Origin of the sequence: Caballeronia udeis, from assembly GCF_044909315.1 — a bacterium.
Classification (GTDB): Bacteria; Pseudomonadota; Gammaproteobacteria; order Burkholderiales; family Burkholderiaceae; genus Caballeronia; species Caballeronia udeis_A.
In genome coordinates this window covers 1-115,343 of record NZ_JBIYEB010000008.1, presented here as the reverse complement: position 1 = coordinate 115,343, position 115,343 = coordinate 1, and the positions used below count along the sequence as shown (strand labels likewise).

At 60.9% G+C, this 115,343-nt stretch carries 97 protein-coding genes and 2 pseudogenes (1 of these 99 running past the window's edge); 53 read left to right on the top strand and 46 right to left on the bottom strand.

Annotation, left to right across the window (positions count from 1 at the left end):
• Positions 1-746: the 3' portion of a LysR substrate-binding domain-containing protein gene (locus tag ABH944_RS15305; RefSeq protein WP_404607594.1), read on the top strand. It extends 163 nt beyond the left edge of the window; only the last 746 of its 909 coding nucleotides appear in the window; its start codon lies beyond the left edge, outside the window; the stop codon is at positions 744-746.
• A gap of 263 nt (positions 747-1,009) precedes the next feature.
• Here the strand turns inward: ABH944_RS15305 and ABH944_RS15300 are convergent, their stop codons facing one another.
• From ABH944_RS15300 to ABH944_RS15250, 11 genes and pseudogenes are all read right to left on the bottom strand, one after another.
• Positions 1,010-2,425: a YeiH family protein gene (locus tag ABH944_RS15300; RefSeq protein WP_404607596.1), complete on the bottom strand. Its 1,416-nt coding sequence runs from the start codon at positions 2,423-2,425 to the stop codon at positions 1,010-1,012.
• Positions 2,426-2,748: 323 nt separating this feature from the next.
• Positions 2,749-4,101: a TAXI family TRAP transporter solute-binding subunit gene (locus tag ABH944_RS15295; RefSeq protein WP_404607598.1), complete on the bottom strand. Its 1,353-nt coding sequence runs from the start codon at positions 4,099-4,101 to the stop codon at positions 2,749-2,751.
• A gap of 247 nt (positions 4,102-4,348) precedes the next feature.
• Positions 4,349-5,448 (bottom strand): annotated as a pseudogene (locus tag ABH944_RS44640) (CMD domain-containing protein).
• Positions 5,445-6,791, bottom strand: coding sequence for an acyl-CoA thioesterase/bile acid-CoA:amino acid N-acyltransferase family protein (locus ABH944_RS15285; RefSeq protein WP_472975132.1), 1,347 nt, complete (start codon positions 6,789-6,791; stop codon positions 5,445-5,447). The pseudogene ABH944_RS44640 and the gene ABH944_RS15285 overlap by 4 nt, the downstream one beginning before the upstream one ends.
• A gap of 7 nt (positions 6,792-6,798) precedes the next feature.
• Positions 6,799-8,376 (bottom strand): ABC transporter substrate-binding protein, encoded by a 1,578-nt coding sequence (locus ABH944_RS15280; protein ID WP_404607601.1) that lies wholly within the window; start codon positions 8,374-8,376, stop codon positions 6,799-6,801.
• 37 nt (positions 8,377-8,413) lie between these two features.
• Entirely contained in the window at positions 8,414-9,427 is a 1,014-nt protein-coding gene (locus ABH944_RS15275; protein WP_404607602.1) for an ABC transporter ATP-binding protein, read from the bottom strand.
• Complete coding sequence (locus ABH944_RS15270; RefSeq protein ID WP_404607603.1) at positions 9,424-10,470, bottom strand: ABC transporter ATP-binding protein; 1,047 nt, start codon at positions 10,468-10,470, stop codon at positions 9,424-9,426. The genes ABH944_RS15275 and ABH944_RS15270 overlap by 4 nt, the downstream gene beginning before the upstream one ends.
• Entirely contained in the window at positions 10,467-11,402 is a 936-nt protein-coding gene (locus tag ABH944_RS15265) for an ABC transporter permease (protein ID WP_404607605.1), read from the bottom strand. Before ABH944_RS15265 ends, ABH944_RS15270 begins: the two co-directional genes overlap by 4 nt.
• Positions 11,399-12,373: an ABC transporter permease gene (locus ABH944_RS15260; RefSeq protein ID WP_158939918.1), complete on the bottom strand. Its 975-nt coding sequence runs from the start codon at positions 12,371-12,373 to the stop codon at positions 11,399-11,401. Before ABH944_RS15260 ends, ABH944_RS15265 begins: the two co-directional genes overlap by 4 nt.
• Positions 12,370-13,845, bottom strand: coding sequence for an NAD(P)-binding domain-containing protein (locus ABH944_RS15255; RefSeq protein ID WP_404607607.1), 1,476 nt, complete (start codon positions 13,843-13,845; stop codon positions 12,370-12,372). Before ABH944_RS15255 ends, ABH944_RS15260 begins: the two co-directional genes overlap by 4 nt.
• Positions 13,842-14,831, bottom strand: a complete 990-nt coding sequence (locus ABH944_RS15250; RefSeq protein WP_404607608.1) for a LysR family transcriptional regulator — start codon at positions 14,829-14,831, stop codon at positions 13,842-13,844. Before ABH944_RS15250 ends, ABH944_RS15255 begins: the two co-directional genes overlap by 4 nt.
• A gap of 333 nt (positions 14,832-15,164) precedes the next feature.
• Between ABH944_RS15250 and ABH944_RS15245 the strand changes: the two genes are divergently transcribed.
• The 3 genes from ABH944_RS15245 to ABH944_RS15235 all read left to right on the top strand — a co-directional run bounded on the left by ABH944_RS15245 (position 15,165) and on the right by ABH944_RS15235 (position 16,812).
• On the top strand, positions 15,165-15,503 hold the full coding sequence (locus ABH944_RS15245) for a hypothetical protein (RefSeq protein WP_404607609.1): 339 nt from the start codon (positions 15,165-15,167) through the stop codon (positions 15,501-15,503).
• A 56-nt stretch (positions 15,504-15,559) separates the two neighbouring features.
• On the top strand, positions 15,560-15,808 hold the full coding sequence (locus ABH944_RS15240; protein WP_404607611.1) for a hypothetical protein: 249 nt from the start codon (positions 15,560-15,562) through the stop codon (positions 15,806-15,808).
• A gap of 629 nt (positions 15,809-16,437) precedes the next feature.
• Positions 16,438-16,812, top strand: a complete 375-nt coding sequence (locus ABH944_RS15235; protein ID WP_404607613.1) for a hypothetical protein — start codon at positions 16,438-16,440, stop codon at positions 16,810-16,812.
• Between the two features lie 99 nt (positions 16,813-16,911).
• On the opposite strand, the gene gabD is transcribed toward ABH944_RS15235, so the two are convergent.
• On the bottom strand, positions 16,912-18,393 hold the full coding sequence (gene gabD / locus ABH944_RS15230; RefSeq protein WP_404607614.1) for an NADP-dependent succinate-semialdehyde dehydrogenase: 1,482 nt from the start codon (positions 18,391-18,393) through the stop codon (positions 16,912-16,914).
• Positions 18,390-19,673 carry a 4-aminobutyrate--2-oxoglutarate transaminase gene (gene gabT / locus ABH944_RS15225; protein ID WP_404607741.1) on the bottom strand — a complete coding sequence of 428 codons (1,284 nt, stop codon included), beginning with the start codon at positions 19,671-19,673 and terminating at the stop codon, positions 18,390-18,392. Before gabT ends, gabD begins: the two co-directional genes overlap by 4 nt.
• A gap of 115 nt (positions 19,674-19,788) precedes the next feature.
• Between gabT and pdxR the strand changes: the two genes are divergently transcribed.
• The 3 genes from pdxR (at position 19,789) to ABH944_RS15210 (ending at position 23,120) form a co-directional block, all read left to right on the top strand.
• The gene (pdxR, locus tag ABH944_RS15220; protein ID WP_404607616.1) at positions 19,789-21,276 is read left to right on the top strand and encodes a MocR-like pyridoxine biosynthesis transcription factor PdxR; all 1,488 of its coding nucleotides are present in this window, start codon (positions 19,789-19,791) and stop codon (positions 21,274-21,276) included.
• A 506-nt stretch (positions 21,277-21,782) separates the two neighbouring features.
• The gene (locus tag ABH944_RS15215) at positions 21,783-22,031 is read left to right on the top strand and encodes a hypothetical protein (protein WP_404607618.1); all 249 of its coding nucleotides are present in this window, start codon (positions 21,783-21,785) and stop codon (positions 22,029-22,031) included.
• Between the two features lie 42 nt (positions 22,032-22,073).
• A complete protein-coding gene (locus ABH944_RS15210) occupies positions 22,074-23,120 on the top strand; it encodes an acyltransferase family protein (RefSeq protein WP_404607620.1) in 1,047 nt (348 codons plus the stop codon).
• 17 nt (positions 23,121-23,137) lie between these two features.
• On the opposite strand, the gene ABH944_RS15205 is transcribed toward ABH944_RS15210, so the two are convergent.
• From ABH944_RS15205 to ABH944_RS15150, 12 genes are all read right to left on the bottom strand, one after another.
• Positions 23,138-24,358: a hypothetical protein gene (locus tag ABH944_RS15205; RefSeq protein WP_404607621.1), complete on the bottom strand. Its 1,221-nt coding sequence runs from the start codon at positions 24,356-24,358 to the stop codon at positions 23,138-23,140.
• 78 nt (positions 24,359-24,436) lie between these two features.
• Positions 24,437-25,021 (bottom strand): acyltransferase, encoded by a 585-nt coding sequence (locus tag ABH944_RS15200; protein ID WP_404607623.1) that lies wholly within the window; start codon positions 25,019-25,021, stop codon positions 24,437-24,439.
• Between the two features lie 3 nt (positions 25,022-25,024).
• Positions 25,025-26,407, bottom strand: a complete 1,383-nt coding sequence (locus ABH944_RS15195; protein WP_404607624.1) for an oligosaccharide flippase family protein — start codon at positions 26,405-26,407, stop codon at positions 25,025-25,027.
• On the bottom strand, positions 26,404-27,693 hold the full coding sequence (locus ABH944_RS15190) for a capsular polysaccharide export protein, LipB/KpsS family (RefSeq protein ID WP_404607626.1): 1,290 nt from the start codon (positions 27,691-27,693) through the stop codon (positions 26,404-26,406). Before ABH944_RS15190 ends, ABH944_RS15195 begins: the two co-directional genes overlap by 4 nt.
• A 74-nt stretch (positions 27,694-27,767) precedes the next feature.
• The gene (locus ABH944_RS15185; protein WP_404607628.1) at positions 27,768-28,532 is read right to left on the bottom strand and encodes a WecB/TagA/CpsF family glycosyltransferase; all 765 of its coding nucleotides are present in this window, start codon (positions 28,530-28,532) and stop codon (positions 27,768-27,770) included.
• 34 nt (positions 28,533-28,566) lie between these two features.
• The gene (locus tag ABH944_RS15180; protein ID WP_404607630.1) at positions 28,567-29,448 is read right to left on the bottom strand and encodes a glycosyltransferase family 2 protein; all 882 of its coding nucleotides are present in this window, start codon (positions 29,446-29,448) and stop codon (positions 28,567-28,569) included.
• A 65-nt stretch (positions 29,449-29,513) separates the two neighbouring features.
• A complete protein-coding gene (locus tag ABH944_RS15175) occupies positions 29,514-30,641 on the bottom strand; it encodes an NAD-dependent epimerase/dehydratase family protein (protein ID WP_404607632.1) in 1,128 nt (375 codons plus the stop codon).
• Positions 30,638-31,651, bottom strand: a complete 1,014-nt coding sequence (rfbB, locus tag ABH944_RS15170; RefSeq protein WP_404607633.1) for a dTDP-glucose 4,6-dehydratase — start codon at positions 31,649-31,651, stop codon at positions 30,638-30,640. Before rfbB ends, ABH944_RS15175 begins: the two co-directional genes overlap by 4 nt.
• Complete coding sequence (rfbD, locus tag ABH944_RS15165) at positions 31,651-32,538, bottom strand: dTDP-4-dehydrorhamnose reductase (RefSeq protein WP_404607634.1); 888 nt, start codon at positions 32,536-32,538, stop codon at positions 31,651-31,653. Before rfbD ends, rfbB begins: the two co-directional genes overlap by 1 nt.
• Positions 32,539-32,569: 31 nt before the next feature.
• Positions 32,570-33,148, bottom strand: a complete 579-nt coding sequence (gene rfbC, locus ABH944_RS15160) for a dTDP-4-dehydrorhamnose 3,5-epimerase (protein ID WP_404607636.1) — start codon at positions 33,146-33,148, stop codon at positions 32,570-32,572.
• Positions 33,145-34,047, bottom strand: a complete 903-nt coding sequence (gene rfbA, locus ABH944_RS15155; protein WP_404607637.1) for a glucose-1-phosphate thymidylyltransferase RfbA — start codon at positions 34,045-34,047, stop codon at positions 33,145-33,147. Before rfbA ends, rfbC begins: the two co-directional genes overlap by 4 nt.
• 120 nt (positions 34,048-34,167) lie before the next feature.
• On the bottom strand, positions 34,168-35,583 hold the full coding sequence (locus tag ABH944_RS15150) for an undecaprenyl-phosphate glucose phosphotransferase (RefSeq protein WP_404607639.1): 1,416 nt from the start codon (positions 35,581-35,583) through the stop codon (positions 34,168-34,170).
• 619 nt (positions 35,584-36,202) lie between these two features.
• Between ABH944_RS15150 and ABH944_RS15145 the strand changes: the two genes are divergently transcribed.
• From ABH944_RS15145 to ABH944_RS15095, 11 genes are all read left to right on the top strand, one after another.
• Positions 36,203-36,454 (top strand): hypothetical protein, encoded by a 252-nt coding sequence (locus tag ABH944_RS15145; protein WP_404607640.1) that lies wholly within the window; start codon positions 36,203-36,205, stop codon positions 36,452-36,454.
• Between the two features lie 21 nt (positions 36,455-36,475).
• A complete protein-coding gene (locus ABH944_RS15140; RefSeq protein WP_404607642.1) occupies positions 36,476-37,183 on the top strand; it encodes a YjbF family lipoprotein in 708 nt (235 codons plus the stop codon).
• 4 nt (positions 37,184-37,187) lie between these two features.
• Positions 37,188-40,145: a YjbH domain-containing protein gene (locus tag ABH944_RS15135; protein WP_404607643.1), complete on the top strand. Its 2,958-nt coding sequence runs from the start codon at positions 37,188-37,190 to the stop codon at positions 40,143-40,145.
• A gap of 79 nt (positions 40,146-40,224) precedes the next feature.
• Positions 40,225-41,385: a polysaccharide biosynthesis/export family protein gene (locus ABH944_RS15130; RefSeq protein ID WP_404607644.1), complete on the top strand. Its 1,161-nt coding sequence runs from the start codon at positions 40,225-40,227 to the stop codon at positions 41,383-41,385.
• A 3-nt stretch (positions 41,386-41,388) separates the two neighbouring features.
• Positions 41,389-41,826 carry a low molecular weight protein-tyrosine-phosphatase gene (locus ABH944_RS15125; protein WP_404607645.1) on the top strand — a complete coding sequence of 146 codons (438 nt, stop codon included), beginning with the start codon at positions 41,389-41,391 and terminating at the stop codon, positions 41,824-41,826.
• A gap of 53 nt (positions 41,827-41,879) precedes the next feature.
• Positions 41,880-44,120, top strand: a complete 2,241-nt coding sequence (locus tag ABH944_RS15120) for a polysaccharide biosynthesis tyrosine autokinase (RefSeq protein ID WP_404607647.1) — start codon at positions 41,880-41,882, stop codon at positions 44,118-44,120.
• Between the two features lie 13 nt (positions 44,121-44,133).
• The gene (locus ABH944_RS15115; RefSeq protein ID WP_404607649.1) at positions 44,134-45,159 is read left to right on the top strand and encodes a hypothetical protein; all 1,026 of its coding nucleotides are present in this window, start codon (positions 44,134-44,136) and stop codon (positions 45,157-45,159) included.
• 87 nt (positions 45,160-45,246) lie between these two features.
• Positions 45,247-46,113, top strand: a complete 867-nt coding sequence (gene kdsA / locus ABH944_RS15110) for a 3-deoxy-8-phosphooctulonate synthase (protein WP_404607650.1) — start codon at positions 45,247-45,249, stop codon at positions 46,111-46,113.
• Positions 46,110-46,658 (top strand): KdsC family phosphatase, encoded by a 549-nt coding sequence (locus ABH944_RS15105; RefSeq protein WP_404607651.1) that lies wholly within the window; start codon positions 46,110-46,112, stop codon positions 46,656-46,658. Before kdsA ends, ABH944_RS15105 begins: the two co-directional genes overlap by 4 nt.
• The gene (gene kdsB, locus ABH944_RS15100) at positions 46,642-47,442 is read left to right on the top strand and encodes a 3-deoxy-manno-octulosonate cytidylyltransferase (RefSeq protein ID WP_404607653.1); all 801 of its coding nucleotides are present in this window, start codon (positions 46,642-46,644) and stop codon (positions 47,440-47,442) included. The genes ABH944_RS15105 and kdsB overlap by 17 nt, the downstream gene beginning before the upstream one ends.
• The gene (locus tag ABH944_RS15095) at positions 47,439-48,374 is read left to right on the top strand and encodes a KpsF/GutQ family sugar-phosphate isomerase (protein WP_404607655.1); all 936 of its coding nucleotides are present in this window, start codon (positions 47,439-47,441) and stop codon (positions 48,372-48,374) included. Before kdsB ends, ABH944_RS15095 begins: the two co-directional genes overlap by 4 nt.
• Positions 48,375-48,439: 65 nt before the next feature.
• Here ABH944_RS15095 and ABH944_RS15090 read toward each other — a convergent pair whose 3' ends face one another.
• Positions 48,440-49,465 carry a GlxA family transcriptional regulator gene (locus tag ABH944_RS15090; RefSeq protein ID WP_404607657.1) on the bottom strand — a complete coding sequence of 342 codons (1,026 nt, stop codon included), beginning with the start codon at positions 49,463-49,465 and terminating at the stop codon, positions 48,440-48,442.
• Positions 49,466-49,867: 402 nt separating this feature from the next.
• Between ABH944_RS15090 and ABH944_RS15085 the strand changes: the two genes are divergently transcribed.
• The 3 genes from ABH944_RS15085 to ABH944_RS15075 all read left to right on the top strand — a co-directional run bounded on the left by ABH944_RS15085 (position 49,868) and on the right by ABH944_RS15075 (position 52,098).
• A complete protein-coding gene (locus tag ABH944_RS15085; protein ID WP_404607658.1) occupies positions 49,868-50,854 on the top strand; it encodes a hypothetical protein in 987 nt (328 codons plus the stop codon).
• Between the two features lie 247 nt (positions 50,855-51,101).
• Positions 51,102-51,410: a hypothetical protein gene (locus tag ABH944_RS15080; RefSeq protein WP_404607660.1), complete on the top strand. Its 309-nt coding sequence runs from the start codon at positions 51,102-51,104 to the stop codon at positions 51,408-51,410.
• A 217-nt stretch (positions 51,411-51,627) separates the two neighbouring features.
• Entirely contained in the window at positions 51,628-52,098 is a 471-nt protein-coding gene (locus tag ABH944_RS15075; protein ID WP_133844660.1) for a MarR family winged helix-turn-helix transcriptional regulator, read from the top strand.
• A gap of 62 nt (positions 52,099-52,160) precedes the next feature.
• On the opposite strand, the gene ABH944_RS15070 is transcribed toward ABH944_RS15075, so the two are convergent.
• The 6 genes from ABH944_RS15070 to ABH944_RS15045 form a co-directional block, all read right to left on the bottom strand.
• Positions 52,161-54,431 (bottom strand): xanthine dehydrogenase family protein molybdopterin-binding subunit, encoded by a 2,271-nt coding sequence (locus tag ABH944_RS15070; protein ID WP_404607662.1) that lies wholly within the window; start codon positions 54,429-54,431, stop codon positions 52,161-52,163.
• Between the two features lie 79 nt (positions 54,432-54,510).
• On the bottom strand, positions 54,511-55,827 hold the full coding sequence (locus ABH944_RS15065) for an MFS transporter (protein ID WP_404607663.1): 1,317 nt from the start codon (positions 55,825-55,827) through the stop codon (positions 54,511-54,513).
• A gap of 383 nt (positions 55,828-56,210) precedes the next feature.
• Positions 56,211-56,855, bottom strand: a complete 645-nt coding sequence (locus ABH944_RS15060; protein WP_404607664.1) for an N-carbamoylsarcosine amidohydrolase — start codon at positions 56,853-56,855, stop codon at positions 56,211-56,213.
• A 25-nt stretch (positions 56,856-56,880) separates the two neighbouring features.
• Complete coding sequence (locus ABH944_RS15055) at positions 56,881-57,915, bottom strand: 2,5-dihydroxypyridine 5,6-dioxygenase NicX family protein (protein ID WP_404607665.1); 1,035 nt, start codon at positions 57,913-57,915, stop codon at positions 56,881-56,883.
• A 52-nt stretch (positions 57,916-57,967) separates the two neighbouring features.
• On the bottom strand, positions 57,968-58,795 hold the full coding sequence (locus ABH944_RS15050) for an alpha/beta fold hydrolase (protein ID WP_404607667.1): 828 nt from the start codon (positions 58,793-58,795) through the stop codon (positions 57,968-57,970).
• Positions 58,796-58,879: 84 nt separating this feature from the next.
• On the bottom strand, positions 58,880-59,632 hold the full coding sequence (locus tag ABH944_RS15045) for a maleate cis-trans isomerase family protein (protein WP_404607669.1): 753 nt from the start codon (positions 59,630-59,632) through the stop codon (positions 58,880-58,882).
• 320 nt (positions 59,633-59,952) lie between these two features.
• Here ABH944_RS15045 and ABH944_RS15040 point away from each other — a divergent pair, with 320 nt between their 5' ends.
• The 10 genes from ABH944_RS15040 (at position 59,953) to ABH944_RS14995 (ending at position 70,923) form a co-directional block, all read left to right on the top strand.
• Positions 59,953-61,113, top strand: a complete 1,161-nt coding sequence (locus tag ABH944_RS15040) for an FAD-dependent monooxygenase (RefSeq protein WP_404607670.1) — start codon at positions 59,953-59,955, stop codon at positions 61,111-61,113.
• 71 nt (positions 61,114-61,184) lie between these two features.
• On the top strand, positions 61,185-61,688 hold the full coding sequence (locus ABH944_RS15035; RefSeq protein ID WP_404607672.1) for a (2Fe-2S)-binding protein: 504 nt from the start codon (positions 61,185-61,187) through the stop codon (positions 61,686-61,688).
• 24 nt (positions 61,689-61,712) lie between these two features.
• Positions 61,713-64,508 carry a cytochrome c gene (locus ABH944_RS15030; protein WP_404607674.1) on the top strand — a complete coding sequence of 932 codons (2,796 nt, stop codon included), beginning with the start codon at positions 61,713-61,715 and terminating at the stop codon, positions 64,506-64,508.
• A 98-nt stretch (positions 64,509-64,606) separates the two neighbouring features.
• A complete protein-coding gene (locus tag ABH944_RS15025) occupies positions 64,607-65,089 on the top strand; it encodes a MarR family winged helix-turn-helix transcriptional regulator (RefSeq protein WP_404607675.1) in 483 nt (160 codons plus the stop codon).
• A gap of 398 nt (positions 65,090-65,487) precedes the next feature.
• Entirely contained in the window at positions 65,488-67,410 is a 1,923-nt protein-coding gene (locus ABH944_RS15020; protein WP_404607676.1) for an ABC transporter permease, read from the top strand.
• Positions 67,407-68,192 carry an ABC transporter ATP-binding protein gene (locus ABH944_RS15015; RefSeq protein WP_404607678.1) on the top strand — a complete coding sequence of 262 codons (786 nt, stop codon included), beginning with the start codon at positions 67,407-67,409 and terminating at the stop codon, positions 68,190-68,192. Before ABH944_RS15020 ends, ABH944_RS15015 begins: the two co-directional genes overlap by 4 nt.
• Positions 68,192-68,920, top strand: coding sequence for an ABC transporter ATP-binding protein (locus ABH944_RS15010; RefSeq protein WP_179841396.1), 729 nt, complete (start codon positions 68,192-68,194; stop codon positions 68,918-68,920). The genes ABH944_RS15015 and ABH944_RS15010 overlap by 1 nt, the downstream gene beginning before the upstream one ends.
• 125 nt (positions 68,921-69,045) lie before the next feature.
• Complete coding sequence (locus ABH944_RS15005; protein ID WP_404607679.1) at positions 69,046-70,263, top strand: ABC transporter substrate-binding protein; 1,218 nt, start codon at positions 69,046-69,048, stop codon at positions 70,261-70,263.
• Positions 70,264-70,453: 190 nt separating this feature from the next.
• Complete coding sequence (locus tag ABH944_RS15000; RefSeq protein ID WP_404607680.1) at positions 70,454-70,726, top strand: plasmid mobilization protein; 273 nt, start codon at positions 70,454-70,456, stop codon at positions 70,724-70,726.
• Positions 70,727-70,728: 2 nt separating this feature from the next.
• Positions 70,729-70,923: a hypothetical protein gene (locus ABH944_RS14995; RefSeq protein ID WP_404607682.1), complete on the top strand. Its 195-nt coding sequence runs from the start codon at positions 70,729-70,731 to the stop codon at positions 70,921-70,923.
• Positions 70,924-71,398: 475 nt separating this feature from the next.
• Here the strand turns inward: ABH944_RS14995 and ABH944_RS14990 are convergent, their stop codons facing one another.
• Complete coding sequence (locus tag ABH944_RS14990) at positions 71,399-71,962, bottom strand: lipid-binding SYLF domain-containing protein (protein ID WP_404607684.1); 564 nt, start codon at positions 71,960-71,962, stop codon at positions 71,399-71,401.
• Between the two features lie 637 nt (positions 71,963-72,599).
• On the opposite strand from ABH944_RS14990, the gene ABH944_RS14985 reads away from it, so the two are divergent.
• The 5 genes from ABH944_RS14985 to ABH944_RS14965 all read left to right on the top strand — a co-directional run bounded on the left by ABH944_RS14985 (position 72,600) and on the right by ABH944_RS14965 (position 77,878).
• Positions 72,600-73,673 carry a LysR family transcriptional regulator gene (locus ABH944_RS14985; protein ID WP_404607686.1) on the top strand — a complete coding sequence of 358 codons (1,074 nt, stop codon included), beginning with the start codon at positions 72,600-72,602 and terminating at the stop codon, positions 73,671-73,673.
• Between the two features lie 101 nt (positions 73,674-73,774).
• A complete protein-coding gene (locus ABH944_RS14980) occupies positions 73,775-74,407 on the top strand; it encodes a hypothetical protein (protein ID WP_404607688.1) in 633 nt (210 codons plus the stop codon).
• Positions 74,408-74,436: 29 nt separating this feature from the next.
• The gene (locus ABH944_RS14975) at positions 74,437-75,744 is read left to right on the top strand and encodes an MFS transporter (RefSeq protein ID WP_404607690.1); all 1,308 of its coding nucleotides are present in this window, start codon (positions 74,437-74,439) and stop codon (positions 75,742-75,744) included.
• A 60-nt stretch (positions 75,745-75,804) separates the two neighbouring features.
• Positions 75,805-76,506, top strand: a complete 702-nt coding sequence (locus ABH944_RS14970) for a DUF2848 domain-containing protein (protein ID WP_404607692.1) — start codon at positions 75,805-75,807, stop codon at positions 76,504-76,506.
• Between the two features lie 19 nt (positions 76,507-76,525).
• Positions 76,526-77,878 carry an amidase gene (locus ABH944_RS14965; protein ID WP_404607693.1) on the top strand — a complete coding sequence of 451 codons (1,353 nt, stop codon included), beginning with the start codon at positions 76,526-76,528 and terminating at the stop codon, positions 77,876-77,878.
• Between the two features lie 156 nt (positions 77,879-78,034).
• Here the strand turns inward: ABH944_RS14965 and ABH944_RS14960 are convergent, their stop codons facing one another.
• A complete protein-coding gene (locus tag ABH944_RS14960; protein WP_404607694.1) occupies positions 78,035-80,413 on the bottom strand; it encodes a DNA polymerase II in 2,379 nt (792 codons plus the stop codon).
• 274 nt (positions 80,414-80,687) lie between these two features.
• On the opposite strand from ABH944_RS14960, the gene ABH944_RS14955 reads away from it, so the two are divergent.
• Genes ABH944_RS14955 through ABH944_RS14940 form a run of 4 tightly spaced genes read left to right on the top strand, consistent with a single transcriptional unit; the run spans position 80,688 to position 85,915 of the window.
• Positions 80,688-82,343: an ABC transporter substrate-binding protein gene (locus ABH944_RS14955; protein WP_404607696.1), complete on the top strand. Its 1,656-nt coding sequence runs from the start codon at positions 80,688-80,690 to the stop codon at positions 82,341-82,343.
• A 10-nt stretch (positions 82,344-82,353) separates the two neighbouring features.
• Positions 82,354-83,283, top strand: coding sequence for an ABC transporter permease (locus tag ABH944_RS14950; RefSeq protein WP_404607697.1), 930 nt, complete (start codon positions 82,354-82,356; stop codon positions 83,281-83,283).
• On the top strand, positions 83,280-84,137 hold the full coding sequence (locus ABH944_RS14945; protein ID WP_404607699.1) for an ABC transporter permease: 858 nt from the start codon (positions 83,280-83,282) through the stop codon (positions 84,135-84,137). The genes ABH944_RS14950 and ABH944_RS14945 overlap by 4 nt, the downstream gene beginning before the upstream one ends.
• Before the next feature lie 8 nt (positions 84,138-84,145).
• Positions 84,146-85,915: a dipeptide ABC transporter ATP-binding protein gene (locus ABH944_RS14940; protein ID WP_404607701.1), complete on the top strand. Its 1,770-nt coding sequence runs from the start codon at positions 84,146-84,148 to the stop codon at positions 85,913-85,915.
• A gap of 75 nt (positions 85,916-85,990) precedes the next feature.
• On the opposite strand, the gene ABH944_RS14935 is transcribed toward ABH944_RS14940, so the two are convergent.
• Together ABH944_RS14935 and ABH944_RS14930 are read right to left on the bottom strand one after the other, a co-directional pair.
• Positions 85,991-87,355 carry an LLM class flavin-dependent oxidoreductase gene (locus ABH944_RS14935; protein WP_404607703.1) on the bottom strand — a complete coding sequence of 455 codons (1,365 nt, stop codon included), beginning with the start codon at positions 87,353-87,355 and terminating at the stop codon, positions 85,991-85,993.
• A 71-nt stretch (positions 87,356-87,426) separates the two neighbouring features.
• Complete coding sequence (locus ABH944_RS14930) at positions 87,427-88,779, bottom strand: LLM class flavin-dependent oxidoreductase (protein WP_404607704.1); 1,353 nt, start codon at positions 88,777-88,779, stop codon at positions 87,427-87,429.
• A gap of 267 nt (positions 88,780-89,046) precedes the next feature.
• On the opposite strand from ABH944_RS14930, the gene ABH944_RS14925 reads away from it, so the two are divergent.
• Positions 89,047-90,345 carry an acyl-CoA dehydrogenase family protein gene (locus ABH944_RS14925; RefSeq protein WP_404607706.1) on the top strand — a complete coding sequence of 433 codons (1,299 nt, stop codon included), beginning with the start codon at positions 89,047-89,049 and terminating at the stop codon, positions 90,343-90,345.
• A 141-nt stretch (positions 90,346-90,486) separates the two neighbouring features.
• On the opposite strand, the gene ABH944_RS14920 is transcribed toward ABH944_RS14925, so the two are convergent.
• The 3 genes from ABH944_RS14920 to ABH944_RS14910 form a co-directional block, all read right to left on the bottom strand.
• Positions 90,487-90,690 (bottom strand): cold-shock protein, encoded by a 204-nt coding sequence (locus ABH944_RS14920; protein WP_031356584.1) that lies wholly within the window; start codon positions 90,688-90,690, stop codon positions 90,487-90,489.
• 695 nt (positions 90,691-91,385) lie between these two features.
• Positions 91,386-92,771: an MmgE/PrpD family protein gene (locus ABH944_RS14915; RefSeq protein WP_404607708.1), complete on the bottom strand. Its 1,386-nt coding sequence runs from the start codon at positions 92,769-92,771 to the stop codon at positions 91,386-91,388.
• Positions 92,772-92,844: 73 nt separating this feature from the next.
• Positions 92,845-93,588 carry an FCD domain-containing protein gene (locus ABH944_RS14910; RefSeq protein WP_404607710.1) on the bottom strand — a complete coding sequence of 248 codons (744 nt, stop codon included), beginning with the start codon at positions 93,586-93,588 and terminating at the stop codon, positions 92,845-92,847.
• 193 nt (positions 93,589-93,781) lie between these two features.
• On the opposite strand from ABH944_RS14910, the gene ABH944_RS14905 reads away from it, so the two are divergent.
• The 10 genes from ABH944_RS14905 (at position 93,782) to ABH944_RS14860 (ending at position 107,148) form a co-directional block, all read left to right on the top strand.
• A complete protein-coding gene (locus tag ABH944_RS14905) occupies positions 93,782-95,140 on the top strand; it encodes an MmgE/PrpD family protein (protein WP_404607711.1) in 1,359 nt (452 codons plus the stop codon).
• A gap of 163 nt (positions 95,141-95,303) precedes the next feature.
• Positions 95,304-96,605: an MFS transporter gene (locus ABH944_RS14900; RefSeq protein ID WP_404607713.1), complete on the top strand. Its 1,302-nt coding sequence runs from the start codon at positions 95,304-95,306 to the stop codon at positions 96,603-96,605.
• Positions 96,602-97,354 carry an SDR family NAD(P)-dependent oxidoreductase gene (locus tag ABH944_RS14895; protein WP_404607714.1) on the top strand — a complete coding sequence of 251 codons (753 nt, stop codon included), beginning with the start codon at positions 96,602-96,604 and terminating at the stop codon, positions 97,352-97,354. The genes ABH944_RS14900 and ABH944_RS14895 overlap by 4 nt, the downstream gene beginning before the upstream one ends.
• A 357-nt stretch (positions 97,355-97,711) precedes the next feature.
• Complete coding sequence (locus tag ABH944_RS14890; RefSeq protein ID WP_404607715.1) at positions 97,712-99,652, top strand: ATP-binding protein; 1,941 nt, start codon at positions 97,712-97,714, stop codon at positions 99,650-99,652.
• Positions 99,653-99,659: 7 nt separating this feature from the next.
• Positions 99,660-101,003: a sigma-54-dependent transcriptional regulator gene (locus ABH944_RS14885; protein ID WP_404607716.1), complete on the top strand. Its 1,344-nt coding sequence runs from the start codon at positions 99,660-99,662 to the stop codon at positions 101,001-101,003.
• 383 nt (positions 101,004-101,386) lie between these two features.
• A complete protein-coding gene (locus ABH944_RS14880; protein ID WP_404607718.1) occupies positions 101,387-102,532 on the top strand; it encodes a porin in 1,146 nt (381 codons plus the stop codon).
• 172 nt (positions 102,533-102,704) lie between these two features.
• On the top strand, positions 102,705-103,850 hold the full coding sequence (locus ABH944_RS14875) for a YncE family protein (RefSeq protein ID WP_404607719.1): 1,146 nt from the start codon (positions 102,705-102,707) through the stop codon (positions 103,848-103,850).
• Positions 103,851-103,873: 23 nt separating this feature from the next.
• Complete coding sequence (locus ABH944_RS14870) at positions 103,874-104,644, top strand: molybdate ABC transporter substrate-binding protein (protein ID WP_404607721.1); 771 nt, start codon at positions 103,874-103,876, stop codon at positions 104,642-104,644.
• Positions 104,645-104,725: 81 nt separating this feature from the next.
• A complete protein-coding gene (locus ABH944_RS14865) occupies positions 104,726-105,772 on the top strand; it encodes a fumarylacetoacetate hydrolase family protein (RefSeq protein WP_404607722.1) in 1,047 nt (348 codons plus the stop codon).
• Positions 105,773-105,996: 224 nt separating this feature from the next.
• Complete coding sequence (locus ABH944_RS14860) at positions 105,997-107,148, top strand: alpha/beta fold hydrolase (protein WP_404607723.1); 1,152 nt, start codon at positions 105,997-105,999, stop codon at positions 107,146-107,148.
• Here ABH944_RS14860 and ABH944_RS14855 read toward each other — a convergent pair.
• Together ABH944_RS14855 and ABH944_RS14850 are read right to left on the bottom strand one after the other, a co-directional pair.
• On the bottom strand, positions 107,110-107,562 hold the full coding sequence (locus ABH944_RS14855) for a cupin domain-containing protein (RefSeq protein WP_404607725.1): 453 nt from the start codon (positions 107,560-107,562) through the stop codon (positions 107,110-107,112). The two genes, ABH944_RS14860 and ABH944_RS14855, sit on opposite strands and share 39 nt — an antisense overlap.
• A gap of 295 nt (positions 107,563-107,857) precedes the next feature.
• Positions 107,858-107,953, bottom strand: a pseudogene (locus tag ABH944_RS14850) (hypothetical protein); the annotation flags it as partial.
• Between the two features lie 315 nt (positions 107,954-108,268).
• Here ABH944_RS14850 and ABH944_RS14845 point away from each other — a divergent pair.
• A complete protein-coding gene (locus ABH944_RS14845) occupies positions 108,269-109,111 on the top strand; it encodes a protein-L-isoaspartate O-methyltransferase family protein (RefSeq protein WP_404607726.1) in 843 nt (280 codons plus the stop codon).
• 22 nt (positions 109,112-109,133) lie between these two features.
• Here the strand turns inward: ABH944_RS14845 and ABH944_RS14840 are convergent, their stop codons facing one another.
• The 4 genes from ABH944_RS14840 to ABH944_RS14825 form a co-directional block, all read right to left on the bottom strand.
• On the bottom strand, positions 109,134-110,540 hold the full coding sequence (locus ABH944_RS14840) for an FAD/NAD(P)-binding protein (protein WP_404607727.1): 1,407 nt from the start codon (positions 110,538-110,540) through the stop codon (positions 109,134-109,136).
• Between the two features lie 240 nt (positions 110,541-110,780).
• Complete coding sequence (locus ABH944_RS14835) at positions 110,781-111,440, bottom strand: ATPase (protein WP_404607728.1); 660 nt, start codon at positions 111,438-111,440, stop codon at positions 110,781-110,783.
• Complete coding sequence (locus ABH944_RS14830; RefSeq protein ID WP_404607729.1) at positions 111,440-111,787, bottom strand: type II toxin-antitoxin system Phd/YefM family antitoxin; 348 nt, start codon at positions 111,785-111,787, stop codon at positions 111,440-111,442. Before ABH944_RS14830 ends, ABH944_RS14835 begins: the two co-directional genes overlap by 1 nt.
• Before the next feature lie 70 nt (positions 111,788-111,857).
• Complete coding sequence (locus ABH944_RS14825; protein ID WP_404607730.1) at positions 111,858-113,237, bottom strand: LLM class flavin-dependent oxidoreductase; 1,380 nt, start codon at positions 113,235-113,237, stop codon at positions 111,858-111,860.
• 321 nt (positions 113,238-113,558) lie between these two features.
• On the opposite strand from ABH944_RS14825, the gene ABH944_RS14820 reads away from it, so the two are divergent.
• A complete protein-coding gene (locus ABH944_RS14820; protein WP_269447508.1) occupies positions 113,559-113,882 on the top strand; it encodes an HU family DNA-binding protein in 324 nt (107 codons plus the stop codon).
• A gap of 106 nt (positions 113,883-113,988) precedes the next feature.
• Here the strand turns inward: ABH944_RS14820 and ABH944_RS14815 are convergent, their stop codons facing one another.
• Positions 113,989-115,167, bottom strand: coding sequence for a fumarylacetoacetate hydrolase family protein (locus tag ABH944_RS14815; protein ID WP_404607733.1), 1,179 nt, complete (start codon positions 115,165-115,167; stop codon positions 113,989-113,991).
• Between the last annotated feature and the right edge of the window lie 176 nt (positions 115,168-115,343).

Sequence of the window (115,343 nt, the reverse complement as noted above, 5' to 3'; positions counted from 1 at the left end):
TGCATCCAACGGCAGAGGCGCAAGCGCTTTTCGAAGAAGTGCAACGGTCATTGTCGGGCATGGATCGAATCGCGCGGGCAGCGGAGGAGATACGCGCGTTGCAGCGCGGAACGCTGCAAATCGTGGCCGCACCCGCGCTTGCACATTCGTTCCTGCCTCACGCCACGACGGATTACTTGAAGTCACATTCCGGCGCCCACATTTCGCTTCTCGCGCATTCGTCGCGTACCGTGGTCGACATGGTCGTGGGACAACGGTGCGACGTAGGCTTTGCCATCTTGAGGATGGACCAGCCGAGCGCGCATGGTGAGCGCCTGGTTTCTACAAAGATGGTGTGCGCGCTGCCGAGCGGGCACCGTTTGGCCTCACGCTCACACATTGAGCCGAAGGACCTTGCCGGTGAGCAACTGATTGCCTATCCACGTGAGCTGGAGTCGCGCCTTGAGCTGGATGCCTTGTTTGCATCTCACGGCGTCAGCTTGGGAGTCCAGATTGAAACGCAGGTGTCCTACGTGGTCTGTTCGTTCGTTGAGGCAGGCGCCGGCGTAGCGATCATCGACGCGATGACAGCGATCTCTTACAGAGGGAATGGGGTTGTTTTTCGTCCTTTTGACTCGTCGGTGGTCACGCACTTTTCCGTCCTGATTCCTTCGCACCGGCCGCCAGCACTCCTGTTGCCTTCCTTCGTGGCGCATGTCAGGGCTTATGCCCTGGCCAAGCTTGACCCACGTCTGGTTATTGCGTGATCCCACAGGGCGACACCGTCAGAGCAATGGCGTCTCTTCGAGTACGGCTTCGAATTCAACGCACGAATCGCCCGGCGATATCAATTGATCGTGGCGTCGGCAAAGACGTGTATCTCCCACACTTGCTCCGAATCCCGAACTGAACGAAGTCAGCCCGGGAATGGTCGCTTCGAGGACATGACGGTCTTGTTCGCAATGCCGGCAGGCCGCGCAGACTGCGCGGGAAGCACCAGCGTCATGAAGCTCGGCGGCATTGTTCATCTTCATTGGCCGAACGAGGCCCAATACGCCCCGAACACATGCACCGAGAGCAGGTAGCCGATCACGACATTCACGGCAACGCCCGCCGTGAACGCGATGAAAGGCTTCGCACCCGTCGCGGACAAGCTGCCGAGCCGCGTGGTCAGACCGATGCTCAGGAAACAGAAGGTGAACGCCCACGTGCGCAATGCGGTGACCGGCGCGACGAAGGCCGGTGTCACGACACTACGGTATTCAGTCAGCGTGTAGTGGCTGCCGATCCACGTCACCAGCGCCGAGGCGATCAGGAAGCCGATTACGAATTTTGGAAAGCGCGTCCAGATCTCGCGCGCGGTCGTCTGCGTTTTCACGGCGCCGGGTTCGTCGCGATCCCAGCGTGTGGTAGCAACGATCGCGAGCACGAATGCCCAGATACCGATCCAGATGTCGCGTCCCACCACCTTCATCAGCGTGAAGGCTTGCAGTGAAGCTTCCGGCGTACCGGCAATGGCGCTGCCGGCATGCTTCGCCAGATCGCCGTATGCCTGCGCGGCGGCAATGCCGGCGGCATCCGCGAATTCCGATGTTCCTATCCACGCACCGGCTACGCCGGTCGGCAAGCCGAACGCACGGGAGACGAACGGCAGCGCGAACACCATCACGATTGCCCAGACCACCACGAGCGTGATGGCGACCGACGCTTGTTCCCGCTTCGCGCGCACCGCTCCCGCAATGGCGATGGCCGCCGATACGCCGCATACCGCGCCGCCCACGCCGAGCACGGCCGCAAAACGCTTGTCCAGTCCGAGCGCTCGGCCGACCAGAAAGATGACGAAGAAGGTGACCAGCGAAACGATGGTCGCCTGCCCGACTGCGACGGGACCCGCCCACACAAGCAGCGTGAAGGGCAGCGTAGCGCCGAGCAGTACGATACCCACCTTGATATAGAACTCGACGCGCAACGCTGGCACAAGCCATGCAGGAAGCCGCGTCAGGTTCGAGACAATCAGGCCGAGCGCGAGCGCGATCAGCGGCGGTTCGAGGTTATACGTCGACGAGCTGGTCCAGGCCCCGCCGATGAAAATCAGCGTTGAAACCGCGAACACGACAAGAAAGCCCGGCACGAACTGCGCGACCCGTTGCCCGAGCGCCGTGACCGCGATACCGAACAGAACGGTGAAAACGATAAAGAGTGCGATGTAGTTTGGGAGGTGATGTCCCAGGTCCGTTGCTGCCTGGGAAATGCTTGACCACTTGGCGGGCGCGACTGCCAGCCACTTGATGCTCGTGCCCGACGCGAACAGCAGGTACGCGATCACGATGATGGCCAGGCCGATCCAGACGGCCCACCAGTCTTCGGTTTTGAAGGGGCCGCTGCTGGACCGGTCGGGCCTGCGTTCGGCTTCGTAAGCCGGAGTGGTGGTGGGTGTATCGCTCATCGTCGCCCCGAAATTGTTATGAAGCAGGTGCGAGCGAGCCCGGACGGTACTCGCTGCGTCCACCGGCATGGAGACTGAAGGTTTAGGTGCGGCCCGTGGAGGTTCGCGGGATTCCGGCGCTGCGGCAGCAGTCCTGATTGTTTGTGCGGACCGCGATGCATGGAATTCCACCATCGAATTATTGGCGGGCGTGCGTGACTCGCGCCAATATCGATTCGCTATTTCTAAATCCGAAATTGTGTATTAGGGCGCGACGTTGCGTTGCATGACCGTTCTCCGGCCGAAGCGGCCAACCCTCCCGGGCAGGGAGTGAGAACAAACCCCTAGCCGGACACCTTTTGCCGCGACGCTTCGCTCAGGTGCGCACGCACGAACCCGACGTGTTCGCGAAGGACATAAAAAGCGTCCGCATGCGCGAGGGGCATCCGCAAGGTATTCAGGGATTGCTCGATCTCATCGAGTTCCGCTATGAGCGCCTTTCGCTCTTCCTCTATCGAGCTTTCCAGCACGCTGCGTTCTATCGCGATCAGCGCGCCGTAATACCGGTAGATCCGCGATCTCACCCGCCACGCATACAACGCCGGAATCAGCCGCAAGGCCGGGATCAGCAACACGGCAACGGGCAGCAGCAGTACGAGTATCCGGTCTGCAATGCTCGCGAGCCAGAAGGGCAGGATGCGGTAGAGGAAACTCTTGCCCGACTTGTAATAGCGCGTGGCCTCTTCGCTGATGGGGTATTCGCGGGCGATCGGACTGGGGAATTGCCCGGCGTTTTGCAGCAGCCCCGGCATTCCGTGGACCTCCTGGGCGGCTTCAATGACCAGATCCGAAATGGCCGGGTGCAGGCTTTGCCGCGCGAGGATCTCGACTGTCGGGCCGATCAGGTGCAAGATCTGCGGTGGAATTTTTCGCCGGAGATCGAGGACGCCCGGCGGCAGGTCGATTTCGTCCAGATATGGAAAGAGCCGTGTATAAGCGCTCGCTTCCGTGAAATCCATCACGGAGATGCCCGGTATGCCCAGCAACCTGAGCATCAGCCCGCGTGTGGTCGAGTCGCCATTGAACAGTGCGGCATCCACATTCCCCGCGACCAGCTGCTTCGCCGCGTCCATGCCGTCGAGCGGCACCAGTTGGGTGACGCCGCCCGGCGCTATGCCGTTGGCCTCGAGCAGGTTGAGCGACAGCCGGCGCGTGCCGCTGCCCTCGCGGCCTATCGCTATCTTCTTGCCCTCCAGGTCCGACAGCTGTGTCATTCCCTTGCCGCGATAAAACACCACAAGGGGAACGTAAAAGACGCTCCCAAGGGATATGAGCGACGCCCTGGCCGCCGCATCGGACACGCCCCCTTGCACCAGTGCGAGATCGACATGGCTCTTGGGGTCCATCAGCCTTTGCAGGTTTTGAACCGAACCATCGGATTGGAGCACGTTGAGGGTGACTCCGTTGCGCGCCAGGATTTTCTTGTAGCGCTCGGCCGTATCCAGTAGCGAGCTGTCTTGAGGACCCGCGCTGATCGTGATGGTTCTCGGCGGAGCGGGGTCCGCCAACCACACGATCAGCCCGATCACCACGACGAACAGCAGCGCGAAAGGGGCCGACGTCAACGACAGGTCGCGCCAGGCCACGTGAGAGTGGCCGTGCGGAAAACGCGGGGGACGTGGACGATATTGTTTCATGAGACCCCGGTGGGAAAAGCCTCACACTTTTAGGAATGACATCGAGCCGTGGTCAGGCGGCGCTCAAGCGGAGCAAAGTTTATGCCCTAAAGGATAGCCGCGCCGAGGCACGCCTGACCTGGTGCGGAGTTTACAGGGGAACCGGAGAGCGAGGGAGAAACGCCGGACCGGGCCGGCCCTCTGGCAACGAGTATTCCGCGTGATTGGCGTGATCGGCGTGATCATTGCCGATCAACCCGCGGCCCGCTTATCCCACCGGTTCGCCGAGATTGAGCATCAGACGGTTGGCCCACGCGAAGATGGCAATGGAATGAATCAGGTCAAGGATCTCGTCGTCGCTCAAACCCACATCGCGGAGCGCTCGCAACTGCGCCGGCTCAACCTGGCCCGGCGTGAGCGTCAGGTCGATCGACGCCAGCACGATCGCCTTCTCGCGTGACGACGTTCCCGCGGTGGCCGGATCGTTGAAAACCTGTTCGATCACGTCGTCGCGTTTCGCCAGTTGCTCGAAACGTTGCGCGTGCACCGACGCGCAATACACGCAGCCGTTGACCCGCGAAACCACGGTCGACGCCAGCTCCCGCTCCGAGCGCGGCAAGCCGCCCGGCGCATACATGATTGCGTTGAAGGCGGCCGAGCGCTGCCGCAGGATTTCCGGCTGATGCACGAGGAACAGGTAATAGTCGGATACCTTCGCCTTCGGGTGACTCTCTTCAAGCACGGCGATCTGCTCGGGAGAGGCATCGGCGAGTTCCACCACGTCAAGCCACGCGTCCCATCCCAGCACGCGATTCGTGAAACCCTGCGCTTCAATTACCCGGCTCATGCTGCCTCCGTTGCATTCAAGACCTGCAGCGCGCGCAAACCGGCCGTCAGGCGAATCTGATAGGAAAGAAAGGCGATCAACTGCGCGAGGGCGACCACGGCCGGCGTAGGAATGCCGGCGGCAGGAAGGCGTTCCAGTGCGGTTTTGTCGCCGTCTATGGGAGACTCGATCAGCGTGCGCGTGAAGGCAAGCATCGCGCGCAAGCGAGGTTCCTGAGCGTCGATCGAGCCTTGCGCGATCTGGTCGATCACGGCACGGTCCGCATTGATCGAAGCGAGCCGTTCCGCATAATGAGTCGCTAATGCAGGGGCATTCGACAACGTGCAGGCATACAACGCCAGCAGCAAGCGGTCACTCAGCGACAAATCCGGCAGCGCGGGATCGAAGAGCGCTTCGTAGCTGCGCTGGGTCGCGGCGGCAACCTTGTCGCGTTTATGCCGTGTCGCGTAAGCAGGCGAACCGGGCGTGAGGCCTGCAATCCGGTCGACAATATCGGTGCTGAGATCGTAGGTGTCTGTCATGCTTGCTCCTGCCTGAAAGAGTTGCCAGCAGAGTCGCCAGCGCTGTTTGATGCGCGGGAATGGACGGCTGCGTCGAGAAAAGCCAGCACTTCGCGCCACGATGATTCATCGGCGCGTGCGTTCGCTGCGGGTTTGCCGCCGCCCGTGCTGATGCGTCCGGAAATAGGATGCGCATACACGAGTTGCGTGGTCGGGACATACGGAAACACGATCGCGTGGCCGGCGTTATCGAAGTCGAGATGGCGCACCGGGTACGCATGCTTCTCCTGTTCAAGCCGCTCCACGACCATGCGTGAGTAGTCGGAGGAGGGCCACGACCCGTCGTCGGTGGCGGAGAGCAGCAGCACTGGTCCATCCGTATTTTCGACGCGAATCCGGGCCCGCTCGACCGCTTCCTTGTCGAGCAACGCGGTCCGGATCGCGCGTTCGTGACGATGCGGCGGCGGCCCTTCGTCGAAGGGTTTCCAGCTCGCCGTGCGGTTGTTTTCCCACAGGTGCGGCAGCGGCTTGCCGTCGAGCAGCCAGGTCGGACCTTCGCGGCCTGTCGCCGGATCGGCGGCATTCTGCGCACTGTGAACGACCGCGCCGGGCACGTAACCAATCACCGCCTTGATCCGATCCGGATACGTTGCGCCGAGCAGCAACGCGAGTTCGCCACCGCGTGATTGTCCGCTCACCGCAATGAAGCCAGATGCCGGTTGCAACTCGCGCGCGATCCAGTCGAGCGCACGGCGAAAATATTCGAGCGGCGTATTGGAGATGTAATCGGACAGCCCCGGCGTCTTGAAGTAACCAAGGGCGAGAGCGGCATATCCACGCGATGCGTAAAGCGCGCCACGCGGTTCGTTGATGCCGCCGCCCGACCCGTTCAGTATGAGCACGGCGGGATGGGGGCCGGGTGCTGCAGGCAGGAACAGCGTGCCGACACAGCCGTCAACGCGCATGTCGCGCCGTTGCACGCCGGGCGCCATCAGCCGCTGGTTCAGCAGTGTGGCGCTCAATACCTGCCCGTCTTCACCGATGACTTCGATGCAGGTCGACAACGCCTTGGAGACGTCGGCAGGAAACACCTCGCGTTTGCCCGCTTCAACGGGAACCTGCGACCAGATGAGACCCATTGGCGATACACCGCTGTAGTCGCCTTCGACCGGTGCATCCCGGGAAAGATCGATGATGCCCTGGTCATTTGCGCGGAAGACCGCACGGCTCGTCCAGACCGTGCCTGCGCCGCGTACCGTCTGCGTGCGAAGAGTAAGCAGTGCGCCCGCGCGCGCACCGGTCACCGCGATGCGCCGCGTAACGTCGATCAGATCATCGCCCGGTGTAACTGTGATGTCGATCATGGTGGCCTCAATTGCCGCTGCGCGTAACCATCATCGCGGTCGTCCGGTCGCTGACCGCCGGTGTCACCTTCAAGCCTTTCTTCGCGGCCCAGATGTTCTCGTAGTGAAAGAGCGGAATGATGCCCACGTCATCGCTCACTACCTTCACCGACTGCTGCAGGATGGCTTCACGCTTGGCCGGATCGAACTCCGCCGTCGCGGCGTCGAGCGCGTGGTCGACCGCCGGGCTGCTATAGCGGCCCCAGTTCGATGCACCAATGCCCTTCTTCGGATCCACGGTGCCGAGAATGTTGACGAGCGCATAGCTGGCTTCGCCCGTGCCGTTACCCCACGCAATCATGCTCACCGCAAACTCGTTCTTGTTTGCCCGGCTGGCGTAACTGGCCCACGGCATGACCTCGACCTTCGTCTTCACGCCAATGCGCGTCCAGAATTGCGCCACGGCCTGCGCCGTTTCGGGTGCTTGCGGATAACGGTCGTTAGGCACGCTGAGCGTCAACTGGAAACCGTCCGGAAAACCGGCTTCGGCCAGCAGTTTCCTGGCCTGAACCGGGTCGTTGGGGATGTCCTTCACGGCCGGGTTGTAACCGAAGGTCTTGGCCGGCATCCACTGGTTGGCAACCGTGGCCGCGCCTTGCAGGATGCGGTCGGTGATGGCGGGTCGATTGATCGCCAGCGACAACGCGCGGCGTACCCGCACGTCGAGCAGCGGGTTCTTCTGGAGCGGCTTGCCGGCGTTGTCCGTAATGTATGGGCTCGGGCCCTCGCGGAAACTTGGCTGAAGTATCAGCACGCGCAGGCCCGGATACGCGAACACGGATACCTTCGGCGACTGCTTGAGACGCGGCAGGTCGGAGACGGAGACCTTGTCGATCATGTCCACGTCGCCCGACAACAGCGCTGCCGTGCGCGCCGCCGCATTGCTCACGTAGCGGTAGTTCACCTTGTCCCAGATCGGCTTCGCGCCCCAGTACGCGTCGTTACGCGTCATCACCACGCGGTCGCCCGGCGTGTACGAAACGAACTTGTACGGCCCCGAGCCGACCATCGCGCGCCCCGAGTTGTAGTCTTCCGTCGTCGACTTCTCGCCGATATGTTTGCTCACGATATGAACGGACGTCAGGTTCAGCGGCAGGTCCGGCGTTGGCGAACTGGTCTTGATGACCAGCGTGTACGGATCGGGCGCGGTGACGGATGCGATGGTGCGCAGATACCCCGCGAAGGTAGCGATGGTTCCGGCCACATTGCGCGCCCGCTGATACGAATAGATCACGTCGTCCGCGGTGAACGGCGTGCCGTCCTGCCACTTGACGTCATGGCGCAGCTTGAATTCCCACGTGTCGTTGCCGGTCGACTTCCAGCTTGTCGCGAGGCCGGGCGCGAGCACGTTGTTGTGGTTCTCGACCAGCAGATCCCAGAAGTGCAGGTCGACGGAGCGGTCGCCCGCGTAGTTGTTCAGTTGCGGATCGAGCGACGAGAGCGGATCGGCGAACGCAATGTTGAGCGTCTGCGCCGACGCGCCCGTACTGAACAACGCCGCACTGGCGAGCGTGGCGGTCAGCGTGGAAAGGATCAGGCGTTTCACGATGCAATTCCTTTTTATGTGTGTTCTGGATTGAAGTTTAGTGAGCGTCGTTCAGATGACACGCGCTGACATGCTCGATAGCGATGCCGCGCAAACGCGGCACTTCGGTCTTGCAGCGCGGCATGGCGTGCGGACAGCGCGGATGAAAATGGCAACCCGACGGCGGCGCAAGCGGACTTGGCATTTCGCCGCGAATGGCGGTGAAGTGCTTCTTGCGCGCGTCTATGCGGGGAATTTCGGCCAGCAAGGTCTGCGTGTAGGGATGATTCGGATGCCGGAATATTTCCTCCACGGGGGCGCTTTCCACCACGCGCCCGAGATACATGATCACCACGCGATCCGACAATTGCTCGACCACGCCCAGGTCGTGACTGATGAACAGGTACGTGAGATTGAGCTGCTCGCGCAGGTCCATGAAGAGATTCAGGATCTGCGCTTGTATGGATACATCGAGGGCGGCGACCGCTTCATCGCAGACGAGCATGGAAGGGTTGACCGCGAGCGCTCGCGCAATCCCGATGCGCTGCCGCTGACCGCCGCTGAACTCATGCGGATAGCGGTCGGCGAGCGACGGATCGAGGCCCGCGCGTTTTAACTCCGCGGCCACATAGGCGTCGAGATCGCTGCGCTCGACCATGCCGTGAACGAGCGGCGCTTCGCCGACGATATCGCGAATACGCCGGCGCGGATTCAGGCTCGAATACGGATCCTGGAAGATCATCTGGATTGCCAGCCGCGCTGCGCGCAGCGCAGCCGGTGACATGGCCGCGCGGTCCTGGCCATCCACCAGCACGTCACCTTCGGTCGGCGCAATGAGACCCGAAACAATGCGGCCGAGCGTGGATTTTCCACAGCCGGATTCACCCACCAGCCCGACCACTTCGCCCGGCGTGATCGCCAGATCGACATGTTCGACTGCCCGCGTGACTGCTTGTGGCGCAAGCACATTGCGCTCGCGCAGCCAGCGTGTTGCTCCGTTCTCGCCGCGTTCGCCGAATCGCTGGCTGACCCCGCGCAGTTCAATGAGCGCGCGTGTATTGATCTCGCTCATGTGGTTGTCTCCGTGCGGACATCGGTTTGCCGGCCTGGATGAAAACAGCGCACGAGATGCGTGCCATGCTCGGACGCCTGCGCGGCCGGCGAGGGCCCAAGCGACGGCGGCGTCGAGCAGACCGCCGTGGCGCGCGTGCAGCGCGCAGCGAACGCACAGCCCGGCGGCAACGAGCGCAGGTCCGGCGTGATACCCGCAATCTGCGTGAGCCTTTTGCCGCGCGTGTTGAGGCTCGGCAAGCTGTCGATCAGACCCGCCGTGTACGGATGTTGCGGGCGGTCGAGCACTGCATCCACGGTGCCCTGTTCAACGATCCGGCCCGCATACATCACGGCGATGTCATCGGCGAGCCCAGCCACTACGGACAGGTCGTGCGTGATCCAGATCAGCGACGTGCCCTGCGTGCGCACGAGCGTTTGCACTTCGGACAGGATCTGCGCCTGGATGGTGACATCGAGCGCGGTAGTGGGTTCATCGGCGATGATCAGGTCCGGCTTGTGCAGCATCGCAATCGCTATTGCCACGCGCTGGCGCATGCCGCCCGACAACTGATGGGGGTACGCGCGCAGCCGTTCGTCGGGACTGGCAATGCCCATGGCCGCCAGCGCTTCGCTCGCCTGTTCGCGCGCAGCGCTCCGGCTTACGTCGCGATGCGCGCGCACGGCTTCGATCATCTGCGCGTCCACGCGCTGCACCGGATTAAGCGTGGACATGGGGTCCTGGAACACCATCGCGATACGGCTGCCGCGCAGGCGCCGCATGTCCGCTTCGGGCAAGCCGACAAGGTTCTTTCCCTTGAAGAGTATCTCGCCGCCCACCACGCGGCCGGGGGCATCGATCAGTCCCATGATGGAAAAGCCGGTCACCGATTTTCCCGATCCCGATTCGCCGACGAGACCCAGCACGCGACCGCGTGCGAGCGTGAGCGAGACGTCTTCAACAGCAGGCAATTCGCCCTCGCGCGTGAAGAAGCGCGTTCGCAGATGGCGGACTTCGAGCGTGTTGTCCGCGGTATGGAAATCATGAAGGGCGGCGTTGCTCATTTCACGAACCTCGGATTGAGCAGTTCGCGCAGGCGGTCGCCAACCATGTTGATCGATACCAGCATGGCCAGCAGCGCAAGACCCGGATACACACTGGTCCAGTATTCGCCCGAGAGCATGGTCTGGTAACCGTTGGCAATCAGCAGGCCGAGCGAGGGCTCGGTGATCGGCACACCAAGGCCCAGGAACGACAGCGTTGCTTCCAGCGTGATGGCGCGCGCGACCTGCAGCGTGCCGACCACGATCAGCGGCGGCAAACAGTTCGGCAGGATATGAACGAGCACGATGCGCCAGTTGGGAATCGCGAGACTGCGCGCGGCTTCAACATATTCGCGCCGCGCTTCGACCAGTGCTTGCGCTCGTGCGGTGCGGGCGTAATACGCCCACTCGATCAGCACCAGCGTGAGCACGACGTTGGTCACGCTCTTGCCCAGGAACGCGAGCAGCATCATGGCGACGAGGATGGACGGGAAGGCGAGCAGCAAGTCCACGAGGCGCATGATGAGGCTGTCCACCTTGCCGCCCGCATACGCGGCGACCAGGCCGAACACGGTCCCCACCACACCCGCAATCACCGCCGAGCCGAGGCCCACGGACAAGCTCAGGCGCAGGCCGTAAAGCATCGCCGAATACAGGTCTCTACCCTGGCCGTCGGTGCCGAGCCAGTACGCATGCGTACCGGCGCCATTCATCGAACCGGGGGGAAGGCGCGCATCGAGGACATCGAGTTGCAACAGGTCGTAGGGATTTTGCGGCGTGATCAGCGGCGCAAAAATGGCCGCGAGCACCAGCAGCACCGCGACGATCAATGCAGCCAGCGCCGCGGGCGAGCGACCAAAGTCGGAGACGAGCTGACGCCACGGCGACTGACGGCGTTTAAGCACGCCGCGCACGGGCTTTTCCGTCTCGGGAACCAGCGGAGTCGTGCTCATCGCGCACCCTCCAGCCGCACGCGCGGATCGAGGAACTTGTAGAGGATATCGACGAACAGGTTCAGCGAGACGAACATGCAGACGACCACGATCAGGTACGAGAGGATCACCGGGCGATCGAGCGCGTTGATGCTGTCGAGGATCAGCTTGCCCGCGCCGGGCCACGAGAACACGGTCTCGGTGACGACCGCGAACGCGATGGTCGAACCGAACTCGAGACCGATCACCGTGACAAGCGGAATCAGCGTATTGCGCAGGATATGAACGAGCACCACGCGCGTAGGCGACAAGCCCTTGGCGCGAGCGAAACGCACGTGTTCCATCGGCATGACTTCGCGCACGCCTGCACTTGTCAGACGCAAGACGAGCGACACCTTGAAGAGCGAGAGATTCAGCGCGGGCAGGATCAGGTGGCGCAAGCCGTCGAGCGTGAGCCACGACCACTGGACGCCGAACAGGCTCGCGGTCGCGCCGCGTCCGCTGGCGGGCAGCCAGCCGAGCTTCACGCTGAACAGCATGATGAGCATCAGGCCCACCCAGAAAGTCGGCAGCGAGAAGCCGACAATGCTGCCCGTCATCAGCATCTTCGAGAGCGGATTGCGCGGATGCAGCCCCGCGAACAGACCCAGCGGAATACCGATCACCAGCGCCAGCAGCAGCGCCGAAACGGCGAGTTCGAGAGTCGCGGGCAGGCGTTGCAGGATCAGGCGAATCGCGGGTTCGTTATAAACGAAGCTGTTGCCGAGATCGCCATGCATGGCGCCGGCGAGGAAGGCCAGGTACTGTTTCCAGAGCGGCTGGTCGAGGCCGAGTTGGGCGATGATGCGCGCCCGGTCGACCTGATCGACGTCCTGGCCGATGAGAATATCAATCGGGTTCCCGATCGCATGCAAGCCGATGAACACGATCAGCGTCATCAGCAGCACGACGAACGCCGCTTGCGCGATTCGGCGAATGAGCCAGCCGCTCATTGGTCCTCCGCATACTGGGGCGGTGCTTCGGCCGGTTGCCATTCATCGCCGTAGAGTTCCGGTTCAGCGTAGGCTAGCAGCGCCGCGTAATGCTGCTCGACGTCCTCGGTATACAGCAGGCTCGCTAAACCTTGGGCAAGCCGTTTGGCGCCTGTGCTGATCGCGGGAATGTCGCCGGAGACGGCGCCTTGCGAGAGCGACGCGGGATAGCAGAAGCAGTGGATGCGCGACAAACCGGGGCAATCGCCGGGGGACTTTTCGATGAATTCAAACGCGGGTCCGACATCCGGTGAGTCTGACAGTTCGGTATCTTCATCGCCGGGAGGCGGCGCGTAGCGGTCGGCCCAGGTGCGGATGTACGGCGCAAACGTCGCAAATTCCGGGCGCGCGGACCAGTCGACCTTGAAGCCCGTGGAGACCACGAGGAAGTCGGCCGCGAAGGTGCCTTTGGGGGTATGGATCGAAAGTCCGTTGTCGCTGCTTTCAACCGATAACACCGGGCATCCAAGATTAAAGCGCGCATTCGGATGACGCGATACCCGCAGCGTACTGCCACGCGGCGGGGGTACCTGCACCGTATTGATGTAATGGCGGATCTTCCATTTCCATTCATCGGGCAATGTTTGGTGGCCATGCGTCAAGCCGGGATTGCCAGCCCCCTTGCCCTTGTTTACGCGTGGGAGGTCGGCTCGCCGAATCAGCAGATCGACGCTGGCCGCGCCTGCTTCGAGCGCCGTGGCGGCGCTGTCCATGGCCGAAGAACCGCCGCCGACTACGGCCACGCGCTTACCGGCGAGCGAGGTGTAGTCGGTGGTGTCAGACGAATGTGCCCAGCGATTGCGCGGCAATCCTTCGACGAACCCAGGCAACGCTGGCCCGCCCAATCCGTCGCGCCCGGTGGCGAGCACGACACGTCGCGCATAGACCTCGAAGCGACGCTCAAACGTTCGCACGCTCAATACGACGAGACCATCGGCGCGTGGTGTCACGGCTTCAATAGTGTGGCCGTTGCGGACATCGAGTGCGAGCACGCGGCGATACCAGATCAGATATTGCATCCATTGCAGGCGGTCGATCTTGTCGACCGCCTGCCACGCATCGGTGCCGAACTGAGCCTCGAACCACGCACGGAAAGTCAGCGCGGGCAAGCCTAAAGCGGGACCCGTCAGTTGCTTCGGTGAGCGTAGCGTTTCCATGCGGGCGGTCGTAGCCCAAGGGCCTTCGAGTCCCTGTGGAGAGCGGTCAAAGATGCGCGCTCGCACGCCCAGCAGCTTAAGCGCGGCGGACGTGGCCAACCCCGCCATGCCGCCGCCGATCACTGCTACATCCAGCACTTCGCTGCCGTTATGCGTCTTGCCCGGCACCCATTCGCGCGCGGGCAATTCGAGCAGGGACAGGTCTTCCGCGAGGCGCGCTTCGAGTGCAGCGAGGCCGGTGGGGGGGGGCGATGATACGTTTGTGTCGAGGCTCACGTGGCGGGCTCTTCGGTCGGATTGAGGATGTCGTCGGGCTCGCCGTAGAGCGCTTGAAGAATCGCGCTGTGCTGGCTTGCGTCGTGCAGGACGAAGTCGGGCAGCATCTCGGCGGCTGCTTGCGCGAGCGTGTGCGCTGCGGCAAGGGTTGCCGCACTGGGCGGACGAAATTCGGGTGTGATGACGCCGAACAGGAACGCAATGCGGATATCGAGCGGACGGATCACCACGCCATCGACGGGCAATCCCAACGCCGTTACCGGCTCCAGCACGGCAAGCCCGAGTCCCGCGCGCACCGCGCCGAGTGCGTTCAGCGACGAGTTGGTTTCGATCACGCCGGCCGTGCGTACGCCCGCTTGCGCGAATGCCAAATCGAGCCGTGGACGCAGGCGGTAGGGGTTTTGCATGGTGACGAGGCGACGGTTCGCAAAGTCGCGCAAGGCGATGCGCGGCGCACGCGCGAGCGGATCGTTTGCGTGCACGGCGGCAACACACGCAGCCTCGCCAATCCAGTGTACGAGCACGCCGCGATGTTCGAGCGGCAGGCTCGAGACACCCATATCGACAATGCCGTTCAGCACGGCGTCGACGACCTGTTCGGGCGCTGCGCTGCGTAGATGCACGGATTCTAGCGGGTGGTCCTCGTTGAGCAAGGCCAGCGCGCGAGGCACGAGTCCGGCGGCAAGCGCCGAGCTTGCGGCAATGGTGAGCGGAGGCGGCGCCTGCCGCGCGATCTGCTCGGCGCGCGTCTTCACCTGACGCAGGCTTGCCAGCGTGCGTTCAACGTCCTGGTAAAGCTCGGATGCCTCGCGGGTGGGCGCGACGCGCGGCCCGAAACGCTGGAACAGCGGATAGCCGATTTCGGCTTCCAGTTCCTGGATCGAACGCGATACCGCGGGTTGCGAGCGCCCGAGCAAACGCCCGGCGGCAGTGACGCTTCCGGCCGACATGACAGCGGCAAACGCTTCCAGCTGACGAATTTCCATGGGTACGCGGGCCCGATCGGTTAGATCGATGAATGCATAAAACGCATTCTTGCGTATTTAGCATGTGAAATGCAAATGATCAAAAATGCTTTAGATAGTGCCTGATCTGGGAAGCAGGGTGGTGGAGGCGGGGTGGGAGGGCGGAGTACGGCTATCGAGCGGTGCGGGATTCAAGAAGTCCGCGTGAACAGTTCATAGCGAATGGGCTTGTTGAATAAGTCTGAATATTGGACGCCGGCGCTGCGCATGCGGCGCTGCTTCACAGTGCACCTGATTTGGCGTTTCCGTGGAGGGGGTGAAGCGGGCCACGGTTGAGGTTTGGATCGGCGGTACGTGCGACTTCCCATCGTCGGCATCTGGCATCCCACTCATCATTCGATTACCCGCACACGTCGGGTTTCGCGGGCTACCTCATTCGTCACCAACCGGATCGCCGAAGTCGATTTCGTCGTGGCGTTGGAGCTCGCCCTCTCGGAACTGCTGAATCAACCGCTCGCGCGAGAACCGCAGAATGGCGGTGCGGACGCGAACGATCAGTTGGCCGTGCTGGACTTCGACATCCGCTTCATTGAACACTGGCTCGCTGCTCCTCCCCTCGTTGGCGCCTTTCCGTACGTCGACCCTAAACCCTTGAAAATCACCATCCGTGCGCCCGCCTCCTTATTGAGATAGGCGCCCGCCGATATGGGGTAGCGTGCGTCTGCTGCAATCAAAGGAGGTACCACCGGATGACAATGGAATTAACACGCTATAACGGCTATCGGTATGTGCTGCGCAAGGGGCGAAGCTTCACCGAGGAATCGGAGAAAGCCAAGGCGGGGCGCGCCATGTTGATGCACGCGGATATGTATGTTTGGGAATCGAACGCGACGCTAGTGGCGCGCGTCGAATCATTTATGCGGAAGGGTTTTTCGTGGTACTCGAAAAACCCGAAGCCCGCACGGGAAACCCTTCAAACGTTGCTCGCCTACGCGTAATGGCGCGGTGACGGTTTCCGAAGAAAACGGCGCGACCACTGACGTTTTCGAGAACGGCGGCTTCACGCTTGACCCACCAGCGAGAGAGGAAAGACGATCTGCGCCGCCGCTGGACTACAACGCGCAGTTGGCGGCAAATCGCGCATCTCTGCGTGATTACAACGATGCAATCGACGCGAGGATCGAGCGAGAACGGCCGGCGGATACCCCGTCGTTCGAAACCGTGAAACCGTCGGAAATGCCGTTTCTTCTGTCGCTCGTGCGTATGGTCGCGCGTGGCGAACCTGAGACGCGAAGCGACGCAAAAAGCCGCGTTCGGCTTGAGAGAGCTTGCGGACAATGTGACCACGCCGGTAGGCAATGCCGCACCATTCGAGTTTGGCGACATGCCCGGCTTTGGAGATAGTTTCGACATTGCGAAGACCCCGAACAACGGGGAGCCGGGGACGTGGTACACAAACCCCGGAAGCGGGCAAATGCGCTTATATGGTGGTACGGGCGCACCGGTAGTTGATCTAGACTTCGACCATGCACATTTGAAAATGCAACCTCACGCCCACAATTGGACGGGAAAGAGTCGAGCGAAAGGGCTTGACGTCGTACCTTTCAGTCCTTGAAGTCCATAAAAAATGCTTGATAACTTTGATAGGTTTAACTCATCCCACGATTGGATTTTTGATGGATACAGCGCGGATAGTCGGGGCAGCGCGGTATATCTTGAGTTGGTCTCAGACGATTTTAAAGAACACAAAACGATTGTTTTCATGGATGTGACGCGATGCCTTGTCACGGAATACGGAATGGAAAATATCGTTTACTCATTAGATATACTTGTCGATTTTGATTCACCAAAATTTATGGCTGCCCGTCAAATTTTGGATCGATCAACGCCCTTTGATCGGGGCTTATCGCCCAAGAAAATCGCGGTGTTATCGGCAAGCTTTGGCGGCGAGGCGTGGATTGAATACAGTACGTATCGGGTTCTGTCTAAAAATCCCGGTTAGCCTGTTGCCTGACCAGCGGCGTTGGTTGGTGGCGCTTCTCGCGTCGGCGCCGCCGATCCGTGCCGCGCAATCAACACCTTGCGCGGCACGGCACGTCGTTCAAAATTCCCCTCCCCCCGCCATGCACAAATACTTGATCACCAGATAGTCATCGATCCCATACCGCGACCCTTCGCGTCCGAGCCCGGACTGCTTGACGCCGCCAAACGGTGCGACTTCATTGGAAATAAGCCCGGTATTGATCCCCACCATGCCGTATTCCAGCGCCTCGGCGACACGCCAGACGCGTCCGATATCGCGGCTATAGAAGTATGCAGCCAGCCCGAACTCCGTATCGTTAGCCATCCGTATCACTTCTTCATCGGAAGAAAACCGGAACAACGGCGCGAGCGGTCCGAACGTCTCTTCTCTCGCAATCTTCATCTCTGAAGTAACGCCCGACAACACCGTCGGTTCGAAAAAGCCGAAACCCAGCGCATGCCGTTTGCCGCCAGCCACAACCTTGGCACCTTTTTCCAGTGCGTCATGAATATGCGATTCGACCTTCTGCACGGCGGCGTCGTTAATCAGCGGCCCGAGCAAGACACCGCTTTCCAGGCCATTGCCCACCGTGAGCTTCGCAACGGCCGCACCCAGCTTAGCGGCAAATTCGTCATACACCCGGTCGTGAACGTAAAACCGGTTCGTACACACGCAAGTCTGTCCGCTGTTGCGATACTTCGACGCAATGGCGCCCTCGACCGCGGCATCAATATCGGCGTCGTCGAAAACAATAAACGGCGCATTGCCGCCCAGTTCCAGTGACACTTTCTTGACCGTCGGCGCGCTTTGCGCCATCAGCAGGCGGCCGACCTGCGTCGATCCCGTGAACGACAACTTTCTGACGATGGGATTGCCGGTCAGCTCGGCGCCGATCGCCTTCGGGTCGCCAGTCACAATGTTCAGCACGCCCTTGGGCAGTCCGGCACGCTCGGCCAGCACCGCCATGGCGAACGCTGAAAACGGCGTTGCCTCCGCAGGCTTCACGACGATCGGGCAACCGGCGGCAAGCGCCGGACCGACCTTGCGCGTGATCATCGCGCTCGGGAAATTCCACGGTGTAATAGCCGCGCAGACGCCGATCGGTTCCTTGGTGACCACGATGCGTTTGTCGGCGGCCGGCGACGCCAGCGTGTCACCCGCCACGCGTTTGCCTTCCTCCGCAAACCACTCGATGAACGAAGCCGCGTAGACAATCTCACCCCGGGCTTCGGCAAGCGGCTTGCCTTGCTCGCGGGTGAGGATCATCGCGAGATCGTCGGCGTTTTCCAGCATCAGTTCGTACCACCGTCGCAGGATCGCCGCGCGTTCCTTCGCGGTCTTCTTGCGCCAGAGCGGCCAGGCCGCGTTTGCCGCATCAATCGCACGGCGCGTTTCCGCCGCGCCCATCTTGGGTACGTCACCGAGCGACTGACCGTTCGCCGGGTCGATGACTTCGAAGGTCGAGGCGTCGTCGGCGCCTTGCCACTCGCCGTCGATGAACGCTTCGTGACGCAGCAGCGCCGGGTCTTTCAACTGAATCGATGAATGTTGCGTACTCATGCCGTCACACCCACTTCTTCCGTCAGGGTACGTTCGAGAATAGCGAGCGCTTCATCGAACACGGCGTCCTGAATGGTGAGCGGAAACAGGAACCGGATCACGTTGCTGTGCACGCCGCAGATCAGCAAAAGCAGGCCGCGTTCAAGCGCCAAAGTTTGCACGCGTTTGGCGAAAGCGGCGTCGGCTTCGCTGGTGCCCGGCTTGCAGAATTCGACCGCGATCATGGCGCCCGGGCCGCGCACATCGGCGATCTGGGGTACGTCGGCTTTAAGCGTGGTCAGCAGCGCCTTCAGCTTGTCGCCCAGGCGCACAGCACGCTCGCAGAGCTTTTCTTCGTCGATGATCTCGAGCACCGCATGCGCCGACGCCAGCGCCAGCGGATTGCCTGCATACGTGCCGCCAAGACCGCCGGGCGCAACCGAGTCCATCACATCGGCACGGCCGACGACGCCCGACAGCGGCATGCCGCCGGCGAGGCTTTTGGCGATCGTCATCAGGTCCGGCGCGACGTCGTAGTGCTGCATCGCGAACAACTTGCCGGTGCGCGCGAAGCCGGTCTGGACTTCATCGGCGATCAGCAGGATGCCGTGGGTATCGCAGATCTTGCGCAACGCGCGCACGAATTCAACAGGCGCCTGATAGAAACCGCCTTCGCCCTGCACCGGTTCGAAGATGATCGCGGCAACGCGCCTGGCCTCAATATCCGCGGCAAAAAGCTGTTCGATCGCGCGCAGCGAATCCTCGGTCGTGATACCCCGCACCGGGTTCGGGAACGGTGCATGGAATACGTCCGACGGGAACGGGCCGAAGCCGATCTTGTACGGCGCGACCTTGCCGGTCAGCGCCATGCCCATGAACGTGCGGCCGTGGAACCCGCCGCTGAACGCAATCACGCCCGGACGGCTGGTTGCGGCGCGCGCGATCTTGATGGCGTTTTCAACGGCTTCCGCGCCGGTCGTGAAGAACGCGGCTTTCTTTGCATGGTCGCCGGGTGCGCGCGCGATGATCTTCTCGGCGAGCGAAACATACGATTCGTAAGGAACGATCTGATACGCCGTGTGCGTGAAGCGTTCGAGTTGAGCGCGCATGGTCGCGACAATCCTGGGGTGCCGATGTCCCGTGTTGCATACCGCGATCCCCGCCGCGAAGTCGATGAAACGGCGCCCTTCCACGTCCCACAGTTCAGCGTTTTCGGCACGTTCAGCGTAGAAATCACACATCACACCAACACCGCGCGGTGTCGCTGCATCCTTGCGGGCTTTCAGGTCGGCATTCTTCAGGGTCTGGCTCACGGCAACTCTCCTTGGCGGGTTTTTAGGCGGTGTATCGACTATAGTAAGATTTGGCTCTTTAAATCAGAGCCATTTCCGTGTTTTTATAGGAGCCATTTCCGCGATGCGCGCAAGCATGTTGTCCGACTGGCTGGCTCAGCGGATTGAAAGAACGGGCGGCCAACCGATTTACCGGCAGTTGTATGGCCTGTTGCAGCAGGCCATCCTGTCGCGGGAATTGCCGGCGGGGACCAAGGTGCCGTCGTCCCGGTTGCTCGCGAGTGAACTGGGTCTTGGCCGCAATACGGTCACGCAGGTGTATGAGCAGCTCGCACTGGAAGGCTACGTGTGGTCGGCGACCGGGCAGGGCACGTTTGTCTCGGACAGCGCGCCCGATGAGATCGTGGGTGCCGACTCGGCGGCACACGACACGGCCCCTGCGGAACCACGTGTGCTGTCTGCGCGCGGCGCACGGTTGTTGCAAGGGGCGGGTGTGTCGCAGCGGCAAGGCGGCGCGTTCATGCCGGGCGTGCCCGATGTGTCGCGGTTTCCAGCGGCTGTCTGGAGTCGCCTGCAGTCCAAATACTGGCGCCGCCTGCCGCCCGATCTGCTGACCTATGCGCCGGGCGGCGGATCGCCGAAACTGCGTCAGGTGCTGGCCGACTATCTGCGGACATCGCGCTCGGTGCACTGCACGCCGGAGCAGATTATCGTCACGACGGGGATTCACCAGTCCGTGGATCTTGCCGTGCGCCTGCTGTCCGATTCCGGCGATGTCATCTGGACCGAGGATCCTTGTTATTGGGGAGTGCGAAGCGTGTTGCAGGTGTCCGGCCTGTCGCTCAAGGCCATTCCCGTGGATGCGGAGGGCATCAACCCTTCCGCGGACGATCTGGCAGACCCGCCCAAGCTGATGCTGGTTACGCCATCGCATCAATACCCGCTGGGCATGGTGATGAGCCTCGCGCGGCGGCGGATGCTGCTGGAGTTCGCGCGGCAAAACGGCTGCTGGATCATCGAGGACGATTACGACAGCGAGTTTCGATACGGCAGCCGGCCGCTCGCGTCGCTGCAAGGACTCGATACCGCCGGCCAGGTGATCTACGTGGGCAGCTTCGGCAAGACGCTTTTCCCGGGGCTGAGGATTGGCTACATCGTGGTGCCCGAGGGTTTGTCGACGAGCTTTGCGACCGCTTCGGCGGAGTTGTATCGCGAAGGGCAGTTATTGCAGCAGGCGGTGCTGGCCGAGTTCATCGCAGAGGGGCATTTCACTTCGCATATCCGGCGCATGCGCGGGATCTACGGGCAGCGTCGCCAGATACTGCTGGACACGATCAGGAAGCGTTATGGCGACGCGTTGCAGATTGTCGGCGGAGATGCCGGGCTGCATCTGGTGCTACGTTTGCCCAATGGCGTGGATGACCGTGAGGTGGCGAAAGCGGCGCTCGCGATCAATATTGTGGTGCGGCCGCTGTCGGGTTATTTCCTGCGGCGGGAGGAGGGCATGTCGGGCTTGCTGATCGGGTACGGATGCGTGGCGGAGGACGAGATCGAGCCGGCGTTTGAAAAGCTGGCAACGGTGCTTGACCCGGCGTTGGCAGGGAGGGGGTGAGAGGTTCTTGAAAGCGGTGCGGGACATATATCTCTTCCTCGAACTTGGCTACGTACATTACCCGGAAAAACTCGAGGGATTGTCATCGTGGCGTTCTGACGCAGGCTCGCGGCGTCATGATTGCGACTGGATATTTGCGCGGGTTTTGAGTGGCCCCAAAAAAAACCTGCTCACCCCAAGGGGATGAGCAGGCAAGTCCGAGGTTTATGCTTGCCCTGAGAGTGCAAGCAGGCCAATCATAGAGGTGTCCTCAAGGCCAATAAAAACGCTTGCGAAAAAAGGTAAGGTTTTGACGCGCCCGGATAAGAACGCTGAATTCACGTGACTGCATTGTTTCAGCAATCATTACGCGCGTAATTCCCGTGTCAGAAAAACAGCTTGTTTTGACTGATGCCAACTGGGGCAAGGTGAAACAATCGACTCCTTCAAAGCCGCCGGGACAGTGCGGTTATCAATAAGACCAGCCACGAACGTTTTGCCAATCCCAACCAGCGCACGGGGGTGTGATGCTATCCGGGATCATGTTTTTAGCGGCCGTTGTTATCGCCGTGTATGTGTTTGCTTCCTTTTCCTCTGCCATACGAATGCGCCTGTTTTACGGCGTCTATGCGCACATTGAATATGGCACGGCCAAGTGGCGCAAGTTCGGAAAGTGGACACCGCGTCGCCTGATCCTTCTGTTGAGGCTGCGTCGGCTGGCCGCCTTGGCGCTGCTGGTCATCCTGGTATGCGCGGTCGTCAAGGGATCGTCTTGAAACCTGGCCAATCCGCACTCGCCTCCTGAGGACACGAAAAGAATGAGCACAGAGCGCAATCTGGAAATCGATGTGTTTCGCGGTCTCGGAATTCTGCTGGTGATCATGGGACATACCGCCGGGCTTCCAGCGGAAGTCCACCGCTATGTCTATTCCTTCCATATGCCGGCATTCTTTTTCCTGTCGGGCTATCTTTTCCAGATCGATAAGGTGCGGCGCTCGCGCAGGTCGTTCATCAATGGCAAGTTTCATCGGTTGATCATTCCAGCGTGGTGCATGGGCGCCGTATGCGGACTCGCGTTCGTCGTCAAGTTGCTGCTTCACAGAATTACGCTGACAGCGTTCCTTGGATTGGCGTGGGGTACCGCGGTCGGCTTCCCGCGTGCCGATGGCAATTTTTTGTCCACACCGTTGTGGTTCCTGTTTTGCCTGTTCAGCCTGGAGACGGCGGCAGCGGGTCTTGCGCGCTTTATAGGCAAAGCGATGGTACCGGTGTTGATGGTCATCGGTGTTGCCGGGATAGTGGGATCCTCTCATCTGCCGTTCGTTCCGTTTGATCTCGACATTGCAACATCAGCAGCATTCTTCTTCGCGATGGGGCACATCGTCAGGGGACAACGATGGTTCGATTTTCACGAAAACGGTTCGCTGACGCGCCGCGTGATCCTGCTCTTCAGTGTCGCAGTGGTGTGGGCCGTGCTGACATACAGGTCGGGAGATGCACTGAACATGTCGGACAGCGTATTCGGTTCCAGTCCGCTGAAACTCACGCTCGACGTTGCGGCGGCGCTGGCCGGCACACTGATGCTGGCTCATCTCAGCGTAGCGCTTCCCGATGCCCGCTTCCTGCGCTGGCTCGGGACACACACGCTACCTATCCTGGGTTTCAACTATCTGGTGAACACAACGGTTGTACATGCGCTCGATACCGCGCATGCAAACCACTGGCTGCTGTCGTTTGTCATTCAGGCCGCGTTACTTGCGGCGATTGCGTGGGCCGTCGACCGCACGGGTAGGGTAGGTGATCTTATCAACGGCCGTCGCCGTCAGGTACATCCGGCGAAACCGGTGGCATTCCCGCAGGCCTAGCCCGTAGCGCAGCGGAGTTACACACCGCTGGTCGCTGGGACAGGGGTGCCAAGAGCCGCGTGCGGTGCATCGGCAAGCATTTCTTGCGTCTCTGTTTCAACCTCGATGCCATCCCTATACCCCAGTAGCATGAACATGAAGATGGACACGCCTAGCGGCTCGATCATCATCAAGCCGGAGAACACCAGGAAGACAAGCGGCGCGAGGCTGCCGAAGTCCTTTCTGACGCGAATCCATAGCACCAGGCAGTACATCAGCGCAACCGGCACGCCGTACTTGTAGACCAGCCATGTCAAGGAGTTGGAGATGCCGCTATCCTCCACCTTGACATAGCCAAATTCATCCAGCGCGAGAGCGTTGTACGCGTCCATGTCGCCGCTGGGCCTGCCGAGCAGCAGGCTGTCGGAGGCGGCCCGCAAGCCTAGCGTCAGGTCGTTGATGCGCACCAGGATACTGGCGTCGTTCTGGAGATTGCGGCCGAAGAGTACGGAGAACGCATCGCCAAAAATACCGGGCGCCGATACCCCCAGGACCACCAGCACGACGACTGTTCCAGCCAGCAGCTTGGCTACTTTCGGCTGACGTGCATAGATATAGCAAAACCCCGCGAACGGAAACAGGATCGACAGTGCACCCATGGATTGTGTGGTAATGGCCGCCAGCAGGAAAACAGCGCTTGGCCGCTTGCGGAACTTGAGCACGTTATAGGTGTAGGCAAGCGTCAGCATCACGCCGTACACGCCCGCTTCCCAGAAGAAGCCCTGGTTGCGGTAATGATGAAAACGTTCGAGGTCGGAAGAGCGCACATAGAGCAGCCCGAACACGGTACTGTATTCCCCGTCTATGAACCTGGCGATGCCCGGTGCAACGTACACGAGCGGATACAGGACAAGGGAGGCAATGGCCGTGTAATACATGACATCGACAAACAGTTCGCGGAAGTCGAGACCGGAGCGCTTGAAGTGAATGCACGCAAAGAGCGCGATCAACGCTTTCAGAATGACAAACAGTTCCTTGTCGTCAATCGTGAAGTCCTGCATGAAGCTCACGACGAAAATCAGCCCTATAAGCAGCACAAACATCAATCCGACCGAACGCGGGATGCGCGGCGACGCAAGGAAACCGCAGAACAGGATCAGCGTGATGGCCGCGATCAGCGGCCCATTACCCATGCGTACAACGACGATCCAGCCGCCGCTTGCCAGCAGGATCGCGAGCAGCAAAAGCGAATATCGCATGCGTTTATTGAAGCGTATTTTCATAGCGGAAAAAGCATGCACAAATGAAGGAGGAAGTGAGAGAGTGTCCGGGTATCTTCACGCGGTATTCCATTTATCCGTCCGCGGGTTCCATCGGCGAATCACCCGGGCAGGGGTTCCCACGGCGACGCAGTAATCGGGAATGTCGGTGAGCACCACGGAGTTGGCGCCAATGACGCAGTTGCGCCCGATCGTGCATCCGATCACGACCGCATTCTCACCAATCCACGTGCCGGTTCCAATCCTGACGGGCGCGCGAGGCGTCAACGGTTGATGCTTCACCGGCAAACGGACGTCTTTATAGCCGTGAGCGTAGTCGGCTATATAAACGCGGTCCGCAATCAGGACATCGGCTTCGATAACAATCGATTGCGTTGCGATGATGTGCGCACTGTTGCCTACATAAACGCCGCGCTCGATCCGAAGCGCCGGCTTTTTGTCAAAACACGCAATGGTTTCGAGCCACGCGAAATTGTTGATGAAGGCGTCACGCCCGATCGAGATATTGTCCGAGCCGCTGATCCGGATGGGTCGAAGAATTCTCGCGCCCCGTCCGAACTCATTGAAGAAAAAAGGCAGCAGCACGCCCTGAAGGCAGGTACTGATCCGGTTGCGAACCTTGAACCAGGTGCCGAGTTCCATGGTTCAGCCACCTCGCCGTTGTCCGGCATCGCGGTTGAGCCAGAGCCTGACATGTTGGGCATAAAATCCGGTCGACGGAAACACGGAGATGCCGAGTCTGCGCCGGGCGATGAATCCTTCAATCACCTTCTCGCCGGCGAGCGCCAGCGAGGTCGCAATCGCGGCGCCCAGCGGACCGATGAGCGGAATCAGCACCGCGCACGACACGACGCAGCAGAGCGCCGCGCCCATCATCGTGTTCCGGATCATTTTCTCCAGGCCGTAGACCACGAGCAGCGGGCGTATTGAACCGCTCGCGACAATCGCAAGCTGACCGAAACTGAGGCAGACGAGCGCGCCGTACCCTTCGCGGAAATCGCCGCCGAACAACTTGAGGATCTCTGAGCCATAAAGCAGGATCACGACAAAGACGCCTGTTGCCGAGAGGAACAGCATTGAGGAGATGCTCTGGATCAGGTACTGGATTTCCTCTCGTGACTTGTCTCCGCGCATCATAGCGAGCCGCGGCCCGACGAGCGCATCAATAGGCGGGACGAGGAATCCGGATAACGTCAACGCAACACGTTGCGCAACCGAATACGCGCCTACCGCGTTTGGCGAAGCTGCGATACCCACCGCAAAGACGGCGATCCACAGCAACGCCATCTGACAGATGTTGCCCACGAGAAGCGGCATCGCGGGTGCGAGCAATGCGGGCTCGGGCAGGGTCGCAGCATTCGCATTCATGGTGCTTTTGTGCGCCATGAAACGGCGCCATTGCACAAACGCAATCAATGCGTTGACCACGCAAGCCGCCAGAAAAACCTGTGCACCGGCTACGCCGGAATGCGGATGAATCAGCAGGAGCGCTGGCAGCGAGAAGAGCGGTATCCAAAGACTCAGGATGGCGATGCTACTTTCTGGCCGGTTGGCAATCTGGAGGAACGGTACATGGATCAACGCAAAAGTCAGCGGCAGGATGGAGAGCGCGAACCACGGCAGCACGTCGCCGAGTTCCACCTTGTGAAAGATGTGAAGCGCCATCACGCGAGCGAGCGCAAGCATGACCACTGCGATCACTACGCCGGCGCAAAGGGATGTGAACAACGCTCGCCGGTAGAGGCGCCGCAGCGCGTGCCAGTGGGCATCGCGGATCAGCGGAGCCCCTTCGCGGATGATGATTTGTTCGAGGCCGAGACGCGCCAGCGTCGAAAGCAGGGTCGCGGCGCCGAAGCCGATCATGTAGAGGCCGGTTTGCGCCGCGCCGAGATACCGGCCCAGGTAGATCACCAGCGTGAAGTTGACGACGGCTCCCAGCACGCGGGAGAACAGGCTTGACGCAATGCGCCTGAGCATGGTGTTGCGTTTTATCGCCCCGGCCATTTGCGCGAACCGCATCCGGCTCATTGAGCGACTCGCGAGTCATGGGCGATCTGTTGCGCGATCGTGCGGGTGAATGACAAGTCCACGTCGGTGAAATGTCCCTTGAAGAAATACCGGTCGATCAACGGCCCGAGCAATGAGGCCGGTTTGTCGGTGCCGGGCGGGTGGTCCCGCGTCAGCAATGTCCGTAGCGGCACGCCGGAGCGGAGCGTGTCGATGCCCGGCAGGTGATCGTAGAACGACTCGCCCAGCAAGATCACGCGATGTCCATGCGCGAAGGCGTCGAGTCCGGTGAGTGAATTGACAGTGACCGTGGTCCTGCTTCTGTCGATATCCTGTTGGAGCGACGCCTGGCTCAGCACCACGTTGTCCGACGCGTCGACCAGCGCATAGAAAGGCGGCGAATACTTTCGCCTGTACAGCGGATGTTCGCGAACCACGACGCTCCAGCCGGGTTCCACGTTGTCCAGCACGAACTTGAGCAGGCCCACATCGTCGAGTCCGAGGGGGTTGTGGTAGATATTGTTCGCGTCCTCCGGAACCTGCATTGCGACCAGCACGACCTTGCATGGATCTGTTTGCAGCAGGATCGTCGAACGCAATCTGGCGTAGCGCGCTTGCGGACATTTGTGCAGCGTGTAGGGACGCAGGTCAGGCGGCATCAGGCGTGTGATGCGTGCCTGTGCGAATGCAAAGCGGTCCAGAAAGGTGTAGAGCTTGTTGGTCCAGCGAGCTGAATTTGCGCGAGGCGGAAGGGGCGGACCGGACGCTTCGAGGCGAGCAAGCTCGCGGCGAAACGAGCAGTTCGCGTTGACGCCCTGGCGATCGAGCACCGTCGTGCGGTATGGGCCTTGCTCGAAATACCAGGATACGGTCTTGCGGTCCTTGAGCGCACGCATCAGCGACTCGGCGGGAAGCCGGGTATCGCCGCTGATGATCGCGATGTCCGGATCGAACTTCGTCACGATCGACTTGCAGGTGCGCAGCATTTTTTGCGCTTGGCGACGCAGCGCCATTGTCCGTGCCGGTTTGATGTTCGGGTCCGAAGCGTGGAACCGGATCATGGCCTCGATCTCGCGAGCGGGCGTGTTCGCGGCGGTGCCGTTTTCGCCAAGGTTTCCAGTTAGATAGGACTGCCATGACAGTGCCGCCGTCTGCCGCCCATGCACCTTGAGGTAGGCCCAGGCGCTCGGGAATACAGCGAGATGCAGGAACTCGGCGTCGGGTTCGAATTGCTTCCATGCGTCTTCGATACCGCAAAAGAAGCGCGCCATCGAATGGTAATAGACCAGGGTTACGATTTTTGTCATGCGCTTTCGGGTGAGTCATGGAGGGGGGCGCACCGGTCGCCCGATGATCGCAAGGGTCAGGCGAAAGCGCAGGGCTAGATCAGCGTTCGCCCGTTGTCGCGGTCCGGGCGCAATGAGCGCCAGATTCGCAGCGAGCGAATCAGGAACACGGAGTTCCCGAGCACATACCGGCGCCACAGCCGCCTGGGTTCGCGGGCGAGGCGGAACAGCCATTCGAGATGCAGTGCCTGCAGCATGCCGGGCGCGCGGCTTACCCGGCCCGACATGAAGTCGAGGATCGCGCCGCCATTGACGATCAGGCACGGCCACGTGATCGCTTCCTTTAACGCGAGCGCCACGCGCTCTTGCTTGGGCATCCCCATGGCCAGGATGACGACCGCAGGGCGGCTCTCGCGCACTGCGTCCAGGTAGCGCAAATCCGGCTGGAAACCGTCCAGCTTGATCGTGACGTCCGTACCCGCCTCGCTCAGTTTCGCTGCCGCCATAGATAGGTAGGGCTCGCGGGTGCCGAGCAACGCGACGCTTCCGTGACAGCGCTCGAGCAGCTTCGGAATCAGGTCGGTGCCGTTCATGTTCAGGCCGGGCCTAATGCGCAGCAGCGTCAGCAGGATCGATACGCCGATACCGTCGCGAAGCAGCAGGTCGGACTCGACCAGACTCCTTCTGAAGTCCGTTTCCTTCCATGCGAGGTTGAATGCATGCGCGTTCAGGAACGACACCACCATCGGCTTGCGCACGGTCTGCATCGTTTCGATGATCCTGTCCTGCTCACGCTCGCTCATCACGAGCGTGAGCTTCCTGATCAGGCTGTTGCCGCGCATGTGGTATCGGTAGGTCATGGCTGTCTCCGCCGGGCCGGTGCCGCGCCCGGGCTCATTGCTGCGCCTCCGGAGCAAGCGGGCGTGCCATTTGAAGCGCGTCGCGCATTGCGCGGATCTCCACCGTGTTACGGACCACGAAGTGAAATCCGCCAAGCGCCAGCGCCGAGATGAGCACGGCGAGGTTGCGTCTCCTCAGCCCCCAGTACAGCCAGTTGCGCGTCATGAAATAGCGCGAGAAGTCGGACTTGGCGCCGCCCGTGGACGAACTGATCTTGTGCCGCAGATGAATGGTCGGCGTGAAATACATCCTGAATCCGGCCTGATTGAGTTCGTGGCAGAACACGGTGTCGTCGTAGTACACGAACAGTTCTTCCCACATGCGGATGCCGGCGTCACGCAACGGCCAGATCTTCACGATCAGGGAACAGGTCGGCGCATAGTCGACGCGATACAACTCGTCCGTGGTGAGCCTGTCCGGCTTGTTATGACCGAAATGCCGGCAGCCGCCCTTCAGGTAACTGAGCTTGCCGCCGGCATACCAGACCTTGTCCGCGGGCTGGTAATAGAACATCTTCGGTGCGAGCGCATCGACCTCGGGGTGCAACTGGAGAAGGTCGACGTGCTTTTGGAGGAAGTCCGGATCGACCTCGATGTCGTTGTTCAGGAACAGCAGGTGCGTGTAAGAGCGGTCCGACAGGAAGAAGTTGATTCCCTGGTTATTACCTGCCGCCACGCCGGTGTTTTCGTAGTTGCGAACGAACGTGAACGGCGTCTTCAGCGTCTCGCGGATCGCGCGTTCGCAATGAAGATTGGCGACGTCGTTTTCCACGAAGAGGATATGGAAGTTATCGAACGTCTGGGCGTTCATGCTTTCAATAAACCCATTGATCACGTCGTCCGACTTGAACAGGACGGTCACGATGCCGATTTTCATTGTCTCGATCCTTTCGACGTCTGGAAGGCGCGCGCGCCTGCCTCCGCGTTGCGCCGGTAGTTGCTTCAATTCATCAAACCCCGGGCACGCATCTCGGCAACCGAGCGTTCATAACCCGCGTCTTCAATCGTCTGGCTCCTGACCCATTCGCAAAAACGCGTGGCGCCTTCGCGAAACGAGACGCTTGGCTGGAACCCGAGTTCGTCGCGAATCTTGCTGACGTCCGCGAAGTTGTGACGGATATCGCCCAGCCGGAAATCGCCCGTGACCTTCAATTCGCCCGGAGCGCCATAGATCCGTTTCAGTGTTTGCGCGACTTCAAGCACGCTGGTCGCCACGCCCGAACCTACGTTGTAGGCCGCTTGTCGCGCGTGCTCCGCGTCCAGTGTCAGCACAATGGACTCGACCACGTCGTCGATGTACACGAAGTCCCGGGTCTCCTCGCCGTCTTCGAAGATATTGATGTCCTTGCCCTGCAGCAGAAGCGTCGAAAAGATCGACAGGATTCCTGTGTACGGGTTGCGAAGAGATTGGCCCGGGCCGTACACGTTCTGGAACCGCAACGCCGCAGCGCCAATACCCATGGCGCCGCATGTCATCAGGACGAGTTGCTCCTGAACCAGCTTGGTGATGCCGTAGACCGAACTCGGATGGGTCTTGGACGTTTCGTCCGTGGCTACTACCGCGAGCGGTTCGCCGGTTTGCTCAGACAGGCATTCGAACTGGCCGGCGCGCATGTCGCGGGCGTTGCGCATGCCGGGATAAACGTCGCCTTCAGGGCCACGATATTTACCCTCGCCATAGATTGACCGTGACGACGCCACCACCACGCGGCGGATCGAATGCGCCTGGTGGGCCAGATGGTCCAGCAGCAACGACGTGCCGCGGATATTCGTTTCCACGTAGCGGTCGACCTGGTACATCGACTGGCCGGTGCCGGTTTCGGCTGCCAGGTGCACGACAGCTTCTTGTCCTTCGAGCGCCTGGGCCCAGTCGTCTGCGTGACGAACGTCGCCCCTGATGAACCGCACGCCTCGCGGAAACTCGCCAAGAAGTGGCGATTCGTCTGCACTTGCGCCGTGAATCTGCGGCGAAAGGTTGTCGAGCACGGTAACGGTGTCGCCGCGAGCAACGAGGGCTTTGGCAAGCGAGCTGCCGATAAAACCGGCGCCGCCGGTGATCAGTGTTTTCATAACGTCAATCCGAGTTGCCAGTCGATCGTCCTGGCGATGCCGGTCTCGAAGTCTTCCGCAGGACTCCAATCCAGTTCATCGCTGATTTTTGTGGTGTCGATTGCATAGCGGCGGTCGTGTCCGGCGCGGTCCTTCACAAACTCGACCAGCCGCGTGTGCGGCGCGCCCTCAGGCAGCCGTTCGTCGAGCAGGCGGCAGATCAACGCAACCACGTCGCTGTTGCGCCACTCGTTGCAACCGCCAATGTTGTACGTTTCGCCAGCCTTGCCCTGTGTCAGCACACGCAGCAGCGCGTCGCAATGGTCATCGACATACAGCCAGTCGCGCACGTTTTGGCCGTCGCCATAAAGCGGGATATGGATGCCCGCAAGGCAGTTGCGGATCACGGTCGGAATGAACTTCTCCGCGTGCTGGCGCGGGCCGTAGTTGTTCGAGCAATGGGTTGTGACGGTCGCCAGTCCGTAGGTGTGGAAGTAGGCCCGCACCAGATGGTCGGACGCGGCCTTGCTTGCCGAGTAAGGCGAGTTCGGCGCGTAGGGGGTGGTTTCGGCAAAGGCCGGGTCGCCCGGGCTGAGGGAGCCGAACACTTCGTCGGTCGAGATATGGTGAAAGCGCCGTTCGCGGGTCACGTCCGTGCCGGCGCCGAGCCAGGCGGCACGCGCTGCTTCGAGCAAAGTGAAGGTGCCTGTCACATTGGTTCGAACGAAGTCGCTCGGGTCGGTAATCGACCGGTCGACATGGCTTTCCGCCGCGAAGTGGACCACCGTATCAATGCCGTGTTCATCGAAGAGCCGGTCCACCAGCGGCCGGTCGCAAATGTCGCCGTGCACGAACGTATGGCGGCTCGGGTCGGGCAGGCCCGACAAGTTGTCCTGCGACCCGGCATAGGTCAGCAGGTCGAGATTGATAATCCGCACGCCGGTGTCGGCGCGCAGCAGGTGATGCACGAAGTTCGAGCCGATAAATCCGGCGCCGCCCGTGACAAGGACGGTAGAGGGTCGATAGTCCATCAGTTTGCAGCCCAGTGATTGAGTACTTCCGCGAGGCCTTCCTGCCACGGCCGGGGCTCGAGGCCAAGCAGGTTGCGGGTCGTTTGCATGTCGAGTGCGGAGTTCTTGGGACGGGCCGCCGGCAGCGGGTAGTCGGCTGTCGTGATCGGCCGCACGGTGGGCGGTCGGTCGAGCATGCCGCGCGACGCTGCCTGGGCGACCGTAGCCTGCGCCAGGCCGCACCACGTGGTCACGGTGCTCCCCGTGTAGTGATAGGTGCCCCAGGGCAGCGACCGGTTGCCGGGCGCCCGCAGGTACCGGTCCGCGAGCGATAGCAGCACCTCGGCAATCGCGCCGGCATGCGTCGGTGCGCCGTACTGGTCGCCGACAATCCGGAGTTCGCGGCGCTCGCGCGCAAGCCGCACGATCGTCTTCACGAAGTTGTTGCCATGCGCGCCGAACACCCACGACACCCGCAGGATCAAATGCGCCGGAAGCAGCGCGCGAATGGCCTGCTCGCCGGCCCATTTGCTACGGCCATACACACCGAGCGGTGATGCCGGATCGTCCGGTGCGTATGGGGTGTTGCTGTTGCCGTCGAATACATAGTCCGTGGACAGGTGAAACAGCGGGATGCCCGCCTGTGCCGACGCGCAAGCCAGGATTTCAACGGCGTCGCGGTTCACGGCGAACGCCTGTGCGGCATTGCTCTCGGCCTTGTCGACGGACGTGTACGCGGCGGCGTTGATCACCAGCTCCGCGTCGTACTCGCGCAGCGCACGATCGACCGCGTCGTGATCGGTGATATCGAGCGCCTGCCGGTCGAGTCCGATCAGTTCGCGGCCGTGAGAGCGCAATACGAGCTCGCGGCCCACCTGACCGCCGGCTCCGACTACGAGAATCGTCATAGTGCGGCGCTCCCTGCAAAGTCCCGCGAGCTCATGCCATGACCTCCTCGAAGCGCGGCAGCCTGGCCGGTTCCTGCTCGTGCAGCAGCGGCAACGCGAAGTCCTTGGCGGACATGGCCGTCGCAGCGCCTCCGCCAAGCTCCGGCCATTCGATGCCAATGGCCGGGTCGTCCCAGCGAACACCCGCATCGGTCTCGGGATCGTAGTAAGTCGTGCATTTGTAGACAAAGTCCGCTTGTTCAGAAATCACGCAGAAGCCATGGGCAAAACCGGGTGGGATCCACAACATCTCGTGGCGCACGTCGTCCAGCGTCACGCCGACCCAGCGGCCGAAGGAGGGCGAGCCAAGCCGGACATCGACAGCCACGTCGAAGACCGCACCGCGCGAGACGCGCACGAGCTTGCCCTGCGGATTGCGCCGCTGATAATGGAGTCCGCGCAGGACGCCGCGTGCCGAGCGGGACTGGTTGTCCTGGACGAAGCGGGCATTCACCCCGGCATCGGCGAGCCAGCCTTCCCGGAAGGTCTCGACGAAAAAACCGCGCTCGTCGCCGAAGACTTTTGGCTGGAGGATCAGGACGCCGGGAAGACGCGTTTCAACTATGTTCACAGCGCTACCTCGCGACGCAGCAGGTCCACCAGGTAGTTCCCGTAACCGCTCTTCAGCAGCGGCGACGCGAGACGCTGCATGTCCTCGCTGCCGATCCATCCAAGCCGCCATGCGATCTCTTCCGGGCAGGCGATCTGCAGGCCCTGGCGCACTTGCATCAGATGCACGAAGTTGGCCGCGTCCAGCAGCGACTCATGGGTGCCCGTGTCGAGCCACGTATAGCCGCGGCCCATCAGTTCGACCTTGAGGTCCCCGCGTTCGAGATACGCACGATTGAGGTCGGTGATCTCGAGTTCGCCGCGTGCCGAGGGCCGGATCTCGCGCGCCATCGGCACGACGTCGCGGTCGTAGAAATAGAGGCCGGTCACCGCATAGTGGCTTCGCGGATGACGGGGTTTTTCTTCCAGGTCGACGGCATTGCCGTGCTGGTCGAGGGTCACCACGCCGTAGCGTTCCGGGTCGCGCACGTAGTAGCCGAAGATGCTTGCGCCGTCTTCGCGCAAGCACGCGTTTTGCAGCAGCCCTGAAAGCCCCGTGCCATAAAAGATGTTGTCGCCGAGGATCAGCGCGGCCGGACTGTTGCCGAGAAAATGTTCGCCGATCAGGAAGGCCTGGGCGAGTCCTTCGGGACGCGCCTGCACCGCATACGACAGGTTCAGGCCCCAGCTCGACCCGTCGCCGAGCAGGTTCACGAAGGCCTCGCTGTCCTGCGGCGTGGTGATGATGAGGATGTCTCGTATGCCCGCAAGCATGAGCGTGGTCAGCGGGTAATAGATCATCGGCTTGTCGTACACGGGCATGAGCTGCTTGCTGACCGAGCGTGTCAGCGGATGCAGGCGCGAGCCGGTTCCGCCGGCCAGGATCAAGCCCTTCCGGGCAACGTGGGTTGGGATGGTCATGTCACTCTCATGCTGGGAGATGCTCCAAGGAAAACACGCGCTTTCAGGCTGCAGGCGTGGCGTGGACGAGTCGGTCCGATCATGGAATGGAGGATCCATTGCCGCTCGCATGCGATCTCGTCAGTACGCATGCAATCCCCTGAATCCACGCACGACCGTCATGAGGACGATCTTCAGGTCGAGGCCGAAGGTCCAGTTCTCGATGTAGTTCAGGTCGAGTGCGACGCGGCCCTGCATCTTGTCGATCGCCTCGGTTTCACCGCGATAGCCGTTGATCTGGGCCCATCCGGTAATGCCCGGCTTGATCCGGTACCGGCACATGTAGCCGTGGACCAGATCCTTGTATTGCTCGTCGTGCTGCAGCGCGTGAGGACGGGGGCCGACGACCGACATCTCGCCGCGCAGCACGTTCAGGAACTGCGGCAATTCATCCAGGCTGGTGCGCCGCAGGAAAGCACCCACGGCCGTCACGCGCGGATCACGGCGCTTCGCCTGGGTAAGCTTGCCGGACTCTTCCGCATGCACGACCATGGTCCGGAACTTGTAGATCTGGAACTGCGTCCCGTTGACGCCCTTGCGCCATTGCCTGAAAAACACCGGGCCCGGTGAAGACAACTTGACCGCCAGGGCGATTCCCAGCATCAGCGGCAGGATGCACACGAGCACCAGCGCCGCGAACAGACGGTCGAAGATCGCCTTGGGCACGAAGCGATGGTCGGCAGGCGGTGAAGCAAGCAGGTTGATCGCGGGCACGCCGGCAATTCCGTCCAGGGCGTGAGTGAACGGCGCGAAGTTATGGACGTTGGGGATGAAGCGGATATTCACGAAATCGTGCTTGAACTCGCGCAGGATCGCGTGAATCCGTTCTTCTTCCTTGAAGGTCAGGACCAGCCATAACTCGTCGATGGCACGATGCTTGACCGCTTCCGCGAGTGCGCTAAGCGAACGCACGACCGGCAGCCCGCAAGAGAAGCTCGCAGCGTCCGCGTGTTCGTCGAACACGCACACGGGCTGGAGACCGCCGCTTGCCGAGCGCTGCAGTTTTTCGATCAGCCGCATGCTGTAGGCACTGGCGCCCACTATGGCGACCGACTTCGCCCGCGCGCGCCGCGATTGCGACACGCCGAACAGCCGGTACACCCCCGTGCGCACTGTAATCAGCAGCGCGAGCGAGATCAGGAACCATGCCCCGGCCCACAAGCGGGAGATCGGGGACATCTGCTGCACGGACAGCATGAATACAATGCCCAGCATGAAGACGGTTGTCCAACCGGCTGTCACGCGCATTGCGGTCCTGATAAAAGAATCTCGCCGAAATGTGCGATAAAATCCGAGAGCCGGGAACAAACTGGCGACCATTAAAGCATTGAACGCAACCAGAATGACAATAGGCTCGGTCCACGAACGGAAGTCGTCGAAACGCAGCGCAAAAGCAATCGCCGCGCCAATCAGAATCATGCAGGCATCTACTGTGCGCGATAAAAATCCAAACCGGTACGTAATAATGTCCGTTTCGAGAAGGCGGGCCGATTGCATGCTATTCCCCAATGAATACAGAGACTGGTCTTCAACCGCGTTTTATTTAACCGGTGCTATCGTTTAAACCCGCTGGGTGCTTCCCGATGAGCGGGCAAGGCGCTGCGCACCGCTTCCGACAGCGGCGCCAATGCGTCTCCCCACGCCCGATGTATGACACGAATCCGGAAATGCAGCGGTATTCGCTTCGAAACTACGGATTGCAAAAATAAATCAGCCTGATACTCCTCCAGGTAATTACCGGAGGCATGTCATCCCTCTTTTGCGTTGCATCATACATAGGCGAAAAGCGGACGATACCTGTCTGGCGTAAAAGAACACGATGTTGACGGAACAGGTCAATAAATAGAATCAGCCGGTACTGCCATTGATTAGACTAAATTAGCATTGATTCAATAGCGCTTTCCCATTCGCGTCAAAGTCTTGCCGTTTAAAGTCACAGGCAGTCACTGCGATGCAGCAAATGTACTATCCGCCTTGAATTTAGCCAGCTTTATCTGCCGTTGTAATTCTTATCGATTCTCAAGAGCATGTCACCCATCGCCCTGATTCGGATCGGGCATCGGGACAGGTCTTGCTTTTCTCATGCGGCTAGCGCCGCGCTCTGACGAGGTGGTGTATGAAAGCTCTTCCTGTTTTGATGACGGTAGCAGTACTGGCCATGCCTTCGCTGTCGCATGCGCAGGCCGAAGAGGGCGCCGCCGTCGCGGTGGCCGCTGCGACGCCCGCAGGCATTGGTACGGCCGCGCTTGTGGTGGGCGGGTTGGTGGCGACAGCGGTGGTGGTAGCGGCGGTATCCGGCGGTGGCGGCAATGGGGTGGCCTCGACGGGCACCACCGGTACGACCGGAACCACCGGCACGGTTCGCTAACCCTTGCGCGCGCTCGATCCCGTGTCCCTCGTCCACTCGCGTCATGACAGCCATCGTGGCCATGCACCGCATCGGCTGTTTTCACCGGCGCTCGCACGCTGTCTCGCCTGCGTCGCGATGACCCTGCTGGGCGCATGCTCGGAACCGATGCGCGCGCTCTCCGACAGTTATTCCCTTGTGCGCCAGAACAACGACGCGCAGATCGACCGCACGGTTCTGGCAAAGGAACACCAGTACCTGAAGGTGTCGTCGAGAGGGCGCTCCGCATTGCTCGTGCTGGGTAATGTGGAGCAGAACGCGGCCGGCCCGGTCGAGGTGTGGTACTCGGGCGCCGGCGAAGTATTGCGGATTCAGAACGGCCGCCTGATCGGCGCGACGGGACTGGCGACCGAGTGGATGAACGTACGCCTGTCGGCGCCGCCGGACTGGCTCTCGATCACCGCGCCGACATCGTATGCACGCCGCCGTGACGTGATGCCGGCCTATGACTTCGGCGAAAGCGACGTGGTCACCGTGACGCCGATCGACATGCCCGGGAACACACGTTACAGCGGGCCGGAAGCATCGGCCTTGCGCTGGTTTGCGGAGCGCACGCAGGGACGCATCGCGCTGCGCGACTCGCGTTACGGTGTACTGAACAGGGACGGCCATGCGGTGGTCGTATACGGCGAACAATGTCTCGATGACCGGCTCTGTCTGAGCTGGCAGCGCTGGCCGGCCAAAGTCTGACGTTATGGCGACCGGAGTCAAGGACGCGCTAGATCGCGGAAGAAGTTATGCGCTTTATTGTTTGCTGTCATGCACGTCGGTACATGCATCTGGAGCGCAGGCCGTGACCATCAGCGCACCCGTGCGCCTGGGCGACTGGCTGGCGAGCCAACTGGCCGCGCCAGCCCAGCGCGAACGGGATATCTATGTCACAGGCATTCAGTGGCAGTCGGCACGGGAGCGTTCGTTGCAGCAGGGTGCGCGCCAGACGCTGCTGGATCAGATACGGTACCTGGCCGGTCCCGCCGCGCCGGCACAAGCGGACCGGGAGGGGCTGAGCGCGCTGATTGCGGCGCGCCCGGCGACGGGACGTGTGGTGCTCAAGGAGGCGGACCCGCGCTGGCTGCAGGCGAATCCCGCAGACGATCCGGTGCTGAATGCCGGCGACGCGGTGGCGATTCCCGAACGTCCGTCAAGCCTTACCGTGATTCGTGGAGATGGTTCGCTATGCAAAGTAAAACACGTGGCGCAGGCGGAAGCGAGTTATTACATCCGGAGCTGCGACCCGCATGCGGCGCCTGACGATGCCTGGGTCGTGCAGCCCGACGGCGTGGTGCAGAAGGTGAAGGTCGGACTGTGGAACCGGACGGCGCAGCAGCCACCCGCGCCCGGCGCATGGATCTGGGCGCCGGACAGGTCGGCAGGGTGGCCCGGGTCGTTGTCGGAGCGTCTGGCCAGTTTCTTTGCGACGCAGGGTCCGTCGGGACTCGACGACGCGGGGCACGATGCTCCGCCGAAGACGGACTCACAAAACGAGCAGCCGCCGGCTGCGGCGCAGTTCCATGATCGCGATCTGCCGGTTACCGCGAGCGACTGGGGCACGATCGGCTTGTTGCAAACCCCGACCGCTCGCATGGGCGAGGCGGGTGAAGCGTCGATCGGTATCTCCACGACCTCGCCGTACACGCGGTTGAACGTGATGCTGCAGCCGCTCGACTGGCTGGAGTTTGGGTTTCGTTATACGGAGATCAGTTCTGAGAAGTATGGGCCGGCGTCGCTCAGCGGGTCGCAGAGCTACAAGGACAAGAGTATTGATTTCAAGGTGCGGCTGCTGTCCGAGACGGCGATGCGGCCGGCGGTTGCGCTGGGGATGAGGGATATAGGCGGCACGGGTCTCTTTTCGGGCGAGTACCTGGTAGCGAACAAACGCACGGGCGATTTCGACTGGAGCCTTGGCCTGGGCTGGGGTTATCTGGGCGCGCGGGGCAACATCGAGAACCCCTTGTCGATCATCAGCGACAAATTCAGGACCCGTCCCACGCCGGACGTGAACGTGGTCAACGCAGGGACTTTTTCCAAGGCGTACTTCCGCGGGCCGATGTCGCTGTTCGGCGGAGTGCAGTACCAGACGCCCTGGACGCCGCTCGTGCTGAAACTCGAGTACGACGGCAACAACTACCAGAATGAACCGTTTCACCAGCACTTCACGACACGGTCGAGTTTCAACATCGGCGCGGTGTATCGCGTGTCGTCTCACGTCGATATCAGCGCCGCACTGGAACGCGGCAACCGGGCGATGCTGGGCATCACGCTGCACGGCAAGCTCGCGGATATCGGAACGCCGAAGGTCAGCGATCCGGCGCCGCTGCCCGCCCTGATGGCGTCCGAATCACGGCTGGTCATACAGCCGCTCATGCAGCCCGTCATACAGCCCGTGCCGCTGCGAGCAACGCCCGCAGTGGTTGCGACCGACTGGAGCGGGACCGCACGGGCGCTGGAGCAGCAAACCGGCTTCCAGGTGCAGAGCATCGATCGCGATGGTGCGCAACTCGTAGTCGCTTTTGACGAGATCAGTGCGTTTTACCTGGCGGACAAGATTGACCGGATCGCGGCGGTATTGAACCGCGATGCACCGCCGGAAGTTCGTGTGTTTCGCGTGACGCTCGTGTCACGCGGTTTGCCCGTGACCGGGTATGCGGTCGAGCGCGACACCTGGGTGCGCAACCATGCGAGTCTGCTGGCGCCCATTGATCGGCAGCAGGCGGTGTTCACCATGCCGCCTGCCGCCATCCCGAACGGTCCGCTGGCGCAGGACAGGTACACGGACATTTACCAGCAGGAGCCGAAACGCTTCACGTTGTCGGTGGGTCCCGCGTATCAGCAGACACTCGGCGGACCGAACGGATTCGTGCTGTACCAGTTGTCATTGAATTCGTATGCCGAAGCACGCTTGCGCCGCGATACGTGGCTTGCCGGCGACCTGAACCTGGGCCTCGTCGACAACTACGACAAGTTCACCTACACGGCGCCGAGTTCGCTGCCGCGTGTGCGGACTTACCTTCGCGAGTATCTGACGACGTCGCGTTTCACCATGCCGCTGCTGCAACTGACACACGTGGGCGCACTCGGCCACGACCAGTACTACAGCGTCTATGGCGGGTATCTGGAAAGCATGTTCGCTGGCGTGGGCGGCGAGTGGCTGTATAGGCCCTGGTCGAGTCCGCTTGCACTCGGTGTCGACGTGAACCGGGTCCGGCAGCGAGACTTCCGGCAGGACTTCGCGTTGCGGGACTACTCGGTGACCACCGGCAACGTGACGCTCTACTGGGACACGGGCTGGCAGGGCGTGCAGGTCGACCTGAGTGTTGGACAGTACCTGGCGAAGGACCGGGGTGCGACGCTCGACATCAGCCGGGTGTTCCGCAACGGCGTGCGCATAGGCGCTTATGCGACCAAGACCAACGTATCGAGCAGCCAGTTCGGAGAAGGAAGTTTTGACAAGGGCATCTACGTGACGATTCCATTCGATGCGCTGTTCACGCATTCAACGGCCGGCGTCGCGGCCATCCGCTGGTCGCCGCTTACCCGCGATGGCGGGGCCAAGCTTACGCGCCAGTTTCCTCTGTATGACCTCACGGACGAGAGCAACCCACGCAACCTGTGGTTCTCACCGCCAACGCCCGCGACCACTGGTCCGGAATAGAGCGCACGTGGTTCGATCGCCGATGAGAGGCGCGGTCGATCGGCCGCCTGCATCGGTTGCACCATCCAATCTGTTGACTATGAAAAAAATTGCTGTGTCGTCGAAACTGATCGCGGTCCTGTCGTCTGCCTGCATGTTGCTCGGCGGGTGCATGCTCGCACCCGGCATGAAATTCGACGCGTCCAGACCCGTTGATCCGAGTGACCCGAATTCGGTCCCGATCGTCACGCCGATCACGTTCGCGCTGATCCAGCGCGACCTGCTTGACCGGCGCGAACAGCTCACGGCCGATACCCGCTATGCAGCGCTCATAGGCAAACCGAAGCCCTACCGGATCGGCCGCCACGACGTGCTGTCGATCATCGTGTGGGATCACCCGGAGCTGGTCATGCCGAACCTGACCTACGACGTCGAGCGCACCAACGGCGCCATGCCGGGCAGCGCCGGCATGGCGTCGCAAAGCGTGCCGGGTTATATCGTCGATGACAACGGGCTGCTGCAGTTTCCCTACGTCAAGGGTCTGCGCGCCGAAGGGCTCAGTGAGCGGGAGTTGCAGAGCGTCGTGACACGCAGGCTGACCGGGGTGATCACCGACCCGCAGGTCACGGTGCGGGTGGTCGGCTACCGCAGCCAGAAGGCGTATGTGGAGGGCGAAGTCCGCACGCCCGGTGTGAAGGCGATCACCGACGTTCCCGCCACGCTTGCGGAGATGCTGAACCAGGCCGACGGTATTGCACCGACGGGCGACCGGTCACGCATCCAGTTGACGCGCGGCGAGACGACCTACGACCTCGACCTGACCGAACTCCACGCGAAGGGCCTGAGCACGACGGCCATTGCGATCAGGGACGGCGATGTGATCCGCGTGCCGCCGTTGCTTGAACACCGCGTGGTCGTGATGGGCGAGGTCAGCAAGCCGAGTCCCGTGCCGTTCCGAAGCGACGGCCACCTGACGTTGAGCGACGCACTGGGCGACGCCGGCGGCGTGAGTCAGGTCACCGCGGACGCGAGCGAGATCTATGTGATCCGGCGGCACGTGGATGGCGCGCTGCCGGTCGTGTATCACCTCGACAGCAAGTCGCCTTCCGCCATGTCGCTCGCCAGCAGCTTCCAGCTTCGCAGCGACGACGTGGTGTACGTCGACGCACCGGGCGTGATCCGCTGGGATCGTTTCATTACGCCGCTCGTCGGCAGTACGACTGGCGCCTATTACCTGCAACGTACAGCACGAGGCGACTGACGCATGATCCGTTCGATCCTGACTGTCTGCATTGGCAATATCTGCCGCAGCCCGATGGCCGCGGGACTTCTGCGCGCGCGGCTGCCCGAGTACCAGGTGCTCTCGGCGGGGCTGGGTGCACTCTCGGGCATGCCGGCGGACCCGCTTGGCCGCCAGTTGCTGCTTGAGCGCGGTATCGACATTGAAGCGCACCGGGCGGTCCAGCTCAGTGCGTCGCATTGTTCCGGCGTCGACATGATCCTCGTGATGGACGCCGACCAGAAGCGCATGATCCAGGAGACCTACCGGGCCACGCGCGGCAAGGTGTTTCGCCTTGGCGAGTTCCAGGATCGCGACATCTTCGATCCCTACGGCGGTAATCGCGCCGACTTCGAGCAATGCCTTGCGTTGATCGACGCGGGCGTCGACGAATGGGCGCAACGTATCGCCCTCACGGCCTGACCTGTGCAGGCACTTTCTCTTTGCTGGCGCATTGCTTACCTTGGCGCAATTGAATGAATCTAATGACACGTCCTCCATCGCCTCCGGTCGATAAAGAAGAAGACCTCGATCTCGTCACGATCCTGGATGTCATGATCGAAAGCCGCTGGCTGATCGCCGTCGTGACCGGCGCCTGCCTGGCGCTCGGGCTCCTGTATGCGTTCGCCACCGAGCCCGTCTACCAGACGGACATCATGATCCAGGTAGAAGAAAGTCCCGACTCTTCGGCGGCGAAGAGCATGCTCGGCGACGTCTCATCCCTCTTCGACGTGAAGTCGACCGCCGCCGCCGAAAGCCAGATCCTGGCGTCACGGCTCGTGGTCACGCGGGCGGTCGAGAAGCTGCGGACTTATATCGATGCGGGTCCGAAGCGCTTTCCGGTGATCGGCAACTGGCTGGCAAGGCAGAACGACGACCTGTCCACACCGGGCCTGTTGGGCTTCGGCGGTTACGGCTGGGGTGGCGAGCGTATCGACGTGCAACGTTTTGACGTACCGCAAGACCTGGAGAGCAAACGATTCACGTTGACGGTCGCGGACGCCACCCACTACCGTTTGTCCGGCAGCGACCTGGACCAGCCGTTCACGGGTCAGGTTGGCCGGCTCGAAATCATTCCCTCGTCGCACGGGAACCTGAGCCTGCTGGTGAACAGCGTGCGCGGCAACCCGGGCGCGCAGTTTGTCCTGAAGCGTTATTCGAAGGTCAAGACCATCGAGAACCTGCAGGACAACCTCGACGTGCAGGAGAAGGTCAAGCAGTCGGGCATCCTGATCGCCGCCTTGCAGGATACGAATCCGCAGCGTGTGTCCAATCTGTTGAATGCGATCGCCGCGCAGTACGTTGCCCAGAACGTTGAACGCAAGTCGGCGGAAGCGGCGCAGTCGCTCACGTTCCTCGATACCCAGTTGCCCCAGATCAAGTCGCGGCTCGAGGTGGCGCAGGCGCGCTATACCGCGATGCGTGACCGCCGCGGATCGATTGATATGACCGAGGAAGCGAAGCTCGCGCTGGGCCAGGCTGCCGATGCCAAGACCCGGCTGCTCGAGTTGCAGCAGCGCCGCGAAGAGCTGCTCCTGCGCTTCAGCCCGACACATCCGGCCATTCGCGCCATAGACGAACAATTGGCAAGCTTGCGGCGTTTCACCGACACCACGGCGGCGCAACTGAAGCTGCTTCCGGACGCGCAGCAGGACATTGTCCGCACCATGCTCGAAGTCCAGGTGAATACGGATCTTTATACGTCGCTGCTGAACAACTTCCAGCAGTTGCAACTGGTGAAGGCGGGCAAGACCGGCAACGTGCGCCTGGTCGACACGGCAATCACGCCTGAAGATCCGGTGAAACCAAAACGGCTGCTGGTCGTGCTCGGGTCGTTCCTGGTGGGGGCGTTCCTGGGTGTCGTGGTGGCGTTCGTCAGGAACATGCTGTTCCGTGGCATCAGTGATCCTAATGAAATTGAGCGGCGCAGCGGCCTGCATGTGTATTCCACCATTCCGTTGAGCGAGCATCAGACGGTGTTGTCCAAGCGCATCCGGACCAAGTCGGCGGGCGTGAAGCTGCTGGCGCTGGATGCGCCGGAGGACCCTTCCATCGAGAGTTTCCGCAGCCTCCGGACGGCGCTTCAGTTCACCATGTTCAATGCCAAAAACAACGTGGTGCTGATCACGGGGCCGGCGCCGTCGGTAGGCAAGTCGTTTGTCTCGGCGAACTTCGCCACCGTGCTGACGACGGCCGGAAAACGCGTGCTGCTGATCGATGCCGACTTGCGCAAGGGTTATCTTCACCAGTACTTCGGGCTGGAGCGCGGTGTCGGGTTGTCGGAGATCATCTCGGGACAAAGCAGCGTGGAGGCCGCCGTGCGTCGCGGTGTCGTCCCGGGCCTGGACTTCATTTCCACGGGCGCGCAGCCGCGCAACCCGGCCGAACTCCTGCTCAATGACCGTCTGCTCAAGCTCGTGAAGGACGTGTCCGAAGCGTACGACATCGTCCTGATCGACACGGCGCCGGTCCTGGTCGCCGCCGACGCCGGCATTCTCGCGCCTGCTGCGGGTACCGTTTTCCTGGTCGCCTGGGCAACCGCGACCAAGATGGGCGAGATCACGGAGACGGTGAAACGGCTGGCTCAGAGCGGTGTCGAGCCCACGGGTGTGCTGTTCAACGGCCTGAATCTCAAGCACGTGAAATACGGCTACGGTTCGAAGTACGGCGCCTACCGGTATGCCGCCTACGCGTATGAAAGCGATGCCAAAAAATAAGCGAACCAGTGTGATGTCCATGATCGGACGGCTGTGCGTCGGACTGGCTTTCCTCCCCGTGTTTGCGCTCGCCGCGGCGCAGCCCGTGCAAATTTCCGGCCAGACGTCCGTGGATACGGCGCCTCCGCAGGCACGCAGCGCGGGCTACACGATTCACACGTTTCGCAGCCGCTTCGAGCCGGCAACTGTCGACTGGAACGACGAGCGCAGCACGAAGTTCCAATGGTTCAGTGGACGTTTTTTCGGCTACCCGCCGCTGGAGCGCCCGGCGTTGTCAAAGCCGGACCTGGGTGAGCAGGGCATCACGCTGGGTGACAGCGGCCGCGCGAACTACGGCATTGCGACTGCCGCGCCTGCCCTGAGCGGCCCCGGATGGGTGGGTACAGCGTTCGGCGGCGGCGCGTACATAGAGGCGGAACTCAAGTTCGATCCCTCGGCCTCGCGCTCGGCCGCGCAACACGGATGGCCGGCTTTCTGGAGCATGGCGATCGAGCATCTCGCGGGCTTGGCCGGCGAACAATGGCCGGGACAGCAGCCCGGTTACCGGCGCTTCATTGAAGTGGACATCTTCGAATACGACCTGCAGCGGTTCGGACTTCCCGGCGACTTATACGGAAGCGCCCTGCATGACTGGTACGGCCTGTATCAGCGTACCTGTCCCTCAGGTTATTGCGCCCGTTCCACCGCGAACCCCGATGTGCGCATGCGCACGCCACCCGCCACGGACTTCAGCCTTTACCACCGCTATGGTTTTTTGTGGATTCCGGCGAGTGCGGGTCAGCAGGGCAAAGCGCAGTTTTTCTTCGATGGCAAGCCGGTCGGCAAGCCCATGACGTGGGCACGGTCCGGCGACGGATCGCCTGAGACCGAGATGAAGACGGCGCGCTTCAGCGTGCTCGACAAGGATCACCTCGTGTTGATTCTCGGCAGCGGCAGCGGGCAGCCCATGACGGTGAGGTCCGTCGATGTATGGCAGGCGACGCCGGCGGCGAACCTGGTGTGCGGCCCCTCGCATGAGGGCAGCTGTTTGAACAAATGAAGTGCACGCTGATCAACGTTATGCTTTTGAGTCGATCCTGCCCGTCACTGCGACGGGTCCCGATGCCAAGCCACCTGGACAACAGACATGACTGCCAGTAAAGAAACGTTGGTGATTTCAAACGACATCACCGTATCCAACCAAGCGCCGTTCGTGCTGTTCGGCGGCATTAACGTACTCGAAGACCTCGACTCGACGCTCGCCGCCTGCGCGCGTTATGTCGACGTCACGGAACGCCTCGGTATTCCATTCGTCTTCAAGGCGTCGTTCGACAAGGCCAACCGTTCGTCGATGCATTCATACCGCGGCGTCGGCCTTGACGAAGGCTTGCGGATCTTCGAGGCGGTCAAGCTGCGCTTCGGTGTCCCCGTACTGACGGACGTTCACGAGATCGAACAGGCGAAGCCGGTTGCCGAGGTGGTCGACGTGCTGCAGATTCCCGCCTTCCTCGCGCGCCAGACGGATCTGGTCGTGGCTATCGCCCGGACCGGACGGGCCATCAACATCAAGAAGCCGCAGTTCATGAGTCCGGCGCAGGTCAAGCACGTGGTGAACAAGTGCCACGAGGCAGGCAATTACGACGTCATGCTGTGCGAGCGCGGCAGTTCGTTCGGTTATGACAACCTCGTGGTCGACATGCTCGGTTTTCGCACCATGCGCGAAGCCTCGGGCGGAAGCCCCGTGATCTTCGATGTCACGCATAGCCTGCAACGCCGCGATGCCGGCAGCGAAGCGTCCGGTGGCCGTCGTGAACAAGTGTTCGAACTGGCGCGCGCGGGTCTTGCCGCCGGCGTGGCAGGGCTCTTTCTGGAATCGCACGAGAACCCGGATCAGGCGCGTTGCGACGGTCCGAGCGCATTGCCGCTCGCGTTGCTCGAGCCGTTCCTCGTCCAGATGAAAGCGGTCGACGACCTGGTCAAGTCGTTTGCGCCAATCGAGGAAGGTCTGCTGTGAGCAGCGGCTATCGCGGGGCCATCCGGCTCGTATTGTTCGATGTGGACGGCGTGCTGACCGACGGGTCGATCTATATGGACGGCGAGGGCGAATGCATCAAGCCGTTCAACGTGAAAGACGGCGTGGCGGTTGCGTTGCTGCGCGCGCACGGCATTGCGACGGGTGTCGTGTCCGCGCGTTCGAGCCCCGCGCTGACGCTGCGCGCACGACAACTGAAGTTCGACGTCGTGGTCACCGGATGCGACAACAAGCGCTCGGCTTACGAACGCATCCGGGCGCAGCGTGCACTGCAGGATGCGCAGATAGCGTTTGTCGGCGACGACGTGATCGATCTCGCGGCCATGGCCGTCGCGGGCTACGCCTGCGCGCCGGCCGACGCCCATCCGCTCGTGCTGCGTGCTGCAGCCTACGTCACGCCATGCGGCGGCGGCCACGGTGTCGCCCGCGATGTGGCCGACCATCTCCTCGCGCTGGGCGGCTTGTCGCTCGACGCCGCCTACGCGCCTCTTATCGACCAATGGAGCCGACATGACGTCAGGCAGTGACCAGCCGCGGGTTCATGTGGTCATTCCCGCCCGCTACGGCTCGACGCGGCTGCCCGCGAAGCCGCTGATCGAACTGGCAGGCGTGCCCATGATCGTGCGCGTGTACCGGCGTGTCAGGGCTGCGTTGGACGCACTGGACGCGCAGACCAACGTGATTGTTGCGATCGACGACAGCCGTATCGCCGACGTGCTTGACGCTTACAACGTCCCGGCGCTCCTGACCGGCCCGGAACATCGCTCGGGGACGGACCGAAGCGCCGAGGTGGCGGAACGCCTGGGCTGGCACGCGAACGATCTCGTCGTGAACGTACAGGGTGATGAACCGTTGCTGCCGCCGGCGCTGCTCACCGCGTTCATCGCGTTCTGCAACGCCGATCCGCAATTGCGCATGGCCACCGTCGCCGCTCGCGTCACCGACCCGGCGCATCTGCATGATCCGAACATCGTGAAGCTGGTTGTCAATGCAGCGGGTGATGCCGCGCTCTTTTCACGCTCACCCATTCCGTATTGCCGCGATGTTCCGGCGGATCAATGGCCATTGCCCGCTTTCCTGCGCCATATCGGGATCTATGCGTACCGGCGTTCGGTGATCGGCACGCTGGCGCGGGAGCCCGTATGCCAGCTCGAGCAATGGGAGAAGCTCGAGCAGTTGCGTGCGATCTGGCTCGGCATCCCGATCAAGGTCATGACCTGGCCCGAAGCACCGCCGCATGGCGTCGATACATGGGACGACGTGAAGCGCGTATCCGACTTTCTAATCGCCGGTAACGGAGCACACTCATGAACGATTCCACTTTTATCGCGTCCGCCGGGCGCGTGTTCGACATAGAAGCACGCGCGGTGGCTGCGCTCGCGGCTCGGCTGAACGAGGACTATTCGCGCGCGGTGCGGACCATCCTGGCGTCGACCGGCCGGGTGATCGTATGCGGCATGGGCAAGTCCGGCATTGTCGGGCGAAAGATTGCCGCCACGCTGGCAAGCACCGGTACTCCGGCTTTTTTCATGCATCCCGGAGAGGCTTATCACGGCGATCTGGGCATGGTGACGGACAACGACGTATTCGTCGCAATCTCGAATTCGGGCGAGACGCATGAAGTGATCCAGCTCCTGCCGTTTCTCAAGCAGAACGGTAACGTCGTGATCGCGATAACCGGCAAGCCCGGCTCCACGCTGGCGAACGCGGCTCATTGCCACTTGAATGTAGCGGTGGAAAGTGAAGCGTGTCCGTTGCAGCTGGCTCCGACCGCGTCCACGACAGCGACGCTTGCGATGGGCGATGCACTAGCCGTCACGCTCATGGAAGCCCGCGACTTTCGTCCGGAAAGTTTCGCCCGGTTTCACCCGGGCGGGTCGCTTGGCCGCCGCCTTTTGCGAATGGTCGAGGACGAGATGGTCAGCGACGCGCTGCCGTTTGTCGACGATACCGCCAAGGTGATGGAAGTCGTGTCGGTCATGACCAGAAGCAATCTGGGCATCGCGATCGTCAGGGCCGGCGAGGGTCATGGCCTGGTCACGGATGGCGACATCCGGCGCGTGATCGAGATCCACGGACAGGATGCCTTCGGCAAGTCGGCCAGCGAGTTCATGTCGCGCAACCCGGTCACCGCTCGGATCGGCACGAGGGTGGAAGATGCGCTTGCACTGCTGGAGCGGCACAAGATCACCTCATTACTCGTGGTCGATCACGCGGGTATTGTCGGCGTATTCAAGAAATAAGCTGAATGTCTCGACAAACGAGTGCCGAAGCCCGCTGTTGGGGCTTCGCACCGGATTCCGGACACTCAGGTGCTGCCAAAATCCGCACGCGCGCAGTTACGGTAGTCACTGGCGGAAATACCCAGGCGCCGTTTGAAGATTTTCGCCAGCCGGGTGCCGCTGCGCATGCCGCATCGACGCGCCACTTTATCGATCGGCAAAGTCGTGGTGATCAATAACCTGCACGCAATATCAAGGCGGGTACGTAATAGATATTCAGAAGGCGGCATGCCCGTTTCTGCCTTGAAATGCCGGAGAAATGTGCGTTCGCCCATAGACACGCTCTGTGCAATGTCATCCACCGTGATAGGGCGGGCGCAATGCTCTTCAATCCAGCGAGTCGCTTCCTTGATCGTAGAGGCAACGTTTGCGTTCGGAGGGTCGCCAAGCAACGGTTCCAGCCAACGGCCGGAAAAGGGCATCAGGCGCTCGGCAATGCCCTCCGCAGTTTCGTAGTCGAAATCGCTTTTGATAAGAGAGAGGGCAGTGATGACCGGTGAACCCGCATTGACGTCAATCACCACGTCGTTGCCCGGCCCCTGGATGAGCGATCTGCCGGACGGCCGTATGGGGATGATCATGCCCCGCGCATTGGGCAGGTCGGCACCCTTGAGCAGCAACGTGCCGTTGCCCGCCGCCTGCACTACCCGCACGGTCTGGAACACGCGCTTCAGCCACTCTGTGGTCCGGCTGTCATCGGCTGCTGCCGTCGCTCCCTCGCCACCGGCAATGAACAGTGCGTCGTATCCGGACGGAGACGACGCCTCGAGCGGAAGGGTGTCCATGCTGATGGCATTGGAGCACTGGACGCGGCCACCTCTACTGGATAATAAGGATATCGAATAATGGGGCGCCTGACCATACTGGGTCGTCGCGGCCAGATTGGCGAGGTCGAAGGTCTCGACAATCAGTCCGACCTCCACGAAAGAGCAGTTCTCGAAGACCAGAATGGCGATCCGTTTTTTGGTCGCGTGTCCGTGCCTGCGGTTCCCTTGCTCGATCGAGACCACCCGCCTCGAGTTAGCCCAGGATCTTGCAACCTCTAAGTTCATCTTTTTCTCGTTAGTGTGTGTCCTGAAAATCATTCTAGCCAACAATGAAAAGCTCCTTTACCGGGTGTCTCAAAAGGGATATGTATTGTCTGAATTCGTTAAGAAGGCATATCTATAATCAGAAAAAATTCTTAAATAATTGATACTTAATTGCTCGCCAATAAGTGCCAGGCAGTTGACAAAAAATGTTTCTTATCAAGCGCTAACCAATCTTTAGATTGGCCTAATATCCTCATACAAATTGAGTCGGCATTGCATTCGTCTATCGTTTTGTTAACGCCGGTGACACATCCCGCATCCGTAAAAATCATTTGCAATTCCATAAAAGGAATTCGTTCTCTTTCGGACGTCGCTATAAAGGTGATAGCCCCGCTCAGCAAGTCCACGCAGCTCTGGCGAGGCATGCGGGCCGACAGCTTTGCGGGTGTCGAATTCATCAATGCCGAATTGCGCGGGCGCTCGCCGGCCGCAGGCCTCATCAGCTCGGCGTATCTGCTTGCAATGGTGCAGAGGGCGCATGCGGATGGTCATGCGGGCGCTGCCGGCAATCCGTATGTCTTCGTGGGTGTGGAGGCTTATGCCGACGCATTCGCCGACTGTGCATTCGCGCTAAGACGATGGTTCGGACCCGCCTCTGTCTTTGCACTGGACATGCGTTGTGAAAACTCTTCGGCAGTTGCTGTTGATAGCGGATGGAATGCACGCCGTTCTCTCGCGTCGCGTGCCACCTTGCTGACCTTCGATCCGCGCCTGGATGCAGGAGCAGTTGGCGGTGCCGCGGTCAAGGTCTTGCCGGATCCCCGGCGCGGTGAGGTCCCGCTCGCGGCAAGACAACGTGCTCGCGCGAAGATGAGCTTGTTGGACACCGACTTCGCGCTTGCAGTGATCAGTGGTGAGGTTTCATCGGCCGGCATTGCGCGGCAGGCTGCACTCGTGCGCGCATTGATGCAGGCGCAAGACTCAAGGTTGCTTATCGCGGGGGCTGGTCACGAACCGGCGGCGGCATGGCTTGCCGATCTGTCGGCAGCGTTTCCGGGGCGGGTGCGGATCATGGGGGCATGCACGGACGGCACATGCGACATGGACGCCGCCGATATATTGCTCATGCCGGCGCACGAACAAGGAGCTTCGCGTTCACCACTGCCTTGTGCGGCAAACGCTCGCGACGTGGACGAGATGTCGACGGAGCTTGAGCATCGAATGATCGTGCTCGAGGACGACATGGGTACGCACGATGTGGATGACTTCATTCAGGCAGTGGGTCTTCTGCCTTCACGAGCGAGCCGCGAAGTAGAGATGCTCCGCGAGGCCTTCCTCAGAACCCTGGAAGACAAGATGAGCGTGCGCTTTGGAAGAAGCTTGTACTACGCAGTGAGTCTGCTGAACTGAGCGTGACGTGACTATCCGGCGTTAGCCAGGTAGTCCAACCCACCGGTTGTTTCTCCAGCCGGTTCTGTCGAGTGTGTCCCCTTTCTGGCCGATGCAGTTTCGCCAACGTCGAGTCTGGCTGACAAGGGACGTCATCCCTTGTGGCCATCCTCGTTCGGGTGATCGACGACTCGCCAGGTCGAACGGCGCGGATTGCTTGCGCTTATGTTCCGGCTCCGTCATCAGCTTGTATGCATAGAAGGAATCCATGAATTTGCAGTTCCGTTTGTTGGGAGTGGCGTGGTACACGCAGGAAGACTATGACCGATGCCGGGCCATGTTCATCGACGGGGAGGCGTTGCCGCCAACGTACACGGACTGGAAAAATCAGGTCGAACCCTTTCGCGAACGATGCATCCGCCAGGGTATTGGCGTGATCCAGGCTTATATCGACCCGAATGTGTTCCCGGACTGGTGCGTCGCCAACGGCTGCAACGCGGACGCGGACGGACGTGACACCTTCGCTTCGGATCTGGCCGGCCGCGCAATGATGGAACGAAGCCGCCAACGTTATTAGGCACATGAAGGAAGTCTTCGAAGCGGGGGAGGCCCGGACAAAGACAGGAGAAGGGGGCGAGCAGGCCACGAAGGCCACGAAGGCCGCTCAAGCGTTTCAGAAGGCCGCGGAGGGCATGTCGCGGACTATGATAAAAAGGGAAACACGGTAGGACTGAAGAGAGCGGTGCGTCGCCGTAATCGAAGCATAATAGAACGTGTACCCTACAATTCTTCCCATGTCCAAAAAACCATCTCCCCCTTCGGTTGTTGCCGGCAACGAGGAGTATCACTTCTCCGCGCAGATCGGCCACCTGCTGCGGCGCGCATACCAGCGCCACGTCGCCATCTTCCAGGCGGCCATACCGGATTCCGACCTGACCGCCGCGCAGTTCGTCACGCTATGCGCGGTCAAGGAGCAGCAATCCTGCTCGCTCAACGACATCGTCAAGGCAACGGCAATCGACCAGGCCACCATTCGCGGCGTGGTCGAGCGTTTGAAAGCGCGTTCGTTGATCGAGGTTTCGCCTGACCCGCTCGACGGCCGCAAGCTGCTGGTGCGCACGACGCCGGAAGGCCTGGCGCTGATCGACCAGACCGTGCCTTTTGCCCGGCAGGTGAGCGAGCAGACGTATGGGGGGCTGAATCCAGCCGAGCGCGTTGCCATTGTTTATCTGCTGCGCGCGATGACGCGGGCGGAAGATAACTGACCTGTACGTGCTTATAGGTGGATGTAGGTACGTACAGGCACGTACAGACCGCTGCTACACGCTCACCGGTGCTCGGCAGGCACCCGCGTTGCGGCGGCCTGCAGCGTGGCCCTGACGGCGTCCGGCGTGAATGGCGGCGCGCGGAAGCGCACGCCGGTTGCATCGAATAATGCATTCGATATAGCCGCCGCGCCGGGGAGCGAAGCGGACTCGCCGGAACCCAGCGGCGGCTCGCCTTGCCGGTCGACCAGCACGACGTCCACGGGGGGCAGTTCAGGGAACGTCAGGATCGGATAGCTGCCCCATTCCTTACTCGCCACCAGGCCTTCGGTAAAGCGCACACGCTCTTTCATCGTGCGGCTCAGGGTCTGGATCACGTTGCCGTGGATCTGATGGCGCACGCCGTCCGGATTGATCACGGTGCCGGTGTCCTGGCCGACCGTCACCCGGCTGATGCGGATTTCTCCGCTGACGGTATCGACTTCCAGATCGACGATCCACGCAGACCAGGCCGCACCAAAACCGGGAAAGCGGCTATGCACATACCGCGCATACGCAACGCCGCGGCCTCGAAGCACGCGTTCGCCGGTGTCGTGAGCCGGGGCGCGCCCGGCACGGGCTTGCCAGCCTGCGCGTTCAGCGACCGCCTCGAGCAACGCCACGGCCCGCTCGTCCTTGAGATGACGCAACCGGAATGCAAGCGGATCGGCGCCGGTCTCGAACGCGAGTTCATCGATGAATACATCATGGGCAAAGGAGTTCGGCAGCGCCGACACGCCTCTGAACCACGACGCCCTGACCAGTGGCGCCAGGTCGTGGCAGACGAAACGGCGGTGGGCGAAGGTGTAGGGCGTGACCGCGGTCCGGTCGCCCATTTCAAAGACGCGCGGCTCCGCCGGCGTCGTGCCGGTGAGCAGGAGGGCGAGCAGGGGCGCGTCGTTCGACGGATAGCGCGAGGCGAACGTATAACCCAGCGTTTCACCGCTGCGGGACACCGTGCCGGTTACGTCGACGACCTGCGCGGTGCCCTTGGGCTCCCACTGATGTTCGTCGGCGCGTGACAGCTGGACCCTGACGGGCCGGCCCATGGCACGCGAGAGCAGGAGCGCGTCGCCTGCTACGTCGTCGGCGCAATTGCGGCCGTAGCATCCGGAGGCTTCCATGCGGACGATATCGATATCCGCCTCGTCCCGCCCGACGAGACGCGACAAGTCATAGCGTAGGGTCTGCGGGTTCTGCGTGCCGGACCACACCTTGATGCGGCCGTCCTGATAGTCCGCGAGGGCGCAGGACGGCCCGATCGATCCATGCATCTGGTACGGCCAGACATAGCTGCGCGTCAGCGTGGTCGTGCCGGCTTGGCCCTGCACGCTCCCGACGTCGCCTTCCTCCAGCAGCAGGCGCCGTTGGGAAGGGGCCTGGGCGATAGCCTCGGCGGGGTTATCGAGGGACGGCAGCGGCGGCAGCGGGCGCCACCGGACCCGCAGCGCACGCGCTGCGCGGATTGCCTGTTCCTCCCGCTCGGCCACCACCCCGACGAAGTCGCCGATCACCACTACCCCGCGCACGCCCGGCAGCGTATCGACCGATGAACGGTCCACGTCGATCAGCGTCTTGCCGACGAATGCTCCGCAATCATGTCCCGCATACGGCGGCCGCACGACGCGCCCGTGCAGCATGCCGGGCACACGCATGTCATGAACGAAGGTGAGGGTGCCGGTGGCCTTGGCGGGCAGATCGACGCGCGGAGTTGCCCGCCCGACGATCCGGTAGCTCGACGGATCCTTCACCGCGACAGATGAGTCGATGGAAAGTGAGATCCGTTGCCCCTGCAGCAGGTCGCCGAAGCTGATACGGGTGTTGTCCGGGGCAATCACATAACCGTCGTCGGTCGCAAGCTTGACGGCGTGGATACCCCAGCGCTGCGCTGCCAGCCCGATCAATACGAGCCGCGCCTGCGCCGCGGCGAACCGCAGCGGCACGGCGGATATCTGGATGGTCGCGCTGGCGATGGTCGGCCCCTGGTTGGGCACTTCAGCGGAGTCGCCGAGGATTATCTTCACGCGCGGGGCCGGCACGTCGAGTTCTTCCGCGACGATCTGCGCGAGCGATGTGCGGATGCCGGTGCCGAGGTCGACGTGGCCGTTGAACGCGAGAATACGGCCATCGTCCAGCACCGCGACGAAAATTTCCGGCGAGTCCTGAACGTAGGAAGACCCGCTGCCTGGTTGACCGGGCGCGGGTTTGACCGGCGCGAGCGGCTGCCTGACGATGGTCAGGCAGCCGTTGCGCGCGAGCAGTTCACCTCGGGTGAGCGCTGCTGCAGTAGGCATGACAGTTCCTGAAAATGCCGCTTTATTCGACTAAGCCACTCCGACGTTTAGCTTCAACGCTCGACGTCAATGCTCGGCTTCAACGATTAACAATACGCTTAGGCATCGCCAATACCAAGAGGCAACCCGCCAGCATGCAGATACCGAAGGTGATCAATCCGGCGCTCATGCTGTGGGTCCAGTCCTTCATCCAGCCCAGCACGTAGGTGCTGGCGAACCCGCCCAGGTTTGCTATCGAGCAGGCAAACGCGATGCCCGCCGCTGCTGCCGTACCGCGCAGGAACGTGGAGGGCAGCGCCCAGACCACCGGCATGGCGGCTGCCACGCCTGCATTCGCGATCGACAGCAGGATCACGGTGATTGCCGTGTTGCCGCTGAAGAACGTGCTCGCGATCAGGCCGAAGGCGGTGCATGCGAAAGGTAAGACGATATGCCAGCGGCGTTCGCGGTGCTTGTCCGAACTTGCGCCCGTCACCAGCATCATGATCACGGCCAGCGCATTCGGTATGGCGGTCAGCATGCCGATCTCGAGCGCGCTCTTTACGCCGGAATCGCGAATGATGCTTGGCAGCCAGAAGCTGATGGCATAGGTGCCGAGCAGCACGCACAAGTCGATGAGACCCAGCGCCCAAACCTTCGGGTCCGTGAACGCGTCACGCAGCCGATGCCCCTTGCCGTCGTGCGACTCCTGCGCGAGATCGTGCTTCAGGCGCGCACGTTCATCGTTGTCCAGGAACCGGGCCGAGTCGACCGTATTGGGCAGGTAGAAAAACACCAGCACGCCCAGCACGACAGACGGCAACGCTTCGATCCCAAACAGCCATTGCCATCCTTGCCAGCCATGCATGCCGTCGAAGAAAGTCAGGATCCAGCCGGACAACGGCCCGCCGATCAGGCTCGACAACGGCAGTCCCATCATGAAGAGCGCGATGATCTTGCTGCGGCGCGCGTCGGGGAACCAGTTCGTCAGATACAACAGGACGCCCGGCAGGAAACCGGCTTCTGCTACGCCCAGCAGGAAGCGCAGCGTATAGAACTGGCCCGGCGTCTTGACGAACATCGTGAGGCCGGAAAGGATGCCCCACGTGACCATGATCCGCGCGATCCAGAGCTTCGCCCCCACCTTCTGCAGGATCAGGTTGCTTGGCACTTCGAACAGGATATAGCCGACAAAAAAGAGGCCTGCACCCAAGCCGTAGACGGTGTCGCTGAAATGAAGGGCGTCGAGCATCTGCAGCTTCGCCAGACCCACGTTGACGCGGTCCAGGTAGGCTGAAAAATAACAGAGGCAGAAGAACGGGATCAGCCGCCAGGTAAGTTTCTTGTATAGCTCGCGTTCTGCCTGTGCGTCGGTGTGCAGCGTGCCGCGCAAAGTGTCTATGGGTTGGGTCGACATGTCGTGTCTCCTGGAAATCCGGTGCTGTAAAGAAAGATCAGAATGGTGTGAGTGCTGCGGGCTTGAACATCCGGAGACGTCGATCAGCCCAGGCGCAAGAAATCAGGCGCAAGAAGTGAGTCATTGATTCAGGGTCGTAAAAACGTTGAAGACTGAGCTGAACGAGGCTTGACTTGAGCGCGTTCGGAGGCGCCCCGCGCATGGGTCGCAACGTCTGCAAAGTTACGAAATCAAAATCAGGAATGCAACACTTTTGTGATAAAAAACCTATATAAATCAAATACGTATAATTATTTTGTGGACGTGATGAAGCATCCCGCGGGCTGTACCCGGGGGACGCTGGAGTGCTAGATGGAGGTGATTAAAGACGGCTGACCGAGCGCTCAGGCCTGGCGTTTTTCTATTGCCGAAAGCGCTTCGTCGAGTGTCATGACAGCGGCATATTTCTGTTGCATGTCGAAGAGATTCGCATCGTGCGGACCGATCGCCCGGTCGCCGACGCAATCGGAAATAACCAGCGGACGGAAACCATGCGACATCGCATCCACCACGCTTGCGCGCACGCATCCGCTCGTCACAGCACCGGCCACGATCAGCGTCTGTACCGCGCGTTGCGAGAGCCAGGGCGCGAGCTGCGTGCCGAAGAACGCGGACGGTACGGTCTTGCGCACAACCAGTTCGCCCCGTGCCGGCGTCAACTCAGGCACGATCGCGCTGTTCGGATGGTCTTCGGTAAGCGTCGCCATGCCCGGCACTTTCAACGAAAACACGTTGTCGTCGCTGCCGTCTGCCGCGTACACAATCCGGCTGTGCGCCACCGGCCAGCCATGCCGGCGCGCGGCCGCAAGCAGATGCACCGTGCGTTCGATAGCCGGCGCAATGTTGCCGCCGCCAAAGGTCTTGGGGTCCGCAAAGCCGACCACGAAGTCGACAATCAGCAAGCCGATATTGCCTTGCACCGGCAACGGCGTGCCGAATCCCTGCTGTTTGTACACGCCTGATTCAGCGTGACTCTGGATGTCGCTCATTCAGATTGCTCCAAGGGGTCAATATCTATCGGTCCATCACCACGCCATCGCGGACCACGGCAACGCCATCGAGCATCACGTCGCAATGGCGCAGCGGGATGTCGATATGACACGTAGTCGTGCGCTTGCCGCCGGCTTCGTTGTTCGGCCCGAGGGAGAACAGGAAGTTGCCTTCGAACGCGCGGGCATCCATGCCGATGGTCGCCTCGCGGTCGTACAGGCCAAGCGTCGACCAGCGCGCGCGAGGCTGCAAACCCCAGCCGATATGCGAGATCGCATAACCTTCCGGATCGTTGAAAGAGGCCATGTAGTCGCTTAGCAAGGCCGCGTCCACACCGCCGTCAATGCGCGTGGCGTAACCGTTCTCTACCGTCAGCGTGATCGGATCGTTCACATACTTTTTCTGCGGCAGCAGGATGTCGCCGCGATCGATCACGATCTGGCCGTTTGCTTCGCCCTCGTTCGGGAACGTGAGTACGAAACCGCTTGGCCAGTGATCCCAGCGGCCGGGTTCATCGACGAAACCGTACTCGGAAATAGCCGGGAATTCGCCCAGCGGACACACGAGTTCCGTGCCCGCTTTTGACTTGACGCGCATTTCACGCGACGCCTTGATCCTCTCGGCTGCCGCCCGCACGCGCGTGCGATCGGCTTCGGTCGGCACGAGGCGCGCGAGCACTTCGGGCGGTTCGACCGCCAGCAGGATCTTCGTGCCGGTCGCGAGGATCTCGTGCTGCTCGGGCGAGAACAACAAGGTCATCAGGTCGAGCACGAGATCGCTCGCCTTCAACGCGGCAATAGCGGCCAGGTTGCCGGTGAGAGGCGTGGTGCCCAGATACGCGAGCGAGTCGCGGCTCAGGGCCTTTTCGCCGTTCACCGGCAGCAGGTCGAGGCGGTTGACGATCGCACCCATGGACTGCGTGGCGATCAGTGCGCTTGAAAGCGTTTGCGGATGCGTGGACGCGCTGGTGAGGATGGTGACGGTCTGGCCGGCCTGCAGCTTCGACAACGTCAGTACCTGCTTCCATGCGGCGATCATTTCGTAATCGCTGATTGGCATGTTGACTCCTGAAGAGTGAGCGTCAGTGTCGGGTCGTTGTTCGCGCCTGGCGTCAGACGAGCTTTGCGCCGAGGAAATCGCCGAAGGCTTCATAGAAGCCGGCTTCGTTGTCCCACGGAATCATGTGGCCGGCATCGGGCACACGGGTATGCAGCAGTCTGGGGCAAAGCGTCTGCATCTCCTGCACGTCCTCGCCAAGCACCACGTCGCCGCGTGCGGCGGTGATGAGCAGCGAAGGCACGCGGACGAGCGGCAGGTCGGCGTGGATGTCGTCAGTATGGAAACCCTCGAATGACGTCAGCATGCCGCGTTCATCGCAGGTATGCAGCCATTGTGCGCGCAGGCGCAACTGCTCTTCGGTCCAGGTCGGACAGAAGGTGCGCATACCGTCGGCGTCGATGCCTTTCAAAGCCAGGCGGATCGAATCGACGTACCACGGCAGCTTCGCCGGATAGGCGCGGCGGCCAGGGCCGGACACGGGCGGATCGACCAGCACCGTGCGCGTCAGGCCCTTCGGCGCGCTGCGTGCAGCGCGGATTGCAATGCGGGCGCCCATCGAATGCCCGACGAGCGCATAGTGTTCAAGGCCGAGTACTTCGGCGAGCGCGATGACGTCGGCGGCCTGGGCGTCGAGGCTGTAGTCGAGCGTCGACGATGCTTCGGACAAACCGCGGCCGCGCACATCGAGCACGTAGGTATCGAACTGGCGGCCAAGCGTCTCGCCGACAAAACCCCAGGTGACGGCGGGGCTCGTAATGCCCGGAATCAGGATCACGGCGGGGCGGCCGGCGCGTACGCCCTCAGTGCCGCCGTAGCGCAGGTAATGCTGGCGGATGCCGTTGGCGTTGACGTTCGCGCCGTAGAGAAAAGTTGAGTTCATCGTGGAGTCCATGGGTAGATCGAAAGCTATCAGTAATCGGTTAATAAGCGGTCAATAAGCGATTAACAAGCAACCAATGAGCAATCAATAAGCGCCGGACAGCAGCGCGCCTGCGCCCGGGACCACGCACTCCAGATCCAGCTCGCGCAGCATGGCGTAGGTCGTGGCAATGGCAGCGGTAATGACCGGCTTGCCCGTCATCGCTTCGACTTGCGGCACTGCGGCAAGCGATGGCATCTGCACGCAAGCCGACAACACGATTGCATCGACGTCCTCATAGGGCAGGGTTTTCACGATCTCCGGCAACAGGCGCGGGTCGTGGCGGCCGACATCCAGATTGTCGGGAATTTCGAGCGCCCGGTAGGCGACGACTTCAAAACCCTCATTGCGGATGTAGTCCACAACCAGTTCCGTCAGCGGTTTCATATAGGGAGCAACCACCACGATGCGCTTGGCCTTGATGACTTTCAATGCGTCCACAAGTGCGCCGGCGCTGGTGATGACCGGCGCTGCGCCGCCGTTCTCGACCGTACGTTCGTGCAGCCGTTTTTGCGACACGCGGTGGTAGCCGTGTCCCATCGCCATGATTGCCACCAGGCACGCATAACCGAGCACGTCCACGCGCGCGTCGCTGAGTTCCAGCGCGCAACGGTCCGATTCGGCGTCCATGGCCGCCAGTTCCTCCTTGACCACCTTCTTCATGCGCATGCGGCTGGAGTGGAACGTAAAACGCTCCGGGCGGATGGTCTGGCGGGCAAGCAGCATGGCCGGGATTTCGGTTTCCATCGTCGTGTTCGAGCTCGGCACGATCTGGCCGATGCGCAAGGTCTTCGTCATCTGGTCGACTCCGTATGTCGTTGGCCACCCGTGGCGGCTTTAGTTGGGTTGGGCAAATGAGGTAGCAATTTGATTCGATAAAGTCTAGTGTACACATTGGAATTTAACAAGATTCAGAAAACATTTTTTAATGGTGCATGCATGCTTTAGATTGGTGAAAACCCTTATAAAGTGCACATATAAAGGGATAAATCGCACCTGAGCCGACTCATTGCAAATTTTCTTTACTCAAAAAAATTCAATGTGTACACTCGATATAGATTCATTTAACAGGCTCGGCTGAACAACTTTCGGCGAGCGCCAGACATGGAGAGATCATCATGAGCAAACCCCGTATCGCGATTGTTGGCGCGGGCCTTGGCGGAACGGCAGCAGCGGCGCTGATGCAGCGCGCCGGTTATTCGGTTCGCCTGTACGAGCAGGCTCCGGCGTTTTCGCGTCTCGGCGCGGGCATTCACCTCGGTCCCAACGTGATGAAGATCATGCGCCGCATGGATTGCGAAGACGCGCTGAACGTCATGGGTTCGCACCCGGACTACTGGTACAGCCGCGACTGGAAAACGGGCGAAGCCATTGCGCAGATTCCGCTGGGCGAGTTTGCGCTGAAAGAATACGGCGCGTCGTATCTGACCGTGCATCGCGGTGACTTCCATGCGCTGATGACCGAGGCGGTCGCGCCCGGCACGATCGAGTTCAAAAAGTGCCTGAGCGGGATTGAAGAGGTGGACAACGAAGTGCGGCTGACCTTTGCCGACGGCAGTGTCGAGACCGCGGACATCGTGATTGGCGCGGACGGCGTGAACTCGAAGATCCGTGACCACCTGCTCGGCGCGGAACCGCCGCGTTATACGGGTTATGTCGCACATCGCGCCGTATTTCCCGCGTCGCTGCTCGGCACCGATCCTTTCGATCTGTGTGTAAAGTGGTGGTCGGAAGATCGTCACATGATGGTGTATTACGTGACGTCCAAGCGCGATGAAATCTACTACGTGACCGGCGTTCCGCAGGCTGAGTGGCCGGCTGGGCAGTCGGTGGCGCCCAGCAGCCGCGAGGAAATGCGCGAAGCATTCGCGGGCTATCATCCGTCGGTGCAAAAGCTGATCGACGCCACGCCGGAAGTCACGAAGTGGCCGTTGCTGGAACGCGGTCCGCTGCCGTTGTGGAGCCGTGGGCGTCTGGTCCTGCTCGGCGACGCGTGCCATCCGATGAAACCGCATATGGCGCAGGGCGCGGCCATGGCGATCGAAGATGCAGCCATGCTGACTCGTTGCCTGGACGAAGTGGGCGCAACCGATCACGCGGGCGCATTTGCGCTGTATGAAGCGAATCGGGCGGAGCGTGCGTCGAAGGTGCAACTGGTCTCGCACAACAACACATGGCTGCGCACCAACGAAGATCCGGCATGGGTGTTTGCTTACGACGTGTTCAACGAACCGTTGAAGTCGCCGTCGGCCAAGCAGGCTTCTGCCGCTGCCGCTTGATATTTCGACCCGGCCGCCGGGGCAGTGCCGGAAAGCACTGCCGTGAGCGGTCTTGATTCGATGACTTGAACATGAGCGTGTCCGCCTCCGCAACACCGGTTTCCGAGCCGTTGACGCTGACCGTCAACGGCAGCACCCGCACGGTCGAGGTGACCCGCGATACGCCCTTGCTGTATGTGCTGCGCAACGACTTCGAGCTGAACGGGCCGAAGTACGGCTGTGGCCTCGGCCAGTGCGGAGCCTGCACGGTGCTGCTGGACGGCGGTCCCGCACGTTCATGCGTCGTGCCGGTGGCGGCGGCTATTGGACGTGAGACGCTCACGCTCGAAGGGCTTGGGACGCTGGACGCGCTGCACCCGATCCAGCGGGCTTTTATCGACGAACAAGCGGCGCAATGCGGCTACTGTCTCAACGGCATGATCATGAGCGCGAAGGCGCTGCTCGATCGGAACCCAACACCTGATGACGACGATATCCGTGAAGCGCTGCGCTTCAACCTGTGCCGTTGCGGCACGCACATTGAAATCATGAAGGCGGTGCATCGCGCTGCCGGCTATCTGAAACGCGAACAATAACGCTGATTCAATGGGCCCCCTGTAATGGATGCTGTGCGCGAAGGAAGTCCTGACGGACCCGTGCTGATGCCCGGGCCGATGCTTCACGCGTGCGTGCTGGGAGACGTCGACGGGGCACTGCTCGAACTTGGGGCGCGGTTGGACGTGCAGGCAGGCGTGCGTTGGGTGGTGGCGGGAAGCGTTGCCGCGTTCGTGGCCGAGCGTTTCGAGCTGGCACGCGACGCTGCGTGCCGGCTGGTGTTATCGGCGGGTCCTCGGGACACCGGCGGTTCTGCGTCGTTACCCGTGCAACACTCCGGCCTGGAGCAGGAAGCGCATTACGTATGGCCGATTCCGATCGACAGGTTCATACCGTGCGAGGCGATTGCACGCGAAGAAGGAGGCAGCATCGCGATCTGGAGCGGTGCGCCCGCGACCGCGGATCTGCTGACGAATCTTGCCGGCGTCATGGGCCTGCCGCCCGACCGCTTCACGCTACATTCACTCGCTGACCATGCCGATCCGCAGGTCGCCACGCATGCCGCGCTCGCTGCGGTCGTCCTGATGGCGGAGACCGGCCGGGCGATCTGCGTTGGCGGTTACATGGCGGTATCGAAGGTCAGGGAGGCGGAAGTTTCCGTCGCGGCGTCGCTGGATGGCGAAGGCGCGCTGCTCGACTGGCGCTACATGGCGCGAACGCCGGGTTTAACCGGCGGCGAAGCAGTTGCACAAGATCCCGGTCCTTATTCGTCGTCCCGTTCAACGTCGCTTGTCGACGATCCCGCCGCGCTGATTCCCGGCTCGGCGCATATCTTCGCGCGTGAATCTTTCGTCGATGAAATCGCGTGCGACCATCAGCGTGATCCGGTTTCGTTTCGTCTCGATCATCTCGATCCGGTCGAGTACGGCGGTGCGAGGGAACTGATCGATACGGTGGCGCAGCGCGCCGCGTGGAACGCCGATAAGCAGGATCAGACGCAGGGTCATAAGCAGGACCGCAAGACGCGCCGCGCTGACAGCAATGTCGCGCACGGCCGCGGTTTCGCGTTCGACAAACACGACGCATCATCCGGCGATAACCCGACGCCCGGCTATTCGGCGTGGATCGTCGATCTCGATGTGAACCGCCTGACCGGCGACGTCGCGCTCAAGCGCGTGGTGGCGGGGCGAGCAAGCGGACGGCGCAGGATTGGCCGGATGAATGGCATTCCGGCCCGGCAGATCGCTGCCGCTGCTTCGCGCGCCCTGGGCTTGCAACTCACCGCGCGGCCCTCGCACGACGAGACACCGGGTGCGCAAGCCGTATCGCATGAACTGGCTCCCACGTCGGCGGCATCCGGCGAAGTCGCTACGCAGACCACGGCTGGCGATCGTCTGGAAATCGATGTATCACCCGCCGCAGCGGCTATTGCCAATGCGCTTTACGACGCAACCGGCGTACGATTCCGGGCACCGCCGTTCACGCCCGAGCGCGTGCTTGCGGCGCTTGGCGGGGCCGCTGCGCACGACGCATCGAAAGGCACGATCGGCAACAGATTGCGGCGCGCAAAACGCTCGCTATGGACCGCGGTCGCGGCCGGTGGTCTGGGCAGCCTGATCGGGCTGGCCTGCACGGCGTGGCCCCTGCGTGCGCCGATTGAACCGATCGCGCGGCCCGCTGCATCGACCTGGTCCGACGCCACCATTGCGCGTGGCCGCCAGATTGCCGAGTTCGGAGATTGCGCGGTCTGCCATACGGCGCCCGGCGGCGCGGTCAATGCAGGCGGTCTTGGCCTTGAAACGCCTTTCGGCATGGTCTACACGACCAACCTGACGCCCGATCCCAGGACGGGCATTGGCAACTGGTCGTTCGCGGCATTCGACCGGGCGATGCGCCAGGGTATTTCACGCGACGGTCGTCATCTCTATCCTGCGTTCCCCTACACCGCGTTCACGAAGATGAGCGAGGCCGACATGACCGCGCTGTACGCGTATCTGATGTCGCAGCCGGCGGTCGAAAATACGCCACCCGCTACGCGCCTGCCGTTCCCGCTGAATCAGCGCGCGCTGGTGGCCGGATGGAACGCGCTTTATCTGAAGCAGGATGAGTTCAAGCCCGACCCGACGCGCTCGGCAATATGGAATCGCGGCGCGTATCTCGTGGATGGCGCCGGACATTGCAGCGCATGCCATTCGCCGCGCAACGCATTCGGGGCGGAGAAGGGCGGGCGTTTGTACCTGACAGGCGGCAGCGCTGAAGGCTGGGTGGCGCCTTCGCTCGTCGCCAATTCGAAAGCGCCGGTGCGCTGGACCGAGCAGGCGCTGTACGACTATCTCAAGACCGGTTTCTCGCATGAGCATGGTGTTGCGGCGGGCCCGATGGCGCCGGTTGTCGCAAGCTTGTCAGCACTGCCTGAAGAGGACGTTCGCGCGATGGCGCATTACGTGGCGTCGCTGTCGCCGCAGCCGGTTGAAACTCCATTGCCCAAACCCGCGCACGACACCGCCACAAGCGCCGTGACCCTGCAGGGGCTCGACAGCGGCCGGCGGATTTTTGAGGGTGCATGCGCGGTCTGTCATGCCGCGACGGGCGGTGTCGGCAACTTCGGGGTGCGTCCGCTGCTCTCGCTGAACACCAGCGTGAGTGAAGGTACGCCGGACAACCTGCTGAACGTCATCCAGAATGGTATTGATGCTCCCGCTACCGATGCGCTGGGTTACATGCCGGGCTTCAAGGATTCGTTCGACGATCGTCAGATAGCCGATCTCGTGTCTTATATCCGCGCTACCTTTGCGCCGAATGAAGCGCCGTGGAAAGACCTGGCCCAGGCATCGGCGCGCATTCGAAAGAACGTGCATTAGCGGCAGGCTGAATGTTGCTTCGGCTCCTTTGACGAAGGGCGCTGCCCGCTGCGGGCGAGCGCCTGTCCCCATTTCACCCTACCGGCATTCGAACTATCATGGCGCCTTCGAAGCTTCCTTCAGGTTCATCGCAAGCTGCACAGGACGTTGTGTCCCGCTATGAGGTGTCGGAGCAGATCGGGCATCTTCTTCGCAAGGCGTATCAGCGCCACCTCGCCATTTTCAGCCAGACTATCGACGACCCTCAACTGACCGCCGTGCAGTTTGCGGTATTGAGCGCCAGCCGAAGACTCGGGCCGTCTTCAATGAGCGATCTGGGCAAGGCGACCGCAATCGACGCAGCCACGGTGCGCGGCATAATTGAACGTTTGAGGGCGCGTGAGCTGATCGAGTTGCAGACGAACCCGGACGACCGCAGGAAGGTCACGGTCCAGCTGACGCGAGCCGGTGAAAGCCTGGTCGAACAGATCACGCCTACGGCCTTGCGCATCAGCGAGTTGACCATGGGCGAGCTGAACGAAGCGGAGCGCGTGGCCGTGCTCTATTTGCTGCGCAAGTTAAGCGCGACAGATTCCGACTAAGCACGATCTGTATCCGGTGCGTTTTCCCGGCTCCGGCCATACTTGTTAATTAGCTGCTTCGTCTGGTGCATCGCCATTCGCCACCCCGTCGCATTGCACCAATAGCGGGACCCTCGCACCGGAAAAGCGATTATGGCGTGTACGCTGATTTTATAAGGTGCAGCACAACAAACAATGTTGTATGACTGTCAGCTTTCGGGCAGTCAAAAAACCCGGTAAAACAAGGATAAAAGACCCTGATACCTAGTACAAGTCACTAGTCATAAAGTGGGCATGGTCATTGCATGGAAGACTAGAATTAGAGTGTGTACATTTGTATCGGTAAGCAGGGATGGCGCTGTGAAAAGCAGCCTTGCCGACGCGAATACCTTGATGAAATCCGAGCGATAGAGGCGTCGATGCTTTCGAATCTGGCTGTACAACTCATCAACGGACTAGCGGACGCGTGCGCCATGTTTCTTGTCGCGTCCGGTTTGTCCTTGATCTTCGGCGTGACGCGAATCGTCAACTTTGCGCACGGCTCGTTCTACATGCTTGGCGTGTATGTGGCCTACAGCATCGCCAGCCGGTTCGGTTCGACCGTGGCCGGTTTCTGGCTTTCGATGCTTGCAGCAGCACTCGTCGTTGCCGTGCTCGGTGCGCTGGTTGAAGTGATCGTGCTCCGGCGCATCTATCAGGCGCCGGAGTTATTCCACTTGCTGGCAACGTTTGCGCTGGTGCTGATCTTTCGCGACGCCGCGCTGTACATCTGGGGCCCGGAAGATTTGTTCGGACCGCGAGCTCCGCTGCTTGGCGGCGCGGTCAATTTGCTCGGTCACGCGCTGCCCACCTATGACATTGCATTGATCGTGATCGGTCCCGTGGTGCTGGGCATCCTCTGGTTCGGTCTGACCAAAACGCGCTGGGGCACGCTCGTGCGCGCGGCGACCGGTGACCGGGAAATGCTGGGTGCGCTCGGCATCAACCAGGCGTGGTTGTTCACGGGCGTATTTTTTATCGGCGCATTCCTCGCAGGTCTTGGCGGTGCGCTTCAGGTGCCGCGCATGTCGGCGAACCTGTCGCTTGATATCGATACGATCGGCAATGCGTTCGTTGTGGTCGTGGTCGGCGGCATGGGCTCGATCCCGGGCGCGTTCGTGGCGGCGCTGCTGATCGCGGAGATCAAGGCGCTATGCATTGGCATAGGCGACGTCACCATTGGCGGCGTGGTGTTTTCTCTGAGCAAGTTCACGCTGGTGGCCGAGTTCGTGGTGATGGCCATCGTGCTCGTCGTGCGTCCGTGGGGGTTGCTTGGCCGCGCACAGGCCGCCGTTCGCACCATGGCCGCCGCTGAAGCGCCGCTGCGTCTCGCCGATACTCGGATGAAGATATTCGTGGGTGTCGTGCTCGCGGTGCTGGTGCTGGCACCCCTGCTTTCAGGCGTGTTTCCCTACATGCCGGTGTTGCTGGTCGAGATCCTGATCGCGGTTCTGTTTGCGACGAGCCTGCATTTCATCATGGGGCCGGGCGGCATGCATTCGTTCGGTCATGCCGCGTATTTCGGTCTGGGTGCGTATGGGGCGGCGTTATTCCTGAAGGTCCTGAACCTGCCAATGGAGGCCGCGCTTGTGCTCGGCCCGCTGCTTGCGGGCGTCGGGGCGATTGTGTTCGGGTGGTTCTGCGTGCGTTTGTCGGGCGTCTATCTCGCGATGCTGACGCTGGCCTTCGCGCAGATCGTGTGGTCGATCGTGTTCCAGTGGGACGCGGTGACCGGCGGCAGCAACGGCATTCTCAATCTATGGCCGTCGAGCTGGCTTAGCTCGACGGTGGCGTACTACTACGTGACCCTGGTGTTCGCGGTCCTGGGTGTCTGGCTCCTGAGGCGAATGTTGTTTTCACCGCTCGGTTACGCCATGCGTGCCTCGCGCGATTCCACCTTGCGCGCCGAAGCAATCGGTATCGACGTAAAGCGCGTGCAGTGGGTGGCGTTCATCATCGCGTCATTATTCTGCGGCCTCGCGGGATCGCTGTATGCGTTCTCGAAGGGGTCGATCTCGCCTGAGGTGATCAGTGTCGGGCGTTCGGTCGACGGCCTCGTCATGGTGCTGCTGGGTGGCTTGCAGACGCTCACCGGGCCGATTGTCGGTGCGGCGGTGTTCACCTGGCTCCAGGATACGGTAGCGCGCCAGACGGACTACTGGGAGGCTCTGTTGGGCGCGGCGATCCTGGTGCTGGTGATCGCGTTCCCGCAAGGGATCGTGGGCTTTGTACGGGACAAGCTGGGTTCGCACAAGAATTCCGATGGCAGCGTGGCCTCGCAACCTGCCAAGGAGGCCCTGTGACCCTTCTGCGCGTCTCTCATCTTGCGAAGTCGTTCGGCGGCGTCAAGGCGGTCGACGACGTTTCCTTCGACCTTCACGCGGGCCAGCTGCTCGCGCTGATCGGTCCGAACGGCGCCGGCAAGTCGACCTGCTTCAACATGCTCAACGGGCAGTTGAGACCGAGTTCAGGCGCCATCCTTTTCGACGACCACGAGATCGCCGGCAAACGTCCGCGCGATATCTGGCGTCTCGGCGTTGGCCGCACCTTCCAGATTGCTGCGACTTTCAATTCGATGACGGTGATTGAAAACGTGCAAATGGCACTTGTTTCGCGGGACCGCCAGCTATTCAACTTGTGGAAACCGGCATCGTCCATTCACGCCGATGAAGCGATTGCGTTGCTCGAACAGGTCGGCATGGCGGCGCATGCAAAGCGCGCTTGCGGCGTGCTGGCTTATGGCGATGTGAAGCGCGTCGAACTGGCCATTGCACTTGCCAACAAACCGAAACTGTTGCTGATGGACGAACCGACGGCGGGCATGGCGCCCAAGGAACGCAACGACCTGATGGCGCTGACCAAGCAACTGGTGATCGATCACAAGCTCGGTGTGCTGTTCACGGAGCACAGCATGGACGTGGTGTTTGCCTACGCCGACAAGCTGATCGTGCTCGCACGCGGCAAGCTGATTGGCGAGGGAGATGCGGAAACCGTCCGCAACGATCCCCGTGTGCGCGAGGTGTATTTCGGCACGGGGAAATCTTTCACGCCGCGTGCATCGCTCGCGGCCGACGGAGTCGCCTGATGAACACGGCCACTCAAGACAAGACCATGTTGAAAGTCTCCGGCCTGAACGCGTTCTATGGCCGCGCGCAAATCCTGTACGACGTTGAACTCGAAGTGGGCCGCGGCGAAGTGGTCGCGCTGATGGGCCGCAATGGCGCGGGCAAATCGACCACGATGAAAGCGCTGATGGGCATGCTGCCCTCGCGGCAGGGAGCGATCAATTTCTGCGGGCATGACATTGCCAGGTTGCCGCCGTATCGTATCGCCCGGCTCGGCATGGGCTTCGTACCGGAAGACCGGCGCGTGTTCGGCGACCTGACGGTCATGGAGAATCTCGATACCGGCCGTCAGCCGCCGCGCGACGACGCGCCCCGCTGGACGCCGGAAAAGCTGTTTCGCCTGTTCCCGAATCTTGGCGAGATGCCGAATCGTCCCGGCAGCCAGATGAGCGGCGGCGAGCAGCAGATGCTGACTGTTTCGCGTACGCTCATGGGCAATCCCACGCTGGTTTTGCTGGATGAACCGTCGGAGGGCGTGGCGCCGATCATCGTTGAACAGATGGCGAACATGATTCTCGAGTTGAAGCGCGAAGGGCTGTCCATCCTGCTGTCCGAGCAGAACATGCATTTCGCCGAACTCGTCAGCGACCGCGCCTACGTGCTCGAAAAAGGGCAGATCCGGTTTAGCGGCACGATAGATGAGCTCGCCCGCGACGAAGCCGTGCGGCGGGCGTACCTAAGTGTTTAAGCTGTCCAAGCTGTTTAATCGCGTTCAGCCAGGCAAAGATCGACCAAGGGTATTCTTCAATCCACCTTAGCCATTAGCCACTCACTTGGCATTCAACCTAGCCGCTTTACCCGGAGAGAAAAACTATGACCACGCGTGTTGGATCGTTGCTGCGCTTAACCGCCTTCATGGTTGCGCCCCTGGCCGCCGCTTTGGTGTCGGCAGGCGCCGCCGCCCAGACCATCAAGATTGGCGAGATCAACAGTTATAAAGCGCAGCCCGCGTTCCTCGGTCCGTACAAGAACGGCTGGAACATGGCGCTTGACGAGGTCAACGCGGCGGGCGGCATCGACGGCAAGAAGCTCGAAGTCATCTCGCGCGACGACAACGGCAATCCGGGCGATACGGTTCGGGTTGCGCAGGAATTGATCACGGGCGAACAGGTCTCGTTGTTGTTCGGCGGCTTTTTGTCGAACACAGGGTTGGCGCTTGCCGACTACGCGAAGCAACGCAAGGTTTTCTTCCTGGCTGCTGAACCGCTGACCGACAAGATCGTCTGGCAGGACGGCAACAAGTACACGTACCGGTTGCGTCCGTCGACCTATATGCAGGTCGCGATGCTCGTGCCAGAAGCCGCCAAGCTGCACAAGAAACGCTGGGCGGTGGTTTATCCGAACTATGAATACGGCCAGTCGGCGGTGGCAACATTCAAGCGGTTGTTGAAAGCAGCGCAACCGGACGTCGAGTTCGTGGCGGACCAGGCGGCTCCGCTTGGCAAGCTGGATGCCGGTGCGGTTACGCAAGCGCTCGGGGACGCGAAGCCCGATGCCATTTTCAATGTCGAGTTCGCGGCCGACCTTGGCAAGTTCGTGCGTGAGGGCAATACGCGTGGCTTGTTCAAGGATGTTTCCGTCGTGTCGCTATTGACGGGCGAGCCTGAATATCTCGACCCGCTGGGATCCGAGGCACCGGTCGGCTGGATCGTGACGGGGTATCCGTGGTACTCGATCGATACACCTGCCAACCGCAAGTTCGTGGCGGCCTATGAGACGAAGTATCACGACTATCCGCGGGTGGGATCGGTGGTGGGTTATTCGGCGTTGATGTCGATTGCGGACGGCTTGAAGAAGGCCAAGTCGACCGATCCGGACAAGCTTGCGGCGGCGTTCAAGGGCCTGAAGGTCGACACGCCGTTTGGTCCTATCACGTACCGCGCGCAGGACAACCAGTCGACGATGGGCGCGTATGTGGGCACCACGGCGTTGAAGGGCGGCAAGGGCATCATGACGAACTATAAGTACATCGATGGCGCGAGTGTCCAGCCATCGGACGCGGAAGTGGCGAAACTGCGCGCAGCAGATTAAGTCGACGCGCTGTGTTATGTGTGAGAACGGCCCGCGAAAGCGGGCCGTTTTTGTTGGTGGGGCTGGCGAGGGACTTGGTTTTGAACGTTGCTGGAACAGACGAATCGGTTGAAACGGGAAAAAGCGCTTGACTGATACCGGAAACGGCCTAGTATGTACATACCATGTTCATGTACATAGGAGTATAGAAATGGCTGCAGCAACGGAACGAATTGTCGTCCAGGTGACACCGGTTCAGAAACGTGCGATTGCGAGCACCGCCAAGCGCCTCGGGCTCAATGTGAGCGAATTGATGCGCCAGGCGGCGCAGGGCTTCACGCCGTCGAACGATGAAGAGGATATTAACGCGCTGATCTGGCGCGTGAATGCGTCCACGCAGGAAGCGAACGACGCACTCGATGATGCGTTGTCATTTGTCGCAGAATCGAACAAGCGCATCGCCGCAATGTCCGGAGGTAAGTAGTAATGGGTGTAACCGACAAGGTGTGGGACGCACTCACGACCGTTATCAAAATGAATGACAAGGTGGTGTCGTTGGCCGGTACGGTGAAAGAGCAGCAGCTAAAGATCGAGGGACTGACCGAGCGCGTGATTCGCCTCGAGGCGACTCTGGAACTGATGATGCGTACAGGCAGCGGCACGAAGAAGTTGCCGCGCTAACTGGAAGAAAATTGAGCAATGTCGAGTATGAGGAACGATGGCATCCACAACTGTGACATGTAAAGGGCAGGTGACGATTTCTGTTGACCTAAGTAACCAACTTGGGCTCGGAACTGGTGATCACGTCGAGTTCATCCTCAACGACGAAACCGGGCACTATGAAGTCGTGCGTGCCACGTGCTCAGTGAAAGCACTCAAGGGAATCATCCGCAAACCCGCGGTATTAGTCTCGATTGAGGACATCAACTCGGTAATAGGCGAACAGGGAGCATCGGCTCGATGATCGGCCTTGATACGGATGTGTGGATTCGCTATCTTGCACAAGATGCGGATTTTTGGGCCGACGTAGACAACTGGAGCCCGTCATGAAAACCGTCACTCTGGGCGTCGCCTCCCGCGAAGCCGTCAACAAGCGCTTTTTGGCAGCATTCGAGGGCGCCAGTGACGCGCCCGATGAACCAGAAGACCCAACCGATCACGGACTAAGCTTCGAGATTTTCTGGCCCTGGATTCCTACTCCGGCCATCAGCCCTTGCTGACCATAAATGAACGCGTACACATCCGATTTCAGCGTGGTCGATGTCAGCGACCGGGCCGTGCCGGAATCCACTACAACAACACTTGGACCTGCTCCAATCGACCACCCGCCGCTAGTCTGCAGATAGTTGATTGCGGAATCGCTTGTGAAGAACATGGCTTCCTGAAACGACTGCGCACCGGCCTGCAGACCATACGAAAGGGACGTTGCGTTGTAGTAGCCCATCACTCTCCCATCCGCAGCGAACATCACGCCGTTTCCTTCCTCGGCTCCAACGATCAAACCCGCCTTGAGTATCTCCGGAAATACGAGCACCGCCTTCGCTCGCGCCTGGAGCAACTTTGCATTGGGCGTGGTGCTGTACAACTGCTGTAACGCTGCGCGCGCCTTGGCTTCCAGGTCGGGATCAACTGCGCTGGACGGCGGTATTTGCGAAGTCGAGCAAGAGGTCGCAAGCAGCAAGAGCAGGTTAACGAGGATGAGTCTGATGCATTTGGCCATGGGTCGACTCCGCTTGCAGATCGGCCGTATCCGGTTGAATACAGGCCGGGGTGGTTCGGCTGGGGTTCGATACAGATCAGCTTTATCGGTGGTTAGTTTTTCGATTTAAAACGTATTCTTCCGCGTGAGAGTGTAAATAGATTGAGGAAATAATTCGGTCCGATTTTGTTGTTTGAAACGATTTAATGACTAATGCTCATGTTTGCAATAATAAAAATTGGCAAGCGGCGGTCATTAATAAATCATTTTGAAACGGCAAACGTGTTTAACGCCCGAGGCTTGCAGGGCGGCGCTGCGACTCACATAACTGGCTCCGGATAATCGATCAATTCAATCTGGCGGGGCTCGGCGAGCACGCTTGTCCGTTCTTGCTTTATTCAACTTGAGATTTCATAAGGCACGAGGTTATATCAAGCATTGCCATTTGGCAAAGTATCCGCCACGCAAGAAATTATGGAAATAATGCCCGAATTTATTTCGGAATTTCAGTTCTCAATATGTCACGCCTATCAAGCCCAAGCGCATCTATAAACAACTCGTTCCGTTGCGAGCCTCCCTGCGGCCGGAGCGCGCGCCAATCTGACCATGTGTTATGACGCGTTACCATGCCGGTTCGTCCCGACTTGCGACCTTTGCCGTGAACATCCGCTTCCTTGAAACCTTTGTCTGGCTCGCCAAACTGCAGAACTTCCGTCTCACGGCCGAGAAATTGCACACCACGCAAGCGGCGGTCTCGAGCCGGATCGCATCGCTTGAAGAGAGCTTCGACGTCCGCCTGTTCGACCGCAACTCGCGTTCCGCCACGCTGACTCCGGCGGGCCGCAAGATGCTGGCCTATGCGGAGCGCATCGTGCGCCTTGGCGAGGAGATGCGCCGGGAAGTCGACGACGCGGACGCCGATGCGGGCCTGATCCGCATCGGCGTGATCGAATCGATCGTGCATAGCTGGTTCCCGGCGCTGATGGCGCTGGTGCGCGAACGATATCCCCGGCTCGAAATAGAAGTCACGAGCGACACGACGATTCACCTCGCAAACCTGCTGCGCGGCGGTGAGATCGAGTTGATCCTGCAGACCGATGCAATCGCCGGCCCCGACTTCACGAATCTGCCGCTCTGCGAATTCCCGGTGCGCTGGGTGGCCAGTCCCAAGCTCGGGCTCTCAGGCCGGACCCTTGATCTCGTGGATCTCGCGGACTTTCCTATCGTCAGCTTTTCGCGTCACTCCGGTCCGCACGCAACGCTCGAGCAACTCTTCGCACTGGCAGTCGAGCGACCCGCGCGGATCAACTGCATCACGTCGGTGGCAGCGATGATTCGGCTGGTTGCGGACGGTTTCGGAGTCGCCGCGCTGCCGCCCGCGATCATCCAGCGCGAGTTGCGCGAGGGCACGCTCGAAGTCCTCGACGTAAGCGCCGAGTTCCCCGCGCTGCCGCTGATGGCGACCTGCCGGGCGCATAGTCATCCGCTCGCCGCGCGCATTGCCGATCTGGCACGGCAAGCCGCGAGCGAATTCGAAGCAGCGCTCCACGCTGAGCCGGCCCCGGCTGCCAAGGCCGAAGCCAAGCCGGGGACATCGTCAAAACGCGGTGCCCGCAAGACTGGCGGCGCGCAGACGTTGTCGCCGGCGGTCAATGCGGGCAAGCCGGGCCGCACGCGTAAATCTGCGCAAAGCAAGTCGCCGGAAAACAAGCGGGCGGAAAGCAAGTCATAAGGAAACTTGTTCGCGCCGTATTTGTTTTCTTGTTGGACCGAAGTACCCGCTGCTCGCGACACTGTTCCCATTACGAATCCACTTTCGCCAGGGAACAACCGATGAGCGCATCACAACCGCAGGGACAGCTTTGCATTTGGACCGATACCGACCCCGATCCGGTGCAGGAAGCCGATTTCAACGCGTGGTACGACTGCGAGCACATGCAGGAACGCGTCGCGATTCCCGGTTTTCGCTACGCACGCCGCTTCAAGGCGACCGACGGCGGCCCGCGCCGCTACCTCGCGCTCTATGTGACCGAGTCGCTCGAGGTTTTTCGCAGCGACGCTTATCAGCGCGCATTCACTCAGCAAACCCCATGGTCCCTCGGCAATTTTGCGCGGATGACCAACACGCAGCGACGCGTGGGCGAACTGACGCTTGAAAAGGGTGACGGCGAGGGCGCATTTCTCGCGCTGTTCGTGCTGCCGCCCGAACGCGTTGAAGCCACGCTGTTGAAGCCGCGCTTTGAAGCAGGCCTGCGTCAGGCGGGCATTCATGCCGCACGGCTTTTTTGCACGGCGCCTGCGCTGTCGGTGTCGCTGACGGCATCGAAGGAACCGGCATTGCCCGCTGCCGATGCGCTCGTGCTGATCGAAGGCAGTGACGCCGAGGCCACTCGCGCGCTTGCTGAAACACTCGCGGACGGCGCTGAAGTCCGTACGTTCCAGATGCTCTGGCGCATTTCGGCCTGACCCCACGTTTTGATCATCCGAGGTTCCCGATGAATACACTTGCCCGGCAATCCGATCTTGGTTCGCCGCACGTCGGCCGCGGTCGCCTGGCGACGGCGAGCATGGTCGGCACGTCGCTGGAGTGGTACGACTTCACGATCTACAACACGCTCGCCGCACTGGTTTTCAATCACCTGTTCTTCCCTTCCGTCGATCCGCTCGCAGGCACCATTCTCGCGTTCTCGACCTACGCGGTGGGGTATATCTCGCGGCCTCTCGGCGGTGTGATCTTCGGCAATCTGGGCGACCGCATTGGCCGTCGCGCTGTCCTGATGCTCACGCTCGTGCTGATGGGTATCACCACGGCGCTGATGGGTTTCCTGCCGACCTACGCGGCCATCGGCATCTATAGCCCGATCCTGCTCGTCGCGCTGCGCTTCGTGCAGGGCATTGCGCTCGGCGGTGAATGGGCCGGTGCCGTGTTGTTATCGATCGAACATGGCGACCAGAACAAGCGCGGCCTGAGCGCTTCGTGGACGCAGGTCGGGCCATCGTTCGGCACGTTGCTCGGCACCGGTCTCATCGCGCTTATCACGCTCGTGGTCTCCCCGGATGACTTCCTCGCCTGGGGTTGGCGGTTGCCTTTTGTCGCCAGCATGCTGCTGGTGGTCTTTGGCTTGTGGGTGCGCCGCGGTGTCGATGAAACCCCGCAATTCGAGCAACTCAGCCACGCGCATGCAACGGCCAAGGTGCCTGTGGTTGAAGTGCTCACGCAGCACTGGCGGCGTCTGCTGATTGCAGGCGGTTCGCGAATCGGATCGGACGTGTTGTACGCGATGCTGGTCGTGTTCACGCTGACCTATGTCACCACCGTGCTGCATCTCTCGCGCACGACGGCGCTGACCGCCGTGCTGATTGGTACCGCGTGCAACGCGTTGAGCGTGCCGTTCTTCGGCGCGCTGTCGGATCGCTTCGGGCGCCGGCCGGTCTATCTCGCCGGTGCGTTTGCCGCGCTGGTATGGGCGTTTGTTTTCTTCGTGCTCGTCGATAGCGCGCAACCATGGCAGATCGTGCTCGCTGTCGTGGTCGGGCTCGTGATCCATGCGGTGATGTATGGGCCGCAAGCGGCGTTCGTGACCGAGCAGTTTCCCACTCGCGTGCGTTATGCCGGATCGTCGCTCGCTTATACGCTGGCCGGTATTCTTGGCGGCGGCTTCGCGCCGCTCATCATCGTGAGCCTGTTCAAGCACTACAACAGCTCGCTGGCGGTGTCGGTGTATGTGGCGCTTGCGGTGATTGTCACCGGCATCTCGCTGATCGTCGCGCGTGAGACTGCGCGCAGGCCGCTGGAAAACTAACGCGGTACCTGTCGTCCCGGCGCGTATTGTCGCGCCGCGCTCATCTAATCAAGCCTCCCAATGACTACGCTTTCCTTCAATGTATTTCCCCTCGGCGCAGCGCCTGTGTCGACCACGGCCAACATAGATGACCTCGTGATTGCGGGCTGGGCAGGGCGCGATCCTGCCGCGATCCAGGCGCATATCGATGAACTCGCAGCGCTCGGTGTAGCACCGCCATCGGCGACCCCCTGTTTCTATCGTCTGGCCACTGGCCTGCTTACGCAGGACGAGACCATCGCCGTGCTCGGTGCGCGCTCGGGCGGCGAAGTTGAATGTGTACTGCTCGATAGCCCGCTCGGTACGCTGGTCGCTATTGGTTCCGATCATACGGACCGCGAAGTAGAGGCGTATGGCGTGGCGGTATCGAAGCAGGTTTGTGCAAAACCGCTTAGCCGCGATGCCTGGCTTTACGCCGATGTCGCCGCGCATTGGGATCAGTTGACCATGCGCTCATGGTTAAGCGGAGCCGACGGTGAGCGCCACGTCTATCAATCGGGGGCGGTGAACGGCCTGCTTGAACCGGCTGATTTATGGAACAGGTTCGCGGGAGCCCCGGCACTCCCCGCGAAGAGCGCTATGTTCGGCGGCACGCTTGCCGTGCACGGCGCAATCGCGGCGATGTCCTCGGGCGATGTCTTCGAACTCGAGCTCCACGATCCCGTGCTCGAACGCACTTTGAAGCACAGGTATTCGGTGGCTTCGCTGCCGGTTATCGCCTGACTTTTACTGGATATCATCCATGACGATCTTCGCTCCCAAGACTCCGCTTGCAGACCTCGCCGTCATGCTTGACGCAGGCACCACGACGAGTCGCGAACTCACTGAAACCGCGTTGGAACGTATTGCTGCCGATGGCGGCAATGGCGGCGCCGCGTTTTGTTTCGTCGACGCCGACGGCGCCCGCCGCCAGGCCGACGCCCTCGATGCGCTCCGCCGCGCCGGCACGCGTCTCTCGCCGCTCGCCGGTGTGCCGATATCGGTAAAGGATCTCTTCGACGTACAAGGCCAGCCGACCCGCGCCGGTTCCCGTGTCCTCGCCGATGCTCCGCCAGCTCGCGCCGACGCACCCGCGGTCGCCCGGCTAAGGCAAGCCGGCGCGGTGCTGATCGGGCGCACCAACATGAGCGAGTTCGCATTCTCCGGGCTGGGCCTGAATCCGCACTACGGCACGCCTGCGTCGCCGTGGCGCCGCAGCGAGAGGCATGTGGCGGGCGGGTCGTCGTCGGGAGCGGCGGCTTCCGTGGCCGATGGCTTGGCGGCAGCAGGCCTTGGCAGTGACACGGGCGGATCGCTGCGGATTCCCGCCGCGTTTTGCGGGCTCACGGGTTTCAAACCGAGCGCGGGACGGGTGCCGACCGAGGGTGCTGTGCCGCTGTCGCCTACGCTGGATGTGGTCGGTGCCATCGCGCCAAGCGTCGCGTGCTGCACGATGGTGGACGGGGTGCTGTCGGGAGCATTGTTCGACGCAAGAAGGCCACTGGCGGGCGCACGGCTGGCGGTGCTGCGCAACTATGTGATGGACGGTATCGAGCCGGAAGTTGCGCGAACTTACGAAGCTGCGTTGGACAAGCTTGCTCGAGCCGGCGCCTTGCTGACCGAAGTCCGTTTTGCGCCGCTCGATTCGCTTCCCGCGATCAACATGTTCGGCTTCTCGCCGATAGAAGCTTATGCCGCTCATCGCTCGCGACTGGGTACGCAGGCCGATGCGTACGACCGGCGCGTGCTGGCCCGGATCAGGCGCGGCGAGTCGGCATCGGCGGCGGATTACCTCGATCTGCTGGCGGCGCGGCGCAAGACCATCGCGGCGGCTCGGCAGTTCTTTGCCGGTTTCGACGCGTTCGTCATGCCGACTGTTCCTATCGCGCCGCCTGCAATTGCCGCGCTCGAAGCCGATGACGCCGCTTTCGCCGCAGCCAACGCGCTGGTGCTGCGCAATCCAAGCGTGGTGAATTTTCTCGATGGCTGCGCGGTTTCAATGCCTTGTCATCGCGAAGGGGAAACGCCGGTGGGGTTGAGCATCGGCGGGTTTCATGGTCAGGATGAAGCGATTCTCGCGCTGGCGGGCGCGGTGGAAAACACGCTGGAGGTTTGAGAGGCGGGGGACGGCGCGTACGGCTCTTGCTGCCCGGCTGGCTCGCGCCGTTCATAACGAAGCAAGAGCCTAAGCTCCAACCAAATCAACACGTTGCTGTAACTCCCCGCGACTTGTCCACAGCCTTGCCAACAATTTCTGTGGATATCTTCACCGCTAAAACAGCTCATGCTGGCCAGAAACCAGCGCCTGAAATTCGCTTTGCAAAAGCGGCAGGATAGCGTCGGCAATAGGCTGCAACTGCCGTGTCAGGTAGTGATCGTAGTCAATGGCTGACTGCAGGGTTTCAAGCGGTTCCGGTCCCGCGCTGGTCATCACATAGCTGATCCAGCCGCCGCGTTGATACTGCAACGGCCGGCCGCGCTCGCGGTTGAATTCATCGGCCATGCGAGCCGCGCGGACATGCGGCGGCACGTTGCGCTCATATGCATCCAGCGGCCGGCGAAGGCGCTTTCTATAGACGAGCAGTTCATCGAATTCGCCGCTGAGCGTTCGCCGCACGTAGTCGCGAACATAGTCCTGATACGGCTCACCCTTGAAGATCCGCAAATAGAGTTCCCGCTGGAACCGCTGCGCGAGTGGCGTCCAGTCGCTGCGAACAGTTTCGAGTCCCTTGTAGACCACCTCTTCGCTGCCGTCGGGCAGAAGGCTGAGACCGGCATAACGCTTCTTGCTGCCTTCCTCCGCGCCACGAATCGTGGGCATGAAAAACCGCCGATAGTGCCGTTCGAATTGCAACTCGAGCGCGCTCTCCAGCCCAAAGCGCTCACGCACATGACCTTGCCACCATGTATTCACGTGCTCGACGAGCTGCCCGCCAATACGCGCCGCTTCCTCCTCGCTGCGCGCCTGCTTCAACCATACGAATGTGGAATCCGTATCGCCATAAATCACTTCGTACCCTTCGGCTTCAATCAGCTCACGCGTCTTGCGCATGATTTCATGACCGCGCATGGTGATCGACGAGGCAAGGCGAGGGTCGAAGAAGCGGCAGCCCGTGGAGCCCAGCACGCCATAGAACGCGTTCATGATGATCTTCAACGCTTGCGAGAGCGGCTTGTTGTGCTCGCGCTTGGCTTCCTCGCGCCCTTTCCAGACCTGTTCGACAATGGCCGGCAAACTATGACGTGTGCGCGAGAAACGCGCGCCAAGAAAACCCGGCACTGAGTGCTGGTCGTCGGGATGCCGCAAACCGTCCACTAGCCCCACGGGATCGATAAGGAAGGTACGAATGATCGATGGGTACAGGCTTTTATAGTCGAGAACCAGCACCGAGTCGTAAAGACCCGGACGCGAATTCATCACGAATCCGCCGGGGCTTGCCGCGCCGGCAACATCGCCCAGATTGGGCGCGACGAAACCTTGCCGATGCATCCGCGGCATATACAAGTGTGTGAAAGCGGCCACCGATCCGCCGCTGCGGTCCGCGGGCAGACCCGTGACCGTAGCGCGCTCAAGCAGGAAGTTCAGCAGTTCCGTCCTCGCAAAGACCCGCGTCACCAACTCGCAATCCTTCAGGTTGTAGCGCGCGAGAGCAGGCTTGTCTTCGTCGAAACGACGCTGGATTTCGTCCATCCGCTGGTACGGGTTGTCGATGGCCTTGCCTTCACCCAGCACGCTCTGCGCGACATACTCGAGGCTGAACGAAGGAAAGGTCCACGTTGCTGACCTGAGCGCTTCAATACCATCGATCAGCAACCGTCCCGCCGCGCCCGCGAAGAAATGGTTTTGAGTGAGGCCGTGCTGCCGCCATTCCATCACGCTCCCGCCACGACCCAGCCGCAGTGGAATCTGGTACTGCTGCGAGTGCTCCTGCAATACACGCAAATCGAACTGAACCAGGTTCCAGCCGATGATCGCATCGGGATCATGCTTCTCGAGCCACTCGTTGAGTTTTTCCAGCAGCAGAGGGCGGCTTTCGCAGTATTCAAGCTTGAAGTCGATGCCGTTGCTGTCGCCGTTGGGCGGTCCCAGCATATAAACCTGACGCTCGCCGCAGCCTTCGAGCGCAATGGAATATAGCTCGGCCTTGGCGCTGGTTTCTATGTCGAGCGATACCAGTTTCAACGTCGGCCTGTAACCCGACGCGGGTTTCAACTCGCTGTTCAGAAGCGGACCGTCTCCATGAGACTCGCCGGTGAACACAACCGGCGCCGTGATGAAGCGCTCCATCATGTAGCGGTCCGGCGGAAAGACATCGGCTTCGTAGACATCGACGCCGCCCTGCTTCAAGCGCCTTTCCAGCCCCGTCAGTTGCCGATACTGCTTGCTATACAGGCCCAAGACCGGCCGATGCCTGAAGTCAACCAGATCCAGCGGGCGGAGTTCCACCTGCTTCTCGCGTTGCAGGACAGTTTCGGCGCGCTCGCGTTGTTCGGCTGGAATGAACGCGACCGAATCCTGCGGACGCAACCGCAGTTGGCGGGGACCCTCATCCGTCGCCAGCCAGAATTCGACCTCCGTCCCATCGGCGGTGTCCCGCCAGTGACGCGTCAGAATAAAACCTTGTTGATGCCCGCTCAGATGCCCGCCCATGGAAAACGTATCTTCAGCATGGATTTTAGTGGGTGCGCGACTTTCCCGTCCGGTTTGCCGTTTCTGCGAGCTCGGCCTGAACATCCCGGCGTAAGCGAATCCTTCCGATCGATATGAAATCGCATCCGCTATCCATAGAATAAATACTACGTTTGCGATGCCTGTCTCGCCGCCTACGATGCAAGGTCAATTTTTGCGTGGCCGCTTCAAGCACGACCACGCAGCAGCAGTGGCCCCTCTCGGGCCGCTCGACCTTCGACAGGAATCCGGTTAGATGAACGCAAGACTTCTCGCGCTCGTGGGCGCGACGGCCCTTAGTGCCGGTTTCGTACTGAGTGGCTGCAGCAAATCCGATTCAGCTTCGCCCCAGCAGCAAACCCCGGCCAAGCCGGTCTCAGGCGGCGCGCTCACCTGGGGTGTCACGACGGAACCCGCGTGCTTCGATCCTCATCGTTCATCGCAGCAAAACGCGTTCTGGGTGATCCGAAACTACATTGATTCCCTGATCAGCAAGAAAACCGACGGCAGCTATGCGCCGTGGCTGGCCAAGTCCTGGACGGTCGCCGACGACGGCAAAAGCTATACGTTCACCCTGCGCGATGACGTGAAGTTCACCGACGGAACCCCGTTCAACGCGGCCGCCGTCAAGGCCAATTTTGACTACATCCTGAGCAACGTCAGCACGACCTCGGCGTCGGCTTCGCTGCTGGTTCATTTTGACCACGCGGAAGTTGTGTCACCGACGGTAGTCAAGCTCGTCATGAAGCAGGCCGATTCAACGACGCTCGAATCGCTGTCGAGCGTCAAGCTTGGATTTATCTCGCCGAAGGCGCTCGCCGAGAACAAGGATCTCTGCGGCGGCGGACCCGGCATGGTCGGCACCGGGCCGTTCGTATTCAGGTCCTATCAGCGCGGCCAGGCAGCAGTCTTCGAACGCAATCCGGATTACCGGTGGGGACCCGGGAACGCACAGCATCAGGGCCCGGCTTATCTTGATCGCGTCACGTACCGCTTCCTGCCGGAAGCTGCAGTGCGGACCGGTGCGCTCAGTTCGGGACAGGTTGACCTGATCGAAGGCGTGCAACCCACTGACATTGCGGTGTTCGACAAGGTCGACGGATTTCAGTACCTGACCGGGCCGTCGGCAACGACCTCGTTCACGCTCAACGTTAACTACACCGTCGCACCGGCGAACGATGTACGCGTGCGCCGCGCATTGCGCGACGGCTTCGATCTGGACGGGATCGTGAAGAGCGTCTATCTGGGTACGGTACGGCGCGCGTATTCGAACATCGGGCCGGACAACGCGGACTACGACGCGAGTCTCAACGGTTCGTGGGGCAACAAGATCGCCGAGGCCAACAAGCTGCTCGACGATGCGGGCTGGACGCAGCGCGACAGCGACGGTTTTCGTACGCGCGAGGGCAAGCGGCTCTCCATTGAGGTCGGCTATCCGCAGCCTTACGTACGCGACAGCCGCGACGTGCTGATTCGCGCAGTGCAGTCGGCGCTGCGTCAGAACATCGGGCTCGATCTCGGCTTGCGTATCACCACGGCGGGTGACTTTACCAACCAGAAGGCGACCGGTAACTGGACCATCTATCCGAACACCGACAACCCGTCGGACGGCGCCATGGAGCTATGGGACATGCTGGGCGACCAGGGCTTTCTCTACAACGCGATCAAGAACCCAGACGCAACCATAGTCGACGATATCAACCATGCCCGTCTCCTGCCCGTGGGCGAGGAACGCCACAAGCTGCTGGGCAAGATCCAGGCGCGCGCGGTGGATCAGGCGTTTATCGTGCCGCTGTTCGCGCCGGCTTATCACCTCGCCGCGAAGTCGAACGTGCACGGTATGGGCTTCGAACCGCAACTCGATGGCCCGGCGAGTTCGTATGACCTGTGGGTCGAGCCGCAGACGAAGTAAGGAGGCTGAGATGCTTCAGAAGATCATCACGCGTTTGTTGACCGGCTTGCTCGTGCTGTGGCTGGCGGCGACGGCCGCGTTCGTGGCCATTCACGCACTGCCGGGACGCATTGAAGATGTGCTTGCGGGGGATCTGTCTTATCCCGGCTTGCGCGAAGCGATCGCCGCGCAATGGGGACTGGATCGCAGTCTTCCGTGGCAGTATGGGCAGTTCCTGTTGCGGCTGGCGCACGCGGACCTGGGTACGTCGTTCGTGATGCAACAGCCTGTGATTGCCGTGCTGAGTAGCCAGCTTTTGCCAACGGCGGAACTGGCGGGATCGGCCGGCCTGCTGGCGATCGTTTTGGCGATCCTGGTCGCCACGTTGACCGCTGGGTCGGTATCGCGACATGGCGCATGGGGCAGCCGTATCGCCGCGGTGTTCGAACTCACGTTCACCTCTACCCCCGTGTTCTGGCTGGGCATGTTGTTGCTGATTGCCTTCTCGTTCCAGTTGCATATCTTCCCCGTATCGGGCGCAAGCAGTTGGCGTTCGCTCGTGCTGCCCGCGGTCACACTGGCTTTGCCGACGGCCGGGATCCTGTCGCAAGTGATGCGCGAGGCGCTTGAGGCCGCACTGGAGAAACCCTTCGTCACCACGATCCGTTCGCGCGGCGTGGGCGAGCTCGCACTACGCTTTCGCCACGTTCTCCGGCATGCATTGCTGCCGGTCGTGACGCTGGGCGGCTGGCTCATCGGCAGCCTGCTCGGCGGCGCGGTGATCACTGAAAAAATGTTCGGCCGGCCCGGCATCGGCAGCGTGACGCTCAATGCGGTCACTGCGCAGGACGTGCCGGTCGTACTCGCTGTGGTGCTGCTCGCGGCCTTCGTCCACGTGGTGATCTCGACACTGCTCGATGTTGCCTATCTGTTCATCGATCCGAGGTTGCGCAGCCAATGAGCGAGATCATTTATCCGGCCGCTACGCGGCGTTCGGAGTGGTCGATACAGGCCATTCCCCCGGGCGTGTTGCTTGCAGGTCTTTTCTTGCTGGCGTTGGCCGTTGCCATTGCTTATCCGCCTCTCGTCACGCACGTCGATCCGCTCACGAGCGACATCGCGCAGACGTTGCAGCCGCCCAGCGCACAGCACTGGTTCGGCACTGACCGTATTGGCCGCGATGTTTTCTCGCGGGTGATCCACGGGGTGCGTTATTCGCTGCTGATCGGACTTGCCAGCATGCTTGTGAGTCTCGCGATCGGACTCGTGATCGGCATGACGGCGGGCCTCGGAAAACGTCTCACCGATGAATCGGCGTCGCGCGTGTTCGACGTGCTCTCGGCCTTTCCTCCCATCCTGTTGTCGTTGTTCGTCGTGACGTTCCTCGGGCAGGGCATTGTCAATATTGCAATCGCGGTAGGTATCGCGGGCATTCCGAAATTCGGGCGGGTGCTGCGCAGCCAGACACTCGTGGTGCGGCGCGCCGACTATGTCACGCACGCTGTGAGCTATGGGCTCTCGCGCAGCCGCGTGTTCTTGCGGCACGTGCTGCCCAACGTGCTGGTGGTCGTGCCGGTGATTGCGACCATCGACATTGGCAGCGCGATCATCGCGGTATCGGGTTTGAGTTTCCTTGGGCTGGGGCCGCAGCCGCCGACGCCCGAATGGGGTGTCATGCTTGCCGAAGGCCGCGACGTGCTGCGGGTCGCGTGGTGGCCGAGCGTATTCCCCGGTCTCGCGCTTACGCTGACCGTTATCGCGTTTTCCGTGATCGGAAAATTTTTGCAACGCAAGGTCGAAGGACGAACGCGATGACAGGCGCCATGCATGAGCCAAAAACACTAGTTGATATCCGCGGCCTGACCATTCGCTTTCCAGGTGCTAACGGTGGCGAACCGCTGGTGCGCGATGTCGATCTTTCCATCCGCGCCGGCGAGTGTGTGGCGCTGGTGGGCGAGTCGGGTTCCGGCAAGAGCCTCACGGCGCGTTCGCTGCTGGGTCTGGCTGGACCGCATGCAGTGATCGATGCCAGTCAGTTCGAGATCGACGGTCGTCAGGCGCTACGCTTCAGCGAGCACGATTGGCGCTCGTTGCGTGGCACCTTCGCGGGGCTGGTGATGCAGGACGCACTTGTCTCGCTCGATCCGCTGCGCACCGTTGGAGCCGAGATAGGCGAGGTGCTGGTGCATCATCGGCTCGCCCGGTCGCGCCATGAACGCCGGGAACGGGTTCACACGGTGATGCAGGACGTTGGTATTGCCGAACCGGAACATCGTGCGAATCAGTATGCTCATGAGTTGTCCGGCGGCTTGCGCCAGCGTGCGCTGATTGCATCCGCTATCGCAGCGGGACCTGCGCTCGTGATCGCCGACGAACCGACGACGGCGCTGGACGTGACCGTGCAGGCGCAGGTCCTGGCGGTTCTCGCGACACGTCTCGAACAAGGCGTGGGGGTGCTGCTGATCAGCCACGATCTGGCAGTGGTAGCCGGCATTGCCGATCGGGTGCTCGTGATGCACAACGGTGAAGTGGTCGACAGCGGGACCACCGCGAGCGTGCTGAATAACCCCTCGCATCCCTACACACGGCAGTTGCTGGCCGCACAACCGTCGGCGCAATCGCGAGGGCATCGGCTGAGTTCCGCGCGATTCGTGACGACGATGACCGCTCGTGGCCAAGCCGAAGGGGACACCCCAGCCAGCGCGCCGGTGATCGTGCGCGAGCCCTTGCCACCACGACGTGCGCGTTCACAAAAAGTCGTGCTGCGCGTTGATGGAATCGGCAAGCATTATTCGCGTCGTGGCAAAGATCGCGGCGACACTTTTACTGCACTGCAGGACGTCTCATTCGAGGTGCACGAAGGGGAAGTGCTGGGTATTGTCGGCGAGTCCGGTTCGGGAAAAAGCACCTGCGCGAACATTGTTCTGGGACTGGTTGAGCCGGCTGCGGGTAAGGTCGAATTTCTCGATACACGCTGGAACGGCCAAGGCGTTTCCGAGCGTTCGCGCCGTGACTTGCGGCCCCGCCTTCAATATATTCCGCAAGACCCGCTCAGTTCCTTCGACCCACGTCATTCGGTGCGCCAGTTGCTGGAAGAAGCGTTATGGCCGAAGCGATTATCCGGGCCGGCGGTGCTTGCGAAAAGCGTCGAGCTGCTCGAACAGGTCGGACTCAATGCAGCATTTCTCGACCGGCGTCCCACGTCGCTCTCGGGTGGCCAGCGGCAACGTGTGGCGATCGCGCGGGCGCTCGCCCCGGAGCCCGCGCTGATTGTCTGCGACGAGCCCGTGTCCGCCCTCGATGTATACGTCCAGGCGCAAGTGCTCGACCTGCTGGCGGAATTGCAGGGACGGTTGCACACGTCGTTGCTGTTCATCTCGCACGATCTCGACGTTGTGCGTCATCTGAGCGATCGGGTGCTGGTCTTCAAGGACGGCCGCGTTGTCGAAGAAGGCGAGGCTGAACGCATATTCGCGGCACCCGAGCATGCGTATACGAAGCTCTTGATGTCGTCGACGCCCGCTTATCGACGTTCATACCTTGATGACAAGGACAGGGCCCATGGCCCGGTTCCGGAGCGTGAGATGTCTTGACGGCCTCACGCTTTAAACCGCGGACGCCGCCGTCGGGTTCGCGTGCACGTTGAACCCGCGCCCGTGCCAGTTAACTCAGGCGGCCACCGCGCTGGTCTTCTCCGCCGAGTAACGGTTAACAGGCTGCGCAAGACCAAGATTCGCGCGCAGCGTCCGGCCCTCATACTCTGTGCGAAACAGTCCACGGCGCCGCAACTCCGGCAGCACCAGTTCGATGAAATCCGTCAGGCTGCCCGGCAGAACCGCGGGCATGATGTTGTAGCCGTCGGCGCCATGGTGGACGAAGCGTTCTTCCAGTTGATCTGCAACCTGCTCCGGCGTTCCGACCACTTGCCAATGTCCGCGTGCGCCCGCCACGCGCAGATAAAGCTGGCGAATGGTCAGGTTTTCGCGCCGTGCCAATTCAAGCGTAAGCAGTTGACGGCTCTTGCTCGCATTCGTTTCCGGCAACTCGGGAATTGGGCCATCAAGCGGGTAAGCCGACAAGTCGAAACCACCGGTCAGGCCCGAAACCAACGCGAGACCCACCGCTGGATCAATCAGCGATTGCAGATGCTCGAACTTCTCGCGGGCCTCGCTTTCGGTACGCCCGACAATGGGCATGACGCCTGGCATGATCTTCAGCTCATCCGGATGACGCCCGTGCTGGTCGAGACGGCCTTTGACATCAGCATAAAAATCGATCGCGTCCTGGAGGGTTTGCTGCGCCGTGAAGATAACCTCGGCGGTACGGGCGGCCAGCGCCCGGCCGGCTTCCGATGAACCCGCCTGCACGACGACCGGCTGACCTTGCGGCGAGCGCGCGACGTTCAACGGCCCCTTGACCTGGAAGAAACGTCCTTTGTGATCGAGGACATGGCGTTTGGTGGGGTCGAAGAAGCGGCCTTTCTCCTTGTCGCGCAAGAATGCATCGTCCTCCCAACTATCCCAGAGACGATCGACCACTTCCGCGAACTCGGTCGCCCGTTCATAGCGCTCCCCATGATCGAAATGCTTGTCGCGATTGAAGTTCTTCGCTTCGTGTTCATTCGACGAAGTAACGAGGTTCCATCCCGCGCGACCGCCGCTGATATGGTCGAGCGACGCAAATTTTCGAGCGATGTGATACGGCTCGTTGAAGCTGGTCGACGCCGTGCCGACCAGGCCAATGTTTTCTGTCACGGCAGCCAGTGCAGACAGCAGCGTGATGGGTTCGAACTGCGCGATGTAGCTGTGCGCGGTACGGCTCAGGAAGTCGAGGTTATCGCCTCGGGTGCCTACACCATCGGCGAGAAAAACGAGATCGAATTTCGCTGCTTGCGCCGCCTGGGCGAGCTGCACGTAGTGCCGGAAATTCACGCCCGCGTCTGCCTGTGCGTCCGGGTGACGCCACGCGGCAATGTGATGTCCTGCGGGATAAAGAAAGGCGCCTAGGCGCAATTGTCCGGTTCGCTTGGCCATGGAGTGTGGAATTGGAGTGCGTCGTGAAAGGGGTGACTGTCAGGCATGAGCCCGATGATCCGGCTGCATGCTCAGGCGCTTTTGCGCCACAAGCGTTGATTCTCGGGACGTGCCAGACCGAGATGCTCGCGTAACGTCGTGCCTTCGTAGCGGGTGCGAAAGATGCCGCGCTGACGAAGGATTGGAACAACGCCGTCGACGAAGTTCTGCAGGCCGCCCGGCAATGTGTCCGGCATGAGGTTGAAGCCATCGGCGGCTCCGGCCCTGAACCAGTGTTCGATGTCATCGGCGATTTGCTCGGGCGTCCCCACGATCACGCGATGACCCCCGCCTCCGGCAAGTGCCCGGATGAGCTGGCGCACTGTATAGCCGTTCTGCCGCGCTTGCGCGATCGTGGCGTGAAAGAACGTATGGTTGCCGTTGCCCTGGCCGGGTAAGGACAGGTTGTCCGGCAGTTGTTCGTCCAGCTTGAGACGATCAGGCGTCAAGCCCAGGGTGCCGGCCAGCCGGGTGAGGCTATAACTCCACGGAATCAGGTCGACCAGTTCATCGCGGCGACGCAACGCTTCGGCCTCCGTGGCGCCTATGATCGTGGTCAGTCCCGCCAGCACCTTCACGGCGTTAGGACCCCGTCCAAAGGCTGCTGCGCGCGCCTTCAGATCGCGCCCATAAGCTAAAGATTCGTCGAACGATTGCGAGGCCGAGAACACTGCCTCGGCGTGCCGTGCGGCAAGCTCGCGGCCATCGCCCGAAGCGCCGGCTTGCACCAGCACCGGATGCCCTTGCGGCGAGCGCGGCACGTTCAGCGGACCTTGCACGGAGAAATGCGTGCCTCGATGCGAGACGGGATGAACCTTGTCCGTATCGACGAATAGTCCGCTGGTTTTGTCGCCGACGAGTGCGCCGTCCTCCCAACTGTCCCAGAGCGCCTTGACGACGCTGGTGAATTCCGCGGCACGTGCATAGCGTTCGGCGTGATCGGGCACTGCGTCGCGCCCGAAATTGCGCGCTGAGCCCAGGTCCGCGGTCGTCACGACGTTCCAGCCTGCACGTCCGCCGCTGACATGGTCGAGCGTGGCGAAGCGGCGCGCGATGTTGTAAGGCTCGTTGTAACTCGTGGACGCCGTGCCGATCACGCCGATATGCGAGGTCGCTGCCGCGATGCTGGCAAGCAGGATGGTCGGCTCGAGCGCGGTGATCGGGCGAAAGTCGATCTGGTCGGCGATAGAGGCATTGTCGGCGAGGAACACGGCGTCGAAGCCGGCCGCCTCCGCGATTTGTGCGACGCGCACGTAATGACGTACGTCGATGAACGCTTGAGGATCGGCTTCGGCCAGACGCCACGCAGAGGGAACGAAACCCGAGTGCAGGATATTGACGTTGAGGTGAAGTTGCCGCGGCGGGGTGGAGGGAAGTTGGGTCATCGTGCTCTTGTGCTTATTAGCTGACTTCAGATTCTTGACCGGACAGCCGCGTAACGCGACCAATTAATCCGCCGATCGATATACGTCAGAGAACTAAGGCAATAAACCGCATTCACCGCGCGGTATGAAGAACAAGCGGGAAACAAGCGAAAAACAAGCCTGCAAAACCCGGCAAGCGCATATGGTTAGCACCTATCGTTCGTTGTCGGCGGCTTGGCGTGGCACTTATCCTCATCGTTCGCACCTGTTCAAATTGTGGAGAAGTGAATGACGACGTCAGCACCGGCGGACGCTGCGCTTGAAGCGCGTTTCGCGGAGATATTCGAGCAGATCGGCAAAGGCACCGTAGAACGCGAGCAAGGCCGTGAACTCGCTCGCGATGCCGTCCAGAGTTTGAAAGACAGCGGTTTTACCGCCTTGCGGGTACCGCGCGAATATGGCGGCAGTGGCGTCTCGCTGCCGCAGTATTTCCGTCTGCTGACGCGTCTGGGCGAAGCCGATTCGAACCTGCCGCAGATCATTCGCGCACATTCCGGTTTCATCGAGCAGCAACTCGAATCCGGCGACGACGCAACCCGCGAGCGCTGGCTGGGTCGTGTCGCGAAAGGGGAGACCATTGGCGCGGCTACATCGGAGCGCACCGGCTCCACGCATAACAGCGTGACCGTCACTCCCGACGCAGACGCGCGCTTTGTTTTGCTGAACGGTGAGAAGTACTACAGCACGGGTACGCTCTATTCGGAATGGATCAACGTAGCTGCGCACGACGCGCAGACCGATCTCCACGTGCTGGTTCGAAGCGATGCGCCGGGTGTCGCGCGTACCGACGACTGGGACGGTTTCGGCCAGCGTCTGACTGCTAGCGGAACAACAAGGTTCGACAACGTGCGGGTTCCGGTCGATCAGATCCTCTCGCGCTACAAGGCCTCGGAGCCGCGTCGCAATTCGTTGCTTACCGCGTTCTACCAGGCCGTGCATCTGGCGACGCTCGCGGGTATTGCTCGCGCGGTTTTGCGCGACGGCGTGGCCTTCGTTCAGGGCCGTACACGCACGTTTGGCGTAGCGGGGCAGTCGAGCCCGCGTGACAATCCGCTCGTGCATCGCGTAGTGGGGCGCCTGGCGAGTCTCGCGTATTCCGCTGAAGCGCTGGTCGAGTCAGTAGCCACGGCGCTCGACCGTGTGCATCGGGCGCGCAACGCGGGCGTGGCGACGACAGCGGACTACATTGCCGTCGATATTGAAGCCTATCAGGCGCAGCAGATTGTGCTGGAGCAAGTGCTTGAGGCCGCCACGCTGCTGTTCGAAGTGGGCGGGGCGTCGGCCACGAGCGAAGCACGCCGGCTTGATCGGCACTGGCGTAACGCACGCGTCATTGCATCGCATAATCCGGCGATCCAGCGGGAGGCTGCCATCGGCAATTATCATTTGAATGGGACTGCTCCCGAGGAGCGATTCAGTCTGTCGCATTCCGCTGCGGATACAGCTGTGCCCGCCTTCAAACAAGGCGCGGTACAGGGCGGAAAAACGGTGGTGCAGGACGATGCATTCGCCAGGACTGGCAGATAGACAGGAGAGGGCGGAACTCGCGGTCTTTGACCGTGTGTTGGCACGCAACAGCCTTACTACGGGGCGTGGCCAGGGATGGCCGCGCCCCGTCTTCATCCGCGGGACGGATGAAAGCCGGCCGCCGTGACGGCCGGATAAAACTTACGCCGGCACGATGTTCGATGCCTGCTTGCCCTTGGGCCCCTGTTTTACCTCAAACGTTACCTTCTGATTTTCCTGAAGGCTCTTGAAGCCCTCTGCCTTGATTTCCGAAAAGTGTGCGAACAGATCTTCGCCGCCGTCATCGGGTGTGATGAAGCCGAAGCCTTTTGCATCGTTGAACCATTTGACCGTACCGGTTGCCATGAGCGTATCCAAAATTTAGAGCTAACGAGTGAGAATAAAACCAGAGCGCCGAGCCGCGTCGCATTGCATGTTGTGACAAGACTTCTCTAAGTCCATGAGCGCGTCCGTAACAATAGTTGCTGCGGCGCTATGCGCTTTTGGAATTATGGCGAATCAATTGTACGCCGTGCCAATAATTATTGAAGCTTTCCAAACCGGAAAAGCAGAAATGGGTGCGGAATATGAAATTCAGGCGTGGAGCGCAGTGGTACTCAGCCCAAATAATGGGCGTGGTTAAAGGCCTTATCGCGCTTATCGATGGCCTGTCCGGCAAAAGGGTTCTCTCCATTGGCGCCGCAGGCGACACCGATATGGCCGAATTTCCCTTAACGAATGCGAAATGCAAGTCATTTAGCGCACCGGCAATTTAGTGCTGTTTGCCCGGAAGTAATTTTATCCGACAAGAATTCCATTGCAGCTTAACGACCGGACGACTTTACCGGTTCAATGAAAAATCGAACCTGTCGCTGCAGCAAAAAACGCTATTGCACTGCTTTATCAAGGAGCCTGGGAGCCGTGAACGGATCTTGACGCAGACGAACGCATTGCCACGATGGGTGGCATCTAGTGAAGCCGGCAATGCGAAAGGCGGCAAGACTCCGTTTCCCAATCATCCGAGGGTAAGGGCGTTGTGAGCGTCACACCTATCGATCGGCCTATTGCCGGAACCGCGCGATCGAGCCGACTGCCGGCTCGTCGAACACCGTCTCGCACCATGCGCGCGCCTCGTCGGCGAGTGCGGCGCTCCAGCCGCCGTGCTGCGCGTTGTCGGCGAATTTGGCCGCGAGTTCGGAACGCGACAGCGGTTCGCGCGCACCGCCGCGCATATGCGGCTGACGCACTTCGTGAACTGTGCCGTCGTTGAGCGTCGCGCGCAGATGGCCGGTGAAATTGGTTGGATATTCGTTGTCCAGATCGATCACGTAGCGGATCTTGCCGGCCAGTGCGAGTACCGCCGGATCGTGAATGCGCGTTTCGGTGAACTGGCTGAAGCCCGCCTTGCGATCAAAGAAACCCACGGCCATGCAGAAAGGTGTGCTGAATTTGGCGGCGTAAGCGGTCGGTGGCCGATGCTTGACGGCGAGCTCTTCCCACAAGCGGTGCACCGTGCCTTCGCCGACTTCGCACACGACGTCGCGAATCTGGTCCGCTTGTACGCCGCGCTCCGCGAGTGCGATGGCGCAATCGATATACGGCTGGGTCATCGTGCCGCACGCGTAGGGTTTGAACGCGATCGTCTCCATGATCCACGACGAGCCGAGCGTATCGAGCAGCGCAGAGAAATCGGGCGTGCGGGAGGGTGCGAACGCCTTGAAGAAACCATGCCTGCCTTCGAGCACGGTGCGCGGGCCGTCGAAGCCGCCACGCGCCATCAGCGCCGCGCGAATACCTGACTGCGCGGCCCATCCTGCGTGCATCCGCTTGGTCGACGTTCCTTCGGCCAGATACTCGATGATCCCCGCTGCCATGCTGCCCGCGATACCGAGCGCCGAGCTCGCCTGTTGCGCATTCAGACGCAGCGCAGCCGCGACGCCACCCGCTGCCGCGAGTGCCCCGATCACGGCGGTCGGATGGAAACCGGCGGTGTGGATCGCGCGCGGAGCGACGAGGCTCAGCCGGCACATCAGTTCAGCGCCGACCGCGATGCCGCGCAACAACGCGTCGCCACCGAGTCCTTCGCGTTCGCACGCCGCGAGCACCGCAGGCACGACCACCGCACCCGAATGCACCGGACCGCCCTCAAAGGTGTCGTCGTAGTCTTCGCCGTGCGCGGCGGTGCCGTTGATCAGCGCCGCATCGAACGCACTGAAACTATTCGCGTGGCCGAGCGCCGTGCAGGCGCCGCCCGGGTCGGTGGCCTGCAGCGTCGCGTGGATGTAGTCTTCGCCGCGGCCGGAGATGCACAAACCGGTCACATCGAGCAACAACAGACGGGCGATTTCGACCGTCTGAGCAGGCAACGCCGGCGCTTGGGCACCGGCAATCCAGGCACCGAGTTTTTCGCCGATGATTCCGTCTCCTTCTGGTTTTTCAACGTTCATACGGGTGACCACTCCGTGTCGGTAATGAAATGCGTGCGTCTCCGTGTCGCGCGCGTGCAAAGCGCGCTCCCTGCTAGCGCCAACTGTCAGCAAGGGTGATTCGCGTCGATTCGGCGGCAACGACACCGGCAGCGGATGCGGCGTCTTCCGCACTGTGCGCGCTGATCGCGCGCTGGAACCCCGCCTGCACGTGCTGACGCATCGCTATCGCAACGGCTTCGGGGTCGCGGCGCGCGAGCGCGTCGAGAATCCGCCGGTGTTCGCTATGCGACGCCTGTGAGCTGCCGGCAATCGAGAAACCGCGTCGGCGAAGCAAATGCATTCGGTTGACCACCTGCCGGTACAGACCGAGCATCGTTGCGTTGCCCGACAGTTCGACCAGCCGGTCGTGGAACGCGATATTCAACGTGAAGTAATTGTTCAGCTCGCCGTGAATAGAGCTGGCTTCGAGCTGATCGAGCATCGCGTGCAGTTCCTGCAACTGCGTGTCGGTGATTTTCAACGCCAACTGGCGGCCGGCCATCTCGTCGAGTCCCGCGCGCACTTCATAGAGCTCGGCGGCTTCGGTATCGGAAATCTCGCGGATGTAGACGCCGCGATTCTTTTCCAGCAACACGAGACCCGCTTCCTCGAGCGCGCGAAACGCTTCACGCACCGGACTCCGGCTGATCTTCAGATGTGCGGCGAGATCCATCTCATTGAGTTTCATGCCGGCCTCAAGCTCGCCAGTCTTGATGCGACGGAGGATTTCATCCTGCACGAGACCGGACAGCGTGACTGAACGAAGCAACTCGAGCGAAGTGATGGAACGGGGCATGGGCGGGCCTGCATCTGGAAAGCGCACAGTGTACTACGCACATTGCATCTTGAAGATTGTCGACAACATACTATCTGCAATATCCTCGTGCAACTGGAATCTTCCACTATTTGCGTATTGTCGACAATATGTACAATGCAATCTCGCACGTTACCGATCCCCTTCCCATGCCTTCATTACCATTTACGATCCGATGACCCCAGCCGATCGCGTTACCCAAACCCTTGCGCGCTACCTTGTCAACGCGCGCGCCGACAACCTGCCGCAAGCCGTGCGCGACCATGCGGTGCGTACCTTCGTCAACTGGATGGGCTGTGCGGTCGGCGCGTCTCGGCATGAAGCAGTCGAGATCGCGATCGCGGCGCTCGCTCCGTTTGGCGGTCCTGCGCAGGCAACGGTACTCGGCCGCGCGGTGAAGGTTGACGTGCTGAGCGCCGCGCTCTTCAACGGCATCAGCTCGCACGTCTTCGACTTCGACGATACGCATCTGAAGACTGTGATTCATCCCGCGGGACCGGTGGCGTCCGCGATTCTTGCACTGGCTGAATATCGTCCGGTCAGCGGCAAGGAGTTCATTCACGCGCTTGCGCTTGGCATCGAAACTGAATGCCGGATCGGCAACGCGGTCTATCCCGATCACTACGATATCGGCTGGCACATCACCGGCACCGCGGGCGTGTTCGGCGCTGCTGCTGCGGCGGGCAAGCTGCTCGGGCTTGACGAACAACAGATGACCTGGGCCCTCGGGCTTGCGGCGACACAGCCGGTCGGCTTGCGCGAGATGTTCGGCACGATGACCAAGAGCTTCCATCCGGGTCGCGCGGCGCAGAACGGCCTGCTGTCGGCGTTGCTGGCGGCGCGTGGTTATACGAGTTCCGAGCAGGGCATCGAAGCGAAACGCGGCTGGGCGAACGTGATGAGTACGCATCGCAACTACGCTGAAATCACGGAAGGGCTCGGTGAACGTCATGAAAGTCTGTTGAACTCGTACAAGCCGTTTGCGTGCGGCATCGTGATCCATCCGGCGATCGACGGCTGCATCCAACTGCGCAACGAACATGCACTCGAGGCGGGCGCAATTGCGTCGGTGCTGCTGAAGGTGCATCCGCTGGTGCTCGAACTGACCGGCAAGCGCACGCCGCAGACCGGGCTCGACGGCAAGTTCAGCGTCTATCACTCGGCGGCGGTGGCGATCATCGACGGTCGTGCGGGTGAGTATCAATACAGTGATGCGGCCGTCCACGACACCGCGACAGTGCAACTGCGCGACAAGGTTACCGCCGAGATCGATCCTACGATGCCTGCCGACGCGGTTCACATCACGATCACGCTGACGAGTGGGGAGCGGCTCGAGAAGCATGTCGAGCACGCAATCGGCAGCATTGAGCGGCCGATGACCCATGCCGATCTGACCGCCAAGTTCACTGATCTGGTCGAGCCGATTCTGGGCGGTGAGCACGCCGCAAGGTTGCTTGAAGCGGGATGGAAGATGGAATCGATCGACAACATTGCCACGCTGGCTGATCTGGCACGCCCTGTCGAGAAGACGTAATACGTCACTTGCGGCACCGATGGCGCGCGTCGCGTAAGCGATATTGCAAAAAAAATAATCCTACGCATTCCGAATCAAGACGATCGCGCCCGGAAGAGAATCGGTGACAATCGGCACTGAAGGAGCAAACCATGCACCATGGCAACCGGCGTGGCGGTTCACGATGAAATCGAAAGCAGGCATGTTCACCGGTACTACGGGCAGAGTGTTTCTGCTGATCTGCGCGATGTATTTCATCGAGTACGTCGACCGGGTGAATCTTTCGATCGCGGCGCCGCTGCTGAAGTCGGAGATGCATCTGTCAAACACGCAGCTTGGCATCGCATTCTCGGCGTTCGGCTATTGCTACGCGATCTTTCAGGTGATCAATGGTTATCTTGGTGACCGGATCGGACCGCGCCGGATGCTGGCGTTCTCGGGCATCCTGTGGGCACTCGGCACACTCGCGACCGGTGTGACCGGCGGCCTCGCGACGCTGGTGCTCTCGCGCGCGCTGGTTGGTCTCGGCGAAGCCGGCACCATTCCGAACGCCACGCGTGCGATGGCCAACTGGGTCCCGGTGGCAAGACGTGGCTTCGCACAGGGCTTCACGCACTCAGCCTCGCGCTCGGCGGCCACCGTCACGCCGCCGCTACTCGTGTTGATGATTCCGCTGCTCGGCTGGCGGGGCGCATTTATCGCGCTCGGCTGCGTCAGCGCGATCTGGGTGATTGTATGGGCGCTGTATTTTCGCGACGATCCGCGCACGCATCCGTCGATTACCGCTGCCGAAGTCGACGCATTGCCTCCTTATGCCGGCCCGCGCCATCGCACGACGGTGCCATGGTGGCCGCTGATTCGGCGCATCATGCCGGTCACGCTGGTGTTTTTTTGTCACGCGTGGACGTTGTGGCTCTATTTGAGCTGGCTGCCGAGCTTCTTCGTCGGCGTGTATGGCATCGATCTGAAGACCACGGCGCTGTTTACATCGGGCGTGTTTCTCGCCGGGGTGATCGGCGATACCGCGGGCGGCTTGCTGACCGACGCGATCTATCGACGCACCGGCAATCTGAACAACGCGCGCCGCAACGTCATCATCATGGGCTTTGCTGGCTCGCTGCTGTTTCTCGCATGCGTACTGTTCGTGCGCGACCGAACCGTCATCGCGCTCTGTCTTGCTGCGGCGTTGTTCTGTCTCGAATCAACCGAAGGACCGATCTGGGCCGTGCCGATGGATATCGCGCCGGCCTATGCGGGCGTTGCGAGTGGCTTCGTCAGCACGGCGGCCGGTCTCGCGGCGGTCGTGTCACCGGTCGCGTTCGGCCTGATCACCGACATGACGGGCAGCTATCGCTTGCCATTCGTGATGTCGATTGCGCTGCTGCTGGTCGGCATTGCGCTGTCATTCTGGATTCGTCCCGACCGGCCCCTGCGAGGCAGTGCAGAATCGAAATTATCGGCGGAATCACTCGGAGTGCATTCATGAAAGCAGAAATCAGCGGCGTCGCGGTCGTCACCGGAGCAGCGCGCAACATCGGCCGCGAGATCGCATTGGAACTCGCGGCGGCGGGCAATGCGGTGATCGTCAATGCGCGCACTTCCGCTGCCGAGGCCGCCGAAGTCGTGCGTGCGATCGAAACAGCGGGGGGGCGCGCGGCCGCGCATCTGGCCGACATCAGCGAACCGGCGGGCGCGCAAAGCCTGGTGGAAGCCGCGATTCACCATTTCGGGCAGATCGACATTCTCATCAACAACGCCGCCGTGCGTCGGGAAATGCCGTTTGAGGAACTGGATTTCACGCGCTGGCGCGAAGTGATGTCCGTGATTCTCGACGGCGCGTACCTCTGCGCGCACGCAGCATTGCCCTATCTGCGGCAATCGAAGGCTGGTGCGATCGTCAATATCGGCGGCATGTCCGCGCACGCGGGTTCGGCGGGACGCGCGCACGTCATCGCGGCGAAGGCGGGCCTGGTGGGTTTGACGCGAGCACTGGCGCATGATCTGGGTCCGGACGGCATCACGGTCAATTGCGTGGTGCCCGGTTTGATCGCGACCGTGCGCGGCGGCTCGGCGGGCAACAGCGAACCTGCGCACCACGCTGAACGCACCACCTTGCTCGGCCGGCGCGGCCAGCCCGACGAAGTCGCGAGCCTCGTGCAGTTTCTGTGCGGCCCGACAGCACGCTATGTGACCGGCCAGGCGATTCATGCGAACGGCGGGGCTTTTCTAGGCTGACCGTTCTGACAGCGGCACCGCAGACGTCCCCGCGCCGCTGTCAACCCGCTTCACGTCAAACCCGGTGTCGCGGTCTTCGTTGGAGGACCGCTTATACAGTGAAGAAAATGTATTTAGTATTCCAATATATAGGTGAATTTTTCCCGCAAATAAATCATGAAGAACTGCCGATCAGATGGACTGCCGGGGTGTTTCTCTGCGGATGAAAAATTAATGCGCCGGGCGATATTCAATCAAAAGGGTGAAGGGTTAACCAGCAGTTTCCTTCAACACCTGGGCGATGCCCGCGCCGGCCGCCCGGAGAACAAGCGATCCGGCTGCCGCATTGTTTCGTCGTCGCTTTAGCGAGAGCTACCTATGTCACGCGGTGGCCTTAATCCCGGGTTGGAAGTACGCGATCGGCCGGTGCGCAACTGGCTCGGCCAGCACGTGCATGCTCAGCAATGGTTGAAGAGATATGCCGGAGTCGTGTTGCTCATTGCTGCGAGTGTCTACTGGTCTTATCAATATGCCGAGCAACTCGGCATCGAGACTATTCGCCGCGCGGCGGTCCATCGCATCGATATCTATGACACTGCACTAAAGAGCGAATTGGCACGTTATGCCTACTTGCCGTCGCTCGTGAACCTCAATCCGGAAGTGGTGCGACTGTTGGTCGAGCCTAACGATGCCGCGCTCACCGGGCGGGTCAATCAATATTTAGCCGCGGTCAATCGGGGGGCGCATTCGGATACCCTGTACATCATGGATGTACAGGGCAACACGCTGGCGTCGAGTAACTGGGACCAGCCTTACAGTTTCGTCGGAATTAACTACGGCTACAGACCTTATTTTCAGAACGCGCTCTCGACGGGCACTGGCACGTTCTACGGTCTGGGGGCCGCAAGCAAGGAAGCAGGCTACTTCTATGCCGAGCGCATCTACGCCAGCGGAAAGGTCGTTGGCATCGCGACCGTCAAGATCAACCTCAGCAAGATCGAGCAAATTTGGCAACGTGCGGGCGATACGGCAACGCTCAGCGATATTCACGGCGTTATTTTCCTATCGACTCAGGACCACTGGAGATTCAAGTCACTCAGCGTCTTATCGGCGCAAGCGCGCGCAGCGATCACTGCCAACCATCAATATGATGCGCCGGGCGCACTGGAACCAGTCGGCTTGATCATGCAAGAGCCAGCAGGGGACACGGCCAATATAGCCAGGTTCGCGCCTAAGGCCAATCTGGGCCCACATGCCCCGGCTTTTCTAAGATCCCGCTTTTTGCTGTTGAGCCGCCCAGTACCCGATACAAGCTGGACGATAAGCACGCTGTCTGACATCACGCCGGCAGAAGTATCGGCAGCGAACGTCGCCCTTGGGGTCGGATTGGGGATGACGTTGGTGATGGTTTTCATTTTGTATCTTTTGCAGCGGCGGCGGATCATCGCGCAGGAACTTGCGGCCAAGGAAAACCTGCACCACATGAATGAGGAACTTGAACGCAAGGTGGCGCGCCGAACCGATGCGTTGAATCGAATCAACAAGACGTTGAAGATTGAGATTTCGGAACGCCGGCGTGCAGAAGCCGTACTCAAATCGACACTACAGGAGTTGGTGCAGGCCGGAAAAATGGCAGCGCTCGGGCAGATGTCCGCAAGCATCACACATGAACTGAACCAGCCTTTGGCAGCGCTACGGACGTTGTCGTCGAACGCGTTGATGTTCATGCAGCGGCTTGAATTCGACGAGGCGCGTCAAAACCTGCGGGTCATTTGCGACATGACCGAACGCATGGGAAAAATCACCAGCCAGCTCAAACGCTTTGCGCGCAAATCGCCCACTTACCTCGAACGGGTCCTGATCGGCTCAGCCATTTCCAACGCCCTCTTCCTGCTCGATGCCCGGATACGCAGCGGCAATGTCGAGTTAGTGCGCGAAGAGCCAGAAGATAGTGTGTACGCGATCGCGGAACCTAACCGGCTTGAGCAGGTATTTATCAATCTGATTAGTAATGCACTGGATGCGATGACCGAAATCGACATGGACTGCCCGGCTCGAGGGCGCGTGCTGACGATTACCGTCTGTGACGAAACGGATCACGTTTCGATCGGCGTGCGCGATACCGGTGCTGGCATATCGGACGAGGTCCGAAGTCACCTGTTCGAGCCATTTTTTACGACTAAAGACAAGGGCGAAGGGTTGGGATTGGGTTTGACGATTTCGATCAGCATCATCCAGGAGTTCGGCGGAACCCTGGTCGCCCAAAACAGACCAGACGGCACTGAATTCACCCTCAGGCTAAAACGGACCACACTGTGAGAAGACGATGTCTAAGAATCTAAAAGTGCTATTTGTGGAAGATGACGCGGCGGTGCGCCTCGGCGGCATGCAAGCACTTCGTTTGAACGGCCTTGAGGTTCAGTCGTTTGAGCGGGCCGAACATGCCCTGCGTTATATCGAGTTCGGCTTCCCCGGCATTCTGGTCAGCGATATCCGGTTGCCCGGCATGAGCGGACTCGCATTATTGGAGCATACGGTCGGAACCGACGCATCGCTGCCGGTCATCCTCGTGACTGGTCACGGTGATATCCCAATGGCGGTCGACGCGATGCGCCGGGGTGCTTATGATTTTGTCGAGAAACCGTATTCGTCGGAACAACTCGTCGACGTATCTCAGCGCGCGCTCGAAAAACGTCGGCTGACGCTTGAACTCGCATCTGTTCGTCAGGCACTTGCGCATCAGGACAATATAGAAGCAAGGATTCTCGGACGTTCTCCAGCGATCGAACGCCTGCGCCGAATGATCCTGGAACTCGCCGACGCCGACGCGAATGCACTGATTCTCGGTGAAACAGGAACGGGCAAGGAGTTGGTCGCCCGTTCACTGCACGATTACGGGCATCGAAAGGCAAAGAATTTCGCGGCCATCAATTGCGCGGGTATTCCAGAACTATTGTTCGAGAGCGAAGTGTTCGGCCATGAGGCCGGTTCCTTTACCGGCGCGATCAAGCGGCGTATCGGAAAAATTGAGTATGCCCGGGGAGGCACACTGTTTCTGGACGAGATTGAAACAATGCAGATGTCGTTGCAAGTAAAACTGCTGCGCTTGCTCCAGGAGAAAAAGTTCGAGCGTGTCGGCTCCAATGATCTGCTTGAGATGGACTGCCGGATCGTCGCGGGGTCCAAGGCGGATCTGTTGGCATTGTCTTCAACAAACCACTTTCGCGATGATTTGTACTACCGGCTAGGCGTCATGGTCCTCGAGATTCCTCCGCTGCGGGAGCGCCGGGAGGATATCCCCTTCCTGTTCGAGCACTTCGTCGTTCGAGCTGCGGCTGAATACAACAGGCCGATACCGGACATCTCGCCAGCGCAAATGCACGACCTGATGTCGCGACCTTGGGGCGGAAACGTAAGGGAACTGCGTAACGTGGCCGAGCGTTTCACGTTAGGTATGCCGACGCGCGTCGACGCAGCCAGCAGCGACGACAATACCGAGAAACCATCGCTTGAGACCAAACTTAATCTGTTCGAGCGCCAGCTGATCGAAGAGGCGTTGCGCGGATGTTCGGGCCGCACGGCTATCGCATGCGAGCGTTTGGGGGTACCCAAAAAAACTCTGTACGACAAGATACGTCGCTTGGGCATCAGTACCGAAGAGTTCAAATGAATTGATCCGGATCAGGGCCAGGAACAGCTCGACCCTGTTTCCAGCCATCAAATGGCCGACTTTCTGGTTTTCCGCAATAAGACCGAATGAACAAACGGCAAATGCACCTTAAATCAACAGCTTAGTAGTCGAAGAGACTGGCACGCTGCTTGCGTAATTGGTGATGACAATTACGACGATAGCGGAGGCCCTTGTATGACTGCGCGCGAGAGCGCATCAACGTAGCCGAATCCCTTGTTTTCCCGCCTCTTAAAGCGCTTGGTCGGCTGATCTGGTCCACCAGGCATCGCAACGTTTTGTACTGGCACTTATTCACAAATTAAATCGGTCTACTAAGTGACTAGGTTTATGGATTCCTATACCTATAATATTTTGGAGATTTCATGAGACGCCTCGCAATATCGTGTTTTACCCTGACCATACTGTCCGCAGCTTCTGTTGCCCAGGCCCAAAGCAGTGTCACGCTTTACGGCGAGATTGATAACGCATTGGCGTACTACAACAATGTGGGTCACGCCTCCCTGGTTACAATGCAGGGCGCTGATCTGACCACCAACCAGTGGGGCATTAAAGGCAAGGAGGACCTGGGTGGCGGTTTTCAGGCGATTTTCAACCTGGAAAACGGCTTTGACATCAACACCGGCAAGTTGAGGCAGGGTGGCCGCGAGTTTGGAAAGAACGCATGGGTGGGCCTGGCGAGCACCACCCTGGGCACGATCACGATCGGTCGCCAGTTGGATCCGACGGTTGATCTTGTTCAGCCCTTTACGGCCGACGGTTATGGTCCCGCGTTTACGACCCCGGGCGATGCCGACAACAACGACAATACCTTCCGGGTTGACAATTCGATCAAGTACACGAGCCCGACTTATGGCGGCCTGCAGTATGAATTGATGTACGGCTTGGGCGGCGTGGCGGGCAGCATATCGTCGCAGGAACTTTCCTCGGCTGCTGTGTCGTACACCCACGGCGGCTTGGGACTGGCCGCTGGTTATATCTTCGCCAAGAACGACGGTCCCGGTGGCTTGGGCACGGCCGACCAGACTCAGAACAACTCCGTCACGCCGCTCTTTGGCAGCGTCCCGTTTGTAGGTTCACGGCTGATCGCCCACGTCGCAGCTCAGTATGCTATCGGTCCGTTTACCGCTAACGTGCGCTACAGCAATGCGGAGTGGAAGCCCTATGCAAGCTTCGCGGCATTCAACCGTACTGAAAACTTCAATACCGGAGCCACCTCCCTCGACTATCAGGTGACGCCAGCGCTTGTGGTGAACGTAGGCTACACCTTTACGAAGTCGAACGGCGCTTCTGCGGCTACGTACAACACCGTTGCGGCGGGCACGGAATACTCCTTGTCCAAGCGTACGACCGTCTACGCAATCGGCGGTTACTCGCATGCACACGGCACCACCTTCAGCGCAGATGGCAATAGCATCGTCGCTGCCGGCGGTTCGGTGGGTGACCTCGAATCCAGCTCAAGCACGCCAAATCAGGTCGCTTTCATCATGGGTATTACCCACAAGTTCTGACGACGCATGCAAAAGCCGCGAGTGTTTTCATAGCCACTGCTGTGGCGTCTCAGACAGCACACTCGTCTTAAAAGATTATCCAACTGGCAAATGGAACCTGAGATTCACGAATACCGCGCAGGCAACTCGCGAAGGAAGTGGGTTCTTTCGATGTGTCCGCGAGGTACCACTCGTGCAAAAAACATTGGCTTTTAAACCTGAAACAAACAATGGCAGCAATACAAAAAGGATGGAGATGATGTCATACAAGCTAAAGTCGCTCGCGCTACTCGGCAGCCTGTTTTCTTGTGTCCTGACGGGCCATGTCGACGCCGCTGAACTCAAGATGATTTCCAAAGTGCAAATTCCAGGAGCGCCCCTGGATTCGTTCGACATCAGTTATGTCGATCAGAAGACAAATCGGTATTACCTGGCCGACCGAAGCAACAAGGCCGTTGATATTATCGACGGAACGACAGAGAAGGTAGTTGGGCAGGTCCCCGGTTTTGTCGGCTTCGACAAGGACAACGATACGGCAGGGCCTAACGGCGTCCTGGTCATTGGCAATGAAGCCTGGGCCGGCGATGGAGATAGCTCGGTCAAGGTCATCGACCTCAAGTCCCAGACAATCGTCGATACGATCAGGACTGGCGGGAAAAACCGCGCTGACGAAATGGCGTACGATCCCAAGGACCATGTCTTTATTGTCACCAACGATGCGGACGATCCTCCCTTCGTGACGCTGATCTCGACCAAGCCAGGACATAAGATCCTCAAAAAGATCGTCTTCAAGGACGCGACCGATGGAATCGAGCAGCCGATCTATTACGCACCCAAAGGCATCTTCCTGATGACGGTTCCGGAAATCAAGGGTGACAAGTCAACGGGCGGAATCGCCATGATCGATCCGCTCAAGGGCGAAGTCACGAAAGTCGTGAAGGTTTCCGGCTGCACACCTGCCGGGCTGGCACGCGGGCCGGGAAAGAATCTGGTGATCGGTTGCAACGCCGGCGGCAAGAAGTCGACGCTCAAACCGGTTACGCTGATCGTCAACGGAGATAGCGGGGCAGTCGTCGCCTCGGTTTCCGATATGGGCGCAGCTGACGAAGTGGCTTATAGCGCTAAAAACGGGCAGTACTACATTAGCGGCCGGCAGATGCCGAATGGTCCGGTTCTGGGCGTGATCGACGCCAAGACCAACACGCTCTTGCAGAGCATCCCGACAGGCGGTAATGCCCACTCGGTTGCCACAAGCGACGTGAATGGACATGTGTTTGTACCGCTTCCTAAAACAGGTGGTCCATGCGGTGGTTGCATCGGCGTCTACAGTACTCAATGAGGCTCATCGTGAGGACAGTTCTCGTGAAAATCAAAGCGGGATTTTTAGTCGGCGTGCTCCTCGCGGTGGTTCAACCGGTTCACGCAGCGGATCTGGTAGTTTTTTCGGCGGCCGCGCTGAAAGGCGCTTTTGAAAAATTGCCAGAGCAATACTTTGCCGCGAGTGGCGAGCATGTCCGCCTGATCTATGGCACCGCAGGCCAGGTGCACGATCGGGTGGTGTCGGGGGAGGCTTTCGATCTCGTCATTGTTCCTCCCACGCCGCTCGCCAATCTGGTCGAACGTCATCTGGTGCAGGAGGGGTCGGAAAAAGACCTCGCTCGCGTGCGACTCGGTATGGCGGTCAAGACCGGCACCGCTGCGCCCTCGATCGGGGATGACCAGGCGTTCGCGCATGTCCTGCTCGACGCTCCGTCGATCGGCATGGCCAACCCGGCAACCGGAGCGACGTCGGGCATCTATCTCGCCAAACTGATTGACCGCCTCGGGATTGGTGATCGGGTAGACGCCAAGATCAAGTACTACGCCGAAGGGCAAACAGCCATGGAGGCCATGGCGCGGGGCGAAGTATCCGTCGGACTGGGGCAGATCAGCGAAATCAAGCCCGTTCATGGCGTCACGCTCGTCGGGCCTATTCCCGAGGACCTGCAGCTCAAGACGACCTACGCAGTGGGTATCGGCACCAACAGCGGGTCACCGGAGATGGCAAAAAAGCTGCTCTCTTATCTCACCGGGCCGGCAGTGCAGGCGTCGTTGAAAGCGAACGGATTCGACCGTGTTTCACCGGCGAACTAGCTGGGGCCCGACCGCGTTAGCCATACGCTCCCAGGCCTATCAGGCACTATTATTCAGGTCTACTACTTCAAAGGAACGATCTTGGACAAATCGCGTCGCACCCTCCTTAAAATGGGCACGGGGCTCGCCCTCAGCTCGGCGGTAACCACGCGGGCTGGAGCGACTCCTGCAGCAATCAAGGTTCCCGCAGGGTCTGGACCGGCTGGCAATGCACTGCGGTTGGTGACCTATCAACATGCTGCTGCAGAAGCGCCGCGCCTTGGTGTGGTGACGGCGCAGGGCATGGTAATCGGCGTCGGCGCGAGCGCCCGCGAGTTAGGTATGACGCTGGCCTTCGACCCGGCGAGCATGGTCTCGCTGATAGACGCCGGGCCCGATGCCGTCGCACAGGCGCGTCGATGCGCGGCGTCCGGGCGAGCGCATGCGTCACTTGAGCGCGTGCGGCTACTCGCGCCGATCCCGGTGCCCGCCCGCAACGTCTACGCTGTCGGCTGGAACTATCTGGAGCATTTTGGCGAGAGTCTGACCGCGAAGCAGGCAGCTGCTGCTCTGCCGAAACACCCGGTGTTTTTTACCAAGGGCACGCACACCATCAACGGTCCCTTTGACCCCATCCCCTTCGATCCATCGGTGTCCGTGAAGATCGATTGGGAGGGCGAACTGGCGGTCATTATTGGCAAGCGTGGCCGTAACATCGCGGAGGCCGACGCGATGCAGTATGTGTTCGGCTATGCCGTAATCAACGACACGACCGCCCGCGACATGCAGGTCGATCATGGCGGCCAATGGTTCAAGGGCAAGAGCCTGGACGGTCATGGCCCGATTGGCCCCTGGATCATTCCCGCCAGCGACATCGACTACACCAACCTGCAACTGACCACCCGCGTGAACGGCGTGGTGAAGCAGCAAATCAACACCAGCCAGATGTACTTCAAGTTGCCGCGCATCATCGCCGAGCTGTCTCTGGGTCTGACGCTCGAGCCCGGCGACATCATCGCAACGGGGACGCCATCGGGCATTGGCGCCGCTCGTAACCCGCCGGAGTTCCTGAAACCTGGCGACGTGATGGAAACCGAAATCGATCGGATCGGCATGATCCGAAATGTGATTCGGCAGGTCACTAGCTAGGGGCAGGTGTCGCGAGGGAATAGGGGGAAGTCGCTGCCGGGGGAATTTACTTGTGCGGCGGCCTGATCGACGGGCCGACGTTGGCGTGGTGGCGTGGTGGATCGCAACGCTGTGCGTCTTGCTTGTCGAGTCGGCTAGGTCGACTTGGAAGTCGATGGCTTGTTTTATGAATCGGCAATACCAGAAAACCCTTCAATATAATCGGACAGTCATAGGGAATCGGAATGAGCGATGCGAGCGATGAGAGTGAGAAGCAGAACGTATTACAGCGACGTCGTTTTTTGCAAGGCGCAGCACTGACATTGGTCACGACGACGGTGATGCCGACAAGCGCGAGCGCTGCATCCACGCAGATCGTTGCCGAAGATTACTGGGCGCAAAAAGGCGCGGTGAAATTGTACCTGTACCGCAAGCGCCTCGCAGACGGCACAAACGCGGGCGCGGCCCAGAGGCCGGTATTGTTCCTGGTGCATGGCTCGTCGTTCTCGGGGCGGGGCGGTTTCGACCTGCAGGTCCCCGGATTGCCGAACTACTCGTTCATGGACGAGCTCGCAAGATACGGCTTTGACGTCTGGACCATGGATCATGAGAATTACGGCCGCTCGTCCAAGACCGAATCGAACTCCAATATCAGATCGGGCGTCGACGACTTGAAAGCCGCGCTCCCGATTGTCGAGCACGTTACCGGACAGAAGAAGGTCATGTTCTACGGCCAGTCTTCCGGCTCGATCCGTCTGGGTGTCTTTGCAATGGAAGAGCCGGAGCGAGTCGACCGCATGGTGCTCGATGCGTTCACCTATACCGGCGAGGGCGCGCCCGAGATCATGAAGCGGCGCGCGAACATTGCAAACCTCACGGCCAGCAACTTCCGGCCGACCTCGCAAGCGAGCTTCGACGACATTTTTTCGCGCGATGACCCGTCGACATTCGACCAGGCAGTACCGAAAGCCTTGGGTGACTACGAGCTGAAACTGACGAACCGGACGCCGAATGGAACCTATGTCGACATGGCGATCCACATGCCAATGGTCGACCCCAAAAGGCTTCAGTGTTCCGTTTGCATGACGAGAGCCGAACACGACGGCAATGCTACGGATGCCGAATTACTCGATTTCTTCTCGCAACTGCCTAACAAAGACAAACAATTCTGTGAGATCAAGGGTGTCGCCCATGTCGCGGTGCTTGGGATCAACCGCCACCGTATCTGGCACGTCATGCATGCCTTCTTCACGATGCCGCCGCAAGCGGGTGACTTGCACAGTCGATGCTCGCCTGTTCTGCTCAGCGACGACATGGCGACGCGTCATGGTGCAACTGCTCCGTTGTACCCAGCGCAATTAGAGCGGCAAAGGCGTAACGCTCGACCAGTCTGGTAGGGCATCAAGATCCGCGCGCATCGTAACGCCTTCCTGTTCGTTGGGATCCGTTCGGGCGATCACCGCGACGCAAGGCTCATCCGCGCTCGGGTTGTACGGAACATGCGGCACCCCTGCGGGGATGTAGAAGAAATCTCCGGCCCGAACCACCACATGCTGCTCTAATCGTTCGCCATACCAGCACCCCGAGACGCCGCTCAGTTGATAGATGGCCGTCTCATGTTCGGCATGGAGATGCGCTTTGGCACGGGCACCCGGCGGAATGGTTGCAAGCTGAAGATGCATATGCTTCGAGCCTACGCTTTCGGCTGAAATACCTACGGCATAGGTCAGCCCTTGCTTCCCGTCGAACTGTGGGCCAGCTTGCACCAGTTGGCAGGTGGGTGTGTCAGGTTTGTGTGCGCTAATGTTCATTGCTTCTCCAGACAATGAGCGCCGACTTCGGCGAAATGGCGGGCATACGACGGCAGAATACACCCGCGCACGGTCCGAAGACGCTCGTCCGTTATGCGGTCATGTACCGTGTATCCGGATGATCGTATGTATCGCTGGGGGTGTTGTCTGGGGCAAAAAGCCGATCGCTGGTCTGCCTCAAGCACCCGAGATAGTTCGATATGGCGCCGAGGTGTCCACGTCGTTTTTTTCGCCAAGCCACTCTTCGCAAACGACTTTGAAAGTCTCGCGGCCGGCCTCGATTGTGTTAACCAGTTCAATACGTCATGCATGCGACGGATGGGTGCCTTTCTTTACCGGCGCGCGCTGCCTTTAGACTTACTTCCGGATACTCGCCGACTGCGAACACGTTCTCCTTTCCGTTAAGCTCGTAGCGGTATCGCCAAAACTTCGAGCCTCAATAAGAGGCCATTGGCATCGGTGATGTTGACAGGCTTGGCAGATGCCTTGGCCTGGCGGATCTTGACATCGGTGAGCGGCGTAGAAGACAACCGGATATAGAAGGCTTAGTCTTAACCTGATACCCGGTTTTCCATAGGATGGAGACGATTTCATGCGGATTTCGGTGGACGATTGTTTAGGCTGAATCGCAGTTCCGGAAAAGGAACACAGGCAATTTTTCGGACATTAGAGAACCGCTGCGGACTTGTTGATTTGGTGAATTGTCATGCGTAAGGAAAAGGCGAGGGTCGAGGAAGCCAGGAGGTCCTACGCCCGGCTCATGGCCGCCGCGAGCAAATCCGACGATCCCAGGCTTGAGCGTGTTTTCGAGCTCGTGCCTCGTGAGGCGTTCCTGCCGCCTGGCCCGTGGAAGATCATGGTGGACAACGAGTACTTCGAGACCCCCAGCGCGGACCCTGTCCATCTTTACCAGAACGCCTTGGTTGCGCTCGATGCAAATAAGGGAATCAACAATGGCGAGCCGTTCCTGCATGCCGCATGGCTTGGCGCGGCCGCGCCGCAACGCGGTAATACGGTGTGCCATATCGGCGCCGGCTCGGGTTATTACACCGCCATTCTTTCGGTGCTTGCGCTACCCGGCGGCCGCGTGGAAGCGTTCGAAATCGAACCCGCCCTGGCCGAGGCGGCGCGCAGGAATTTGCAGGCATTCGAGAGCGTGACGGTGACGCAAGGCGACGCTACCAAGCTGCCTTTGCCCGCGTCGGATCTTATTTATGTGAATGCAGGCGTCCTGGCGCCGCCGCGTTCCTGGCTTCAGGCGTTGCGTCCACGTGGCCGCCTGATTTTTCCGTGGCGCCCGTCGGATGACGTCGGACTAACCCTGTTGATCACGAGAACAGATGCGGGTTTTGAAGCGAAACCGCTCATGAACTCGTGGTTTATCGCTTGCGTTGGCGGCGCATCGACCGCGGATGGGTTCGTGCCACCGCCGAATCACCGCATGGCGTGGTCCGTGAGGTCGGCGTGGCTGAGGTCAGAGCGTGTACCCGACGCGACCGCGGTGGTCGCGTACGAGCACGTGTGGTTTTCTTCAGCGGCCCTGCACTGATGAGTTCACCTATGGGGACGCGTCAAGGGGATGTATAGGCGAGCAGGCTGCCGTCCTTGAGCACTCGTTCGAGATGGCGCGCGATGTCGGGTGCACCGGTCATTTCGCCGAAGCTTCCGCGTGTCATCGGCCCGAACGCGAACAAGCCCGGCGACACCTCGCCGGCCGCATTCCTGAGCTGGCTTCGAAGGTTGGTGTCGAGTCCGATCCGCACCGCATCCAGCCGCGCGAGCCCACCCTCCAGCAGCGACTTCACGAGCGGATTGCGGTCTATATCGCGTGCTGGTCCCGTGCAGAAAACCACCGCGTCGAAATCGTGTGCTTCATGCGTGCCGCCCGGACACCGAAGGCTTGCTCTCAGGCGCCCCGCGACGTGGCTGATCGCGGTAATACCCGCCGTGGCGACGCTCATCTGACCGCTCTCGATGGCGCGCTCGACAGCGCTATGAATCTGCGGCGCAATGCGAAAGCGATGCACGTCCCAGAACGGCAGCAGCTTCTTCACCACGCGCGATTGTTCGCGAGCGGGCAACGCGCTCCAGATCTGCGGAAGATCGAAACGCAGGGCGTCGGCGGCGGGTTGCCAGCCGATGCGGGCCTCGTCGCGCGCAATCCGCTGCCTGAGTTTGCGCACGAGTTCGCGGGCGCTGGCCGGCGGGGCGGCGTGATCGAGGAAATCGGCGGTATCGGAGAAAAGTCCATGCGGCTGGGCGCGCAAACCCCGTCGCGAGATCGCCGTGATGCGCCCGGTATGCGCGCGTTCGATCAGCGTGACGGCCACGTCCGCCATCGTCAGGCCGGTGCCGACCAGCAGCACGGACGCATCTGGCGGGATCGCGCGCAACGCGTCCGGCGCCCACGGATGCGTGACCAGCCGCGGATCGCGCAAAGCCTGTTCATCGACGACCCCGGGTGGTTTCGAAGGCGTATGGCCGAAACACAGCGCAACGCGATGTGTTTCCAGATGCGAACCATCGCCGAGTGTTACTGAATAGCCTGATTCGCTCTTGCGTACGCCCGTGGCGGTGGCTCGCCGGTGCTTCACACGCACATGCGAGGCTGCGTTGGCCACGACATCGTCCAGGGTCGCGGCGACATACTCGCCGTATCGCGCGCGCGAAACGTAGTGGTTGCCCTGGCCGTCGCTGCTGCCGGGATCGATTGCGTCGTGAGCCTTGAGCCAGCGGGTGGCGTGCGTGGAGTCGCCTGCGAACAGGCTCATCCGGTCGCTCGGTACGTTGATCCGGTGCAGCGGGTCCGACGTCCCATACGCAATACCCCGGCCGAGTTCCGCCGATGGTTCGACAATGGTGAAGTCGAGATCGACGCCAGCCGGGCAGGCACGAATGGCATGAGTAACGAATGCGACGCCGGTGAAGCCGCCACCGATCACGACGATGTTCAACGGGGTGTGTCCGGAAGTGTTCAAGAGAGTGCTCATGATGCTGGAGCGTCGAGGATACCTCAGTCGATACGTCTGGTGAACGGTGCGTAAAGCTTGAAATTCGCTAAGCTTGTGAGGATTCGTGGGATTGAAACGGGGGGCGTTGGTGTGACGAGAGTGCTGCGATGGTGTGATGTGGACAGCAAAGCGAGAGGAAAGAATTTGGGTTATTTATATCGGAATACTATATTACCGATGAGAAAAATATAACCGTGTCCGGTAACGCTATCCGTGCTGGGATTCCAGGGCGGCTTGTACGATCGGCCGCGCCCATTCCGGCGTGGCGCCCAACGCAGCCGCATCATCTCGATCGGGAAATACCACCTGCGCTTCAAGCATCTCGAGGACCAGGACAGGATCGGGAATGTCCTGTCCTGGAGCTGCGTTGACACTATTGTCGAAAACCTGCAGACGGCTGAGATGCGGCAATAGCTTGATCAGGTTTGCGCGAGACGTCACCCAGCGCTCGCGAATCTTGTTCTCCGGGATTGCGTGACCTTTGTTGGCGACGCGCAATCGCACGCGTTCTATATGTTGTTCAACCGACGAAAGGCCGCAGAACAGGATGACGACATCGTGAGTATGCGTTGCGCCGGCCAGCATGGCAGGAATAGTCTCGCCGCCCAAGGTGGTTTCGAAGGCGTAGTTCTTGCCGTCGACGATGGCCGCTTCAAGTTGGGCGCGACCCGTCTCCCAGGCGCGGCTGTTGGCTTCAGCGGCAGTCATGCTGAATTGCGCGGTCAACTCGCGCGCAAAGCTGTCGGGGTTGAACCAGGTGAGGCCATATTCGGCCAGCATGGCGCCGCCGACCGAGCTTTTGCCGGCACCATTGATGCCGGCAAGGACGAAAATGAAAGGTCGCGCTGCCGTACCGCTTGGGGGCATCAGTAAGAGGCACCGGCCTTGGGACGTTTCTTCAGCGCACCCTTCGCGTCGAGCAGCGCGTTGAGTTTCTGACCGGCGTCGGGTTGCTGAAGCACGGCGAGGCGGGCGTTGAAGCGGCTTGTCAGCTCATCCAGCGCGATTTGCTCGCGCGCTTTCAGCGCCTGAATGTCTTCGGTGAGCTGTTGGTAAGTTGCAGCATCCAGCAGCACCATTTCCACCGCCGAGTGATTGGTGACGGCCACGCTGCCCGATTGACGGACGAGACGCACCATGTCCGCCCATTTGTTTTTTACCTGGGAGGCGTTCTGGCGCGGCAGTTCCTGGATGTTGGGCAGTTCGATGATCATGGCGTCGTTTCCACAAGCTGACTCAATAGGGCAATTATGGCAAAAATAGCCAATTTGTCAAATAAGTCAATTACACCGCATTTTTCCTGCGAAACGACGCGCCCGTATGCTCGTCCGGCAGCTTCGCGCCACGGTTGAACAACTTCTCGCGCAGGGTGCCATCGGCGTAAGCGGTCTTGTACACACCACGTGCCTGCAACTCGGGAATCACCAGGTCGATGAAGTCCTCGTAACTTTCGGGCGTCACGGTACGCGTCAGATTAAAACCGTCGACACCGGTTTCATCCATCCACGATTCCAGCGCGTCAGCCACCTGCACCGGATCGCCGACGATAGTCGTGAACCGCCCGCCGAGTTTTAACTGATCGAGCAGGCGCCGCACGGTCCAGCCGGATTTCCCGTCCGTCACGCGCTGCACCGACGACTCTATGCCGCGGCTCTTGTGACCGCCCGGCGGTTCGAGTTCGTCGTCCAGATCGAACTTCGAATAGTCAATACCACTGCCCGCCGCAAAGTGCGTCAGTCCCGCTTCGGCGCTCGCATGGCTCGCGTACTCGGCGAACTTCTCCTCGGCTTCAGCCGTGGTGCGTCCCACCACGACGGTGATACCCATGAAGACCTTGAGATCGGCCGGGTCGCGGCCTGCCTCGGCTGCTTGCTTGCGTAATGCATCTACGAGTTTGCGCGTACCTTCCTTGCTCTGGCTCGATACGAATACGCACTCGGCATGACGGATCGCGAACGCCTGACCCCGACCCGACGAACCCGCCTGGAACAACACGGGCGTGCGTTGCGGCGAGGGCTCGGACAAGTGATAACCCTCCACGCTGTAGTAGCGGCCGCGATGGCTGACCTTGTGGACTTTCTGCGGATCGGCGAACACGCGTGCGTTGCGGTCGCGCAAGACGGCGTCGTCTTCCCAACTGCCTTCCCAGAGCTTGTACGTGACGTCGAGATATTCGTCGGCGCGGTCGTAGCGTTCGTCGTGGGCAATCTGCTCCGTGAGGCCCATCGCCCGTGCGGCGCTGTCGAGATAACCGGTCACGATGTTCCAGCCGATCCGCCCCTCGGTCAGATGATCGAGCGTGGAGAAACGCCGGGCCAGAAGATAGGGCGCTTCGTAAGTCAGGTTCACCGTGACGCCGAAACCAAGATGTTGCGTAACGGCCGCCATGGCGGACACCAGCATGAGGGGATCGTTGACCGGCAACTGCACGGATTCCTTGAGCGTCAGGTCGACCGATTCCTGATAAACGTCGTACACCCCCACGATATCCGCGATAAAAAGTCCGTCGAATAGTCCGCGCTCAAGCAATTTTGCAAGATCCGTCCAGTATGAAAGCTTTCGGTAATCTTTCGACTGGTCTCGCGGATGTGTCCACAAACCATGATTGATATGGCCGACACAGTTCATGTTGAACGCGTTCAGGAGGATCTTTTTCTTGCTCATGGGAGTGGCGTGCAAAGGGCGGGACGGAAGAGGGGGAGCGAATGATGGCTGCGAAAAGCGCCTACATGAAGCGGTTTTGGCCGCATTTCAGCGATGAAGGCAGCAAGAATGCTTACATAGCTTCAGTGCATTGCAAACTATTGAATTCGCATTTGCATTCCATGATGCTTTGATTTATCACGCAGCATGACGGCCCGAGGAGTGAAATCGCAGACGTTGACCAGAGCAAATCCGCAGCAAACCCCGAACCCGCTCGCGACAAATTTGCAAGAAAACGGATTTGCCTCTAGCGTGCGTGTCCGGTAAGGTGACGCTTCCGCCATGCAATCGCATGGGCAGTGCGTTGTACCCATCTTTGAGAAAACAGAAATGAACAAGCAAGAACTCGTTGACGCCGTGGCGTCCGCCACCGGCACGAGCAAAGCCGCGGCCGCTGAAGCTATTGATGCCTTTATCTCGACTGTCACGCAAGCCGTTGTCAACGGCGAAAGCGTTCAGTTCGTCGGTTTCGGCACCTTCAGCACCGGCGCACGCGCCGCGCGCACGGGCCGCAATCCCAAGACCGGCGACACCATCCAGATCGCTGCCGCTAAGACGGTCAAGTTTACGGCCGGTAAAGCGTTCAAAGATCTCGTCAATCAGTAAGAATGACGGATGCGTCCTTGCAGCGGTGCCGGGCAAGGACGCAGTCGAGCGGCGATCAGCTTCGTCAGACGAATGCGCCGTGTCGATTCAAAGCATTGATTCCGCTTCAGGAAGCGCGTTTGCTTTCCAGCAGGCCGCGCGCCGCCAGGTTGCCATAAAGCGCCCGTACCCCGAACGTCCACGGCGTAATTTCCGTCGATAAACGCACGGTGTTCACGATCGCGCCGAGCGATGGCGTAGAGATCGTCACCACGTCGCCCAGATGATGCGTGAAGCCACCACCGGGCGTGTCGCGATCCTTGATCGGCGAGAACATGGTGCCGAGGAACAACATGAAGCCGTCCGGATACTGATGATGCGCGCCATGCGTCTGCGCAACCAGGTCAGCCGGATCGCGGCTGATCTCGCGCATATGGCTGATGCCGTCGAGCACGAAACCATCGTCAACGCCTTCAATGCGTAGCGACACGCTGGCCTCGCGCACGGTGTCGAGTGTGAATGCACTGTCGAACAAGCGCACGAATGGACCGATCGCGCATGAACCGTTGTTGTCCTTCGCCTTGCCAAGCAGCAACGCGGAGCGGCCTTCAATGTCGCGCAGGTTCACGTCGTTGCCGAGCGTCGCGCCCACGATTGCGCCCGCACTGTTCACCGCCAGCACGATTTCCGGTTCGGGATTGTTCCACTTCGACGTCGGATATAAACCCACATCCGCGCCAAATCCAACTGACGACATGGGTTGCGATTTGGAGAATACTTCGGCATCCGGACCAATTCCGACTTCCATGTATTGCGACCACGCGCCGCGCCGTTCGAGTTCGGCCTTCAGCTTTTCTGCTGCTTCAGAGCCGGGTTTTATCTTCGACAGATCGGCGCCGATCAACTCGTTGATCATCGCGCGGGTCTCCTGTGCCTTGGTGGCGTCGCCGCCTGCGTGTTCTTCAATCACGCGTTCGAGCAGACTCACCGCAAACGTCACGCCGCATGCCTTGACCGCCTGCACGTCGCAGGGAGCGAGCAAATGCATCGCCTGTGTGGATGAATCGAGCGACGCGCGGATCAGCGCATCGACAGACCCAAGCGATTCACCCGGGGCATGACGCGCGATCTCCACCGCATCAGCACGATCAAAGAGATCTGCGGTGGTGACGACCGTTGATGTGATGTCGACGACTTCGCCGCGCCGCACGACGATCACGGACGGTCCATCTACAGGCGCGGGCCGCCAGACGCGGCCGATCAGCAGCGCGTCGTTCAGGTCGGAGGGAAGGTAAGCGTGAGGCATGTTGAATGTCTCCAGAAGGTTTCCAGAAGGATGATGGGCGGGCGTCCGTACGCCTCAGTGGTTGTGCCGCGATTCGCCGCGCGTCTCGACGATGTTCAGGTACAGCGTGGCCGGTTCGAGGCACGCGCCGCTGCCGTGCTGTCCGACCATGCTGCGGTAGATCTCTTCCCATGGCG

Bases quoted from the DNA above. Each gene is read 5' to 3' on its own strand.
- ABH944_RS15300 (WP_404607596.1), bottom strand. From the start codon at position 2,425: ATGAGCGATACACCCACCACCACTCCGGCTTACGAAGCCGAACGCAGG.
- ABH944_RS15295 (WP_404607598.1), bottom strand. From the start codon at position 4,101: ATGAAACAATATCGTCCACGTCCCCCGCGTTTTCCGCACGGCCACTCT.
- ABH944_RS15285 (WP_472975132.1), bottom strand. From the start codon at position 6,791: ATGATCGACATCACAGTTACACCGGGCGATGATCTGATCGACGTTACG.
- ABH944_RS15275 (WP_404607602.1), bottom strand. From the start codon at position 9,427: ATGAGCGAGATCAATACACGCGCGCTCATTGAACTGCGCGGGGTCAGC.
- ABH944_RS15270 (WP_404607603.1), bottom strand. From the start codon at position 10,470: ATGAGCAACGCCGCCCTTCATGATTTCCATACCGCGGACAACACGCTC.
- ABH944_RS15265 (WP_404607605.1), bottom strand. From the start codon at position 11,402: ATGAGCACGACTCCGCTGGTTCCCGAGACGGAAAAGCCCGTGCGCGGC.
- ABH944_RS15260 (WP_158939918.1), bottom strand. From the start codon at position 12,373: ATGAGCGGCTGGCTCATTCGCCGAATCGCGCAAGCGGCGTTCGTCGTG.
- ABH944_RS15250 (WP_404607608.1), bottom strand. From the start codon at position 14,831: ATGGAAATTCGTCAGCTGGAAGCGTTTGCCGCTGTCATGTCGGCCGGA.
- ABH944_RS15240 (WP_404607611.1), top strand. From the start codon at position 15,560: ATGACAATGGAATTAACACGCTATAACGGCTATCGGTATGTGCTGCGC.
- ABH944_RS15235 (WP_404607613.1), top strand. From the start codon at position 16,438: ATGCTTGATAACTTTGATAGGTTTAACTCATCCCACGATTGGATTTTT.
- gabD (WP_404607614.1), bottom strand. From the start codon at position 18,393: ATGAGTACGCAACATTCATCGATTCAGTTGAAAGACCCGGCGCTGCTG.
- pdxR (WP_404607616.1), top strand. From the start codon at position 19,789: ATGCGCGCAAGCATGTTGTCCGACTGGCTGGCTCAGCGGATTGAAAGA.
- ABH944_RS15215 (WP_404607618.1), top strand. From the start codon at position 21,783: ATGCTATCCGGGATCATGTTTTTAGCGGCCGTTGTTATCGCCGTGTAT.
- ABH944_RS15210 (WP_404607620.1), top strand. From the start codon at position 22,074: ATGAGCACAGAGCGCAATCTGGAAATCGATGTGTTTCGCGGTCTCGGA.
- ABH944_RS15205 (WP_404607621.1), bottom strand. From the start codon at position 24,358: ATGCGATATTCGCTTTTGCTGCTCGCGATCCTGCTGGCAAGCGGCGGC.
- ABH944_RS15200 (WP_404607623.1), bottom strand. From the start codon at position 25,021: ATGGAACTCGGCACCTGGTTCAAGGTTCGCAACCGGATCAGTACCTGC.
- ABH944_RS15195 (WP_404607624.1), bottom strand. From the start codon at position 26,407: ATGAGCCGGATGCGGTTCGCGCAAATGGCCGGGGCGATAAAACGCAAC.
- ABH944_RS15190 (WP_404607626.1), bottom strand. From the start codon at position 27,693: ATGACAAAAATCGTAACCCTGGTCTATTACCATTCGATGGCGCGCTTC.
- ABH944_RS15185 (WP_404607628.1), bottom strand. From the start codon at position 28,532: ATGACCTACCGATACCACATGCGCGGCAACAGCCTGATCAGGAAGCTC.
- ABH944_RS15180 (WP_404607630.1), bottom strand. From the start codon at position 29,448: ATGAAAATCGGCATCGTGACCGTCCTGTTCAAGTCGGACGACGTGATC.
- ABH944_RS15175 (WP_404607632.1), bottom strand. From the start codon at position 30,641: ATGAAAACACTGATCACCGGCGGCGCCGGTTTTATCGGCAGCTCGCTT.
- rfbB (WP_404607633.1), bottom strand. From the start codon at position 31,651: ATGGACTATCGACCCTCTACCGTCCTTGTCACGGGCGGCGCCGGATTT.
- rfbD (WP_404607634.1), bottom strand. From the start codon at position 32,538: ATGACGATTCTCGTAGTCGGAGCCGGCGGTCAGGTGGGCCGCGAGCTC.
- rfbA (WP_404607637.1), bottom strand. From the start codon at position 34,047: ATGACCATCCCAACCCACGTTGCCCGGAAGGGCTTGATCCTGGCCGGC.
- ABH944_RS15150 (WP_404607639.1), bottom strand. From the start codon at position 35,583: ATGCAATCGGCCCGCCTTCTCGAAACGGACATTATTACGTACCGGTTT.
- ABH944_RS15145 (WP_404607640.1), top strand. From the start codon at position 36,203: ATGAAAGCTCTTCCTGTTTTGATGACGGTAGCAGTACTGGCCATGCCT.
- ABH944_RS15135 (WP_404607643.1), top strand. From the start codon at position 37,188: ATGGCGACCGGAGTCAAGGACGCGCTAGATCGCGGAAGAAGTTATGCG.
- ABH944_RS15130 (WP_404607644.1), top strand. From the start codon at position 40,225: ATGAAAAAAATTGCTGTGTCGTCGAAACTGATCGCGGTCCTGTCGTCT.
- ABH944_RS15125 (WP_404607645.1), top strand. From the start codon at position 41,389: ATGATCCGTTCGATCCTGACTGTCTGCATTGGCAATATCTGCCGCAGC.
- ABH944_RS15120 (WP_404607647.1), top strand. From the start codon at position 41,880: ATGAATCTAATGACACGTCCTCCATCGCCTCCGGTCGATAAAGAAGAA.
- ABH944_RS15115 (WP_404607649.1), top strand. From the start codon at position 44,134: ATGTCCATGATCGGACGGCTGTGCGTCGGACTGGCTTTCCTCCCCGTG.
- kdsA (WP_404607650.1), top strand. From the start codon at position 45,247: ATGACTGCCAGTAAAGAAACGTTGGTGATTTCAAACGACATCACCGTA.
- kdsB (WP_404607653.1), top strand. From the start codon at position 46,642: ATGACGTCAGGCAGTGACCAGCCGCGGGTTCATGTGGTCATTCCCGCC.
- ABH944_RS15095 (WP_404607655.1), top strand. From the start codon at position 47,439: ATGAACGATTCCACTTTTATCGCGTCCGCCGGGCGCGTGTTCGACATA.
- ABH944_RS15090 (WP_404607657.1), bottom strand. From the start codon at position 49,465: ATGAACTTAGAGGTTGCAAGATCCTGGGCTAACTCGAGGCGGGTGGTC.
- ABH944_RS15085 (WP_404607658.1), top strand. From the start codon at position 49,868: ATGCGGGCCGACAGCTTTGCGGGTGTCGAATTCATCAATGCCGAATTG.
- ABH944_RS15080 (WP_404607660.1), top strand. From the start codon at position 51,102: ATGAATTTGCAGTTCCGTTTGTTGGGAGTGGCGTGGTACACGCAGGAA.
- ABH944_RS15075 (WP_133844660.1), top strand. From the start codon at position 51,628: ATGTCCAAAAAACCATCTCCCCCTTCGGTTGTTGCCGGCAACGAGGAG.
- ABH944_RS15070 (WP_404607662.1), bottom strand. From the start codon at position 54,431: ATGCCTACTGCAGCAGCGCTCACCCGAGGTGAACTGCTCGCGCGCAAC.
- ABH944_RS15065 (WP_404607663.1), bottom strand. From the start codon at position 55,827: ATGTCGACCCAACCCATAGACACTTTGCGCGGCACGCTGCACACCGAC.
- ABH944_RS15060 (WP_404607664.1), bottom strand. From the start codon at position 56,855: ATGAGCGACATCCAGAGTCACGCTGAATCAGGCGTGTACAAACAGCAG.
- ABH944_RS15055 (WP_404607665.1), bottom strand. From the start codon at position 57,915: ATGCCAATCAGCGATTACGAAATGATCGCCGCATGGAAGCAGGTACTG.
- ABH944_RS15050 (WP_404607667.1), bottom strand. From the start codon at position 58,795: ATGAACTCAACTTTTCTCTACGGCGCGAACGTCAACGCCAACGGCATC.
- ABH944_RS15045 (WP_404607669.1), bottom strand. From the start codon at position 59,632: ATGACGAAGACCTTGCGCATCGGCCAGATCGTGCCGAGCTCGAACACG.
- ABH944_RS15040 (WP_404607670.1), top strand. From the start codon at position 59,953: ATGAGCAAACCCCGTATCGCGATTGTTGGCGCGGGCCTTGGCGGAACG.
- ABH944_RS15035 (WP_404607672.1), top strand. From the start codon at position 61,185: ATGAGCGTGTCCGCCTCCGCAACACCGGTTTCCGAGCCGTTGACGCTG.
- ABH944_RS15030 (WP_404607674.1), top strand. From the start codon at position 61,713: ATGGATGCTGTGCGCGAAGGAAGTCCTGACGGACCCGTGCTGATGCCC.
- ABH944_RS15025 (WP_404607675.1), top strand. From the start codon at position 64,607: ATGGCGCCTTCGAAGCTTCCTTCAGGTTCATCGCAAGCTGCACAGGAC.
- ABH944_RS15020 (WP_404607676.1), top strand. From the start codon at position 65,488: ATGCTTTCGAATCTGGCTGTACAACTCATCAACGGACTAGCGGACGCG.
- ABH944_RS15010 (WP_179841396.1), top strand. From the start codon at position 68,192: ATGAACACGGCCACTCAAGACAAGACCATGTTGAAAGTCTCCGGCCTG.
- ABH944_RS15005 (WP_404607679.1), top strand. From the start codon at position 69,046: ATGACCACGCGTGTTGGATCGTTGCTGCGCTTAACCGCCTTCATGGTT.
- ABH944_RS15000 (WP_404607680.1), top strand. From the start codon at position 70,454: ATGGCTGCAGCAACGGAACGAATTGTCGTCCAGGTGACACCGGTTCAG.
- ABH944_RS14995 (WP_404607682.1), top strand. From the start codon at position 70,729: ATGGGTGTAACCGACAAGGTGTGGGACGCACTCACGACCGTTATCAAA.
- ABH944_RS14990 (WP_404607684.1), bottom strand. From the start codon at position 71,962: ATGGCCAAATGCATCAGACTCATCCTCGTTAACCTGCTCTTGCTGCTT.
- ABH944_RS14980 (WP_404607688.1), top strand. From the start codon at position 73,775: ATGAGCGCATCACAACCGCAGGGACAGCTTTGCATTTGGACCGATACC.
- ABH944_RS14975 (WP_404607690.1), top strand. From the start codon at position 74,437: ATGAATACACTTGCCCGGCAATCCGATCTTGGTTCGCCGCACGTCGGC.
- ABH944_RS14970 (WP_404607692.1), top strand. From the start codon at position 75,805: ATGACTACGCTTTCCTTCAATGTATTTCCCCTCGGCGCAGCGCCTGTG.
- ABH944_RS14965 (WP_404607693.1), top strand. From the start codon at position 76,526: ATGACGATCTTCGCTCCCAAGACTCCGCTTGCAGACCTCGCCGTCATG.
- ABH944_RS14960 (WP_404607694.1), bottom strand. From the start codon at position 80,413: ATGGGCGGGCATCTGAGCGGGCATCAACAAGGTTTTATTCTGACGCGT.
- ABH944_RS14955 (WP_404607696.1), top strand. From the start codon at position 80,688: ATGAACGCAAGACTTCTCGCGCTCGTGGGCGCGACGGCCCTTAGTGCC.
- ABH944_RS14950 (WP_404607697.1), top strand. From the start codon at position 82,354: ATGCTTCAGAAGATCATCACGCGTTTGTTGACCGGCTTGCTCGTGCTG.
- ABH944_RS14945 (WP_404607699.1), top strand. From the start codon at position 83,280: ATGAGCGAGATCATTTATCCGGCCGCTACGCGGCGTTCGGAGTGGTCG.
- ABH944_RS14940 (WP_404607701.1), top strand. From the start codon at position 84,146: ATGCATGAGCCAAAAACACTAGTTGATATCCGCGGCCTGACCATTCGC.
- ABH944_RS14935 (WP_404607703.1), bottom strand. From the start codon at position 87,355: ATGGCCAAGCGAACCGGACAATTGCGCCTAGGCGCCTTTCTTTATCCC.
- ABH944_RS14930 (WP_404607704.1), bottom strand. From the start codon at position 88,779: ATGACCCAACTTCCCTCCACCCCGCCGCGGCAACTTCACCTCAACGTC.
- ABH944_RS14925 (WP_404607706.1), top strand. From the start codon at position 89,047: ATGACGACGTCAGCACCGGCGGACGCTGCGCTTGAAGCGCGTTTCGCG.
- ABH944_RS14920 (WP_031356584.1), bottom strand. From the start codon at position 90,690: ATGGCAACCGGTACGGTCAAATGGTTCAACGATGCAAAAGGCTTCGGC.
- ABH944_RS14915 (WP_404607708.1), bottom strand. From the start codon at position 92,771: ATGAACGTTGAAAAACCAGAAGGAGACGGAATCATCGGCGAAAAACTC.
- ABH944_RS14910 (WP_404607710.1), bottom strand. From the start codon at position 93,588: ATGCCCCGTTCCATCACTTCGCTCGAGTTGCTTCGTTCAGTCACGCTG.
- ABH944_RS14905 (WP_404607711.1), top strand. From the start codon at position 93,782: ATGACCCCAGCCGATCGCGTTACCCAAACCCTTGCGCGCTACCTTGTC.
- ABH944_RS14900 (WP_404607713.1), top strand. From the start codon at position 95,304: ATGAAATCGAAAGCAGGCATGTTCACCGGTACTACGGGCAGAGTGTTT.
- ABH944_RS14895 (WP_404607714.1), top strand. From the start codon at position 96,602: ATGAAAGCAGAAATCAGCGGCGTCGCGGTCGTCACCGGAGCAGCGCGC.
- ABH944_RS14890 (WP_404607715.1), top strand. From the start codon at position 97,712: ATGTCACGCGGTGGCCTTAATCCCGGGTTGGAAGTACGCGATCGGCCG.
- ABH944_RS14885 (WP_404607716.1), top strand. From the start codon at position 99,660: ATGTCTAAGAATCTAAAAGTGCTATTTGTGGAAGATGACGCGGCGGTG.
- ABH944_RS14880 (WP_404607718.1), top strand. From the start codon at position 101,387: ATGAGACGCCTCGCAATATCGTGTTTTACCCTGACCATACTGTCCGCA.
- ABH944_RS14860 (WP_404607723.1), top strand. From the start codon at position 105,997: ATGAGCGATGCGAGCGATGAGAGTGAGAAGCAGAACGTATTACAGCGA.
- ABH944_RS14855 (WP_404607725.1), bottom strand. From the start codon at position 107,562: ATGAACATTAGCGCACACAAACCTGACACACCCACCTGCCAACTGGTG.
- ABH944_RS14845 (WP_404607726.1), top strand. From the start codon at position 108,269: ATGCGTAAGGAAAAGGCGAGGGTCGAGGAAGCCAGGAGGTCCTACGCC.
- ABH944_RS14835 (WP_404607728.1), bottom strand. From the start codon at position 111,440: ATGCCCCCAAGCGGTACGGCAGCGCGACCTTTCATTTTCGTCCTTGCC.
- ABH944_RS14830 (WP_404607729.1), bottom strand. From the start codon at position 111,787: ATGATCATCGAACTGCCCAACATCCAGGAACTGCCGCGCCAGAACGCC.
- ABH944_RS14825 (WP_404607730.1), bottom strand. From the start codon at position 113,237: ATGAGCAAGAAAAAGATCCTCCTGAACGCGTTCAACATGAACTGTGTC.
- ABH944_RS14820 (WP_269447508.1), top strand. From the start codon at position 113,559: ATGCAATCGCATGGGCAGTGCGTTGTACCCATCTTTGAGAAAACAGAA.
- ABH944_RS14815 (WP_404607733.1), bottom strand. From the start codon at position 115,167: ATGCCTCACGCTTACCTTCCCTCCGACCTGAACGACGCGCTGCTGATC.